The sequence below is a fragment of the Pseudomonas sp. SH10-3B genome (assembly GCF_019891415.1).
In the GTDB taxonomy this organism is placed as follows: domain Bacteria; phylum Pseudomonadota; class Gammaproteobacteria; order Pseudomonadales; family Pseudomonadaceae; genus Aquipseudomonas.
The window spans coordinates 1-108277 of record NZ_JAFLXD010000022.1; the positions used below are offsets into that span (position 1 = coordinate 1).

General features: G+C 60.8%; 103 protein-coding genes and 2 pseudogenes. 46 read left to right on the forward strand and 59 right to left on the reverse strand.

Going from position 1 to position 108277, the window contains the following annotated elements; all coding sequences use genetic code 11:
* The first annotated feature begins 404 nt into the window (after positions 1–404).
* The 4 genes from J1G35_RS17255 (at position 405) to J1G35_RS17270 (ending at position 2869) form a co-directional block, all read left to right on the forward strand.
* Positions 405–734, forward strand: coding sequence for a hypothetical protein (locus J1G35_RS17255; RefSeq protein ID WP_223015530.1), 330 nt, complete (start codon positions 405–407; stop codon positions 732–734).
* A gap of 24 nt (positions 735–758) precedes the next feature.
* Positions 759–1130: a PH domain-containing protein gene (locus J1G35_RS17260; protein WP_223015531.1), complete on the forward strand. Its 372-nt coding sequence runs from the start codon at positions 759–761 to the stop codon at positions 1128–1130.
* A 322-nt stretch (positions 1131–1452) separates the two neighbouring features.
* Positions 1453–2604 carry an S-type pyocin domain-containing protein gene (locus J1G35_RS17265; RefSeq protein ID WP_223015532.1) on the forward strand — a complete coding sequence of 384 codons (1152 nt, stop codon included), beginning with the start codon at positions 1453–1455 and terminating at the stop codon, positions 2602–2604.
* Between the two features lie 7 nt (positions 2605–2611).
* On the forward strand, positions 2612–2869 hold the full coding sequence (locus J1G35_RS17270; protein ID WP_065937840.1) for a colicin E3-like toxin immunity protein: 258 nt from the start codon (positions 2612–2614) through the stop codon (positions 2867–2869).
* 277 nt (positions 2870–3146) lie between these two features.
* On the opposite strand, the gene J1G35_RS17275 is transcribed toward J1G35_RS17270, so the two are convergent.
* The 3 genes from J1G35_RS17275 to J1G35_RS17285 all read right to left on the reverse strand — a co-directional run bounded on the left by J1G35_RS17275 (position 3147) and on the right by J1G35_RS17285 (position 5855).
* A complete protein-coding gene (locus tag J1G35_RS17275; RefSeq protein WP_223015533.1) occupies positions 3147–3719 on the reverse strand; it encodes a hypothetical protein in 573 nt (190 codons plus the stop codon).
* A gap of 124 nt (positions 3720–3843) precedes the next feature.
* Positions 3844–5196: a sensor histidine kinase gene (locus J1G35_RS17280; RefSeq protein WP_053132132.1), complete on the reverse strand. Its 1353-nt coding sequence runs from the start codon at positions 5194–5196 to the stop codon at positions 3844–3846.
* On the reverse strand, positions 5193–5855 hold the full coding sequence (locus J1G35_RS17285) for a response regulator (protein ID WP_223015534.1): 663 nt from the start codon (positions 5853–5855) through the stop codon (positions 5193–5195). The genes J1G35_RS17280 and J1G35_RS17285 overlap by 4 nt, the downstream gene beginning before the upstream one ends.
* A 147-nt stretch (positions 5856–6002) precedes the next feature.
* On the opposite strand from J1G35_RS17285, the gene J1G35_RS17290 reads away from it, so the two are divergent.
* The 5 genes from J1G35_RS17290 to J1G35_RS17310 are packed head-to-tail and all read left to right on the forward strand — an operon-like array spanning position 6003 to position 10725.
* The gene (locus J1G35_RS17290) at positions 6003–6269 is read left to right on the forward strand and encodes a PepSY domain-containing protein (RefSeq protein WP_048722823.1); all 267 of its coding nucleotides are present in this window, start codon (positions 6003–6005) and stop codon (positions 6267–6269) included.
* Positions 6269–6814 carry a cytochrome b/b6 domain-containing protein gene (locus J1G35_RS17295; RefSeq protein WP_223015535.1) on the forward strand — a complete coding sequence of 182 codons (546 nt, stop codon included), beginning with the start codon at positions 6269–6271 and terminating at the stop codon, positions 6812–6814. The genes J1G35_RS17290 and J1G35_RS17295 overlap by 1 nt, the downstream gene beginning before the upstream one ends.
* Before the next feature lie 22 nt (positions 6815–6836).
* Positions 6837–8105, forward strand: a complete 1269-nt coding sequence (locus tag J1G35_RS17300; protein WP_053132125.1) for a sialidase family protein — start codon at positions 6837–6839, stop codon at positions 8103–8105.
* The gene (locus tag J1G35_RS17305) at positions 8105–8704 is read left to right on the forward strand and encodes a hypothetical protein (protein WP_223015536.1); all 600 of its coding nucleotides are present in this window, start codon (positions 8105–8107) and stop codon (positions 8702–8704) included. The genes J1G35_RS17300 and J1G35_RS17305 overlap by 1 nt, the downstream gene beginning before the upstream one ends.
* The gene (locus tag J1G35_RS17310) at positions 8704–10725 is read left to right on the forward strand and encodes an LTA synthase family protein (protein WP_223015537.1); all 2022 of its coding nucleotides are present in this window, start codon (positions 8704–8706) and stop codon (positions 10723–10725) included. The genes J1G35_RS17305 and J1G35_RS17310 overlap by 1 nt, the downstream gene beginning before the upstream one ends.
* On the opposite strand, the gene J1G35_RS17315 is transcribed toward J1G35_RS17310, so the two are convergent.
* Positions 10726–11100, reverse strand: coding sequence for a cytochrome c family protein (locus J1G35_RS17315; RefSeq protein ID WP_223015538.1), 375 nt, complete (start codon positions 11098–11100; stop codon positions 10726–10728).
* A 43-nt stretch (positions 11101–11143) separates the two neighbouring features.
* Positions 11144–11686: a demethoxyubiquinone hydroxylase family protein gene (locus J1G35_RS17320; protein WP_347709460.1), complete on the reverse strand. Its 543-nt coding sequence runs from the start codon at positions 11684–11686 to the stop codon at positions 11144–11146.
* A 196-nt stretch (positions 11687–11882) separates the two neighbouring features.
* Between J1G35_RS17320 and J1G35_RS17325 the strand changes: the two genes are divergently transcribed.
* From J1G35_RS17325 to J1G35_RS17360, 8 genes are all read left to right on the forward strand, one after another.
* Positions 11883–12263, forward strand: coding sequence for a response regulator (locus tag J1G35_RS17325; protein ID WP_053132118.1), 381 nt, complete (start codon positions 11883–11885; stop codon positions 12261–12263).
* A gap of 197 nt (positions 12264–12460) precedes the next feature.
* Positions 12461–13075 carry a biliverdin-producing heme oxygenase gene (locus J1G35_RS17330; RefSeq protein WP_223015539.1) on the forward strand — a complete coding sequence of 205 codons (615 nt, stop codon included), beginning with the start codon at positions 12461–12463 and terminating at the stop codon, positions 13073–13075.
* Positions 13072–15315 carry an ATP-binding protein gene (locus J1G35_RS17335; protein ID WP_223015540.1) on the forward strand — a complete coding sequence of 748 codons (2244 nt, stop codon included), beginning with the start codon at positions 13072–13074 and terminating at the stop codon, positions 15313–15315. Before J1G35_RS17330 ends, J1G35_RS17335 begins: the two co-directional genes overlap by 4 nt.
* A gap of 187 nt (positions 15316–15502) precedes the next feature.
* The gene (locus J1G35_RS17340) at positions 15503–15703 is read left to right on the forward strand and encodes a hypothetical protein (protein ID WP_223015541.1); all 201 of its coding nucleotides are present in this window, start codon (positions 15503–15505) and stop codon (positions 15701–15703) included.
* A gap of 120 nt (positions 15704–15823) precedes the next feature.
* Positions 15824–17719, forward strand: coding sequence for an alkaline phosphatase D family protein (locus J1G35_RS17345; protein ID WP_223015542.1), 1896 nt, complete (start codon positions 15824–15826; stop codon positions 17717–17719).
* Positions 17720–17859: 140 nt separating this feature from the next.
* Complete coding sequence (locus J1G35_RS17350) at positions 17860–18873, forward strand: diguanylate cyclase (protein WP_223015543.1); 1014 nt, start codon at positions 17860–17862, stop codon at positions 18871–18873.
* A gap of 147 nt (positions 18874–19020) precedes the next feature.
* Positions 19021–20271, forward strand: a complete 1251-nt coding sequence (locus J1G35_RS17355) for an aspartate aminotransferase family protein (RefSeq protein ID WP_223015544.1) — start codon at positions 19021–19023, stop codon at positions 20269–20271.
* Between the two features lie 129 nt (positions 20272–20400).
* Positions 20401–21117 carry a hypothetical protein gene (locus tag J1G35_RS17360; protein ID WP_223015545.1) on the forward strand — a complete coding sequence of 239 codons (717 nt, stop codon included), beginning with the start codon at positions 20401–20403 and terminating at the stop codon, positions 21115–21117.
* 48 nt (positions 21118–21165) lie between these two features.
* On the opposite strand, the gene J1G35_RS17365 is transcribed toward J1G35_RS17360, so the two are convergent.
* Together J1G35_RS17365 and J1G35_RS17370 are read right to left on the reverse strand one after the other, a co-directional pair.
* A complete protein-coding gene (locus J1G35_RS17365) occupies positions 21166–22248 on the reverse strand; it encodes a pyridoxal phosphate-dependent aminotransferase (protein ID WP_223015546.1) in 1083 nt (360 codons plus the stop codon).
* Between the two features lie 143 nt (positions 22249–22391).
* Positions 22392–23747 carry a serine hydroxymethyltransferase gene (locus J1G35_RS17370; protein WP_223015547.1) on the reverse strand — a complete coding sequence of 452 codons (1356 nt, stop codon included), beginning with the start codon at positions 23745–23747 and terminating at the stop codon, positions 22392–22394.
* 304 nt (positions 23748–24051) lie between these two features.
* On the opposite strand from J1G35_RS17370, the gene J1G35_RS17375 reads away from it, so the two are divergent.
* Both J1G35_RS17375 and J1G35_RS17380 read left to right on the forward strand, forming a co-directional pair.
* A complete protein-coding gene (locus J1G35_RS17375; RefSeq protein WP_082340957.1) occupies positions 24052–24657 on the forward strand; it encodes a helix-turn-helix transcriptional regulator in 606 nt (201 codons plus the stop codon).
* A complete protein-coding gene (locus J1G35_RS17380) occupies positions 24644–25522 on the forward strand; it encodes a queuosine precursor transporter (protein ID WP_053132091.1) in 879 nt (292 codons plus the stop codon). Before J1G35_RS17375 ends, J1G35_RS17380 begins: the two co-directional genes overlap by 14 nt.
* 55 nt (positions 25523–25577) lie before the next feature.
* Here the strand turns inward: J1G35_RS17380 and queC are convergent, their stop codons facing one another.
* The 8 genes from queC to hmpA all read right to left on the reverse strand — a co-directional run bounded on the left by queC (position 25578) and on the right by hmpA (position 33841).
* Complete coding sequence (queC, locus tag J1G35_RS17385) at positions 25578–26276, reverse strand: 7-cyano-7-deazaguanine synthase QueC (RefSeq protein ID WP_223015548.1); 699 nt, start codon at positions 26274–26276, stop codon at positions 25578–25580.
* A 104-nt stretch (positions 26277–26380) separates the two neighbouring features.
* Positions 26381–27268 (reverse strand): heme o synthase, encoded by an 888-nt coding sequence (gene cyoE, locus J1G35_RS17390; protein WP_003176002.1) that lies wholly within the window; start codon positions 27266–27268, stop codon positions 26381–26383.
* Between the two features lie 11 nt (positions 27269–27279).
* On the reverse strand, positions 27280–27621 hold the full coding sequence (cyoD, locus tag J1G35_RS17395; RefSeq protein WP_017734785.1) for a cytochrome o ubiquinol oxidase subunit IV: 342 nt from the start codon (positions 27619–27621) through the stop codon (positions 27280–27282).
* Entirely contained in the window at positions 27621–28247 is a 627-nt protein-coding gene (locus J1G35_RS17400; protein ID WP_053132085.1) for a cytochrome o ubiquinol oxidase subunit III, read from the reverse strand. Before J1G35_RS17400 ends, cyoD begins: the two co-directional genes overlap by 1 nt.
* Before the next feature lie 3 nt (positions 28248–28250).
* On the reverse strand, positions 28251–30269 hold the full coding sequence (gene cyoB / locus J1G35_RS17405) for a cytochrome o ubiquinol oxidase subunit I (RefSeq protein WP_053132082.1): 2019 nt from the start codon (positions 30267–30269) through the stop codon (positions 28251–28253).
* A gap of 3 nt (positions 30270–30272) precedes the next feature.
* Positions 30273–31214: a ubiquinol oxidase subunit II gene (cyoA, locus tag J1G35_RS17410; RefSeq protein ID WP_053132079.1), complete on the reverse strand. Its 942-nt coding sequence runs from the start codon at positions 31212–31214 to the stop codon at positions 30273–30275.
* A 790-nt stretch (positions 31215–32004) separates the two neighbouring features.
* Positions 32005–32511 (reverse strand): disulfide bond formation protein B, encoded by a 507-nt coding sequence (locus J1G35_RS17415; RefSeq protein ID WP_053132076.1) that lies wholly within the window; start codon positions 32509–32511, stop codon positions 32005–32007.
* A 148-nt stretch (positions 32512–32659) separates the two neighbouring features.
* Positions 32660–33841: an NO-inducible flavohemoprotein gene (gene hmpA / locus J1G35_RS17420; protein WP_223015549.1), complete on the reverse strand. Its 1182-nt coding sequence runs from the start codon at positions 33839–33841 to the stop codon at positions 32660–32662.
* 147 nt (positions 33842–33988) lie between these two features.
* On the opposite strand from hmpA, the gene norR reads away from it, so the two are divergent.
* A complete protein-coding gene (gene norR, locus J1G35_RS17425) occupies positions 33989–35530 on the forward strand; it encodes a nitric oxide reductase transcriptional regulator NorR (RefSeq protein WP_223015550.1) in 1542 nt (513 codons plus the stop codon).
* 65 nt (positions 35531–35595) lie between these two features.
* Here the strand turns inward: norR and J1G35_RS17430 are convergent, their stop codons facing one another.
* Positions 35596–36507, reverse strand: a complete 912-nt coding sequence (locus J1G35_RS17430) for a DMT family transporter (protein WP_223015551.1) — start codon at positions 36505–36507, stop codon at positions 35596–35598.
* A 137-nt stretch (positions 36508–36644) separates the two neighbouring features.
* On the opposite strand from J1G35_RS17430, the gene J1G35_RS17435 reads away from it, so the two are divergent.
* On the forward strand, positions 36645–37517 hold the full coding sequence (locus tag J1G35_RS17435; RefSeq protein ID WP_223015552.1) for an AraC family transcriptional regulator: 873 nt from the start codon (positions 36645–36647) through the stop codon (positions 37515–37517).
* Here J1G35_RS17435 and J1G35_RS17440 read toward each other — a convergent pair.
* The 3 genes and pseudogenes from J1G35_RS17440 to J1G35_RS17450 form a co-directional block, all read right to left on the reverse strand.
* Positions 37514–40013, reverse strand: a pseudogene (locus tag J1G35_RS17440) (LuxR C-terminal-related transcriptional regulator). The gene J1G35_RS17435 and the pseudogene J1G35_RS17440 overlap by 4 nt on opposite strands.
* A 160-nt stretch (positions 40014–40173) precedes the next feature.
* Complete coding sequence (locus J1G35_RS17445; RefSeq protein ID WP_223015553.1) at positions 40174–41532, reverse strand: DUF1329 domain-containing protein; 1359 nt, start codon at positions 41530–41532, stop codon at positions 40174–40176.
* 26 nt (positions 41533–41558) lie between these two features.
* A complete protein-coding gene (locus J1G35_RS17450; protein ID WP_223015554.1) occupies positions 41559–43340 on the reverse strand; it encodes a DUF1302 domain-containing protein in 1782 nt (593 codons plus the stop codon).
* A gap of 79 nt (positions 43341–43419) precedes the next feature.
* Between J1G35_RS17450 and J1G35_RS17455 the strand changes: the two genes are divergently transcribed.
* The gene (locus J1G35_RS17455; protein ID WP_223015555.1) at positions 43420–43695 is read left to right on the forward strand and encodes a hypothetical protein; all 276 of its coding nucleotides are present in this window, start codon (positions 43420–43422) and stop codon (positions 43693–43695) included.
* Positions 43696–43822: 127 nt separating this feature from the next.
* On the opposite strand, the gene J1G35_RS17460 is transcribed toward J1G35_RS17455, so the two are convergent.
* The 5 genes and pseudogenes from J1G35_RS17460 to J1G35_RS17475 form a co-directional block, all read right to left on the reverse strand.
* Positions 43823–44734, reverse strand: coding sequence for an SDR family oxidoreductase (locus tag J1G35_RS17460; protein WP_053132057.1), 912 nt, complete (start codon positions 44732–44734; stop codon positions 43823–43825).
* A gap of 104 nt (positions 44735–44838) precedes the next feature.
* Positions 44839–44943 (reverse strand): annotated as a pseudogene (locus J1G35_RS30970) (outer membrane lipoprotein carrier protein LolA); the annotation flags it as partial.
* 28 nt (positions 44944–44971) lie between these two features.
* On the reverse strand, positions 44972–45874 hold the full coding sequence (locus J1G35_RS17465; protein WP_053132055.1) for an alpha/beta hydrolase: 903 nt from the start codon (positions 45872–45874) through the stop codon (positions 44972–44974).
* A complete protein-coding gene (locus J1G35_RS17470; protein WP_053132052.1) occupies positions 45874–46656 on the reverse strand; it encodes a class II aldolase/adducin family protein in 783 nt (260 codons plus the stop codon). Before J1G35_RS17470 ends, J1G35_RS17465 begins: the two co-directional genes overlap by 1 nt.
* 173 nt (positions 46657–46829) lie before the next feature.
* Positions 46830–47285, reverse strand: a complete 456-nt coding sequence (locus J1G35_RS17475) for a flavodoxin (protein WP_053132049.1) — start codon at positions 47283–47285, stop codon at positions 46830–46832.
* Positions 47286–47414: 129 nt separating this feature from the next.
* Between J1G35_RS17475 and J1G35_RS17480 the strand changes: the two genes are divergently transcribed.
* On the forward strand, positions 47415–47882 hold the full coding sequence (locus J1G35_RS17480) for a PAS domain-containing protein (RefSeq protein ID WP_053132047.1): 468 nt from the start codon (positions 47415–47417) through the stop codon (positions 47880–47882).
* A gap of 57 nt (positions 47883–47939) precedes the next feature.
* Positions 47940–48545: a hypothetical protein gene (locus J1G35_RS17485; protein WP_053132044.1), complete on the forward strand. Its 606-nt coding sequence runs from the start codon at positions 47940–47942 to the stop codon at positions 48543–48545.
* Positions 48546–48547: 2 nt separating this feature from the next.
* On the opposite strand, the gene J1G35_RS17490 is transcribed toward J1G35_RS17485, so the two are convergent.
* Positions 48548–49507: a MerR family transcriptional regulator gene (locus tag J1G35_RS17490; RefSeq protein ID WP_223015584.1), complete on the reverse strand. Its 960-nt coding sequence runs from the start codon at positions 49505–49507 to the stop codon at positions 48548–48550.
* 214 nt (positions 49508–49721) lie between these two features.
* Here J1G35_RS17490 and J1G35_RS17495 point away from each other — a divergent pair, with 214 nt between their 5' ends.
* From J1G35_RS17495 to J1G35_RS17520, 6 genes are read left to right on the forward strand one after another with little or no spacing between them, the layout of a single operon-like run.
* On the forward strand, positions 49722–50282 hold the full coding sequence (locus tag J1G35_RS17495) for an antibiotic biosynthesis monooxygenase (RefSeq protein ID WP_223015556.1): 561 nt from the start codon (positions 49722–49724) through the stop codon (positions 50280–50282).
* A gap of 57 nt (positions 50283–50339) precedes the next feature.
* Positions 50340–51050 (forward strand): dihydromonapterin reductase, encoded by a 711-nt coding sequence (gene folM / locus J1G35_RS17500; protein WP_223015557.1) that lies wholly within the window; start codon positions 50340–50342, stop codon positions 51048–51050.
* Between the two features lie 21 nt (positions 51051–51071).
* Entirely contained in the window at positions 51072–51632 is a 561-nt protein-coding gene (gene folE, locus J1G35_RS17505; RefSeq protein WP_010566239.1) for a GTP cyclohydrolase I FolE, read from the forward strand.
* Between the two features lie 2 nt (positions 51633–51634).
* Positions 51635–52006: a dihydroneopterin triphosphate 2'-epimerase gene (gene folX / locus J1G35_RS17510; RefSeq protein WP_003194073.1), complete on the forward strand. Its 372-nt coding sequence runs from the start codon at positions 51635–51637 to the stop codon at positions 52004–52006.
* Between the two features lie 23 nt (positions 52007–52029).
* A complete protein-coding gene (locus J1G35_RS17515) occupies positions 52030–52326 on the forward strand; it encodes a DUF1244 domain-containing protein (protein ID WP_027607644.1) in 297 nt (98 codons plus the stop codon).
* Positions 52319–52660: a HopJ type III effector protein gene (locus J1G35_RS17520; RefSeq protein WP_065939007.1), complete on the forward strand. Its 342-nt coding sequence runs from the start codon at positions 52319–52321 to the stop codon at positions 52658–52660. Before J1G35_RS17515 ends, J1G35_RS17520 begins: the two co-directional genes overlap by 8 nt.
* Positions 52661–52761: 101 nt before the next feature.
* Here J1G35_RS17520 and trxB read toward each other — a convergent pair whose 3' ends face one another.
* Positions 52762–53724 (reverse strand): thioredoxin-disulfide reductase, encoded by a 963-nt coding sequence (gene trxB / locus J1G35_RS17525; protein WP_003194076.1) that lies wholly within the window; start codon positions 53722–53724, stop codon positions 52762–52764.
* Positions 53725–54019: 295 nt separating this feature from the next.
* Here trxB and cysZ point away from each other — a divergent pair, with 295 nt between their 5' ends.
* Complete coding sequence (cysZ, locus tag J1G35_RS17530; RefSeq protein ID WP_053132033.1) at positions 54020–54784, forward strand: sulfate transporter CysZ; 765 nt, start codon at positions 54020–54022, stop codon at positions 54782–54784.
* Between the two features lie 54 nt (positions 54785–54838).
* Positions 54839–56041: a glycosyltransferase family 1 protein gene (locus J1G35_RS17535; RefSeq protein WP_131700248.1), complete on the forward strand. Its 1203-nt coding sequence runs from the start codon at positions 54839–54841 to the stop codon at positions 56039–56041.
* Here J1G35_RS17535 and J1G35_RS17540 read toward each other — a convergent pair.
* The 7 genes from J1G35_RS17540 to rplU all read right to left on the reverse strand — a co-directional run bounded on the left by J1G35_RS17540 (position 56010) and on the right by rplU (position 61615).
* A complete protein-coding gene (locus J1G35_RS17540) occupies positions 56010–57113 on the reverse strand; it encodes an NADH:flavin oxidoreductase (protein WP_223015558.1) in 1104 nt (367 codons plus the stop codon). The genes J1G35_RS17535 and J1G35_RS17540 overlap by 32 nt on opposite strands.
* A 184-nt stretch (positions 57114–57297) precedes the next feature.
* Positions 57298–57780 (reverse strand): glutathione peroxidase, encoded by a 483-nt coding sequence (locus tag J1G35_RS17545; protein ID WP_053132026.1) that lies wholly within the window; start codon positions 57778–57780, stop codon positions 57298–57300.
* A gap of 101 nt (positions 57781–57881) precedes the next feature.
* A complete protein-coding gene (locus J1G35_RS17550) occupies positions 57882–58346 on the reverse strand; it encodes a CreA family protein (RefSeq protein ID WP_015885841.1) in 465 nt (154 codons plus the stop codon).
* Positions 58347–58362: 16 nt separating this feature from the next.
* Positions 58363–59481, reverse strand: a complete 1119-nt coding sequence (gene proB, locus J1G35_RS17555) for a glutamate 5-kinase (protein WP_053132023.1) — start codon at positions 59479–59481, stop codon at positions 58363–58365.
* A 109-nt stretch (positions 59482–59590) separates the two neighbouring features.
* Positions 59591–60814 (reverse strand): Obg family GTPase CgtA, encoded by a 1224-nt coding sequence (gene cgtA / locus J1G35_RS17560; protein WP_015885843.1) that lies wholly within the window; start codon positions 60812–60814, stop codon positions 59591–59593.
* A 194-nt stretch (positions 60815–61008) separates the two neighbouring features.
* Complete coding sequence (gene rpmA / locus J1G35_RS17565; protein ID WP_003176049.1) at positions 61009–61266, reverse strand: 50S ribosomal protein L27; 258 nt, start codon at positions 61264–61266, stop codon at positions 61009–61011.
* A gap of 34 nt (positions 61267–61300) precedes the next feature.
* Positions 61301–61615 (reverse strand): 50S ribosomal protein L21, encoded by a 315-nt coding sequence (gene rplU, locus J1G35_RS17570; RefSeq protein WP_003176051.1) that lies wholly within the window; start codon positions 61613–61615, stop codon positions 61301–61303.
* A gap of 239 nt (positions 61616–61854) precedes the next feature.
* Here rplU and J1G35_RS17575 point away from each other — a divergent pair, with 239 nt between their 5' ends.
* From J1G35_RS17575 to J1G35_RS17585, 3 genes are all read left to right on the forward strand, one after another.
* The gene (locus J1G35_RS17575; RefSeq protein WP_223015559.1) at positions 61855–62823 is read left to right on the forward strand and encodes a polyprenyl synthetase family protein; all 969 of its coding nucleotides are present in this window, start codon (positions 61855–61857) and stop codon (positions 62821–62823) included.
* 115 nt (positions 62824–62938) lie between these two features.
* Positions 62939–63280 (forward strand): zinc ribbon domain-containing protein YjdM, encoded by a 342-nt coding sequence (locus J1G35_RS17580; protein ID WP_003230858.1) that lies wholly within the window; start codon positions 62939–62941, stop codon positions 63278–63280.
* A gap of 159 nt (positions 63281–63439) precedes the next feature.
* The gene (locus tag J1G35_RS17585) at positions 63440–63697 is read left to right on the forward strand and encodes a hypothetical protein (protein ID WP_003194088.1); all 258 of its coding nucleotides are present in this window, start codon (positions 63440–63442) and stop codon (positions 63695–63697) included.
* 135 nt (positions 63698–63832) lie between these two features.
* Here J1G35_RS17585 and J1G35_RS17590 read toward each other — a convergent pair whose 3' ends face one another.
* Positions 63833–64450: an FKBP-type peptidyl-prolyl cis-trans isomerase gene (locus J1G35_RS17590; RefSeq protein ID WP_003176055.1), complete on the reverse strand. Its 618-nt coding sequence runs from the start codon at positions 64448–64450 to the stop codon at positions 63833–63835.
* A gap of 262 nt (positions 64451–64712) precedes the next feature.
* On the opposite strand from J1G35_RS17590, the gene J1G35_RS17595 reads away from it, so the two are divergent.
* Positions 64713–66632, forward strand: a complete 1920-nt coding sequence (locus J1G35_RS17595) for a methyl-accepting chemotaxis protein (protein WP_053132016.1) — start codon at positions 64713–64715, stop codon at positions 66630–66632.
* Between the two features lie 637 nt (positions 66633–67269).
* Here the strand turns inward: J1G35_RS17595 and J1G35_RS17600 are convergent.
* Genes J1G35_RS17600 through J1G35_RS17615 form a run of 4 tightly spaced genes read right to left on the reverse strand, consistent with a single transcriptional unit; the run spans position 67270 to position 71355 of the window.
* On the reverse strand, positions 67270–67638 hold the full coding sequence (locus J1G35_RS17600; RefSeq protein WP_223015560.1) for a glyoxalase superfamily protein: 369 nt from the start codon (positions 67636–67638) through the stop codon (positions 67270–67272).
* Positions 67639–67667: 29 nt separating this feature from the next.
* Positions 67668–69131, reverse strand: coding sequence for a D-aminoacylase (locus J1G35_RS17605; RefSeq protein WP_223015561.1), 1464 nt, complete (start codon positions 69129–69131; stop codon positions 67668–67670).
* Between the two features lies 1 nt (position 69132).
* Entirely contained in the window at positions 69133–69993 is an 861-nt protein-coding gene (locus J1G35_RS17610) for a MurR/RpiR family transcriptional regulator (RefSeq protein ID WP_053132007.1), read from the reverse strand.
* A gap of 12 nt (positions 69994–70005) precedes the next feature.
* Entirely contained in the window at positions 70006–71355 is a 1350-nt protein-coding gene (locus J1G35_RS17615) for a GntP family permease (protein ID WP_262417326.1), read from the reverse strand.
* Between the two features lie 248 nt (positions 71356–71603).
* On the opposite strand from J1G35_RS17615, the gene J1G35_RS17620 reads away from it, so the two are divergent.
* Positions 71604–71984: a lysozyme inhibitor LprI family protein gene (locus J1G35_RS17620; RefSeq protein ID WP_053132140.1), complete on the forward strand. Its 381-nt coding sequence runs from the start codon at positions 71604–71606 to the stop codon at positions 71982–71984.
* Between the two features lie 3 nt (positions 71985–71987).
* On the opposite strand, the gene J1G35_RS17625 is transcribed toward J1G35_RS17620, so the two are convergent.
* From J1G35_RS17625 to J1G35_RS17645, 5 genes are all read right to left on the reverse strand, one after another.
* Positions 71988–73433 (reverse strand): SulP family inorganic anion transporter, encoded by a 1446-nt coding sequence (locus J1G35_RS17625; RefSeq protein ID WP_223015563.1) that lies wholly within the window; start codon positions 73431–73433, stop codon positions 71988–71990.
* Positions 73434–73539: 106 nt separating this feature from the next.
* The gene (locus J1G35_RS17630; RefSeq protein WP_223015564.1) at positions 73540–74433 is read right to left on the reverse strand and encodes an NAD-dependent epimerase/dehydratase family protein; all 894 of its coding nucleotides are present in this window, start codon (positions 74431–74433) and stop codon (positions 73540–73542) included.
* A 103-nt stretch (positions 74434–74536) separates the two neighbouring features.
* The gene (locus tag J1G35_RS17635) at positions 74537–75433 is read right to left on the reverse strand and encodes a LysR family transcriptional regulator (RefSeq protein ID WP_053131994.1); all 897 of its coding nucleotides are present in this window, start codon (positions 75431–75433) and stop codon (positions 74537–74539) included.
* A 30-nt stretch (positions 75434–75463) separates the two neighbouring features.
* Positions 75464–76054, reverse strand: coding sequence for an NAD(P)H-dependent oxidoreductase (locus J1G35_RS17640; RefSeq protein WP_053131991.1), 591 nt, complete (start codon positions 76052–76054; stop codon positions 75464–75466).
* 119 nt (positions 76055–76173) lie between these two features.
* Positions 76174–76938, reverse strand: a complete 765-nt coding sequence (locus J1G35_RS17645; protein ID WP_223015565.1) for a sulfite exporter TauE/SafE family protein — start codon at positions 76936–76938, stop codon at positions 76174–76176.
* A 119-nt stretch (positions 76939–77057) separates the two neighbouring features.
* On the opposite strand from J1G35_RS17645, the gene J1G35_RS17650 reads away from it, so the two are divergent.
* Complete coding sequence (locus tag J1G35_RS17650) at positions 77058–77954, forward strand: LysR substrate-binding domain-containing protein (RefSeq protein WP_223015566.1); 897 nt, start codon at positions 77058–77060, stop codon at positions 77952–77954.
* Here J1G35_RS17650 and J1G35_RS17655 read toward each other — a convergent pair.
* Both J1G35_RS17655 and kynU read right to left on the reverse strand, forming a co-directional pair.
* Positions 77900–79306: an amino acid permease gene (locus J1G35_RS17655; protein ID WP_223015567.1), complete on the reverse strand. Its 1407-nt coding sequence runs from the start codon at positions 79304–79306 to the stop codon at positions 77900–77902. The genes J1G35_RS17650 and J1G35_RS17655 overlap by 55 nt on opposite strands.
* A gap of 43 nt (positions 79307–79349) precedes the next feature.
* Entirely contained in the window at positions 79350–80600 is a 1251-nt protein-coding gene (gene kynU, locus J1G35_RS17660; protein ID WP_223015568.1) for a kynureninase, read from the reverse strand.
* Between the two features lie 144 nt (positions 80601–80744).
* Between kynU and J1G35_RS17665 the strand changes: the two genes are divergently transcribed.
* Positions 80745–81218 (forward strand): Lrp/AsnC family transcriptional regulator, encoded by a 474-nt coding sequence (locus J1G35_RS17665; RefSeq protein ID WP_003176072.1) that lies wholly within the window; start codon positions 80745–80747, stop codon positions 81216–81218.
* A gap of 154 nt (positions 81219–81372) precedes the next feature.
* On the opposite strand, the gene catA is transcribed toward J1G35_RS17665, so the two are convergent.
* The 3 genes from catA to J1G35_RS17680 are packed head-to-tail and all read right to left on the reverse strand — an operon-like array spanning position 81373 to position 83773.
* Positions 81373–82302 carry a catechol 1,2-dioxygenase gene (catA, locus tag J1G35_RS17670; RefSeq protein WP_053131975.1) on the reverse strand — a complete coding sequence of 310 codons (930 nt, stop codon included), beginning with the start codon at positions 82300–82302 and terminating at the stop codon, positions 81373–81375.
* Between the two features lie 41 nt (positions 82303–82343).
* Complete coding sequence (catC, locus tag J1G35_RS17675) at positions 82344–82634, reverse strand: muconolactone Delta-isomerase (RefSeq protein WP_223015569.1); 291 nt, start codon at positions 82632–82634, stop codon at positions 82344–82346.
* Between the two features lie 11 nt (positions 82635–82645).
* The gene (locus J1G35_RS17680) at positions 82646–83773 is read right to left on the reverse strand and encodes a muconate cycloisomerase family protein (RefSeq protein WP_223015570.1); all 1128 of its coding nucleotides are present in this window, start codon (positions 83771–83773) and stop codon (positions 82646–82648) included.
* 114 nt (positions 83774–83887) lie between these two features.
* Here J1G35_RS17680 and J1G35_RS17685 point away from each other — a divergent pair, with 114 nt between their 5' ends.
* Positions 83888–84763 carry a LysR family transcriptional regulator gene (locus J1G35_RS17685; RefSeq protein ID WP_223015571.1) on the forward strand — a complete coding sequence of 292 codons (876 nt, stop codon included), beginning with the start codon at positions 83888–83890 and terminating at the stop codon, positions 84761–84763.
* Positions 84764–84776: 13 nt separating this feature from the next.
* Here J1G35_RS17685 and J1G35_RS17690 read toward each other — a convergent pair whose 3' ends face one another.
* Positions 84777–85769: a helix-turn-helix domain-containing protein gene (locus J1G35_RS17690; RefSeq protein ID WP_053131962.1), complete on the reverse strand. Its 993-nt coding sequence runs from the start codon at positions 85767–85769 to the stop codon at positions 84777–84779.
* Positions 85770–86081: 312 nt separating this feature from the next.
* On the opposite strand from J1G35_RS17690, the gene antA reads away from it, so the two are divergent.
* The 4 genes from antA to J1G35_RS17710 all read left to right on the forward strand — a co-directional run bounded on the left by antA (position 86082) and on the right by J1G35_RS17710 (position 90538).
* Positions 86082–87473 carry an anthranilate 1,2-dioxygenase large subunit gene (gene antA, locus J1G35_RS17695; RefSeq protein WP_053131960.1) on the forward strand — a complete coding sequence of 464 codons (1392 nt, stop codon included), beginning with the start codon at positions 86082–86084 and terminating at the stop codon, positions 87471–87473.
* Positions 87473–87964: an anthranilate 1,2-dioxygenase small subunit gene (antB, locus tag J1G35_RS17700; RefSeq protein ID WP_223015572.1), complete on the forward strand. Its 492-nt coding sequence runs from the start codon at positions 87473–87475 to the stop codon at positions 87962–87964. The genes antA and antB overlap by 1 nt, the downstream gene beginning before the upstream one ends.
* A gap of 87 nt (positions 87965–88051) precedes the next feature.
* Entirely contained in the window at positions 88052–89059 is a 1008-nt protein-coding gene (antC, locus tag J1G35_RS17705; protein WP_223015573.1) for an anthranilate 1,2-dioxygenase electron transfer component AntC, read from the forward strand.
* A gap of 72 nt (positions 89060–89131) precedes the next feature.
* Entirely contained in the window at positions 89132–90538 is a 1407-nt protein-coding gene (locus J1G35_RS17710; RefSeq protein ID WP_223015574.1) for an amino acid permease, read from the forward strand.
* 43 nt (positions 90539–90581) lie between these two features.
* On the opposite strand, the gene kynA is transcribed toward J1G35_RS17710, so the two are convergent.
* Both kynA and kynB read right to left on the reverse strand, forming a co-directional pair.
* Positions 90582–91439, reverse strand: coding sequence for a tryptophan 2,3-dioxygenase (gene kynA / locus J1G35_RS17715; RefSeq protein WP_223015575.1), 858 nt, complete (start codon positions 91437–91439; stop codon positions 90582–90584).
* On the reverse strand, positions 91436–92086 hold the full coding sequence (kynB, locus tag J1G35_RS17720) for an arylformamidase (protein ID WP_223015576.1): 651 nt from the start codon (positions 92084–92086) through the stop codon (positions 91436–91438). The genes kynA and kynB overlap by 4 nt, the downstream gene beginning before the upstream one ends.
* 286 nt (positions 92087–92372) lie before the next feature.
* Between kynB and J1G35_RS17725 the strand changes: the two genes are divergently transcribed.
* Complete coding sequence (locus J1G35_RS17725) at positions 92373–92717, forward strand: cupin domain-containing protein (protein WP_003230905.1); 345 nt, start codon at positions 92373–92375, stop codon at positions 92715–92717.
* Positions 92718–92901: 184 nt separating this feature from the next.
* On the opposite strand, the gene mmsB is transcribed toward J1G35_RS17725, so the two are convergent.
* Both mmsB and J1G35_RS17735 read right to left on the reverse strand, forming a co-directional pair.
* Positions 92902–93789, reverse strand: a complete 888-nt coding sequence (mmsB, locus tag J1G35_RS17730; protein ID WP_223015577.1) for a 3-hydroxyisobutyrate dehydrogenase — start codon at positions 93787–93789, stop codon at positions 92902–92904.
* Positions 93790–93803: 14 nt separating this feature from the next.
* Complete coding sequence (locus J1G35_RS17735) at positions 93804–95321, reverse strand: CoA-acylating methylmalonate-semialdehyde dehydrogenase (protein WP_223015578.1); 1518 nt, start codon at positions 95319–95321, stop codon at positions 93804–93806.
* Positions 95322–95452: 131 nt separating this feature from the next.
* Here J1G35_RS17735 and J1G35_RS17740 point away from each other — a divergent pair, with 131 nt between their 5' ends.
* Positions 95453–96400, forward strand: coding sequence for a LysR family transcriptional regulator (locus J1G35_RS17740; protein ID WP_053134031.1), 948 nt, complete (start codon positions 95453–95455; stop codon positions 96398–96400).
* 178 nt (positions 96401–96578) lie between these two features.
* On the opposite strand, the gene J1G35_RS17745 is transcribed toward J1G35_RS17740, so the two are convergent.
* The 6 genes from J1G35_RS17745 to recC are packed head-to-tail and all read right to left on the reverse strand — an operon-like array spanning position 96579 to position 108114.
* On the reverse strand, positions 96579–97070 hold the full coding sequence (locus J1G35_RS17745) for an OmpA family protein (RefSeq protein ID WP_223015579.1): 492 nt from the start codon (positions 97068–97070) through the stop codon (positions 96579–96581).
* A gap of 4 nt (positions 97071–97074) precedes the next feature.
* Positions 97075–98328, reverse strand: a complete 1254-nt coding sequence (locus J1G35_RS17750) for a diguanylate cyclase (RefSeq protein ID WP_053134025.1) — start codon at positions 98326–98328, stop codon at positions 97075–97077.
* A complete protein-coding gene (locus J1G35_RS17755) occupies positions 98325–98879 on the reverse strand; it encodes a YfiR family protein (protein WP_053134022.1) in 555 nt (184 codons plus the stop codon). Before J1G35_RS17755 ends, J1G35_RS17750 begins: the two co-directional genes overlap by 4 nt.
* A gap of 12 nt (positions 98880–98891) precedes the next feature.
* On the reverse strand, positions 98892–100997 hold the full coding sequence (gene recD / locus J1G35_RS17760; protein ID WP_223015580.1) for an exodeoxyribonuclease V subunit alpha: 2106 nt from the start codon (positions 100995–100997) through the stop codon (positions 98892–98894).
* Entirely contained in the window at positions 100994–104668 is a 3675-nt protein-coding gene (gene recB / locus J1G35_RS17765) for an exodeoxyribonuclease V subunit beta (protein WP_223015581.1), read from the reverse strand. The genes recD and recB overlap by 4 nt, the downstream gene beginning before the upstream one ends.
* The gene (gene recC, locus J1G35_RS17770; RefSeq protein WP_223015582.1) at positions 104665–108114 is read right to left on the reverse strand and encodes an exodeoxyribonuclease V subunit gamma; all 3450 of its coding nucleotides are present in this window, start codon (positions 108112–108114) and stop codon (positions 104665–104667) included. The genes recB and recC overlap by 4 nt, the downstream gene beginning before the upstream one ends.
* Between the last annotated feature and the right edge of the window lie 163 nt (positions 108115–108277).

A 108277-nucleotide genomic window follows, 5' to 3' on the forward strand; every position in this document is an offset into this window, starting at 1 on the left:
CTGTCAAGTGATTATTTTCAGAAGCTTTCGAAGATTTCTTCAACAACTTCAACCACTTGCGCTTCCGATCTCTCGTCAGCGGGAGGCGAATAATACAGTATTGAATTGCGTGGTCAACCCCCTTCTGGAAAAACTTTCCTTAACAAAAGCCCCACACACCACGACGCAATAAAGGCCTTCTTATAAGGAGGGCAGCATTGCTTCTATATAGAAGGTGTACTTGGCAAGCAGCCAAGAACCACGGCCATGTTGTCGGTGACATCGAACAGTGAAGTCAGGCCGGCCGCATACGGGTTCTCATCAATATTGCAGAACATCCGAAACCCGGTACGCCCCAGGTCTTTTTTTTCACACCCAGAACAGTGATCATCGCCCTCCGCCCCGAACCCTGAGGAACCGACACCATGGAATTGACGCTGGAAGCTGTTGCGCTCTTTGCACTCAAGCTCGTGCATGAGGAGGACGGCGGCAGCCCGGTGTTGAGGGATGACCTGGTGATGGATGGTTATGAGCGGGAGGTGTTTGGGTTGCTGGTGCGGCAGGGGGATCTGCCGGGAATTCTGCTGAAGATAGAGGAGTGTGTGGTGCAGGCGCTGATCGCTTTGGGTGGGGCCGATACGGTGTTGGGGCGTGAGCTGCAGTGGTTGTCTACCGACGTACAGCAAGCCACCACGCTGGAGGAACTCAACCCACCGCTCGTGGCACTGAAGGACTACCTTAAAGCCATCCAATAACCGACTCACCACAAGGACCGTCACATGATCGACTTCAACAACAAAGGCTTCTTTAAACTCAAACAAAACAACGAATATGCCGAACGCGTCGCCGCCCTGCTGCTGGACGGCGAAGAAGTCGTCGACGCCTACAAAACCATGCGCGACGGCGTGGTCTTCACCACCAAACGCATCATCGCGGTGAACGTGCAAGGCATCACCGGCAGCAAGAAGGACTTCACTTCGCTGCCGTACAAAAACATCGTCGCGTACTCGGTGGAAACGTCCGGCACGTTTGACCTGGACTCGGAACTGGAGATTTACTTTTCGTCGCTGGGAAAAGTGAAATTTGAATTCACCGGCAAGACCTCGATTGTCGAAATCTCCCGCCTGATCTCCAAGCACCTGCTGACTTGATCAGCGGTCATACTTCAGGGGATCACGGATGACGCTGACTGATCGTCATCCACGCTGTTGAACCGCGCCCGATTAATCTGCCACGGCAATGCCGGCTGCGAGCGGACTTTCTTGTGTTTGTCACGATTGAAGAGGGGCGGTGGCACCTCCAGAAACGGGTTAAAGTAAACCGCCGCTGACTACACACAACCTCGTCAAACAAGTGGAGAAAAACCATACTCAATAGCTGAAGTTTCCCACACCCGACATCGAACAAAGCCAATTCCACCCCCTTTGCCCCACCTCGTAGGCTCACTCCCCCACACAAGGAAGTGAGCCAGCCATGACTGAACGTGCGTACCCCATCACCGAAGAAGAGCAACTCAAACGGCGAATCCTGACACCACAGCCATCGCGCGCGCCTTATTCACCGCCCATCGATTTGTTCACCCCCCCTGCCCCACCTCCCAAGCCCGACAAACCTCCCGGCTGCACTTTCATCAAACCTTGCCAACTGCCCGATAGCCTCACTGACTACACGCAACCCAGCGGTTACGTACCGCTGGAGCTGATCAAGGAATACGGCCATTTCAGCCTGCTGGGTGGCCGAGAGGTGGATGGTCGAGGCGCAGTTGCCTTGGGCAGGATCAGCGGCAGCGCACTTCCCGCTGGTTTGGGGCAGTTGGCGTTGCGTTCGTCCGCGTTGGAGGCGGCAGCTACTGCCGTCGGTTCAGTCGCCGGTGGCCTGCTGACCGGCCTGGTGGCGCTAGCTTGGCCTTCGGAGCTGGGTGACAGCGCGCTCTACAGCGAAGAACAGTTGCGTTCGATGCAAAAGGCGCGTTCGCAGATGCGTTTGCATATCGAGCAACGCGAGGACGGCACACTCAAAGGGTATGGGTTTTACACCGGCAATAATCCTGATTGGCAAATGATTGATGTGGTGCAGTTCCAAAGCCGTGGCGATCAATTTGCGGCGGATTTGGGTGAGGGTGTCGCGCTGATCTGGACGCCCGCCGTTGATCCAAGTGACACGCTGGGTATTCCGACCCTGGAGGCTGCGCCGCAAGCGCCGCTGATCTGGATTTACCCGCCGACGGAGAAAGCGGCACAGATTCTGGTGAACCCGATTTATCCCCCGGCGTATCGGGATTTTATCCTGGTGTTCCCGGTGGAGTCGGGGGTTCGGCCGCTGTATGTGGTGGTTAGTGTTAAGGCTGGGGATCACAAGTACCACAAGGCTCCAAATACTGAACAAATAACTGGCTTTGGAACCCTGATAAAAGCAAAACCCATGACTCCCAGACAGGGCGGTGCCGGGCTGAGAGAGCGTTGGATTGAGGAAAAAGACAGGAGAATTTATGAATGGGATTCCCAACATGGAGAGTTGGAAGTTTATCTTGCAAGTGATGGGAGCCATTTAGGTGCGTTCAGTCACATAACCGGCGAGCAGCTAAAAGAGCCTAAGAAAAAACGAAACATCAAAAAATATCTATGAGGGACACATGGGACTAAAAATGAGATTGGAATGGTTCGACAGAACCACAGAGTGGCTACGCGGAACGGAGGACTCAGCGGACCTAGGAAACGACTACTCCGTGATCTCTAAACTTGGACTGTCGATAGACGAGGACGTCAATAACGGCATGTTCGAACTGCGGCGGGAATGGCTATCGCTGATACAGACACACTTCTCTCATGAAATTGCTCTTTCAGAAAGCGACTACTTCATCGCGTTTGATTACGAAGGTGCAAACGAGTAACACAGACTTAGATAATTCATCTTCATGCGCAGACTGTCACTGACAAACAAAAAACTCCGCAACATCCCCAGACACCTCAGAGCCCTGACCCGCTGGGCAGACAGCTTCGAAGGCTGCTTTACGAAGAGCTACCATCACAACCCGACTACGTAAACGAAAGCCCCCCCGTTATCGAAAATCTTGTGGAAGGTAATCAAACCACATGGCGGAGAGCGCTGGAAGTATCAAACCTTCAGGTCCTTCCAGGCGCAGCATCCGCATTTTTTCGGCCGTCCACCTAACCCTCTTTCGCCTCACTCCCCTCCCCCCCAATCAACACCCGATTCGCCGGATCCGTAATATCAAACACCTGCAGCGCACATACCGAACGACTGAACCTGAACTGAAACTCCACCAGATACACCTTGGCCTTCTCCGGGCTAAACGTACTCGTCACCGGCCCGCAGCTGTAGTAAACCCCGTTGCCCTGGCTTCTCGCCGAACTGGACACGGTGAGTTTCTTGCCGGGGTCCGCCTGGATCTCCAACTGCGGAAAGCGCTTGAACGCGGCGCTGGCTACCGTCTGGTTGAGCTTGGCGATCCAGTTGAAAACCCGGCCTTCGCCGGTGTCCATCACCGTGCCGAGAGTTTCCATGCGTGGGTCGGGGTCGCCTTCACGACGGATGGCGAATTCGACGGGATGGGTGCCGCCATAGGCTTTCATGATGACTTTGGCGTGCTCAGCATCGACGGCCACGGTTTTCTGCCGCAGTTGGATGCCGTCCTTGAGCAGGCTGGGCGATGAATCGCGTTGGTTGGATTGGCAGGCGCACAAGGCCAGGGCTAAAGAGAGCAGCACGACTCGCTTCACGGAAGGATGTCCTTATCAAGATGAAAGATGATAATGACTGGACCCGCGATCAAACAGGATGTTCCGCAGTGGAGCGGCCGCGATGCAGGGGCTCGACAGCTCCCACATTTGAGCCCTGATCGCTTCAGGCCTCGTCAAACACCAACCGCGCGCACAACCCGCCCCGCTCTCGGTTATGCAACGCCAAGCGGCTGCCGATCTTGCCCACGATCATCTCCACAATCGCCAGCCCCAGCCCTGCGCCATTGGCATTGCCACGGCTGTAGAACCGCTCGAACAAACGCCCCATTTCCGCCTCATCAATTCCCGGCCCTTGGTCTTCGACGCTCAGGCAATTGGCGCCAATCACCACTTTCACTTCGCTGCCCGGCGGGGAGAAGTTGAGGGCGTTGGTCACCAGGTTTTGCAGGGCGATGGCCAGCGCCACCGGTTCGGTTTCGATCCAGCAGTCTTCATCCCCTTCCAGCACCAACTCCACGCCTTTCTCCATGGCCAGCGGCGTCAGTTCGGCGAGTTCTTCGCGCACCAGCTCGGTGAGTTGTACGCGGCTGCGCTTGGGGTTGTTCAACTGCGGCTCGATGCGCGCCATGGTCAGCAGTTGGCTGCCGATGCGGGTGGCGCGGTCGACGCCGTTGACCAGGTAGTCCAACGCTTCGCGCCGCTGGGCCTCGGTGCCGGCACTTTGGGCGTTTTGCGCATGGATGCGCAGGATCGCCAGGGGTGTGCGCAGTTCGTGGGCGGCGTCGGCGATGAAGCGGCGCTCACGTGCGAGCAGGTCATCGACTTGGACCAATAGCCGGTTGAGCGCAGTTTGCATGGGCTCCAGGTCACTGGGCAGGGGCTTCAGGTGCAGCGGTTGCAAGGTCTCGGTGGTGCGCCCGCGAATGGAAAGGGCCATGGCACGCAAGGGTTTCAGGCCCCAGCCGATCACCAGCCAGATCAACATCGTCAGCAGCGGCACGCCGATCAAGGTGGGCCAGAGGGTGTGGCGCATGATGCGCTGGATCACGTCCTGACGAATATCGTCGCGCTCGCCCACCCAGATCAGCAGGCCTTGCTGCGGGTCGGCAAGGAGAAAGGCGCACCAGTCGTTGCCGTTATCCATGATGTCGTGGGAGCCGAGGGTAGCCGGCGGTGCGGCCAACACGGGCGCTTCGGCGGAGCGTACGAGTAATTGGCCGTCGCTGCGCCACACCTGGAAGGTCAACCGCGTTTCATAAGGGTGGGCGACGCCGTCTTCGCCGACACGGCTCATGGCGTGATCGAAGGCCTGATACAGGCGGTCCCAGTCGGCTTCGCCAGGGTCGCGCTGGCGCAATACGCCTTGCAGCAGGCGTGCGCTTTGGGCGAGTTGGGCGTCGTAGACTTCTTCGATTTCGTGGTGGCTGTCACGCAGCACCAGCCAGCTGATCAGGGCGTCGCCCAACAGGATCAGCACCAGGACAGGGATGAGGATGCGTGCACGCACGGAGGTCATGGTTTAAGCGCCAGTACATAACCAACACCGCGCACAGTGCGGATCAGCTCGGTGGATAACTTTTTACGCAGGTTGTGGATCAACACTTCCAAGGTGTTGCTCTCGACCCGGTCCTGCCAGCCATACAACGCGCGGGACAGGCGCTCGCGGGTCACCACCTTGCCGGGGCGTACCATCAGTTGGTGCAGCAGTTGGTATTCCATCGGGGTGACGATGATGTCTTCATCCAGATACCGCACTTGCTGAGTAGCCGGGTCGAGGCTGACGCCGGCATGTTCCAGCATCGGTTGCGCGCGGCCCTGGCTGCGGCGCAACAAGGCGCGCACGCGGGCCTTGAGTTCTTCCACATCGAAGGGTTTGACCAGGTAGTCGTCGGCACCGGCGTCCAGACCGGCGATGCGCTCGGCGGTGCCGTCGCGGGCGGTGAGGATCAGCACCGGCAAGTCGTGCTGCTCGGCACGCAGTTGCTGCAGCAGGTCCAGACCACCAAGGCGCGGTAGACCTAAGTCAAGCAGCAACAGATCGAAGCTTTCCGTGCGCAGGGCATGCAGGGCCGCAACGCCATCCTGCAGCCAATCCAGGGTGTAGCCTTCAACGCCCAATGCCACGCGAATCCCTTGGCCAAGGGCACGATCATCTTCGACAAGGAGTAGGCGCATAGCAAAATCTCTGTAGGAATCGGCGGCATCATGCCGGGTTCTGGCCGAGGCTATTTCGGCAAAGATGTTACCGCGCGTTGCCAACTAAGGTTGCGCTAAGGTTGATTTTGCACTGTGAAATCTCCTACATCTGCTGAGAGCTTTTCCATGCGCAAAATTCTCCTGCTGTCCCTGATTATCGCCAGCCCCCTGGCCGTTGCCGGGCCGCAATGCACCACCGCCGAACGCTCGCAATGGCAAGACGAAAAAGCCTTCCAGGACAAGCTCAAGGCCGAAGGCTACGAGATCAGCAAGTTCAAGGTCACCGACGGCAACTGCTACGAGATCTACGGTTTCGACAAGGACAAGCGCAAGGTCGAGATCTACCACGACCCGGTCACCGGCAAGGCCGTGAAGACTGAGATCAAAGGCTGATGCCAGGCGAATCCCTGCGCCTGTGGGACCCATTGGTAAGACTGTTTCACCTGTCTATCGCCGGGGTCTTTATCGCCAATTACTTCTATAACGAAGCGGGCGATGACTGGCATGTCTGGCTGGGCTATTACGCCATGGCCTGGCTGCTGGTACGAACGGTGTGGGGATTCATCGGACCGCGCAGTGCACGCTGGGCGGACTTCTGGCCGACCCCGAAACGCTTGAAAACCCATCTGCGCTCGCTGCTCAACCGCCGCCCGCAACATCGCCTGGGCCATTCGCCCATCGGTGCGCTGGTGATGCTGATGATGTTGCTGGCGTTGCTGACCATCGGTGTCAGCGGCTTTTTGATGCAGGAAGTGGATGCCCTGTGGGGCGCCGATTGGCCCCTGCAAATCCACGAGACCGCCGCCAATGTGCTGCTGGGCCTGGTGTGCATCCATGTGCTGGCCGCGGTGTTTGAAAGTATCCAGGTGCGGGACAACCTGCCGTTATCCATGCTCACCGGTCGCAGGAAGCGCCTGCCGGATGAACGTGCGCAGTAATCCTTTTCTCGACAGGTCCTCTATGCGCTCCGCCTTACTGATCTGCAGCCTGCTCGCCGTCTTCGTCGCCGCGTGGCTTAGCCATCCGCCCCATGTACTGGCACCCTTTGCCCAAGTGGCGCCGAACACCTCGAAAGTGGCGGCGGCCCCGCAATACACCAGCCGTTTTGTGTCCTCGCAGCTCACGGACTTTGTGCACTCTTCCTCCGTCACCGCCCTGCCCGGCGGCGACTTGATGGCCGTGTGGTTTGCCGGTTCGCGGGAAGGCGCCGCCGATGTGCAGGTGCGCACCGCACGCTTCGATGCGCGCAGCGGCGAATGGGGCACCGAGCAGGTGCTGGCCACGCGGGAAAGCACCCGCGACGGCACCCAGCGCTATATCCGCAAACTCGGCAACCCGGTCATCGCCCTCGGGCCGGATAAACGCCTGTGGATGTTTTATGTTTCGGTGTCGGTCGGCGGCTGGGCCACCAGTGCGATCAACCTGATGGTCTCGGATGACCTCGGCGCCAGTTGGTCCGCGCCCCGGCAGTTGGTGACCTCTCCGTTTTTCAACATCAGTACGCTGGTGCGTGCCGCGCCGGTGTTCCACGCCGACGGCTCCATCGGCCTGCCGGTGTACCACGAGTTCATGGGCAAGTTTGCCGAGTACCTGTACTTGAGCGCCGACGGCGCAGTGATCGACAAATTCCGCATCAGCCGCGGCAAGAACTCCCTGCAACCCACTATCGTGCCGCTGGATGGCAAGCGCGCCGTGGCGATGTTGCGCTACGCCGGCGACACCCACCACCGCGTCCTGGCCAGCCGCACCGAAGACGCCGGGCAAACCTGGAGCGAGCCGTACCCGCTGGAACCGGCCAACCCCAACTCATCGTTGGCGGCGGTGGGCACGCAAGACGACGGGCTACTCGTGGCCCTCAACGACCTGCAGGATGGCCGCTTCAAGCTCAGCCTCTACGGCACCGACGCCCAGCTCAGCCAATGGCGCACCGTGGTGCAACTGGATGAGTCGCCCGACCCGCTCGGCCAACCCTTCTCCCCCGAGGCCTATAAAGAAATCATCGGCGAAGGCTTCCGCGCCTCCAGCGGTGCCAAGCGCCTGCCGCTGGAACAGCGCTTTCTCAGCAACCTCGACTACCGCGTGTGCAAACCCCGGGGCTGCGATTTCGAATACGAGTACCCGTACTTCAGCCGCAGCCCGGACGGCATGTACCACTTGGTGTACTCGTGGAATAACACCTTTATCAAACATGTCAGCTTCAACGAAGCCTGGCTGGAGGAGCGTCTGTGATGGTTTCTCTGTGGCAGGCCCATTTGAGTTTTGTGCTGCTGGGGTTTGTGCTGTTAAGCACGCTCAGGTTTACCGCACCCTGGCGGCCATGGCTGCTGCCGGCGCTGGTGGCGGTCAGTTTTATCCCGGTCAACGAGCTGCCGCTGGCGGCGTATGTGCGCAGCTTTACCGACGATTTGGCAATCAGCACATTGATGTTGTTGGCGTGGGTGGTGCTCAGCCGCCTGGGCTTAGTGCAACCGCTCGCTCATCGGCATCAAGTGCAGACGTTGCTGCTGTTTGGCCTGCTGAGCCTGGTGCTGTACCCGGCCACCTTGGGCCTGACCTACTTCGACCCGTACCGTTGGGGCTTCAACCCGCGACCGATGATCGTGCTGGTGGCGGCGGCCGCACTGTTGATGCTGTGGCTGCGTAATGCGCTGGCAGTGTGGATGCTGGCGATAGGCACGTTGGCTTTTGCGTTACGGCTCAAGGCATCGGAAAACTATTGGGACTATCTGGTCGATCCGTTGCTGACCGGTTACTGCCTGATCGCCGGCGCGGGGCTGCTGATCAGCGCCGCCTGGCGCCCTCTTTTGAAATGGCACCGGGGTCAATGATGAGTGCGTTGCAATCACGCCGCCTGCGCTACGGCGTGGGCGCGATCGGGTTGGTGTTTGTGTTGCTGGCTGCGTTGCGGCTGGTGTTTGTGCTGGGTTTTTCCGGCCTTGATTTGAACACCCCGGCGCTGCTGGAAACCCTGGGTATCGGCCTGCGTTTCGACCTGCGCCTGGCGGTGTTGATCCTGCTGCCGCTGGCCGTGCTGGCGTGGTTGCCGCGCTGGAACCTCACCACCCTGCCGGCCCTGCGCTGGCTGGCGCGCGGTTATCTGGTCATCGCGCTGGCGGTGATCGGGCTGGTGTACATCATCGACTTCGGCCACTACGCCTACCTCGGCGTGCGTATCAATGCGACGGTGCTGCGTTACCTGCAAGACGCACAGATTTCCCAACAGATGGTGTGGGAAACCTACCCAGTGCTGTGGATAACCGCGTGCTGGCTTGCGGCGGTGGCGCTTTGGGTCTGGGCGTTGGTCTGCCTGGAGCGGTTGACCCTGGATCGAACACCCACCGCTATCAGCAAGCCGGCCCTGACGGTGGTGAGTGTGATCGGCGTTGTCGTAGTGCTGCTGGCCCTGCTCGGCCGTGTCGCCCACCTCAACCTGGAAAACCCGGTGCCCCTGCGCTGGAGCGATGCCTTCTTTTCCGGCAACAGCCAACTGGCCGCCGTGGGCCTGAACCCGGTGCTGTTTTTGTATGACACGCTCAAGGTCGGCCAATCGCAGTTCGATGAAGCCCAGGTCCGCACGTATTACCCGCAAGTCGCCCAGTACCTGGGCGTGACCCAGCCCGATGCCCAGTCCCTGAACTTCATCCGCGAACAAGGCGTACAGCCCTATCGACTGGCCGGCGAGCGCCCGCCGAACGTGATTTTCGTGATGCTCGAGTCCCTCGGTACCAGCGCCGTCGGCGCCTATGGCAACCCGCTCAACCCCACGCCGAACCTGGACAAACTGGCGACGCAAAGCTGGTTCTTCAAACACTTCTACGTCCCCGTCACCGGCACCGCGAAAACCGTGTGGGCCAGCATCACCGGCGTGCCCGACGTCACCCGCCAGGAGACCGCCACGCGCAACCCGTTGATCACGCGGCAACACACGTTGATCAATGCATTCGAGGGCTACCAGAAGTTCTACATGATCGGCGGCAACGCCGGCTGGGCGAATATCAATGCACTGATCCGCCAGAGCATCGACGATGTGCAGTTGTTCGAGGAGAGTGACTGGCAATCGCCACGGGTAGACGTATGGGGGATTTCCGACCTGGACCTGTTCAAGGAAGCTGACGATCTGTTGAGCACGCTCCCCAAGGACCAGCCGTTCTTCGCCTACCTGCAAACCTCCGGCAACCATCGCCCCTTCACCATTCCCAAGCACAACGATGGCTTCCAGGTCAGCGACGTGACACTGGAACAGGCCCAGGCCGCAGGCTCCCGCAGTGTCGAGCAGTACAACGCGGTGCGCCTGCTGGACTACAACATCGGCCGGCTGATGGAAATCGCCAAGGCCAGCGGCTACTACGACAACAGCATTTTTGTGTTCTTCGGTGACCACAACACCCGCATCAGCCAGATCCCGCACATGGCGCCGGCCTTCGAACAGTTGGGCCTGGAGAGCAACAACGTGCCGCTGCTGATCCACGCCCCTGGCCTTGCGCCTCGGGTGATCGAAGAAGCGGTGGGCCTGGCTGACCTGCTGCCCACCGTGGCCGGCATGGCGGGCGTACCGTTCCGCAACGGCGCGATGGGACGGGACATCCAGCAACCGGCGCCCGAGGGCGAACGCGTGGTGCCGCTGGTGTTGCGCGAAGGCACCTTCCCGATCATCGGCGGCGTGACCCAGGATTTCCTGCTGCAGATGCAGCACGACGGCAGCTCACCGACCCTGCATGACCTTGCGTCGCTCACCCCGCGTGACGATGTGAGCGCACAACATCCCGAGGAGTTTCAGCGATTGCAGGCGCTGACCCGTGGGCTGCATGAGAGTGCGCGGTTGATGCTGTTCAGGAATGTGCGTGAGTGATCACTTGGGTTGGAACGTCTCGAGGTACGCCAGGATGTTGTCGATTTTTTCCGGATCGCTGATGCCCCAGAAAATCATGCGCGTACCACTCACCACCTTTTTTGGCGCTTCGATGTAGGCCGCGAGCTTGTCGCGGGTCCAGACCACCCCGGAGTTCTTCATCGCGTCCGAATATTGATAGTCGGCGGTGGTGCCGGCGGGTCGGCCGATGATGCCGTTGAGCTCCGGGCCAAAGCCCCCGCGCGCGCCTTCGCCAATGCTATGGCAGCCGCCGCAGGTCTTGGTGAAGAGCTTGCCGCCGGCCTCGGCATCGCCGGCGGCGTAGGCCGACGCGGTGTTGAGGAGCAGGGCGAGGGTCAGTAAGACGTACTTCATGGGTGACTCCACACGGGGTATTGCCGGCGATTATGCCTGCTTGTCAGGAACGCATGCCCATCCAGATCACCGCTTCGGTCCACGCCGTCACCACCGGCGTCAGCGCTCGAAACCAGGGATCCTGCGCATCGATCTGCGCAGCCGAGTGGTCATGGTGGTGTTGCTCTTCGTCGACGATGGAAGCAATGGCCGCCACAGCCAGCGGGTCTATGTCACGTAACGTCTGAAGTTGATGAGCCAGGTGCCTGAGCACCACGCTTTCCACGGCCACGGTGGTGGCAACGATAGCCTTGCGCCCGCACACCCCGGTGAGCAGGCCCAGCACCAGTCCGCCAAGGCCGCACAGCCAGTAGCTGCGGCAGCGTCGGTAGCCTCGCCGTTGCAACTCGGCCTGGAAAACCGCGCGGTGGCGGCGCTCGTGGGCGAGGAATTCACGGAGTTCACCCACCATGCCGGGGGCGAACAACCGCGCCATAAACAGCTGGCCGCTGTAGATACAGATCGCGCCATGCTCGCCGGCGTGGTCGACTTTGATCATGCGGTTGCCCAGGTCAGGGTCGATCAAGGGGGTAGCAGGAGCGTTCACGGTAGACGACCTTGTGCGAGGGCCTCAGGGAGTGTGCCGGTGCAGTTTACAGAACCCGGGCATCGTGCCGTACCACCCGCCAAATGCGCAATCTAGACCTTCTGAACGACCACCCATCGCCTGAGCCACATCCAATCGAACCTATCCGCGCCCGGCCCACTCAACCTAACTGAACCCTGATGGTGGAGTAAGGATCATGGCTCAGCCATCGATTTTGGTATTAGAAGACGACGAGATCATTCGTTCGTTGATGGTGGATGTACTGGAGGATTTCGGCGCGGTTGTGACGTCTTTTCCTTCAGCCGATGAAGGGATGATTTACCTGGAGCGCGGCAACGACCCGGTGGACCTGATTGTCAGCGATGTGCAGATGCCGGGGTTGCTCAATGGCTATGACTTGAGCCGGGTGGTGGCGCATCGCTGGCCGTCGGTGCCGGTGCTGCTGACCTCTGGCAACACCAAGATGGCGGCCGAATTGGGCGGTACCGTACGGTTTCTGCCTAAACCGTGGAGCACAGAACATCTGCTTGAATGTGTGCAAACAGCGCTGACGCAACAGGGTGCCTCCATGCATTGATAGCGCTACGACATCACTTTTACCGAACTTCTGTGGAGTCGCTGCGGTCACTAGAGAGACAAGGAGTGACTTTTCTGATCCGCTGGTCAGCCTTTTCGCCTTCAGCCTATAGCTGATAGCCATCAGCTGTGTAGAATCGTCGCCTATTTTTCTCAGCGTCATTCCTGGTCGAAAGGCCCACAGTTCGAGCGCACTGAATGCATCCACAGGCCCCTGATTCTAGTGTGCCCTCTCTACTCGAAGCGTTGCGCACAGGCACTGCCCTGCTGCATGTAGCGCTTGAAAAACGTCTCCCGTTTTTCTCCGAGCACCTGGATGCCAATGGGTACATGCGCCTGATCCAGGCGTATTACGGGTTTTATCTGCCTATAGAAGCGGCACTCCACGACAGCCACTTGATCCCGGATGGATTCGACCCGGTTCTGCGTGTGAAAACGCCGACGCTGCTCAGCGATCTTAACGCCCTTGGCCTGGATCAGACCGCTATCACCGGCCTGCCGCGCTGTACCCATCTGCCCCGTTTCGACACCCCCGCCGCCTGCATTGGCGCCCTGTATGTGCTGGAAGGCGCGACGCTGGGCGGCCAGGTGCTGCGCCGGGAAATGGCCCGGCGCCTGGGTGTGGACGCCGATAACGGCGGTGCGTTTCTCAATGTATACGGTGCCGAAACCGGTCGGCGCTGGAAGGATTTTCTCGACTATCTGGGCCGCCTGCCGCTGGACGCCAATGCCAAACAGCAGGCGGTGGATACGGCCCGGTCGACATTCAGCTGCTTTGAGCAATGGCTCGACAGCCAGGAGGTACTGCTATGAAACCCGAAGATTTTGAAGAACTGCTTGCCAACTGTGCCAACGAGCCGATCCGTTTTCCGGGGGCGATCCAGCCCCACGGCGTGCTGCTGACGCTGTCAGAGCCCGACCTGAACATCCTTCAGGTCAGTACCAACACCGCCAGCTTGTTCGACCGCGCTCCCGAGTCGTTGCTGGGCCAGCCGCTGCACACGCTGATTGGCACCGAGCACGCCCAGGCCGTGCAGCGCATAACGGCACATAACAGCTTTTTTGATGCGCCGCCGCTGCACGTCACCCTCAACGGCGCCGAGTTCGAAGGCCTGTTGCACCGCCATCAGGACGTGCTGGTGCTGGAGTTCGAACCGCGGCTCAAGGACTTCCAGCCACGCACGCTCAAAGGTCGCAGCAGTGGCTTGGGCAAGATGCTGCAACGTTTGCAGTCCGCGAAAACCCTGCAGGCGCTGTACGAAATCAGCGTGACTGAAATCCAGGCCATGACCGGTTACGACCGGGTGTTGATCTACCGTTTCGAAGACGAAGGGCATGGCCAGGTGATCGCGGAAGCGTCGGCACCGTCCATGGAGCTGTTCAACGGGCTGTTCTTCCCCGCCTCTGACATCCCGGAGCAGGCCCGCGAGCTGTATCGCACCAACTGGCTGCGCATCATCCCCAACGCCGCCTACGAGCCGGTGCCCCTGCTGCCCAGGTTGCGTCCGGACACCGGCCAGCCCTTGGACTTGAGCTTTGCCACCCTGCGCAGCGTGTCGCCGATTCACTGCCAGTACATGCAGAACATGGGCGTGTTGTCGTCCATGAGCATTTCGCTGATGAAGGGCGACAAACTCTGGGGCCTGATCAGTTGCGGCAACCGCGAGCCGCTGCTGGTACCCAATGACCTGCGCATCACCTGCCAGACCATCGGCCAGGTGCTGTCACTGCAGATCAGCGCCATGGAAGCCCTGGACCTGAGCCGTCAGCGTGAAGAGAAAGTCGAGACCCTGGTCAAGCTGGATCAAGCGATGAAGGCGTCGGAAGAAAACGTGTTCGACGGCCTCGCCCAACAAGGCCAATTACTGATGGACCTGACCTTGTCCGGCGGTGTGGCGATCATCGAAGACAAGCAACTGCACCGCTACGGCAACTGCCCGGAACCGGCGCAGATCCGCGCCTTGCACAAATGGCTGCAAAACCACGGCGAGCCGGTGTTTTCCAGCCATAACCTGGTGTCGGTCTACCCGCCAGGCGCCGAGTTCCAACAGGTGGCCAGTGGTGTCCTGGCGATGAGCCTGCCAAAGCCTGTGGATAACGGCGTGCTGTGGTTCCGCCCGGAAGTGAAAGAGAACATCAACTGGAGCGGCGACCCGAATAAGCCGCTGGCCCTGGAAAACTCCGACGCCGGCCTGCGCCTTCGTCCACGCACCTCATTTGAAATCTGGAAAGTGGAGATGGCCGGTATCTCCACCAAGTGGAGCCACGGCGACCTGTTCGCAGCCAATGACCTGCGCCGCTCGGCCCTGGAAAACGACCTGGCCCGCCAGGTGCTGCGCGAGCAACAAGCCGTGCGTGCCCGCGATGAGCTGGTGGCGGTGGTGTCCCACGACCTGCGCAACCCGATGACGGTGATCTCCATGCTCTGCGGCATGATGCAAAAAGCCTTCAGCTCCGACGGCCCCCATACCTCGCGACGCATTTCCTCGGCCATCGACACCATGCAACAGGCCGCCGGGCGCATGAACGTCTTGCTGGAAGATCTGCTCGACACCTCGAAAATCGAAGCGGGGCGCTACGTCGTCAAACCGGTGGCCCTGGACGTCAGCCAAATGTTCGAAGAGGCCTACTCCCTGCTGGCGCCCCTGGCGATGGAAAAAGGCATCGACCTGTCGTTCAACGCCGAGCCTGGCCTTCAGATCAATGGCGACCCGGAGCGCCTGTTCCAGGTGTTGTCGAATCTGATCGGCAATGCCATCAAGTTCACCCCGCGCCAGGGCAGCATCGGCATCAGCGCAATGAGCAATGGTGAAGAGATCGTGTTCTCGGTGCGTGACTCAGGTGAAGGCATTGCCCCTGAGCAGTTGCCACATGTGTTTGATCGTTACTGGACCCAGGCGGAAAACAACCCCACCGGCACTGGCCTGGGGCTGTATATCACCCAGGGGATAGTCCAAGCCCATGGCGGCAAAATCGTTGCCGAGAGTGAAGTGGGACGTGGCAGTGAGTTCCGCTTTACCGTGCCGAGGGTGATTGAGGACTCGCGTACCTGACCGCCCCTGTGGCGAGCCTGCTCGCCATGCAAAAAAATGCCGGATTGACGTCTGAAGCCATTGCCAACCGCCGTCATATCTTGCAGCAGGGCGTTTATAGCTCACCTTCTCCTGGCTCTATAAGTTTGGCGCCACTTCGCGCCAAGGGGCGAAGTAACCCTCGACTAATAGAGAGAAGGACACTTCCATGATCAGCTCCATCAACACCGTACAACTCCCCGCTCAATACCCCCCTGCGCCGCAGGATGACGCAGCCCCCCAACGCAAGAAGCGCAGCATCGAAGAACCTCAGTCGCAACTGGAGCCTCAGGAGTCCGACGGTTCGGCGCGCGACCGCCGAACCGGAAGTGGCAGCCTGGACAGCCTGGGTAGAGGAAACTTGCTCTAAACCGCATGAAGAGGGGCAGCGCACTGCCCTTCTTCTCTACCGACCGCCGCGCCTTAACAAAACACTGACATACGTTGCGCTAACCTTGCCGGTTCAATCCTGGCCGGAGCCTTTGACTGCATGCCACACCCCGACACCTTGCCCGCCGTACTCGCCGGCCCTCTGCTGCGGCGCCTGGAACCCCGGCGCCTGGTGCTGTGGCTGGTAGGAAGCCGCGCATTGCCCCTGACCCTGAAGCTGCACTGTGCCGAACGGAGCCTGGAAATACCCCTGGGCCAGGACCAGTGCCAGATCGTGCCAGTGGGGCGCCAGGCGTTTATCCACCTGATTGATGTACGGTTGGACGCGGCGCTGCCCCAGGACGTGATCATCAACTATGACCTGCTGGTCGAGCATGCCGGCATTGCCGAGTGGGCCCCGCACCTGCTGTACGCCGACACGCGATGCCCAAGTTTCGTGCTGCACAGCCATATCCATCAGCTGGTACACGGCTCGTGCCGTAAACCTCACCACAAGGCCGACGAAGGCCTGCTCTGCGTCGATCGCCTGCTGGCCGATGCACAGACCCCAGCCGACCGCCCGGCCTTGCTGATGATGAGCGGCGACCAGGTGTACGCCGACGATGTCGCCGGACCGATGTTGCGGGCGATCCATGAGCTGATTGCGCGCCTGGGCCTGTTCGATGAGTACCTGGAAGGCGCCGTGGTAGATGACAGCAGCAGCCTCTATGGGCATCGCGCCAGCTACTACAATCGCGCCGATCTGCTCCCCGCGCTGGACAGCAACGAGACCCTGCGCGAGCGTTTTTTTGGTGGCGTGAAAAAGCCGATTTTCACCAGCAGTACCGCCGACAATCACCTGGTGACCTTCGCCGAAGTCATGGCGATGTACCTGCTGGTGTGGTCGCCCACACCCTGGTCGCTGATCACTGCACAGCCACCGCAACTGGACGCCGATGAAGCCGCGCGCTATGCCCGCGAACAGGTGCACGTGGATAAATTCCGCGATGGCTTGCCGGGCGTGGCACGCGTATTCGCCCATCTGCCCACCTTGATGATCTTTGACGATCACGACATCACCGACGACTGGAACCTCAGCGCGCAATGGGAAGAAACCGCCTACGGCCATCCGTTCTCCAAACGCATCATCGGTAACGCGCTGCTGGCCTACCTGCTGTGCCAGGGCTGGGGGAATAACCCGGACGCCTTTGATGAACTGGTGGGCCAAACCCAGGCACTGGCCACCCAGGCGCAGAACAATCACCTGGACGCCCAGGCGCAGGATGATTTGCTGGCGGCGCTGCTGAAATTCCAGCGGTGGCATTACGTCCTGCCTACCACCCCGGCCCTGGTGGTGCTCGACACCCGCACCCGGCGCTGGCGCAGCGAATTCAACCTCAAGCAACCCTCCGGCCTGCTGGACTGGGAAGCCTTGAGCGAACTGCAACAGGAACTGCTCGACCATCCCTCGGCCATCATCGTCTCCCCTGCGCCTGTCTTTGGCGTCAAGCTGATCGAGACCGTGCAGAAGGTCTTCAGTTGGTGCGGGCACCCTTTGCTGGTGGACGCGGAAAACTGGATGGCCCATCGCGGCGCGGCGCAGGTGATCCTCAATATTTTTCGCCACTCGCGCACACCCGGTAACTACGTGATCCTCTCGGGCGACGTGCACTACTCGTTCGTCTATGAAGTACTGATCCGCCATCGCAACGCCGGTCCCAGGATCTGGCAGATCACCAGCAGCGGCATCAAGAACGAATTTCCACCGCGATTGCTGGAATGGTTCGACCGCCTCAATCGCTGGCTGTACTCGCCACGTTCGCCCCTCAACTGGTTCACTCGCCGCCGCACCATGCAGGTGGTGCCGCATATCCCGGAACATGCCGAGGCCGGTGAACGGTTATGGAATTCGGCAGGGATTGGCCAAGTGTTTTTCAACGAGCGGGGGCAGCCTGACACGATTTACCAGCACAACGCTGATGGGAGGACACGTACCAGGATGATCGCGCCGAAGTAATAGCCCATTGCCAGCCCTCCTATAGTCGCCCATTCGTTCTATTCAAAGCGCACAAGCTCCGATGTACAGTAGCGCCAGCCACGGAGTATCGGCATCAACATGGTTGGCCCTGGACGCCAACCCATGCAAGGAGCGCGCAGATGGACGATATTTCCGACGACAACAACCTGACGGGTGATTTCTCTCACCTCAATGCCGACATGCTGCATACCGTGCTGGAGTTGGTCAGCGACGGGATCTGGGACTGGAACGCCAATACCGGGTTCGTCTACCGCAACCCGGGCTGGTACGAGATGCTGGGCTACCCCCGCCATTCCCTGGAAAACAGCGTGTTCACCTGGGAGAACGTCATCCACCCGGACGATTACCCCCAGGTGATGACGTTGTTCGATGACTACATCAACCGTCGCGCCCCCCATTATCAAATCGAATACCGTTGCCGCAAAAAAGATGGCAGTTACCTGTGGATCGAAGACCGGGGCTACGTGATTGCGCGCAACCCCGACGGCTCGGTGGCGCGGATGGTGGGCGCCCATCGCGATATTCATCTGCGCAAGTGCTCCGTCGAACAGCTGGAGCGGCGCAACCAATCGCTTGAGGCGCTGGTGGCCGAGCGCACGCGCGAACTGTCGCGAGTCAATCAGCAGTTGCAATTGCAGCTGGACGAAAATCGCTCCCTGGCCGAACGGGATGCCCTGACCCTCGTTGCCAACCGCTACCGCTTGGAAAAAGTCCTGCTGGAAGAGTGCGACCGCGCCCAGCGTTTTCGCCTGCCGCTGGCATTGATTGCGATGGATATCGATGACTTCAAGCCAATCAATGACCAGCATGGTCACGGCGTGGGCGACCAAACCCTTTTGCAGGTAGTGGAATGCCTGGAAAGCTGCCTGCGCCCAGGCGACCTGCTGGCCCGCTGGGGTGGCGATGAGTTCATCGCGGTCCTGCCCAAAAGCGCACTGCAAACCGCCAGGGAACTGGCCGAGAAAATCTGCCAAAAAATGCGCAAGATCCCGATGCGCGGCGGCCTCCACGTCACCCTCAGCGTGGGCGTGGCCGAGCGCCGTATGGATGAGTCCCCCAGCGCCCTGATGGCGCGTGCCGATCAGGCGTTGTATCGCGCCAAGGCGGCGGGCAAGGATGGGGTGTCGGCGTAACATCGATGGGGCTACGACGTTGCCCAAAACGAGCTTTTGGCAACAGCTCTTCCGATTTGGAATGACCCGGCGATTTTATTTCGTTTGCGGCAGTGCCTGGCACACGGCTTAGATAAAAGACGCCCGCCACTGCCGAGTCCGACGTTCATGAGCCGCGAAACCATCAGCCAGTCGATATCCATCGTTCATCCCATCAGCCTCAGCCATGGCAGGAATGCCGAGGTCTGGGACACCACGGGCAAACGCTATATCGACTTTGTCGGCGGGATCGGCGTGCTCAACCTTGGCCATTGCCACCCGGGCGTGGTGGCGGCCATCCGTGAACAAGCAACGAAGTTGACCCACTATGCGTTCAACGCCGCGCCACACACGCCCTACATCGAACTGATGGAGCGCCTGACCGGGTTTATCCCGGTGGACTACCCCGTCAGCGGCATGCTCACCAACAGCGGCGCAGAAGCCGCAGAAAACGCCTTGAAGATCGTCCGCGGCGCCACTGGCCGCACGGCGGTGATCGCCTTTGACGGTGCCTTCCACGGCCGCACCCTGGCCACCCTCAACCTCAATGGCAAGGTGGCCCCCTACAAACAAAAGATCGGCGGACTGCCCGGCCCGGTGTATCACCTGCCCTACCCCAGCGCCGATAACGGCGTGAGCTGCGCCGAAGCCCTGAAGGCCATGGACCGCTTGTTCAGCGTGGAAATCGACGTCAATGACGTCGCCTGTTTCATCATCGAGCCGGTGCAAGGTGAAGCAGGTTTCCTCGCCCTGGATGTCGAGTTTGCCCAGGCGTTGCGACGCTTGTGCGATGAGAAAAACATCCTGCTGATTGCCGATGAAATCCAATCCGGCTTCGGTCGCACCGGCCAGCGTTTCGCCTTCTCACGCCTGGGCATCGAACCTGACCTGATCCTGCTGGGCAAAAGCATTGCGGGCGGCATGCCGTTGGGCGCGGTGGTCGGACGCAAGGCGTTGATGGACAACCTGCCCAAAGGCGGGTTGGGCGGGACGTACTCCGGCAACCCCATCGCCTGCGCAGCGGCGCTGGCCACCCTCGATGCAATGACCGATGAACATGTGCAGGCCTGGGGATCGCAGCAGGAAGAAGCGATCGTCGGCCGCTATGAAGCCTGGCGCTCACAGCACCTGTCGCCGTACCTGGGCCGCCTGACCGGCGTCGGTGCCATGCGCGGCATCGAACTGGCCAGCGCCGATGGCACGCCGGCGCCCCAGCAACTGACCCAATTGCTGAGCCTGGCGCGAGACGCCGGGTTGCTGTTGATGCCCAGCGGCAAGTCGCGGCACATCATCCGCCTGTTGGCACCGCTGACCATTGAGCCTGCGGTGCTGGAAGAAGGGCTGGATATTCTCCAGGCGTGCCTCAAGCAGTTGGTTTAACCCCCCGCCTGCGCCGTTCGGCAGCCGTGCTCCACGATAAGGGCATTGTGCTGCCTTGACCTGACCTCCCTCCCCGCTGAAAATGCGCGACGCTTTTTGTCCCCCGTTTACTGAAGTAGTGAAATTTCAATGTCCGATTCTTACACCGAACAAGCCGCCGAAGAATCCGTAGTCGCCTTGCACGCCAAAGCTGAATACGAAAACGCCATCAATCTTTCACAGCATGTGCCAGCCGCCAAGATCATCAGCGAGATGGTGCTGGACGCCTTTCACACCTCCAAGGAAAGCGACCAGATCCGCGAACTGCGCGTCGCCATCCGCCAGGCCCACGACAGCTTCGACGACGACAAGGCCTACGACCTGATGGGCCAGCTCAAGCAGCTCAAGGACGCCGAAGCCGCTGACAACATCGCCCTTGAAGACCTGAGCAGCAAATTCTCCATCAGCCGTATCCTGTCGAGCTTCAAGGATGATCCGGAGTTTCAGGAGCTGGTCTACGGGCTGGCCCTCAAGGTGCTGAACCAGTCTCACCAGGCCATCAGCAACCCAAGCGCCGGCAAAGGCAAGGCGGCTCGTCCCAAGAAAGAAGCCGAAGTGTTTGTGATCAGCAAGGACGGCATCAGCGTGACCCTGCCGCTGCGCACGCCACGCTCGCGGCTGAACGTCGACCGTGAGGCGTTTGAGTTCCTGGGTTTCAGCTTTGTAGGCGAAGGTGATGAAGCCGAGCTGGAGGTTGAAAGCTTTGTGGATAACGCCGGCGTCGAGCAGCCGCTGAGCCGCAAGAGCGTGATTACTGCGCTGCAACAGCAGACGGCGTTTGAGGGTTACAGCATCGCGCAGCAGTGACACCACTGAACTGAATGTGGGAGGCAGAAGGCCCCTCCCACATCGGCGCTAGACCGTCGCCGCAAACACCTCGCGAAACCGCTCCATCTCCCGCTTGCTCCCCACCGTCACGCGCACCCACTGCGGCCAGTTTTTCCACACCCGTCCGATCAGCACGCCGTGCGTGGCAAGTTTCTCGATGACCTGCTCGGCCGGTTGCTTCACATTGATCATGAAGCAGTTGGCCTGGGAGGCCGTGCAGGTGAAGCCACGGTCCTTGAGCCAGGTGATTGTTTCATCGCGCAACTGGGCATTGAGGGCCTTGCGTTGTGGCAGCAGCTTCACATCCTCCAGGCTGGCGAGACCGCCGAGCAAGGAGGAACCCGCCGGGACATTTTCACCGCCGAACACCGCCAGCCTTTCCAGCAGTGCCGGGTGGCCGATCGCCAGGCCCAGGCGGGCGCCGGCCATGCCGTAGATCTTCGAGAAGGTGCGCAAGACCAGCAGGTCGTCATGGTCCTTGACCCAGCTCACCACGCTTGGGGTGTCGGCGAAGTCGATGTAGGCCTCGTCCACCACCAGCACGCTGCCCTTGGGTTTGTTCGCCAGCGCCTGACGGATGGCGTCGGTTGGGGTCAGGGTGCCGGTGGGATTGTTGGGGTTGCACAGGTAGAGCATGCCGGCCTGGGGATCGGCAGCGAGCATGGCCGGGATGTCGTGGGCATGCTCGGCATTGAGATCCACTTCGTGCACCGGTGCCTTGCGTGATTCGGCCGCCTGGCGGGGTACTTCGTAGGAGGGTGTGGCCATCACCAGGCTGCGGGTTTCACTGGTAAACGCCAGCACCGCGTAGCGCAGCGCGGCCATGGAGCCGGCGAACACCGCCACCTGCTCTTCGGCAATCCCGTGCTGCTGGGCAAACAAGCCGGCCAAGGCGTACATGTGTTTGTACGGATATCGCCCGGCTGTCGCGATGCCGCGCTGCATTGCTTCGCGGGCCGCCGTCGAAGGCCCGTAAGGGCTTTCGTTGTAGTTGAGCAGCACCTTGTCAGTCTTGGTCGGCGCAGGTGCGGCGACCGCCCAATCCAGGCGTCCAAGCAAAGGCAGGGCGGCACCCAGGGCGAGAAGGGATCGACGACTAACGCTGACCATGGTGACTACTCCTTGTAGGCGGGGATGGATTCGCACAACTCGTATAGAAGGGTATGACGAGACAAGGCCCGAAGGATTTAACCGAGCCCTATGAAAAAGCCCCGTACTGCTTGCGAAGACGGGGCTTTTTTTCGGCGCGGGTTTCAATGTCCCCCGTAGTCAGCGATAGGGTATTTCGCGCACAAGGCCTCAAGTTCTAAGCGCAATTGTTGCTGCAGGAGTGGTTCAAGCCGGTATTCGTGCTCCCCCAGCGGGGTGACACTGTCGAGTACCCGGCACACCAGATCGACGATGTGCCGACAACCATCGGTATCCACATCGCGTTGCGCCATGGAGCCCGTGCCGATACACAAGCCACTGGCAACCGCAGACGAACGCGTCTCCCCCGGTATGCGGTTTTTATTCACCACGATACCGCAGCTCTCCAGCGCCGACTCGGCGATGGCACCGGTCATGCCGCCGCGCAAGCGAATCAGCACGGTGTGGTTTTCACTGCGCCCGCCGACCACTTCATAGTCATGGGCCTGAAACGCACTGGCGACTTCATCGGCCAGGGTGCGAATCCGCCCCATGCACGCGTCGAACGCCGGCGTCATCGCGTAGCCCAGCGCTGCCGCTTTGGCGGCGATCATATTGACCGCCGGCGCGCCCTGCATGCGTGGGAAAACGGCTTGATCCAGCACACGGCTGAAGGTCGCCCTCAAGCCCGGCACCTTGGTATGGGCGTCGCGGCCAGACAGGATCAGGCCACCGCGCGGTCCACCGAGCTGCTTGTGGGTACAGGTAGTGGTGACGTGCGCGGCGTTGATCGGGCTCGGGTGCCGCCCCGTCACGACCAGCCCCGCAATATGAGAAATGTCGGCGAGCAGGATCGCACCGGCCTCATCGGCAATGGCACGAAACCGCTCGAAATCCACCACCCGTGAATAAGCCGATGCCCCGCAGATGATGATGCGCGGACGATGGGCAAGCGCCAGGCTGCGCACCTGCTCGTAATCGATCAGGCCCTCGGCGGTCGTGCCGTAGCGGATGGCCTTGTAGTAGGCACCGGTAAATACAGCGGGGCTGCCATGGGTCAGGTGCCCACCGTGATCGTGGGCCATGCCCAGCAAGGTATCCCCCGGTTCAAGCAAGGCGGACAGCACTTGGGCGTTGGCGTTGGAAGCCGAGTGCGACTGCACGCCGGCGTAGTGGGCATCGAACAGTTCACGCGCCCTGCGGATAGCCAGCGACTCGACCAGGTCGACATTCTCGCAGCCCGCCCGATGGCGTCGGCCAGGCGCGCCCTCGGCGGTGATATTGACCAGTGCAGACGCGGAGGCCACCAGGGTGCGGGGCTTGACCGCACAGGAGGACGCGACCAATGACAGCGTGCGGTGTTGGCGCGCCACTTCTGCGTCCAGCAGCATCGCCAGCTCCAGGTCTTCGGCATGCAGCTCCGCCATGCCTCGGCGCAACAGGTCAGCCTGATCCTGCAGGTGTACGGTATTGACTGCCATGGGCAATGTCCCTTCCTTGGTCACTACGTGTCGGTCCGTCCTGAACCGTGGCGCCCAATTAAACAGGAAATTAAACATTTTCCAAATTAAATGTTCGCTTTTGTCCCCCTTTGTCGAGCGCATGGCCATTTGCCTTGCCCTCGGGTCATGCCGAGCATCCGGGGCTTTATTCTTGAGGCGCACGCGTGCAACACTTGCGCCCGCCGCGAAGCCTGAACGCCCTGGATGGGCACTTCATCGCTGAAACAGCCGGCGGCCCGTCTTCAAAGATCAACGGTTTTTACTAAAAGGAAGTGGTGAGCACGTGATGCACAGACGAGAAAAAACCGAACATTTGAAGAGCAACATCAAGTACCTGATCAAGAGCCGCGGCGAGACTCAACTGTCGTTGTGCAACGCCGCCGGCCTGACGCGTACCACCATCTACAACATCCTCGAAGGCAAGGTCGTCAACGTTCAACAGTCGACCCTGCGCAAGATTTCAGATTTCTTCGGCGTGTCCTACGAAGAAATCGAGACCATCGATTTTGAAGCCAAGGAAATCATCGAGAGCAGTGTCTCGCCCCAAGGCAACATGAACCCGGCGGCAGTGCCTGTGCTCAAGCAAAGCCAGGTCATGCAGCACCTCGACAAGCGCATTGGCGAACTGGCCACCCTCTTCCCGCTCACGTACTACTTCGGCACGTCCCATAACCTGATCGGCGTGCGGTTGGAGCATCCCATCGCGGGTGTGAACGAACCCGGTGACCTGTTGATCATCCAGAAGGGTTCATCGAGCGACACCAAGGAAAAGCTGGTGTTCGACAGGGTCACTCAGGCGCTGTTGATCAGCCGTGAGGCCTGCGTCAACTCAGAACGCCTGTGTGTACTGGGCGACATCATTGAGGAGCGCTTCAATGACCACGTATGAAAGCGAGATCGAAAACAGCAAGTACAAACTGCTTGGGTTCGAAAATGACAAGAGCCTGGCCGTGATCATGATCATCGCCACGGGCAAGATCATCCGGGTCAAGTTGAGCGAAGTCATCAACAGCGAAATCATGGACAACTTAAATAAAATGGAAGTTAAAAACCTGTACAAGAAGTTCTATTCCCAAGGCGGCGCGGTGACCGCATACGACCTCAATGATCGTAATGAAAATTCATGGATGATCTACATCATCCTGAACCTGCTGCTGTTCACTTTTTATATTTTCACCAGCATCGCCGCGACCAAACCGATCTACATCGAGTCGCTCGACATCATCGTCACGCCCGGCACTTTCCTGTATCCGCTGACCTTTTTGATCGTAGACCTGCTCAACGAAAACTTCGGTTTGAGACTCGCCAGAAAGGCCATTCTGTTTGCCTTTGCCAGCAACGCGATGATCATCATCCTGCTGTACGGCTCGACCTTTCTCCCCGGCCTGCCGGGTTGGAAACTCGACGGACCTTACAACGACGTGATCGTCCAGGTGTCGTCGGTGTTGATCGCCTCTTCGGTGTCGTTTCTGGTCTCGGAAAACATCAACTCGTATTTGCTGTGCAAGATCAAAGAGCTGACCAATTCCAAATACCTGTACCTGCGCATATTCCTCAGTACGTTCTTCGCGGTGATTATCGACAGCTTCCTGTTCTGCTTCATCGCGTTCTACGGCGCCATGCAGACCAGCGACATCCTGAGCATGATCTACGTACAGATCGCGATCAAAGTCGGCTTTGCGTTCTTCAATATCCTGCCGGCCTACGGTGCGCGCTCGTTGTTCAAGCGCTACCTGACCAACGCCACTGCCTGATTTGCGTAGCAGCTATCGAGCCTTGCCGAGGCTCGATAGCTGCGCAGTGGGGGGGTTAGTTCAGCTGTAACTTCTGCTTCAGGCTCTGCATGACCGTTGCCTTGTTCTGCAGGTACTCATTCAAGCCGCGTGCCCGCAGGTTGCAGGCATCACACTGGCCACAGCCGGTACCGATAATGCCGTTGTAGCAGGTCAATGTCTGCTCGCGGACCAGGTCCAGTTGCTGGTGGTAATCCGCCAGTGCCCAGGTCTCAGCCTTGTTCAGCCACATCAGCGGGGTTTCCAGGCGTACGTCGTATTCCATGCCCAGCTTGAGCGCCTGGTTCAGGGCCTTGACGAATTCATCGCGGCAATCGGGGTAGCCGGAGAAGTCGGTTTCACACACGCCGGTGATGACCGTCTCGGCCTTGACCTGATACGCGTAGATGGCCGCCAGGGTTAAAAACAGAATATTGCGGCCCGGCACAAAGGTGCTCGGCAGGCTTTCCCCCGAGCTGTTCACGGTCGGCACCGGGATGTTGTCGCGGGTCAGGCTGCTGATCGCCAGTTCGTTGAGCAAGGACACGTCCATCACTTTGTGAACGGTGGCCCCGAGTTGCTTGGCAAGCTGCTGGGCGACTTCGATTTCCGCCACATGGCGCTGACCGTAATCGAAGGTGATGCAGTGCACTTCGTCATACAGCGGCAGCGCCTGGATCAGGCAGGTCGTCGAATCCTGACCGCCACTGAACACCATAACGGCTTTTTTACTCATCACTTTGCTTCCTGCATGGGTTGGGTTTGGTCATAGTTTAAAGGTCACTCAATAAAAAACCCCGCGCTTCTTTCGAAGGCGGGGCCTTTTGACTACTCGGACACTCAGTGTGCGTAGGTCAGCAACAGCTCTTTCGGTACTTGGAAATCCAGGGACATCATCACGCTGAGCGCGGTGATGGTGAAGATCGAGAACACGAACAGCTTGCGCGCCCAGACGGTGTCATCCACCGCCTTGTAGCCGGTCCAGGCCATGTACAACCAGTACATGCCCATGGCGGCGGCGACGGCAAGGTAGCTCATGCCGGCGTAGCCACTGAAGGTCAACATCAAGGTCGCCACAAGGAAGGCCAGGATGTAGAGCAGGATGTGCTTCTTGGCGACCTGGATGCCACGCTTGACCGGAAGGACCGGAATCGAAGCCGCCAGGTAGTCGTTGAAGCGGAAGATCGCGATGGCGTAGGAATGCGGCATCTGCCACAGGCTGAACATCACCAGCAGCACCAGCGCAGCCATGTCGAAGCTATTGGTCACAGCCACATAACCAATCACCGGCGGCATCGCCCCCGACAGACTGCCCACCAGCGTGCCGTGAACCGACTTGCGCTTGAGGTACAGGCTGTAGAGGCCGACGTAGATGACAAAACCGATCACGGCAAACAACGCCGCCAGCGGGTTGGCCACCTTGTACAACAAGACCACACCGGCAACACCCAGGACGGTCGCGAAGATCAGCGCCAGTTTCAGGGAAATAAGCCCCTGGACCAGCACGCGATTCTTGGTGCGCTCCATCTTGATATCGATGTCACGGTCGATGCAGTTGTTGAAGACACAACCGGAAGCTACCACCAGGGACGTGCCGATCATCGCAGCCAGGAAGATGGCCAGATCGACATGTCCCTTGGAGGCCAGGAAGAAACCGCCCGCCACAGAAAGCACGTTACCGAAAATGATCCCCGGTTTGGTGATTTGGATAAAGTGCTTAAGCGACATCGGGTCTTACCTCACTTCGCCATCATGAACGTATGGATGCTGAACATGATCCATATCGACAGGCCAACCAGCAGCAGGATTACTAATCCTGCGAACACGAACGCAATCACGTTATCGCGCTGCTCTTTAGAACGATCCAGGTGCAGGAAGTACACCAGGTGAACCAGAACCTGAATCACCGCGAACGCCAGCACGATCATCAAGGTGATCGACTTCGGCAGGGTCGGGTACATCACCAGACCGAACGGGATGAGCGTCAGGATTACCGACAGGATGAAGCCGATGGCGTACGACTTAACGCTGCCGTGGCTCGAATCATGGCTGTCATGGTCATGGGAGTGTGCATTAGCCATTACAGAGTCCCCATCAGGTAAACAACGGTGAAGACGCAGATCCAGACCACGTCCAGGAAGTGCCAGAACAGGCTCAGGCAAGTCAGGCGAGTCTTGTTGGTGTTGGTCAGGCCGTGTTTATTGACCTGATACATCATCACCGCCATCCACAGCAGGCCGGCAGTTACGTGCAGACCGTGGGTGCCGACCAGCGTGAAGAACGCCGACAGGAAACCGGAACGGTGCGGGCCGTAGCCTTCGGAGATCAGCAGGTGGAACTCGTTGATCTCCATGCCGATGAAGCCCAGGCCGAACAGGAAGGTCATACCCAGCCAGGTCAGCACGCCTTTCTTGTTGCCCTTGTAGAAGGCCAACATGGCGAAGCCGTAGGTGATCGAACTGAACAACAGCAAGGCGGTTTCGCCGAGCACGTAAGGCAGTTCGAAGATGTCGTGGCCCGACGGGCCACCCGCTACGTTGTTTACCAGTACCGCGTACACCGCGAAGATCGACGCAAACAGAATGCAGTCGGTCATCAGGTAGAGCCAGAAACCGAAGACGGTTATTGGCCCGGAGTCGTGGTGATGGTCATCGTGCCCATGGTCATCGACATGGGCGTGTCCAGCATTGGTCACTAAGTTCGACATGGTTTAAGCCTGTTCCAACGAGGTTTCTACACGGTTGGCCGGGATTTTCTTCTCGGCGACCAGGCGAGCGTGCTGCTCGGCTTCGATGCGTTCGATCGTTTCGACCGGCACCATGTAGCCTTGATCATCACGTGCAGCGTGGACGATGAAGTAACCGATGGTGCCTACCAGGCCCACGATCGCCAGCCACCAGATGTGCCAGATCATCGCGAAACCGAACACGGTCAACAGCGCACCCATCACCACGCCAGTGGCGGTGTTGTTTGGCATGTGGATCGGTTCGTAGTGCTTAGGCTTCTGGTACGCAGTACCGTCTTCCTTGGCTTCGGTGAACGCATCAATGGTGTTCGCAGTAGGGATCACGGCGAAGTTGTAGAACGGCGGTGGCGACGAGGTCGACCATTCCAGGGTGTGGCCATTCCATGGGTCGCCGGAGTCGCAAGCGTTCTGCTTACGGTCACGGATGCTCACGTACAGTTGGATCAACTGGCAGGCAATACCCACAGCGATCATGATTGCACCGAACATGGCGACGTACAGGTACGGCACCCACTCAGGGTTGGTGGTGGCGTTCAGACGACGGGTCATGCCCATGAAGCCCAGTGCATAGAGCGGCATGAACGCGACGAAGAAGCCCGAGATCCAGAACCAGAATGCAGCCTTGCCCCAACCTTCGTGCAGCTTGAAGCCGAACGCTTTCGGGAAGTAGAAGCTGAAACCAGCGATGTAGCCGAATACAGCACCACCGATGATCACGTTGTGGAAGTGAGCGATCACGAACAGGCTGTTGTGCAGGACGAAGTCAGCACCTGGGATGGCCAGCAGTACGCCGGTCATGCCGCCGATGGCGAAGGTCACCATGAAGCCCAGGGTCCACAGAACCTGGCTGGTGATGCGCAGACGGCCGTGGTAGATGGTGAACAGCCAGTTGAATAGCTTCACCCCCGTCGGGATGGAAATCAGCATTGTCGCCAGGCCGAAGAAGGCGTTGACGCTGGCCCCCGAACCCATGGTGAAGAAGTGGTGCAGCCAAACCATGAAGCCCAGCACCGAGATCGCGCCGGAGGCGTAGACCATCGAGTGGTGACCGAACAGGCGCTTGCCGGTAAAGGTCGAGATCACTTCGGAGAAGATACCGAACGCTGGCAGGATCAGGATGTACACCTCAGGGTGACCCCATGCCCAGAACAGGTTCACGTACATCATTGGATTGCCACCAAGTTCATTGGTGAAAATGTGGAAATCCAGGTAACGGTCAAGCGACAGCAGCGCCATGGTCGCGGCCAGGATCGGGAACGAAGCCACGATCAGGACGTTGGCCCAGGTGCAGGTCCAGGTGAAGATCGGCATGTCCATCAGTTTCATGCCAGGGGCGCGCATTTTCAGCACGGTGGCCAGGAAGTTGACCCCCGTCAGCGTCGTCCCGAGTCCTGATAACTGTAGCGCCCAGATGTAGTAGTCCACACCCACGCCAGGGCTGTACTGGATACCCGACAATGGCGGATACGCAACCCAACCGGTCTTGGCGAATTCGCCGACGCCCAGGGATACGTTGATCAGCACCACGCCGGAAACCAGCAGCCAGAAGCTCAGGGAGTTCAGGAACGGGTAGGCAACGTCACGCGCACCAATCTGCAGCGGCAAGGCAAGGTTCATCAGGCCGGTGAAGAAAGGCATCGCCATGAAGATGATCATGATCACACCGTGGGCGGTGAAGATCTGGTCATAGTGTTCAGGCGGCAGGTAGCCAGGCGAACCCTCGGTGGCCATGGCCAGCTGGGTACGCATCATGATGGCGTCGGCAAAACCACGCAGCAGCATGACCATGGCAACGATGACGTACATGACACCGATTTTCTTGTGGTCGACCGACGTCAGCCACTCGGTCCACAGGTAGGTCCACTTCTTGAAATAAGTGATTGCTGCAAACAGTGCCAGACCACCCAGCGCGATCATGGCGATGGTAATCATCACAATCGGCTCGTGGAACGGGACCGCATCCCAACTTAATTTACCAAACATCGTTTACTCCTCTGCCCCAGCAGTTGAATGCGAGCCCGTGTCAGAACCTTCAACCGCGGCCACTTCTTTCTTCTCGTGCTTGACCGGCTTGCCTGGCTTCATACCTTCGTACTTGTCGACGATTTTCTGAAACAGGTTCGGCTCATACGTGGAGTACAGAGCGACTGGGTTGTTCTGGCTTGGTTTGGTCAGGGCGTCGTATTCAGCTTGATCAAGCTGTTTAGGTGCGGCCTTGACTTCGGCTACCCAGGCGTTGAAATCTTCCTGGCTCGTCGAGATCGCTTTGAATTTCATGCCGGTGAAGCCAGCGCCGCTGTAGTTCGCGGAGATGCCTTCCATTTCAGCTTTTTCGTTGGCGATCAGGTGCAGTCGGGTCTGCATGCCTGCCATCGCGTAGATCTGACCGCCCAGGGCAGGGATGAAGAACGAGTTCATCACAGCGTCGGAGGTGATCCGGAAGTTAAGCGGGGTGTTCTCAGGGAAGCGAATCTGGTTAACCGTGGCGATACCCAGGTCCGGGTAGATGAACAGCCACTTCCAATCCAGCGCGACCACTTCGATGTTGATCGGCTTGACGTCGGACTCCAGCGGACGGTACGGGTCCAGCTCGTGGGTCGACTTATAGGTGATGTAACCCAGGGCGATGATGATGAGGATCGGGACCAGCCACACCGCGATTTCGATCTTGGTGGAGTGCGACCACTTAGGCGCGTAGGTCGCGCTGGTGTTCGACGCGCGGTATTTCCAGGCGAAGGCAAAGGTCATGATGATCACAGGCACCACGACCAACAGCATCAGCAGGGTGGCAGTGATGATCAGGTTTCGTTGATCCAGACCGATCTGTCCTTTCGGGTCCATCAAGGTCCACTTGCAGCCTCCCAGCATTAACATCATGCCAAGCAGCGGCAAAAAGCCTAGTAATCGGGGGTACCTGTTTTTACTCATCTCACGACCTCTAAAGCAGCTTGCGCAATGCAGTTGGGTTTTGATCGCCAACACTTCACCCTGCCAAGGGTTGGCATTTCTCTTCGATTGAATAAGAGCCTGCCCGGCACGCCATACGGAGCGTTTCACGGACCTGCGGTGAGTTCTTATTCGATTTCGTGGTTAAAGGCCTTGTTACAGACCAATTCCATTTGGTGCGGATAGTTGAAAGGCTGCCGGAACCTTGGGGTCGCACAGAGCCATCCATCTGCCCCTCGACCGCTCCAGTGCTCAAATATTGAACAGCACCGGACATTCAGTGCGGGCGATTGTAGTTAGCTAGCGATGTATAAACCATGTCTTATAAAGAAATAATTTTTATCGATTACAGCAATAATCCTTCACCAATATTGCAATGGTTCGCGATCTTATCGCGTTGGATTCTCAACAAAAACCACAAAAATTGCCGTGTTATAGGACAAACCGCCACAGCCCTTACGCCCTGTAAGGGCATGCAAAACCTAACCAACCCCCCAGAAAACAAGGCATTGGGACATCACTCAAAGGCTTGTACGGCGTGAGGTACGTGGCGTCGCCCAAACCACGAACTGACAGCACATCTTGGAGGTTTTTTGCAAATTTAAGCGCGGGTTTGGCCGCTCAGAAACGTCCTGCGGCGGCGTCCGTGTGACAACATGTCGCACACTGCGCGCACCCAAAATTGTCCGGCGTCACGCTCCGTTCACAAAACCCTACATGCAAAACGCCCCGGCCTCCCTTGAAGAAAGACCGGGGCGTTTTGCCGAAGGGTTCAGGCCTTGCGCTGGCGATTACGGTAGATGCCCAGGGGCACCAGGATGACCGTCAACACGAACGCCACCAGCGCCCATTGCGCCAGCGACAGGCCGAGCACCGGCGGGTACGGCGTGCTGCAGAAGCCATCGACCTGGAAGCCCAGCGGGAAGACCTTGGCCAGGGGCAGGTCGTCGACGATGGGTTGCAGCACATCGACGCCGCAGCTCACCTGTGGGAAGAACTGGGTGTACACATGGTGACCGGCCGCAGCCACCCCGCCGAGGGCGCTGAGTACCACCAGGCCTTCGAACAGCGTGATGGCGCCCTTGGTACGCATCGCCGCACCGATGAACGCGAAGATCGCAATCAACAGCAAGGCGTAGCGTTGCAGGATGCACAACGGGCAAGGCGCCTCGCCCAACACCACCTGCATGTACAACGCACCACCGATCAGCGCCAGGCAGATGATGCCCAGCAACACCAGAAAGCGCCGCTCCCTGCCTAAACGCAATTCGTCACTCATCCCCGTATCCCTTTGTTTGGTTGTGCCAATGGCCGCAAGTTTACACACAGAGAGTGGTTTAAACAGAGAGGGGTTAACAGGGGATTAATCGGGAGGAACAGAGATCAAAATGTGGGAGGGGCTTGCCCCTCCTACATTTTTGACCGTGTTACTCCAACGCCGCAGCCGGGCCGAAGAATTCGTAGCGGCTTTGTTTTTCCGGTACACCGAGGGCCTTGAGGTGGCGCTTGATCGCCGCCATGAAACCTTTGGGGCCGAGGAAGTACGCGTCCAGGTCACGCTGCTGCGGCAACCACGCCGCCAATTGCTCCTGGCTCAGCAGGCCGACTTTATCCGCCGCCGGGCTCACGCCGTCGTCCTCGGCATAGCAATAGAAGCGCTTGAGCTGCGGGTGCTTGGCCGCCAGTGCATCCACCCAATCGCGGAACGCATGCACCCCGCCATTACGCGCGCAGTGGATAAAGTGCACCGGACGCCCGGTGGCCAGTGCCGCTTCCAGCATCGGCAAGGTCGGGGTGATCCCTACCCCGCCGCTGATCAGCACCAGCGGCTTATCGCTGGCCGCCAGGGTGAACTCGCCCGACGGCGGAAACAGGTCAATCGTCGCCCCGACCTGCAACTGGTCATGCAGGTAGTTGGAGACCCGCCCACCGGCTTCGCGCTTGACGCTGATGCGGTACTCACCCGCATCACTCAACGCCGACAGTGAATAGTTGCGGCGCACTTCCTCACCGTCGAGTACCAGCCTCATGCCGATGTACTGGCCCGGCGCGGCAGCGAGGATCGCCCCGTTGTCCACCGGCGCGAAATAGAAAGAGGTGATCTCGGCGCTCTCCTCAACACGCTTGACCACGGTAAACGTCCGCGCACCGCGCCAGCCGCCCGGGGCCTGGGCTTTCTCTGCGTAGATGGCCGCCTCGGCCCCAATCAGGATATCCGCCAGTTGGCCGTACGCGGCGCCCCAGGCATTCATCACCTCAGGGGTGGCGATCTCGCTGCCCAGCACCTCGGAAATCGCCCGCAGCAGGCAAGCGCCCACAATCGGGTAATGCTCCGGCAGGATCTGCAGGGCCACGTGCTTGTTGATGATCTTCGCCACCAAGTCGCCCAGTTGGTCGAGCTGGTCGATATGCCGCGCGTACATCAATACGCCATTAGCCAGGGCACGGGGCTGGTCACCGCTGGCCTGGTGGGCCTGGTTGAACAGCGGGCGGACCTCAGGGTACTCGGAGAGCATCATGCGGTAGAAATGGGTGATCAGCGCTTCACCGCCGCTTTCCAGCAGGGGCACGGTGGATTTGACGATGGCACGGTCTTGGGCACTAAGCATGGGAGCCTCCTGGGCTTCTTTACTGATTACCCTTAGCTACTCAGCATTCATGCCAACTAATAAATCCTTTTAATTCAATGGCTTGAATAATATGTAGTCAGTATGACCTCCTACACTCTATAGTCATAAGGACTACAAGGAGTCATTATGACTGCACACACGCTGCTCACCACCCTGCTGCCGCTGGTCGCCGACCTGTCACGGGAACTGCCCGAAGGCGAACGCTATCGGCGCCTGCTGCACGCCATGCGCGCCCTGTTGCCGTGTGATGCGGCCGCACTGTTGCGCCTGGACGGCGAATCGCTGGTACCACTGGCGGTGGATGGCCTGAGTGCAGACACTCTGGGCCGCCGCTTCAAGGTCAGCGAACACCCGCGCTTCGCCGTGCTGCTCAGCAGTCCCGGGCCTACACGCTTTGACAGTGACAGCGAATTGCCCGATCCCTACGACGGCCTGGTCGATGGCTTGCACGGTCATCTGCAAGTGCACGACTGCATGGGCTGCCCGCTGTTTATCGACGACCAGCCCTGGGGCCTGTTGACCCTGGACGCGCTGGACACCGAGCGCTTCGAACGGGTGGAGTTGGACGCCCTGCAAGCCTTCGCCAGCCTCGCCGCAGCCACTGTCAACGTCGCCGAACGCATCGAACGCCTGGCCCTGCGCGCCGAAGACGAGCACCAGCGCGCCGAAATCTATCGCCAGGCCAGCGGCCAGCAGCACAAGGAAATGATCGGCCAGAGTAAAACCCACAAGCGCCTGGTGGAGGAAATCAAGCTGGTGGGTGGCAGTGACCTCACGGTGCTGATCACCGGCGAAACCGGGGTCGGCAAGGAACTGGTGGCCCAGGCTATTCACGCGGCGTCGTCGCGGGCGGACAAACCGCTGATCAGCCTCAACTGCGCCGCCCTGCCGGAAACCCTGGTGGAAAGCGAGTTGTTCGGCCATGTGCGCGGCGCCTTTACGGGCGCGCTGAATGAGCGGCGCGGCAAGTTCGAGCTGGCGAATGGCGGCACGTTGTTCCTGGACGAAGTGGGCGAGCTGTCCCTGAGCGTGCAGGCCAAGTTGCTGCGGGTGCTGCAAAGCGGCCAGTTGCAGCGCCTGGGTTCAGACAAGGAACACCAGGTGGATGTGCGCCTGATCGCCGCCACCAACCGCGACCTCGCCGATGAGGTACGCAACGGCCGCTACCGCGCCGACTTCTATCACCGGCTGAGCGTGTACCCGCTGCAAGTGCCGGCCCTGCGCGAGCGCGGGCGTAATGTGTTGCTGCTGGCCGGCTTCTTCCTGGAGCAGAACCGCTCACGCATGGGCTTGGGCAGCCTGCGCCTGACCGGCGATGCCCAGGCGGCGCTGCTGGCCTATAACTGGCCGGGCAATGTGCGGGAGCTGGAACATTTGATCGGGCGCAGTGCGTTGAAGGCACTGGGTAACTGTCGCGAACGCCCGAAAATTCTGAGCTTGAGCGCCCAGGACCTGGATTTACCTGATGTCAGCGCGCCGATGATCGAAGAACACGCACAGATAACGCCCGTCACCGGCGACCTGCGCCAGGCCACCGAGCACTACCAGCGCCAAGTCATCAACGCCTGCCTGGAACGCCACCAGCACAACTGGGCCAGCGCCGCCCGCGAACTGGGCCTGGACCGCGCCAACCTAGGCCGGATGGCCAAGCGTTTAGGGCTCAAATAAACCAGGCAACTCGGTCAAATGTAAGAAATGCAGGAAATGTGGGAGGGGGCTTGCCCCCTCCCACGCTAGACCTGCTTTGCCTGAAGGATCGGATTCACCGGCTGAGCCACCTTGGGCTTACGAAACACCAACACATTCCCCAGCATCACCAGCACCAACCCAGCCAGCGCCGGTGCGGTCCACTGGTAACCTTCGGCAAACGCCGACACATTCAGCGCGACCACCGGGAACAGCACCGTGCAATACGCCGCACGCTCCGGCCCCATGCGCCCTACCAACGTCAGGTAAGCGGTAAACCCAATCACCGACCCCGGAATCACCAGGTACCACAGCGCACCGATGTAACGTGCGCTCCAGTCCATCTCAAACGGAATCCCGCGCACCAGACAGTAGGTCGCCAGCATCAAGGATCCGTACAACATGCCCCAGGCATTCGTGGTCAGCGGCCTCAGGCCGGCCTTCTGCTGCAGACTCGACAACATATTGCCCGCCGAGAAACACATCGTCCCCAACAACGCCAACCCCAAACCCAGCAAGGTCTGCGGGCTGGCGGTATGCCCGACCAGCTCCGGCCAGAACAGCAAGCCTAAGCCGGCCAAGCCCAGGCCACCGCCCATCAACACATTGCGCGCCACCCGCTGGCCGAAAAATACTCGGGCGTTCAGCGCGTTCCACAGCGTGGCCGTGGAAAACACCACCGCCACCAGGCCGCTGGGGATCCACTGGCTGGCGGTGAGAAAGCACATGAAGTTGACGCAAAACAGACACAGCCCCTGGGCCAGGCAGATGAGGTGCCCGCGCCGGTTCATCACCTGCAACTTGCGACTGACCAGTAACAACGCAAACAACACCAGCGCCGCCAAGCCGAAGCGGTAGACGATGGACACCGGAATCGCCACCACGCCCAGTTGCCATTTGAGGGCGATCCAGGTGGTGCCCCAGATCAGCACAGTGAGTAAGTACAGGGAAAGGTTCATAGCGGGCTCCATCGATTGAGCCACAGTGTCGCCTTCAACCCGTGCAAGGCTCTTGCACATTCTTGCGCTTTTGTCGGGCGATGGGATCACAGCGCCAACCGCGCGGAGTAGGATGCAAGGCGTCGGAGAACACACCCATGTCAGACCTGGAATCCCTGCAAGTCTTCCAAGCCCTTAACCGCTCGCCCAACGCACGCCTGGAAGCCTGCGCCGAGCTCGGTGACGGTTTGTCTGCGGCCTTGTGGAGCAACCATCACGATTCCCAGGACTACCAGGCGCCCAGCCATCACACCTTGTCCTGCTATGTCGGCGGCGGCACCGGCACGTTTCGGCGGGACCAGCCGGGCACCAAGGGCGGCCCCGACAAGCTGTGCATCCTGCCTGCCGAGCACCAATCGGCCTGGGTGATCAACGGTGAGATTCGCCTGGCCCATGTGTATTTCAGCCCAGAGCAATTTGCCCTGGGCTGCGTCACCCTGCTTGACCGCGAACCGCGCACCCTGGAACTGCGGGAAAGTACCTTCCTGGAAGACGAGCGCCTGGCCCGACGCTTCCACCAGTTGATCGCCCTCAACTGGCACGAGCCCGCCGAACGCCTGCTCACCAGCAGCCTCGCCCATGAAATGCTCAGTCACACCCTGCTCAGCCAGGTGGGCGCCCGCGAAGGCTTGCGTTTAAAAGGCGGGCTGGCCGCCTACCGACGACGGTTACTGGTGGACTACATCGACCAGCACTTGGAAGACCCCATCAGCCTTGGGCAACTGGCTGGATTGTGCGCGCTGTCCGAATACCATTTCGCCCGGATGTTTCGCCAGAGCTTCGGCCTGCCGCCCCATCAGTACCTGCTGGCGCGCCGGCTGACCCGCGCGCAAAACCTGCTGCGTGGCGGCGTCCTGCCGTTGGGCGAGATTGCCTTGCTGTGCGGTTTTTCCAGCGCCAGCCACTTCACCCATCGCTTCCGCCAGGCCATGGGCGCCACGCCCGGCGAATACCGTCAGGCCTTTATCTAAACCATCAAACCCAAGGTCTTGGCCTTGGCCACCGCCTGGGTGCGCCGCTCTACGCCGAGCTTGCTGTGAATGCGCCGCGCGTGGGTCTTGACGGTGTGCAGGGAGATAAACAGGCGATCGGCGATCTCCAGGTTAGAGCTGCCGAGGGCGATCAGTTGCAGCACTTCCAGTTCGCGCTGGCTCAAGGGGTTTTCCACCGTGCCGGGGATTGATGCCTGAGGCTCCAGGCCCAGCTCACTCAGCAATCCCGGCGCACGCAGGCGCAGTTCGCGAATCGCCTGTTGCACCTGGCAACGCCCGGCCAGTTCCAGACCGGCTTGCAGCGAGCGGCGCGCCAACGCCGGATCACCCAACTGCCAGGCGACTTCGCCCAGTACCAGATGCAGTTCGGTTTCCAGGCAGAGCATGCCGCGCTGGTGGGTGGTTTCCAGCAGCGCAGTGAGCCGGGCCACGGGTTGCTCGGCGCAGCCCAGTTTCACCTCCGCCAACACCAACAGGTATTCAAGACGCGGGATCAGTTCCAGGGTCGCCGGCGGCGCCTGCTTGCCCTGGGGCCCACGAAAATGGCGCAGCACGCGACGCACTGCCTCCACGGTCAATTCGGCGCGCCCCTGCTGTAACCAGAAATGCCCGCTGACCAACAGCAGCACCGCGCGGTACACCGTGTCCGGGACCTGGCGTTGCTGCATCAGCCGCTCGGCCTCACGCAACTGGATAAAGGCCTGGGCGTAATCGCCACGGTTGGCGGCCAGCAGGGCCAGGCCGAGAAAGCCGTAGAGCACGCGCTTGTCCTGGCTGTGCAGGCACATCTTCAGCCCGGTTTCGAAACATTCAGCCGCCACGTTGTCTTGACCCTGGCGCAACGCCAGATGCCCGCGCCGCAAGGCGATGCGCCCCACCAGCGGTCCGGCCTTGAGCCGTTGTCCAAGCAATATGCCCTGCACATTTTCCAGCAGACTCTGGGCCCGATACGGCGCGCCGCGCTGTTCCAGTAATTGCGCGTGATCCAGTTCAAGCAAGGCCTCCAGCAGCAACGAACCCTGGGCGCGCGCCAGGCACAGCGCTTCGCGGTTCAGGCCTTGGGCCACGTCCAGTTCGCCGCGCAAAGGCTTGCTGGGTCAGCCCAGACAGGCACATCAGCCGCGAGGTCCAGGCGCTGTCGGGCAACGCGTGCAGGGCCTCAAGAAAATGCAGGCGTGCGCCTTCGGCATCGCCGCCCAGGTGCAGCAACCAGCCCCATTGCGCCTGCCAGCGCGCCAATAAATACCGCTGTTGCGCCGCCGTCGGTTGCGGGGCAAACCGCGCAAGCTGATCGATGCACGCGGCCGCCTGTTCGAAGCGCCCGGCAAACAGCAACGCCGCCGTCACCAACCCCACCAGTTGCGCCGAGCCGAGCATCAACTCATCGCCGTGCTGCTCATGCAGGCGCAATAGCAAAACGGCGTTCTGCTGTCGGAACAGATCCTCGAAGCTGAAGTGCTGCAACAGGCTCACCGCCATTTCATATTCTTCGGCCAGCAGCGCCTGTTCGAAGGCAGCCTGCCAGTCCTGTTCGGCGCAGAACCATTGGCAGGTGCGTCGATGCCAAGAGCGTTTGGCCGGCCAGGGTTCGTCCTGCATCAGGTGCGCCAGGGGCGGAAAAACCTGCAGCCAGTCGGTGTCTTCCCACGGTTGGATAAAGGCGCCGAGCACCTGCAAATCCTTCAGGTACTGGGCCCCCTCCCCCGCGCCGAACAAGTGCTCGCACAGGCCGGCGTTGAAGCGCGGCAGATGAGCCAGTACGCGCCAGGCCTCCGCCAGTTCCGGCGACAGTGTGCTGAACAGCTCGTGTTGCAAGTAGTCGAGCAAGGTCTTGTCGGGGTGCCCATCGCCCAGCAAGGCGATGCGCACACCGGCACACCAGCCGGCGCTGAACTGCAGCACGCTGTCGACCGAATGCCCCGGCCCATGGCTGAGCAGTTGCTGGATTTCCGCAGGGTTGAAGGCCAGTTCGGCGCCACATTCAAGCAACTCATCGTCGAGCAGCAGCCGCGGCCAGTTGCAGGCCGGGCGACGTCGCGCCCCCAGCCACCAGGTCAGGGCCGGGCTACTGGCCGTGAGCAGGCGGTCGAGCAAGGCATCGGTGTCGGGTGCCGGCGAGCGGCAAAAATCATCGAGGAACAGCCACGCCGAGGCCTGCCAGCGGCTGAGGTCGAGCAACAAGGTGGTTTCGTCGGTAAACGTCAGGCCCAGGTTTTGCGCCAGCCGCAGGCACAGGTCGAGGGGGCTGAGGGCCGCGCCATTGAGCGGCAACCAGTACACCTGGCAACCGGCAGGCGCCTGCAACGCACACTCGGCGAGCAACGCGCTCTTGCCGCTGCCACCGGGCGCGCAGAGTAATTTGACCCTGGCCTGGGCCGCCAGCAACGGCTCGGCCAGGCGTGGGCGCAGCAGATGGTGAGCGGACAGCCGGGGCATGAATCCAGGACGGTCCAGGCAGCGTGTCATGGCAGTCATTGCTGCATCCTGCTTTTTTATTGTTATGCAACCTGATGCGTACCCTAGTCCTATGGCGGGGGGTTGTTGAAGAAGTATTCAGCGGGGTGATTGAAGGCCATGCACAGAAGTGTGAGGGGGCAAGCCCCCTCCCACATTTTGACCCCGCTTCGATCCGGGATCAGCGTACGCCTTCAGCCCTCAAGGCTGCTGGGGTGTAGTCCGCTGCCTTGGCCGCGAAGCCGAACACGAAGCTGCTCTTCTCCTCGTTCTTCATGCCCAGTGCGATGTAGCGTCCGGCGATGATGTCGTACAGGGTCTCGACGGTGTAGGCCGGCACCTGGTGATCGTAGTAGAACTGCGCATGGCCTTCGGCGACGCGCCACAGTTGGCCGCGGCCGTCGTAGTGATCCACCAGCGCGACTTGCCAGCTGTCTTCGTCGATGTACATGTGGCGCTTGGCGTAGATGTGCCGCTCGCTTGGTTTGACCGTGCCGACCACTTCCCACACGCGGTGCAGTTCGTAACGGGTCAGGTCCTGGTTGATGTGACCGGCCTTGATGATGTCGTCGTATTTGAGCGACGGTGAATCGAGCTTGTAGCTGTTGTAGGGGATGTACATCTCTTTCTTACCCACCAGCTTCCAGTCGTAGCGGTCGGGGGCGCCGGAGAACATGTCGAAGTTGTCGGTGGTGCGCAGGCCGTCGGACGCGGTGCCCGGGCCGTCATAGGACACTTGCGGCGCGCGGCGTACGCGGCGCTGGCCGGCGTTGTAGATCCAGGCCAGACGCGGCTCCTTCACTTGGTCGAGGGTCTCGTGCACCAGCAGCACGTTGCCCGCCAGGCGCGCCGGGGCGGTGACCGATTGCTTGAAATAGCTCAACACGTTGGCCGCCTTGGCCTGGTCGATATCGGGAATCGCCTGCGGCACTGCCACTTCTTCCTCGAAGCGGATCGGCGTGTAGCTGCCATTGGTCTGCGGGGTGGCCTGGGTGATGATGCGGCGCAGGTTGCCGCCGTGGTAACGGGTGATGTGGTTCCACAGCACTTCCACGCCATTCTTGGGAATCGGGAACGCGTAGTAACGGTTACCGGTGAAGTTTTCCAGGCCGTTACCGTCGTTGATCGCCTTGACGTTCAGCGCGCTGCGCTTGATCGACTCGTAGATGTCCGGTGGCAGGTTGACCGTACGGTGGCTCGGGTAGACCGGGATCTTGTAGGTCTCGGGGTAGCGCTTGAACATCGCCACCTGGCCGTCGGAGAGTTTGTCTTTGTACTTGTCGACGGTGGCCGCGGTGATCACGAACAGCGGTTTTTCACTGGCGAACGGGTCGGCGAGGAAGCCCTTGCTGTCCACCGCGCCGGCGTTTTTCGGGATGCCGCCGGTCCAGGCCGGGATCGAGCCATCGGCGTTGCCGGCCTTTTCGGCGCCGACCGGAGTCAGGGTGGCGCCCAGCTTGGCCGCCTCTTCCGGCGACACCGCCGCCATCACGTGGGAGGCCAACAGGCTGAGGGCCAACACTGCAATTGTCTTACGCATAGGTTCTTGTCCTTCTTTAAGCCAAATCAGAAGTTCACGCCGAAGCTGAGGGCGAGGAAGTCGCGGTCGGTCAGGGTGTTGTAGTCGCCGCCAAAGAAGTCGGTGTAGCTGAGGCTGGCGGTGTAGGTGCTGCGGTAGTCCGCATCCACGCCGACGCTGAGGGCCTTGGCGCCTTTGTTGAAGATCCCGTTGGGGCCGTAGCCGGCGACGTCATGGGACCAGGACAGGTTGGGCTTGAGGTTCACCCCGAAAATTGCGTTGTTGTAGTCAAGGATCGCCCGCGCGCGGTAGCCCCAGGAGGTGGAGGTAACGAAGCCGTCGGTGTCACCCTGGAAACCGTAGGCGCCATACACAGAGTCACGGCCATAACGCAGCTTGGATTTGTCTTCCAGGCCAGCCACGTGCACCACGGCCGCTTCGCCCACCAGCGTCAGGCGTTCGGCGCCGAGGATTTGGTCGAAGAACTGGGTCATGGTGCTTTGGATCTGGGTGATTTCCTTGCGGCGATAACCTTTGTTGTCGCTGCCGAAATTGCTGCGGATGGGCGAGGCCAATTGGCCGGCGATTGGGTTGAGCAAGGCCAATGTCAGGTCGGTGGTATTCAACTGCACCGGGGCATTGGGCCGGTAGCTGATTTCCCCGGTCCACGCCGTGCCGGTGGGCAAAGTGGTGGAGAAGCTGGCGCCGAACAGGCGGATGTCTTCCGGGTAGTCGAGGTAGTACTGGCCACGGCCGAGCATGGTGCTCTGGGCCAGGGCCGAACCAAAGCCCGCCGGGGCCGCCGCCGCAATACCACCGATAGTCGCCAGATTGGTGTTGGCGGTAATCGTGCCTACGGTCGGCGTGCGGCTGTGGTAGTTCATGAAGTACAGGCCGTACTCCGTGTCATCACCCAGCCAGCGCAAGGCAGCGCCAAATTGGCCGGAATCCCGCGCATCACGATCACCAGCGCGTTGCACCACCACGCCTTCGCGGGTCACTACAAAGCCTTGGCCGCGTGCCGCTGCGATCGGTTGCAACGGCGCGATTGCCGGGTTACCCACTGTGTAGTTACCGGTGCAACCATCCGCCGCCACGTCACCGCCAAAGAACGTGCCGCAGTTGTCCAACACCGTCTGGTCCCACTCCAACTGGTAGAAGCCTTCCACGGTCAGTTGGTTGGTCAGGCTCTGGGAGGCAAACAGCATATTCACCGGGATCAGACCTTCCTTGATCTCGGCGCCAGGACGCCGGAACGCCGACACGTCGATGGGGTTGATGCTGTTGATGGAGTTGCCGATGAAGGTACTTTCGCCCCAACTGACCACCTGCTTACCGGCGCGCACGGTGCCCGGCAGGTCGCCCAGGGAGTAGTTGTGATAGACGAACGCATCGAGGATCTGCGCGCCGCTGGATTTGGCGCCTTCCTTGCGGTTGTGGTCGCTGATCTGCTTGAACTCGCGGTCTTCATCCTTGAGTTCGAAGTCGTACCAATACTTGCCGCGCACGAACACACCGGTATCGCCGTACTTGAGTTCAAGGTCGTGCAGGCCCTTGAAGATTTTCGAGAAGGTCTCGCCCTTCTTGAAATTCAGCCGCCCGTCATCCCCCGTGGAAGCCTGCCCCGTGCCGCCATTGACGGTGCCCACGAGTTTTTTATCGGCATCACGCATACCCCAGCTGGAGCCGACCGACAGCGAAGAGTCGAATTGCCCTTCGATCTCGCCAATGTTGAAGGAAACAGCCAGTGCCTGGGCACAGCAACCCAACGCAACCGCAGCAGCCAGCGCCTGTGGCGTGAAGATGGCGCGCATTATTGTTTTTGTCATGCGTCTTCCCCGGTGAGTGACAGAAGGCCCCACCCTACTGCCGCGCAGGAGGAGCGATAAGCGCACCAAGGAGGGATTCGTGTTGTCGCTCGAAAGGATTACAGGCCGCTCTGGCCTGGGTCTGGGCGGGAGCATGGACCGGGTGGATGGTGGGTTATCAGGGGCATGGATGGTGCACATCGAGACTGTTGCAGTTTTGACAACAGTCCTTGTCCTGAAGCGCTCTTACTCATCCAGTTACAAACGACTATTCTTGCCGGGCTTTCAGGGCAAACCGCCCGTTTCCCCAAACGGAAGAAAAGCCAGATTCAAATGGATTGATGTCTTTTTTCAGTCTGTTACCGGTGTTCACTGACGTTGATTTGTCGCTCCTTGATCCAACGTCTTACTTCAGCCGCTGCGTTTGCAGCGGCTTTTTTTTGCCTGAAAAAAAACGGGGCGCCATCAGCGCCCCGTAGGATTCAATCTTTTTCAAGCAACGATCACAGGCTGTATTTCTGCAGATTGGCCATCATCTCCTTCAACGCTTCGATGTTGTCCTTGGGATGGGCCGCGCCTTCGAAGTCGCAGATCTGCGCCCAATGTGCCGCCACATCGTCGGGCGAGAATCCGGCTTCAGGATCAAAGCCCACGCCCAGGCTGCGTTCCCAGCGGGTCTTGCCGATCCAGCCGCCACCCACTTCAAACAGGCCCGACGTTTCCTGGCACGCTTCGCTGCCCAGGTACACCACCAGCGGGCTGACCAATTCCGGCTTGAGGCGCTCGAACACTTGTGGCGGGATCAGGCCCTCGGTCATGCGCGTGGCGCCGGTAGGGGCGATGGCATTGACCAGGATGTTGTTCTTGCGTCCTTCCAGGGCCAGGGTGCGGGTGAGGCCGTACAGCCCGAGCTTGGCCATGCCGTAGTTGGACTGGCCGAAGTTGCCGTAGATGCCCGAGGTGGACGCGGTGAAGATCACCCGGCCGTAACCCTGCTCACGCAAGTGCGGCCAGGCGGCGCGGGTGACTTTGTAGGCGCCTTCGACATGCACCCGGTAAACCAGGTCCCAGTCGGTGTCGTCCATTTTGTGGAAGGTTTTGTCGCGCAGGATCCCGGCGTTGTTGACCACCACGTCGATGCGCCCGAACACGTCGAGGGCGTTCTGGACGATCTTGTCACCGTCGGTGACAGAGTCATGGTTGGCTTCGGCGATACCGCCCGCCTCACGAATCTGCGCCACGACCCGATCGGCAGCGGACGCATTGGCGCCCTCGCCCTGGGTTGAACCACCGAGATCGTTGACCAGCACCTTGGCCCCGTGCCTGGCGAACAGCAGCGCATGGGCCCGGCCCAATCCGCCGCCAGCACCTGTGACGATCACGACCTTATCCTGGAACTGCACTGACTCACTCATACCGAACTCCGCTGGCGACAATGGGAATGGGTCGAGTGTCCGGCAAGGCGCCTGTGGTCACAATAAATACGGCTGAGGCTGAATGGTGCTCGATAAGGCTGGGGGATGATGACTCGTCTCTTTGTAGGAGCGAGCTTGCTCGCGAACAATCCCAGAGCGCCGCGTGGTGTCAGGATTCCCACGTTATCGTTAACGATTTTCGCGAGCAAGCTCGCTCCTGCAGAAAAGGATTTGGGATCAGGAATAGGCCACTTGCGAAGCCGGCTGCCCCACCCGCTCCCGAAACGCCTGGTAGTGCTTGAGCACCTGTACCGGCGCCTCGATCTGTGGGTAGTGGCCGATATTGGCCAGCAACACCGTATCGGCGTCGGGTACCAGTTGCTGGTAGCGCTCGACCATGTGCGCGCCGGAGATCGGGTCAACTTCGCCGTCGATCACCCGCAACGGCACTTCGCCGCGCTGCATTGCATCGACCCAGCGATCACGCAAGCGTCGGCGCTGGGGCACGTAGGCGATCAGTTTGTGCAGGATGCGTGTGCCGTCGTTGCAGTTGATCAGGCTCCAGAAATCATCCAGGGCACTTTCACTGGGACGGGTGTTGGGGCCGAAAATCTGGCTGAAGCTGTCGGCGAGGGCATTGCGCCCGAACGCGCGGCCGATCATCCAGCCCAGCGGGCTGAGCAGGAGTTTTTGCACCAGCGCCGGGCGATGGGTTTCGGGAAATAATCCGCCGTTGAGGAACACGCAACTGGCCATCCGGAAGCGGCCTTCGTAGTGCCGGGCCAACAATTCCTGGGCGACGCTGTCACCGTAGTCATGGGCCAGCACATGCACCGGCTGCTCCACGCGCAGATGCTCCAGCAGCGCCTGTTGCAGATCCGCCTGTTCAAGCAGGCAATAACCATGGTCCAGCGGCTTGGCCGAATCGCCAAAGCCGAGCATGTCGCAAGCAATGACCTGGTTGTGCTGGGCCAGCGGTTGCCACAGGTAATGCCAATCCCAACTGGCGGTGGGAAAACCATGGATCAACAACAAGGGTTCGCCCTGCCCCGCCACCCAGTAACGGATGGTGCGGCCACGAAATTCGAAACTCTGGCCGCGCTTTCGCCAGGCTCTTAGTGGGATCTCGGCGAGTGGCATCAGCGTCTATACCCAGTGTCTTGACGGTCCAATTTGCGCAGCAGCGCCGGCCAGGCCAGCGCGCCGCCCATACCCTGGGCACTCTTTGTGACAGCCGCCACCATCGCCCGTGCCCCGGCGAGAATCTGCGGTTCGATGGTGATCAATTCGGCCCCGCCGTTTTGCGCCAGCACCTGGATATCGCAGGCGCGCTGGAAGGTGAACATCATCAGGAAGGTGTCGGCGATGGTGCTGCCACAGGTCAGCAGACCGTGGTTGTGCAGCATCAGGAAATTGTTGTCGCCCAGGTCGGCCTGCAAGCGCGCCTTCTCTTCGTGGTTCAGCGCCACCCCTTCATAAGCGTGATAGGCGAGGCTCGACAGCACGAAGATCGATTGCTGGCTGATCGGCAGCACCCCCTGCTTCTGCGCAGCTACCGCCACACCGGAGGCGGTGTGGGTATGCAGCACGCAGGTGACATCGTGGCGAACTTCATGGATGGCACTGTGGATGGTGTAGCCCGCCGGGTTGATCTCGTAGGGGCTGTCCATCAGCTTGTTGCCGGCCTGATCGACCTTGACCAGGCTTGACGCGGTGATCTCGTCGAACATCTGCCCATACGGGTTGATCAGGAAGTCATCCGTGCCGGGGACCTTGGCCGAGATGTGGGTGAAGATCAGGTCGTCCCAACCATGCAGCGCCACCAGGCGATAGCAGGCCGCCAGGTCGACACGGGTCTGCCACTCGGCAGCACTGACCTGATCTTTGACGTTCTGTGGCGGTTCAACGGGGGCTAGGCTCACGGCAATGACCTCCTTGGCGCACTTGTTATTATTTTTCTCAGTGATTGGCCAGTCTAGTCAGACACCCTGACGGAAGTAGTTGCCTTCGCAGCCAGCTTGATGACCGAGCGAGTCAGGTTTGAGAATAGTACAAGTCGCGTCAGAGAAGCGCCGCCAATAAAGGCGGCATGCGCTCAGGCGCGCAGCGCCGTGATCAAGTCAGCCAGCCACGGCTCGGCGTCAGATTCCGGGGTGACGCTTTCGCTGGCGTCCAGGCGCAGCATCGGCAGCACTTCGCGCACGCCCAGCTCGCCGAACAGCTCGCGCATTTGTTCGCCGCCGCCACAGAAGGTGTCACCGTAGCTGGCATCGCCCAGGCCGATCACTGCGCCAGGCAGGCCGCGCCAGGCTGCGGGCAACTGGTCGCGGATGGTTGAATACAACGGCTGCAGGTTGTCGGGCAATTCACCCATGCCGGTGGTCGAGGTTACGGCCAGGAAGGCCTCGGGGGCAAAGGCCTGAACATCCGCCAGGGTGGCGCGTGGGTTGTGCCAGGCGTCGAAACCGGCCGCATTGAGGATGCCAACGGCGTGGCGGGCGACTTCTTCAGCCGTGCCGTAGACCGAGCCGGAAAGGATGGCGACTTTCATCAATCTGATCCTGTAGTTGAGCGAAAGCCTGGGATATTAGCAGCTGGCGCAAATATTTCGCTGCGCAGGGTGCAACATTCAGCACCTGTCATAAACTGCCAACGCCCACCACACGCTATGGACCGCTCAATGATTAACGCCCAACTGATGCAAATGGTGATCAACGCTTCCAACGAAGGCATCGTGGTTGCCGAACAGGAAGGCGAGGACAAGCCACTGATCTACGTGAACCCCGCATTCGAACGGATGACCGGCTACACCCTGGATGAAATCCTCTACCAGGATTGTCGCTTCCTGCAATCGGGTGACCGCGACCAGCCGGCCCTGATGACCATCCGAGCAACCCTGGAGAATGGCGGTTCGTGCCGTGAAATCCTGCGCAATTATCGCAAGGACGGTAGCCACTTCTGGAACGAGCTGTCGCTTTCAACGGTGTACAACCAGGCCGATAAGCAAACCTATTTCATCGGTGTGCAAAAGGACGTCACCGTCCAGATGAAGGCCCAGCAGCGTGTCGCCCAGCTGGAAAACGAGCTGGCCCAGGTCAAGGCCGAGCTGGCGGCGCTCAAAATGAAAAGCGGATCTAACAAAATTTAGATAATGCAGCCATTAGAGGGGATAATGGCGTTTTAACACCCCGATCGAGAAAGAGCGATGCAACGCGACGCGCTTCTGACCCAGGACGAGCTGGATTTCATTCAGAACATGCAGCACAACCCGCAACTCAACCTGCGGGATGCTTCGTCGAACCTGACCGTCAATGGCGGTGCTCAGCTTCGCGACCTGCTCACCCGCCTGGCCGCCCACGACCATGTCACCATCCAGGCACAGGTCGACAACCAGCAACTGACCTTCCCCCTGCAGTTGGTGGAAGATGAGTTCAATGCGGTGCATCTGCGTCTGGGGGTGCCGAGCATTTTCGAAGATGGACCGATGGTACGCCCGTGGCGCCTGGCGCTTGAAGCACCGGTGGCCCTGGAGAATGTCAGGGGCACTGCGGGTGCCCTCTGGGTGCATGAAGTGTCGTTCAAGGGCGTGCTCGTGGAGATTCGAGGCCGGATCAAGCCGCCAAAAACCTTTTCCCTGTGGTTCAGCCCTTCCGGTTATGAGCGCATTGCGCTGCGCGGCGCATTCGAGCGGGAAACGGCGCGGGGTTTGTTTGCCTATCGCATCAGCCAGAGTGATGCAGATGAAACCGAGCGCCTGCGCCAATTCATCCTGCACCAGCACCGTCTGCTACACCCGCAGATGCACGCCTGACATCAGGTATCCAGGTTGCCGCTGAGAAACTGCTGCAAGCGGCGTTGCATCTGGCGCCCTTCGCTGCCCAGGCAACCGATGGAGGAACCTGCCAACGCACTCTGCGCCAGGTCCGACGCAGCACCGGCGAGAAACATTGGGCAATCCAGCGTCATCGCCAAGCGATTGAGGCGCGCAGCCAGACCCAGGTTATGAGCGTGATTGGAGAAGATGACCAGCGCCCGGGGGCGAGTCTTTTCACACATCAGCGTCAACTCATCGAGCGGTTGGCCCATGCCCAGCACCTGCACCGCCAGGTCATCCCGACTGATCAACAGCGCTGCCACCAATAACTCCAATTTGCGGCACTCGCCGGGCATGGCTGCCAGCAATACCCGAGGCGCCGCTGACAGCGTCGCTGCCTGCAGGCGTTGAAAGGCATGGGTACGCAGGAAGGTGTCGAAAAACAGCCACTCGCTGGCTTGACCGAAACGCCCCTGATGGCGCAGCAGCTCATTCCAGAGCGGCATCAGGATGTCTTGGAATGCCACATTGAGGGGGTAGGTCGCGAAAATCTGCCCGTACAGGCTTTCCAGTTGGCGGTCGTCAAAGGCGTTGACGGCCTGCAACAGCCGCGCCCGCCATTGCGGCACCTCGCCTTCCACCCCCATGTCCCGCTCAGCGCGAATCGCTTCGGCCTGCTGAGCATCGTGCGCGAGGATCTTGCCCACTTTGCTCACAGCTACGCCGCGCTCGATCCAGTCGAGAATACGATTGACGGTCTCGATATCGGCCTGGGAATAGAGGCGATGCCCACTTTCGGTGCGAGTTGGCTGGATCAATCCGTAACGCCGCTCCCAGGCACGCAGGGTGACCGGATTGACGCCTGTCAATCTCGATACTTCACGAATTGGCAACAGCTCAGCACAATCCGTTGAATCCAGATGCGAAACGATATCAACGGGAGCAGTAATCACGGGCATTCGAGACCAAAAAAACAGCGGCAGTTGGGCGTTCATTTAACGTCTTTAGACCTGTCCTTTTCAAGGCCCGTGCGTTTCAGACCAATGTCGCTGGTGTATTTCAGCAAAACAGGAATAATCCTTGCCTGTTTTTTACACGTCGCTGCAGCACCCCGCAGCTTCGTCTGTGTGCCACCTACCCGGTTCAGCGCACCCGTACATTTGGAGATACACAATGTCTACCTCTCCCGTCACCTTGATGGTTGCACGTCGCGTCGCCAAAGGGCGCTACGAAGAACTGATGGCCTGGCTGCGCGAAGGCGAGCAATTGGCCACCGACTTCCCCGGCTACCTGGGCTCCGGGGTGCTGGCACCACCGCCCAATGATGATGAATTCCAGATCATTTTCCGCTTCGCCGATGAACAAACCCTGCATGCCTGGGAGTTTTCCGCCTCACGCAGCGCGTGGTTGAGTCGTGGCAGCGATCTGTTTGCCGACCCGTCCGAACACCGTGTACGGGGCATCGATGGCTGGTTTGGTGCAGCGGGCGCCCGTCCGCCGCGCTGGAAGCAGGCAGTGGCGATCTGGTTGGCATTTTTCCCGGTGTCGCTGCTGTTCAACTTCGTCCTCGGGCCGCTGCTCAGTGAACTCAACCTGGGGCCACGGGTGCTGATCAGCACAATGGCACTCACGCCCTTGATGGTGTACTGGTTCATTCCGCTGTCGACCCACCTGCTGGCGAACTGGCTGCATCCAACGCCAGCCCCGCGCAAGGCCACCGAAGCGGCGGCGTGAGTACAGGGGCGGCCCGTCGCTGGTATGATTTGCGCCTGCCAGCGACGCGAGCCTCCCATGACTGCAACGAACGCCCCGATCCTGATCACCGGCGCCGGCCAGCGTGTCGGCCTGCATTGCGCCGAGCGCCTGCTGGACGAAGGCCAGTCGGTGATTTTCAGCTACCGCAACGAACGTCCCGGCGTGCAGGCCCTGCGCGAGCGTGGCGCGGTCGGCGTGTTTGCCGACTTCTCCACCGAAGCCGGGATTCTCGCGTTCATCGCTGAACTGAACACCCACACCCAAAGCCTGCGGGCGATCATCCACAACGCCTCGGCCTGGATCGCAGAAACCCCGGGCGACGAAAGCCGCGCTTTCAGCGACATGTTCAGCGTGCACATGCTTGCGCCGTACCTGATCAACCTGCATTGTTCGACCTTGCTGCAACGCTCAACACCGGCCGACATCGTGCATATCAGCGATGACGTCGTGCGCAAGGGCAGCCGCCAGCACATCGCCTACTGCGCCACCAAGGCCGGGCTGGACAGCCTGACGCTGTCGTTTGCCGCGCAGTTCGCGCCGTTGATCAAGGTCAATGGCGTTGCCCCGGCGATGGTGATGTTCAACGAAGGCGACGACGCGGCCTACCGCGCCAAAGTCCTGGCCAAGTCGGCCCTGGGCATCGAGCCAGGGCCCGAGGTGATCTACCAGAGCGTGCGTTACCTGCTGGACAACCCGTATGTCACCGGTACCACCCTGACCGTCAACGGCGGGCGGCATATCAAGTAAGCCGTTTGTGAGGAATGTTGCATGACCTTATCCCTGCCCCACCATTACCGCGAGATCCTCAAGGGCCTGGGCGAAGACCCGGAACGCGAAGGCTTGCTCGACACCCCCAAGCGCGCCGCCAAGGCCATGCAGTACCTGTGTCATGGCTATGAGCAGAACCTCGAAGAAATCGTCAATGGCGCTTTGTTCGCGTCTGACAATGACGAGATGGTGATCCTCAAGGACATCGAGTTGTATTCGCTGTGCGAACATCACCTGCTGCCCTTTATCGGCAGGGCCCACGTGGCCTATATTCCGACCGGCAAGGTGCTGGGCCTGTCGAAGCTGGCGCGCATCGTCGACATGTTCGCCCGGCGCCTGCAAATCCAGGAAAACCTCACCCGGCAAATCGCCGACGCCATTCAGGAAGTGACCCAGGCCGCCGGTGTGGCTGTGGTGATCGAAGCCAAGCACATGTGCATGATGATGCGCGGCGTGGAAAAACAGAATTCAACCATGAACACCTCGGTGATGCTCGGTGCGTTCCGCGAGTCGAACACCACGCGCATGGAGTTCCTGCAACTGATTGGACGGAGCAAGTAGCAATGCCACAACTTCAACCAGGCATGGCGCGTATCCGGGTCAAGGACCTGTGCCTGCGCACCTTTATCGGCATCAACGAGGACGAAATCCTCAACAAGCAGGATGTGCTGATCAACCTGACCATCCTGTATGCCGCCCAGGAAGCCGTGCGCGACAACGACATCGACCACGCGCTGAACTACCGCACCATCACCAAGGCGATCATCGCCCACGTGGAAGGCAACCGCTTTGCCCTGCTGGAGCGCCTGACCCAGGAACTGCTGGACCTGGTGATGAGCAACGAATCGGTGCTGTATGCCGAAGTCGAAGTGGATAAGCCCCATGCGCTGCGCTTTGCCGAGTCGGTGTCGATTACCCTGGCGGCCAGCCGCTAACCCCTGAATTGTCAGTGAGCCCTATGAACGATCAACAACGCCTCGAACTTGAAGCCGCCGCCTTCCGCCGGCTGGTGGCGCACCTGGACAGCCGCAAGGATGTGCAGAATATTGACCTGATGAACCTCGCCGGCTTCTGCCGCAACTGCCTGTCCAAGTGGTACAAGGCCGAGGCCGACGAGCGCCAGATCGAGCTGAGCCTCGATGACGCCCGTGAAGTGGTGTACGGCATGCCGTACGCCGAGTGGAAAGCCCAATACCAGCAAGAAGCCAGCGCCGAGCAACAGGCGGCGTTTGCCAAAGGAAAAACCCATGACTGATTTGAACACCCTGCGCGCCAGCCTCAACAGTGGCGAACACGTTTTTGCGGACACCCTGGCGTTTGTCGCTGCCGGTTACGATTACCAGCCGCAGGCCTTCACCAATGGCGATGTGGAAAACGCTGCCGGTCAGAACGAAGGCTCGTGCAAGACCCTGGGTTTGGCGCTGCTGGAAGGCTTGAGCAACCAGGAAGCGCTGCTGGCGTTTGGTGAGCATTACCGCTCGGTGGTGGCGACGCCTGAGGGCAGCGACCATGGCAATATCCGGGCGTTGATTGCCCATGGGTTGGCCGGTGTGAAATTCGCGGCCCAGCCACTGACCCGCAAATCCTGAGTCAGACGCGGATCAACATGTGGGAGGGCTTGCCCTCTCCCCCGTTTAAATTGCACTCACAAAAAAACCGGCCTCGCAGCCGGTTTTTTTATTTCAACAATTTAGAAGGAAGCGTCCTTCAAACCGTCGAGGTAACGCTCGGCGTCCAGGGCCGCCATGCAACCGGCACCGGCCGAAGTGATGGCCTGGCGGTACACGTGGTCGGCTACGTCGCCGGCAGCGAAGATGCCTTCGATGTTGGTCGCGGTAGCGTTGCCTTCACGGCCGCCTTGTACGACCAGGTAACCGTCTTTGGCTTCCAGCACGCCTTCGAACAACGACGTGTTCGGCGTGTGGCCGATGGCGATGAACACGCCGTCGACTTTCAGCTCATCGAAGCTGCCGTCATTGTTTTTCAGGCGAGCACCGGTCACGCCCATGTTGTCGCCCAGGACTTCGTCCAGGGTGGCGTTGAGCTTGAGGATGATCTTGCCTTCGGCGACACGGGCGTGCAGCTTGTCGATCAGGATCTTCTCGGCGCGGAACGTCTCGCGGCGGTGAACCAGGGTCACGGTGCTGGCGATGTTGGCCAGGTACAGCGCCTCTTCCACGGCAGTGTTGCCGCCACCGACCACGGCGACCGGCTTGTTGCGGTAGAAGAAACCGTCACAGGTGGCGCAAGCGGAAACGCCTTTGCCCATGAACGCTTCTTCCGATGGCAGGCCCAGGTAGCGAGCACTGGCGCCGGTGGCGATGATCAGCGCGTCACAGGTGTAGACGCCGCTGTCGCCGGTCAGGCTGTAAGGCTTTTTCGAGAAGTCGACCTTGTTGATGTGATCAAACACGATCTCGGTTTCAAAGCGCTCGGCGTGTTCTTTCATACGCTCCATCAGCACCGGGCCGGTCAGGCCGTGGACATCGCCCGGCCAGTTGTCGACTTCAGTGGTGGTGGTCAACTGACCGCCCGCCTGCATGCCGGTAATCAGCAGCGGCTTGAGGTTGGCCCGGGCAGCGTAGACAGCAGCGCTGTAACCGGCAGGGCCGGAACCGAGAATAATCACTCGCGAATGACGGGTATCAGACATGACTCACTCCTATCGACCGCCCGGACTACAAGACGGCTGGAATAAAAAAGGGTCCACGAAGCACTTGGGGAAGGCTTTAATTCGCAGGCCCTGAAAAATAATGGGTGCAGCGTATCGAGGGGGGCAAGATTAAGGAAATACGCAATAACAATCCAGCTCATAGGCGGTCTCTATACAGTCGAGCCGATTAATCGACGCCTTTGTTACCGTTGATGTCGTCACAGCGGCCACGCTTTCGCCTTGAAGGCAAAGCCGGTAAGGTCGGCGCGTTCGTCATCCCTGCTCGGAGTTCTCCATGCCCGCCCCCGTTCTTTCCGGCCCGCAATACCTGCGTGAAGGCCTCAAGCTGGTGCTGAGCCCCGGCCTGCGCCTGTTTGTACTGCTGCCGCTGACGATCAACCTGGTGCTGTTCGTCGGCTTGATTTATTTTGCCGGCCATCAGTTCAGTCTGTGGGTCGACCACTTGATGCCGACGCTGCCCAGCTGGCTGAGCTTTCTGAACTACCTGCTATGGCCATTGTTTGTGGTGCTGGTGGTGCTGATGGTGTTTTTCACCTTCACCATGCTGGCCAATATCATCGCGGCACCGTTCAACGGCTTTCTCTCCGAGAAAGTCGAAGTGGTGGTACGTGGCACCGATGACTTCCCGGCATTCAGCTGGGGCGAGCTGATTGAAATGGTCCCGCGTACCCTGGCCCGGGAAATGCGCAAGCTGGGCTACTTCCTGCCACGGGCCATCGGCCTGTTTATCCTGTCGTTCATTCCGGTGGTCAACCTGATCGCCGCGCCACTGTGGTTGCTGTTCGGCGTGTGGATGATGGCGATCCAATACATCGACTACCCGGCCGACAACCACAAGCTGGGCTGGAACGAGATGCTCGCCTGGCTGCGCCAGAAACGCTGGCAGAGCATGAGTTTCGGCGGCATCGTCTACCTGGTGCTGCTGGTGCCGGTGGTCAACCTGCTGATGATGCCGGCCGCAGTGGCTGGGGCGACGTTGTTCTGGGTGCGTGAACAGGGCGCCGAGGCGATGGCGACGTCGAAAGTGGTCAAGTCATAAATCCATCATCTGCATGACACAATGACGACATGGCCCACGGCGACACTGTGGGTCATGACGACAGCTTCGCTCCACATCACCCTTATCACTGAAACCTTCCCGCCAGAGATCAACGGGGTGGCCAATACCCTTGGTCGTCTGTGCGAAGGTTTACGCGCGCGCGGCCATCAGGTCGAGCTGGTACGCCCGCGCCAGGGCGCCGACGAGAGCCGGCCCAGCGATGACGGTTTGCTGCTCTGCCGTGGCTGGCCGCTGCCGGGTTACCCCGGCCTGCAATGGGGCCAGTCGTCGATGCACAAGTTGCTGCGCCGTTGGACCCGCCAGCGCCCGGACGTGCTGTATATCGCCACTGAAGGGCCGCTGGGGCTGTCGGCGCTGCGGGCGGCGCGGCGTTTGGGCATCAGCGTGGTCAGCGGTTTTCACACCAATTTCCAGCAGTACTCCAACCAGTACGGCTTGAGCCTGTTGAGCCGCATGGTCACGCACTACCTGCGTTGGTTTCATAACCGCTCGAGCTTGACCCTGGTGCCCAGCGCCAGCCAGCGCCTGGAGCTGGAGCGCAGGCATTTCGAGCGCCTGGGGATGCTGGCGCGCGGAGTGGATAGCCAACTGTTCCACCCGGCCAAGCGCGACAATGCCCTGCGCGAAAGCTGGGGCCTGGAAAACGACGATATTGCCGTACTGCACGTGGGGCGCCTGGCCCAGGAGAAAAACCTCGGGCTGCTCAAACGGTGCTTTGATGGGCTGCAGGCTACTTATCCACAGCGTCGGTTGAAGTTGATCATCGTCGGGGATGGTCCGCAGCGCCCGATACTGGAGCGCGACCTGCCCGAGGCGGTGTTCTGCGGCACCCAACGCGGTGAAGAACTGGCCAGGCATTACGCCTCAGGGGACTTGTTCCTGTTCCCCAGCCTGACCGAAACCTTCGGCAATGTGGTGCTGGAGGCAATGGCCTCGGGCCTGGGCGTGGTGGCGTACGACCAGGCGGCCGCCACCCAGCATATTCGCCATGGCTACAACGGCGTGCTGGCGATGCCGGGAGATGAAAACGCATTTTGCGATGCTGCTACCTGGCTGCTGGAAGAGCGCGAGACCTTGCGCAGGGCCCGACTGAATGCTCGCCAGCATGCCAGTCGCCAGGGCTGGCCGGCGATTATCGAGCAATTCGAGCGCCAGTTACGCGGTGTGTGCGAGGACGGACAACCGGTGCCCGTCCTGGCGCCGCTTACACCAGGGTCGTCAACGCCTCACGACTGAACGGCAGAATGTCGCCTTCACGGCCTTCACGTACCTTCACCGCCCAGTCCGGGTCCACCAGCAACGCACGGCCCACCGCCACCAGGTCGAACTCGTCGTTGTTCAGGCGCTCCAGCAGCTTTTCCAGACTGGCCGGCTGCGCGACCTTGTCGGTGTTGACCATGAACTGCAGGAACTCACCATCCAGGCCGACGCTGCCCACGGTAATGGTCGGTTTACCGGTGAGCTGACGGGTCCAGCCCGCCAGGTTGAGGTCGGAACCTTCGAATTCCGGCTCCCAGAAACGACGGGTGGAGCAGTGGAAAATATCCACACCCGCGTCAGACAGCGGCTTGAGAAATTCACCCAATGCTTCAGGGGTGTGTACCAGGCGCGCAGTGTAATCCTGCTGTTTCCACTGGGAGAAACGGAAGATGATCGGAAAGTCCGGGCCGACAGCGGCGCGGGTAGCCTGGATCAGTTCGATGGCGAAGCGTGAGCGATTGGCCAGGCTGCCACCGTATTCGTCAGTGCGCTGGTTGCTGCCTTCCCAGAAGAACTGGTCCACCAGATAACCGTGGGCGCCGTGGATTTCGACGCCGTCCATGCCGATGCCCTGGGCATCCTTGGCAGCCTGGGCGAACGCGGCGATTACGTCCTTGATGTCTTGCTGGGTCATGCCATGGACGACCACATTGCCGTCCTTGAGTTTTTCCATCGGGCCGTAGGCCGGCACGCTGGCGTCCGGCTCGGTGCCGATACGGCGTACGCTGCCCACATGCCACAGCTGCGGGACGATCTTGCCGCCCTCTGCGTGCACCGCGTCTACTACCTTCTTCCAGCCAGCCAGCGCTGCTTCGCCATAAAAATGCGGGACGTTCGGGTAGCCGTTGGAGGCCAGGTGACCGACCACGGTGCCTTCGGTGATGATCAGGCCCACACCGGCAGCGGCCCGACGGCGGTAGTACTCGATGACTTTGGAATTAGGCACGCCACCTGGGGAAAACGAACGGGTCATCGGCGCCATGACCACGCGGGTCGACAGCTGCAGTGCACCGAGTTGGAACGGTTTGAACAAGGCTTGCACAGGCATGGGAGCACTCCACGAAAGACGGGGTTTATGATGTAGATAATATGAGGAGTGCAGAGTGCTGAATAGCACTATTGATTTGGGTGATTAAGGGGTAAAAGCCGGAGAACCCGGTTATCGCTGGTAACCCGTGGTAAGCGGGCTTGTTGTGGTGAGCGGGCTTGCCACAGCAGCAAGCCCCGCCCCTTCAAGACAGGGCTTTTTCGATCGCCTGTACGACCGTCGGATCTTCCGGTGCGGTACGTGGCGAGAAACGCGCGAGGACCCGGCCGTCCTTGCCCAGCAGGAATTTCTCGAAATTCCAGGTGATATCCCCAGGAAACTCGGCGCCTTCGCCCGCCAGCAAGCGGTACAGCTGATGACGATCGGGGCCGTTCACGTCGAGCTTGCTGCCCAACGGGAAGGTGACACCGTAGTTCAGGCTGCAGAACTCACGGATTTCTTCTTCGGAGCCCGGTTCCTGGCCAGCAAACTGATTGCAAGGCAGGCCAAGTACGGTGAATCCCTGGTCCTTGTACTGCTGATACAGGTTTTCCAACGCCGCGTATTGCGGGGTCAAGCCACATTTGGAGGCTACGTTGACCACCAGCACTACTTGCCCCTTGAAGGGCGCCAGCGGCAGCTCTTGTCCGTCCAAAGCTTTGAGTTTCAGATCGTGGAAAGCACTCATGACGAACTCCAGATTTCCCATGTTCTTAGCAAAGCGGCACTTCGAGATTACAACCCGCAAGCCTGCAATCATAGACGCCGATTACAAAACTCGCCTGCGGATTACTGAGCGGTCGGCCACGGCAAAATCGGAATCGCGGTCACGGCGTTCTGCGGGCTGCCTTCGATCAAACGGTCGCTGTAGACCAGGTACACCAGGGTATTGCGCTTCTTATCGAGGAAGCGCACCACCTGCATGGTCTTGAACACCAGCGAGGTGCGCTCCTTGAAGACCTCGTCGCCGTCCTTGAGTTCGCCCTTGAAGCGGATCGGGCCGACCTGACGGCACGCAATCGAGGCTTCGGCGCGGTCTTCGGCCAGGCCCAGGCCGCCTTTCACGCCGCCGGTCTTGGCGCGCGACAAATAGCAGGTCACGCCGTCGACCTTGGGGTCATCAAACGCTTCGACCACAATCCGGTCGTTGGGGCCGACGAACTTGAACACCGTCGACACCTGGCCAATTTCTTCGGCCGAGGCCAGCAGTGGCATGGCCAGCAGCAAGCCGAGCAATCCCTTCATCACGCGCATCGTGTATTCCCTTTGTTTAGACCAGGATCAGGTTATCGCGGTGCACCAGTTCCGGTTCCGCCATATACCCTAGTAGTCCGACAATCGCTTCAGAAGATTGTCCGATAATTTTCTGCGCTTCCAGTGCACTGTAGTTAGCCAGGCCGCGGGCGATCTCACGACCATCCGGCGCCACGCACACCACCATCTCGCCACGGCGGAAGCTGCCCTGCACCAACTTGACGCCCACCGGCAGCAGGCTCTTGTTGCCTTGGGACAACGCCGACACCGCGCCATCGTCGAGCACCAGGGTGCCACGGGTTTGCAGGTGCCCGGCCAGCCACTGCTTGCGCGCCGCCAGCATGCCGCGTTCCGGCGACAGCAGCGTGCCGATGCGCTCACCCGCCTTGAGGCGATCCAGCACGCGCTCAAGGCGCCCTCCGACGATGATGGTGTGGGCGCCGGAACGCGCGGCCAAACGCGCGGCGCGCAGCTTGGTCTGCATGCCGCCACGGCCCAGGGCCCCGCCCACGCTGCCGGCCACGGCGTCGAGCGCCGGGTCATCGGCGCGCGCTTCGTAGATCAGTTGGGCATCGGGGTTGTTGCGTGGGTCGGCGTCGAACATGCCGTCACGGTCGGTGAGGATCACCAGCAGGTCAGCCTCCACCAGGTTGGCCACCAGCGCGGCCAGGGTGTCGTTGTCGCCGAAACGGATCTCGTCGGTGACCACGGTGTCGTTCTCGTTGATCACCGGGATGACCTTGAGCTCCACCAACGCACGCAAGGTGCTGCGGGCGTTGAGGTAGCGCTTGCGGTCGGACAGGTCGTCGTGGGTCAGCAGGATCTGCGCCGTGTGGCGGCCATGCTCGGCAAAGCTGGATTCCCAGGCTTGCACCAGGCCCATCTGGCCGATGGCGGCGGCGGCTTGCAGTTCGTGCATCGCGCTGGGTCGCGCGGTCCAGCCGAGGCGGCTCATCCCGGCGGCAACGGCCCCGGACGACACCAACACCAACTCGACACCTGCTTCATGCAAGGCCACCATCTGCTCGACCCAGACGCTCATTGCTGCGCGATCCAGGCCTTTGCCATCTGCCGTCAGCAGCGCACTTCCGATCTTTACGACCCAGCGCTGCGCACCTGTCACTTTGCTCCGCATCATCTTCAACCTTAGATTGAGGGCCGCGCGACCCAGCGCAGCCCATAATGTTATACCCGGATACCAAAACGCCGCTCCAGGGAGCGGCGTTCAAGTTTATCGCAACGGGTCAGTCGCGCACGTAAATGATTTCCGGACCGTCTTCATCATCCACGTCTTCTTCGTCCCAATCATCGTCGCCGATGTCATGGACCGACTTCACACCGCTGCGGCGCAGGGCACGCTGGTCGTCCAGGGCTTGCAGCTGGGCACGGGCCTCGTCTTCGATCTGCTGGTCGAGTTCGGCGAGTTCGGCCTTGAACACCGGGTCGGCCGCCAGGCGGTCGGCGCGGTCTTCCAAGTAGCGCATGATGTCGCGGGTCAGGCGCTCGGTGCCTTCTTTGGCGATGGCCGAGATCACGTAGACGGGACCGGTCCATTCCAGGCGGTCGACGATTTCCTTGACGCGCTCCTCGTGCTCTTCTTCGAGGATCTGGTCGCACTTGTTCAGCACCAACCAGCGATCACGCTCGGCCAGGGCCGGGCTGAACTTGGTCAGTTCGCTGACGATCACTTCGGCGGCGTCCGGTGCACTGGTGTCATCCAGTGGCGCCATGTCGACGAGGTGCAGCAGCAAACGGGTGCGGGACAAATGCTTGAGGAAGCGAATCCCCAAGCCTGCGCCGTCGGAAGCGCCTTCGATCAGGCCGGGAATGTCGGCGATCACGAAGCTTTTCCAGCGGTCGACGCTGACCACGCCCAGGTTTGGCACCAGGGTGGTGAACGGGTAATCAGCAACTTTCGGCTTGGCGGCCGATACCGAGCGGATGAAGGTACTTTTGCCGGCGTTCGGCAGGCCCAGCAGGCCTACGTCAGCCAGTACTTTCATTTCCAGCTTCAGGTCGCGCTGCTCGCCCGGCTTGCCCGGCGTGGTCTGGCGCGGTGCACGGTTGGTACTGGACTTGAATCGGGTGTTACCCAGACCGTGCCAGCCGCCCTGCACAACCATCAGCTTCTGGCCGGCCTTGGTCAGGTCGCCAATCACTTCCTGGGTCGCGGAGTCGATGATCGTGGTGCCAACCGGTACGCGCAGTACCAAGTCTTCGCCTTTTTTACCGGTGCAGTCGGTGCTGCCGCCGTTGGAGCCACGCTCGGCATCGAAGTGCCGGGTGTAACGGTAGTCGACCAGGGTGTTGAGGTTTTCGTCGGCCATCATGTAGATGGAACCGCCGTCACCGCCGTCACCGCCGTTGGGACCACCGTTTTCGATGAATTTTTCGCGACGGAAACTCATGCAACCGTTACCGCCGTCGCCTGCTTTTACTCGGATGGAAACTTCATCAACGAACTTCATAACAAAACGCCTCTCGCCGCACGGACGAGCTTAAAAAACCAAGACATAAGACTCTTGCAAAAATGAGCGCAGCGACCTCAAGCAACGACCGCAAATTCAGCTGCTTTCGCCCATCACAAACAGCTTTGCAAGAGACTCACCCCACAAACGAAAAAGCCCCGTCGCAAGACAGGGCTTTTCCAGCGATCTCGCAATTAAGCTGCGACAACGCTCACGTAACGGCGGTTGAACGCGCCTTTTACTTCAAACTTGATCACGCCTTCGATTTTAGCGAAGAGGGTGTGATCTTTACCCATGCCAACACCGTAACCGGCGTGGAATTGGGTGCCGCGCTGACGCACGATGATGTTGCCCGGAATGATTTTCTGGCCGCCATACATCTTAACGCCAAGGCGTTTGGCTTCTGAGTCGCGACCGTTACGGGTACTACCACCAGCTTTTTTGTGTGCCATGAGTCAATTCTCCTAGTGAGGAATTAGGCTGAAATTAAGCCTGAATACCGGTGATTTTGATCTCGGTGTACCACTGGCGGTGGCCCATACGCTTCATGTGGTGCTTACGACGACGGAACTTGATGATGCGGACTTTATCGTGACGACCTTGGGAGATCACTTCAGCCACAACGGTAGCGCCAGCAACAACTGGAGCGCCGATGTTCACGTCATCGCCATTGGCGACCAACAGAACGCGATCAAAAGTAACGGATTCGCCGGTAGCGATTTCCAGTTTTTCGATCTTCAGGTATTCACCTGGGGCGACCTTGTATTGCTTGCCACCAGTAACAATTACTGCGTACGACATGGTATTTCTCCGATAATCCTGCTCACCCAGCGCTTTATAAGAAGAGGTATTGGCTGGCATGGCTGCATGGGATGGACGTCCCGAATGCAATTGCGTAAGGCAGGTGCTGCCCAGGAAGTTCAGGGTGCGCGATTGTACGCAAGGTAAATGGGTGTTGCAAGTGGCCGTCTATCGCGCCTTGACACCCGGGGGTCAGGGTCCTAGCATGCCGCGCAACCCTTCTGGAGCGACTGTCGCTGATGCAACCCCAAGCTTTCTACCGCGCGGTCGCGGACGATTTTAGCGCCGTCGACGGCATCATCAAGCAGCAGCTGACGTCTAAAGTGCCGCTGGTCTCCAAAATTGGCGACTACATTACGTCGGCGGGCGGTAAACGCCTGCGTCCTTTATTAGTGTTGCTGTGTGGCAAGGCCCTGGGCCGCGAAGGCGATGACCTGCGCCTGCTGGCCGCCACTATCGAATTCCTGCACACCGCGACCCTGCTGCATGACGACGTGGTCGACATGTCCGGCATGCGCCGTGGCCGCGAGACCGCCAATGCGATGTGGGGCAATGCCCCGAGCGTGCTGGTAGGTGACTTCTTGTACTCGCGCTCGTTCGAAATGATGGTCGAGCTGGGCTCGATGCCGGTGATGAAGATTCTTTCCCAAGCCACGCGCATCATCGCTGAAGGCGAAGTGTTGCAGCTGTCTAAGGTCCGCGACGCCAGCACCACCGAAGAAACCTATATGGAAGTGATTCGCGGCAAAACCGCGATGCTCTTCGAAGCCTCTACCCACAGCGCCGCCGCGCTGTGTGGCGCGACCGCCGAACAGGCCGAAGCCCTGCGGACCTTCGGTGACCACCTGGGCGTGGCATTCCAGCTGGTAGACGACCTGCTCGACTACCGTGGCGACGCCGAGACCCTGGGCAAGAACGTCGGTGACGACCTGGCCGAGGGCAAACCGACCTTGCCGCTGATCTACACCATGCGCGAAGGCACACCGGAGCAGGCTGCCCTGGTGCGCAAGGCGATCCAGAAAGGCGGGATCGAAGACCTGGAAAGCATCCGTGAGGCTGTGGAGGCCTCGGGCTCCCTGGACTACACCGCTCAACTGGCGCGTGACTACGTGGCCCGTGCAATCAAGTGCCTGGAAGCCCTTCCAGCCAGCAAATACCGGGATGCCCTGGTTGAACTGAGTGAGTTTGCGGTCGCGCGTACTCACTAAAATACTTGCAGGCGCGGACTAATGTGGGATTACCCATCCAAGACCGCGCCCTGCCTTGGTCCAATTCCCTATATAATGTGCGACTTTTAGCCATCCTGACCTTTAAGGAGCTTTAGTGAGCACGTTGCCACCCTGCCCAAAATGCAATTCCGAATACACCTACGAAGACGGCGCCCAGCTGATCTGCCCGGAATGCGCCCATGAGTGGTCCGCCAATGGCGAGGCCGAAGTGGCCGGCGATGAAACCGTGAAGAAAGACTCTGTGGGCAACGTCCTGCAGGACGGCGACACCATCACCGTGATCAAAGACCTCAAGGTCAAGGGTACGTCCCTGGTCGTGAAGGTCGGCACCAAGGTCAAGAACATCCGCCTGTGCGACGGCGACCACGATATCGATTGCAAGATCGACGGTATTGGCCCGATGAAACTCAAGTCCGAGTTCGTGCGCAAAGTCTGAACCTGCTGTATCCATCCCGCGCCCGCGCGGGATGGCGTTTTGCCCTCCCCGTTGACCCCTCTCAATATCCACACAGAAAAACCAGGAAACTGCCAATAGGCACTTGCTATTCTACGAATAAGAATTATTCTCATTGAAACCCATCAAGGAGATTTAACCATGACTTATTTGATAGATGCCTGGCTCGACCGCCCACACCCTTACCTGCGCATCCTCCATCGGGAAACCGGCGAAGTCTGTGCGGTGCTGGAAGAAGAAGCGTTGAACGAGCTGCAGGACCAGGGTGACCTGGACGTCAATGGCCTGAGTTCCAGTGAACCCGGTGTACTGAAGGAAGTGGTGCGCAATCTGTTTCTGTTCTGCTACGCCCGAGCATTGCGCCCGGCGACGGAACTCAATGGCAAATTTCATCCATGAGAAAACCAGCAAAACGCTGTAGGAGCGAGTCTGCTCGCGAAGACCGCATAAACAACGCGCTCATCCAGGATGCCCGCGCCATCGTTGACGTTTTTCGCGAGCAAGCTCGCTCCTACAGGTAATCAAAAGCAGGTCTTACAGAACGTCGAGCAGCTCGACGTCAAACACCAGCACGCTGTGCGGCGGAATGCTGCCAACGCCTTGAGCGCCGTAAGCCAGTTCGCTCGGCACGTACAGGCGCCATTTGCTGCCGGCATTCATCAGTTGCAGGGCTTCGGTCCAGCCGGCGATCACGCCGCCAACCGGGAATTCTGCTGGCTGGCCACGCTCGTAGGAGCTGTCGAACACAGTGCCGTCGATCAGGGTGCCGTGGTAGTGGGTGCGGACCTGGTCTTCACGGGTCGGCTTGGCGCCGTCACCCGCAGTCAGCACTTCAAACTGCAGGCCGGAAGCCAGGGTGGTGATGCCATCACGCTTGGCGTTTTCAGCCAGGAACGCCAGGCCAGCACCAGCAGCCGCTTCAGCCTTGGCAGCCGCTTCGGCTTGCATGATTTCGCGAATGACCTTGAAGCTTGCAGCCATTTGCTCTTGATCAACACGGCTTGGTTTGCCGGCGAACGCGTCGGTCAGGCCAGCCAGGATCGCGTCCAGGCTCACACCCGGCGGTGGGTTGTCGCGCAGTTGGTCGCCCAACTGACGGCCGATACCGTAGCTGACGCGGGTTTCGTCGGTGGACAGATTAACTTCGGACATGAAGAGGCTCCGCTGTAGGGCAGCACTGAAAACATCGGTTTCCCGCACCGCCCAGAACTAAAAGGGCCAGCAGACTAGCACACAAGACCTGCCCGTGATGAGCCCTCCACGCTGGCGCGACACTGGGATCGCGACCCTTCGTCGCACGCGCAATAAAAGCACTTCAGATTCGTCCCTCGTCGCCGATACAGCGCTACACACTTTGGCTGGCTCAAATAACAACACCGTCCAGCAGACAGACATCACCTTTGCGGAGCATTAGATGAACAGCTGGTTCGGTAACATCAGCGTCAACCTCAAACTGGGCCTGGGCTTCGGCCTGGTGCTTGTCCTCACCTCGATCCTGGCCCTCACCGGCTGGACCAGCCTGGGCAGTCTGATCGACCGCAGCAACTGGATGAGCGACATCACCCAGCTCAACGCCTCACTGACCAAGCTGCGCATCGTGCGTCTGCAGTACATGCTCGCCAACGGTGATGAAGCCGTGGCGCAGAACGTGCAGACCAGCCTGGATGCCTTCACTGCCCAGCAACAGAAACTGCTGGACAGCTTCAAGAGCCCGGAAAACGTCAAGCTGCTCAACGAGCAGAAAGCCATCATCACGGCTTATCAGCAATCCCTGAACAAAATGCGTGAGGCTTACCGTAACGGTAATGCCTCTCGCCAAGTGATGGGCGACAAGGCCGACAGTGCCAACGCCCAAATCGAAGCGCTGGAAGCCAGCGTGAAGCAAATGCCCGACAGCTCGGAGCACCTTGCCCAGTTCCAGGCCGTAGCCGACGCCAAGATGCAGTTCCAGTTGGCCCGTTACGAAGTGCGCGGCTACACCGGCAACGTCAACCCGGACACCGAAGCCCGCGCTGCCGCACAAATCGAAAAAGCCGTCAGTGGCTTGAAAGACCTCAGCGCCGCCTTCGGCGCCAGCCAGCAAAGCGCATTGACTGCCCTGGAAACCGCCCTTGGCGCCTATCGCAGCGCTGTACAGAACTACAAGGCCGCCAACGCCAACATCGTGGCTGCCCGTGCCGAAATGACCACCCAAGGCGCGGATATCGTCACGATCAGTGACAAGCTGTACGACATCCAGCTGGACCGTCGCGACGCCGAAAGCGCCCAGGCCCGCAGCCTGCAGCTGATCAGCACGTTGCTGGCACTGCTGGTCGGCATCATCGCGGCACTGGTGATCACCCGCCAGATCACGCGTCCACTGCAGGAAACCCTGGCTGTGGTTGAACGCATTGCCTCCGGCGACCTGAGCCACAATATCCAGGTCACCCGTCGCGATGAGCTGGGCGTATTGCAACAAGGCATTCAGCGCATGGGCACGACCCTGCGTGAATTGATCAGCGGTATTCGCGACGGCGTGACCCAGATCGCCAGCGCTGCCGAAGAGTTGTCGGCCGTCACCGAGCAGACCAGCGCCGGTGTGAACAGCCAGAAGATCGAGACCGACCAGGTCGCCACGGCGATGCACGAAATGACCGCCACCGTGCAGGAAGTTGCACGCAACGCCGAGCAAGCCTCTCTGGCCGCCGCCGACGCTGACGGCCAAGCCCGCGCTGGCGACAAAGTGGTAGCCGAGGCCATCGCCCAGATCGAACGCCTGGCCGCCGAAGTGGCGCGTTCCACCGACGCCATGGCGCACCTGCAACAAGAGAGCAACAAGATCGGCAGCGTGATGGACGTGATCAAGGCGGTGGCCGAACAGACCAACTTGCTGGCCCTCAACGCAGCGATTGAAGCGGCACGTGCCGGTGAAGCCGGTCGCGGCTTTGCCGTGGTCGCCGACGAAGTGCGCGGCCTGGCCCAACGCACGCAAAAGTCCACCGAGGAAATCGAAGGCCTGGTCGCCGGTTTGCAGAACGGTACCCAGCAAGTTGCCAACGTGATGAACAACAGCCGCAGCCTCACCGACAGCAGTGTCGAACTGACGCGCAAGGCCGGTGTGTCACTGGAAAACATCACCCGCACGGTGTCGAACATCCAGTCGATGAACCAGCAGATCGCCGCCGCCGCCGAACAACAAAGCGCCGTGGCCGAAGAAATCAGCCGCAGCATTGTGAATGTGCGTGATGTGTCCGAGCAGACCGCCACCGCGAGCGATGAGACGGCAAAATCGAGCGTGGAACTGGCGCGTTTGGGTAGCCAGTTGCAGCAGATGGTCAGTCACTTCCGGGTTTAAGAAACCAAAAAGCCGCTTCGGTATTAACCGAAGCGGCTCCACTTCTCAGACCTTACAGGTCATCGAAGCTGTTCCGCAGGAATGTCCACACGTGATAAACACGTACGGCATTCACTACGAGGTTCCACGTACGTCGTGCAAACTTAGACATACTCGGCCCTCCGTGAGTTGGGCCTTACCTCCAGCACACTTACCGGAACACGTGAGCCTTTGGATGCGGGTCAACGCTTCCTGTGAGGCGGCCGGGCTTTGGTTCCTCCCGCATGAATCCTGCACGGATTACTAGCCCGTGGCGTTCGGTCCATAATTCCGCGCGCATACCCAGCCACCTACAAAACGACATACTTGGAACGGGGGTGATACTAATCAACATCCAGATCAAAGGTGTGACAGGCGACGATAAACCTGCTGGAAAGATCAACTGATATGTTGCAATTTTTTGCCACCAACTCTAAATAGAAATAAAGTCGACAGATAAAAAGTGACGCCCCTCGTCAAGCCTTGCGCGAGACGATAACCGGCATTAGTATCCCTCTGGCGGGTCAGCGCTTCCTGTAAGAATGCAACCCCAGCCACTAACTGGGATTGCAAAAAAACCGCCTACCAAGGCGGTTTTTTATTGCCTGCGATTTGCCTCTCAGCCCTCGCCGTCCTCAACAAACACCACGCGATTCCCAAACGGATCCTTGATGCTCATCTCCCGCGATCCCCAAGGCGTTTCCTCAACCCCAGGCTTGGCGTAACGGTAATCCTTGCCCACCAGCTGCTGCTGGTACGCATCCACCCCCTGCGCCTGGATCCGCACCGCCGCGCCCGGCGAAGCATCGCCATGGTGCTCGGACAAATGCAGCACGCACTCCCCCAGCGACACCTGCAGGTACAGCGGGAAATTCGCCTCGAAACGATGCTGCCAGTCGACCTTGAAGCCCAGGAAGTCGACGTAGAATTCCAGCGCCTTGGCCTCATCGAAAATCCGCAGGATGGGGGTGACTTTTCCTAAGTGCATGGCAATCGCTCCGTGTATGAAAGCGCCCACTATAGAGTCGAAAATCCACCACGCAAATCCCCACTGCGCGCCAGGAATCGCCCCGGTCGCTGACCGTTCGCCTGGCCCTCGCTGTAACTCAATACGCCGTTGACCCACACGCCATCAATGCCTTGCGCTGCCCGCTGTGGCTCATTGAAATCCGCTACATCCCGCACCCGCAACGGGTCGAACAACACCAGGTCAGCCCAATGCCCTTCACGAATTTCACCACGCCCGGATAACCCAAAACGCGCCGCCGACAAGCCGGTCATCTTGTGCACGGCGGTATGCAACGGGAACAACCCGACGTCCCGGCTGAAATGCCCCAGCACTCGTGGAAACGCACCCCACAAGCGTGGGTGTGGAAACGGATCTTCGGGCAACCCATCAGACCCCACCATCGACAATGGATGCGCAAGGATGCGTCGCACATCCGCTTCATCCATCCCGTAGTACACCGCCCCCGCCGGTTGCAGACGACGAGCGGCGTCCATCAACGAGACGTCCCATTCGCCGGCAATGTCCTGCAAGTCGCGCCCCCCCACTTCCGGATGCGGCGTCGACCAGGTAATCGTGATGCGAAATGCGTCGGTCACCTGCTTGAGGTCCAGGGTCGAAGAACTGGCCGCATAGGGATAACAATCACACCCTACCGGATGGGTTTTCGCCGCCGACTCCAACGCTGCCAACAGCTGCGGACTACGCCCCCAGTTCCCCGCTCCCGCACATTTGAGGTGGGAAATGATCACCGGTACCTGTGCGTGCCGGCCGATCAGAAAAGCCTCGTCCATCGCCTCCAGCACCGGTTCGAATTCGCTGCGCAAATGGGTGGTGTACACCGCACCGAAGGCCGTGAGTTCTTCACTCAGTTGCAGCACCTCATCGGTCTCGGCATTGAACGCGCTGGCGTAGGCCAGGCCTGTGGATAAACCGAGGGCGCCGGCCTCAAGACTCTCGTGCAACTGCACACGCATGGCGGTGATTTCAGCCGGTGTGGCGGTGCGATGCAGGTCGTCCATGTGGTTACTGCGCAGCGCAGTGTGGCCGATCAATGCCGCGACGTTCACCGCTGGATGAGCGCTTTCAACGGCGCTGCGATAATCGCTGAAACGGGGATAAACAAACGCCGCCGTGCTGCCCAACAAGTTCATCGGGTCCGGCGGATCGCTGCGCAAACTCACCGGTGAGGCGCTGATGCCACAGTTGCCGACAATCACCGTGGTCACACCCTGGCTGAGCTTGGGCAGCATCTGCGGCTGGCGGATGACCACCGTGTCGTCGTGGGTGTGGACATCGATAAAGCCCGGCGCCAGCACCCGGCCTGTCGCGTCGATTTCATGCTCGGCACACGCCGTCGACAAGTCGCCGATCGTCTCGATGCGCCCGTCACGCAACCCCACATCGGCGACATAACCCGGGGTGTTACTGCCATCGATGATCAGCGCCTGGCGAATCAGCGTGTCGTACTTCATATCAATCTCCAAGCGGCAGGCTGTCAGGGCCGCCGCGATAATCGTCGAGGGCCAGTTTGATCCGGCGCAGGCGTTCCTGATTGTCGTCAGGCAGGGCCAGGGCCAACTCGGTGGCGAGCAGGTCAATGGCCAGCAGCATGCCGTAGCGCGCCGCCGTGGGTTTGTAGATAAAACTGGTTTCCGCCGGTTGCAGCGGCAGCAGGACATCCGCCAACTGCGCCAGGGGCGAGTCGGCCAGGGTGATGGCGACGATGCGCGCGTCGTAGTTGCGCGCCAGCGCCACCACATCAAGCAACTCGGGGGTGAGGCCAGTGAGCGAGCAGACAATCAGCGCGTGTTCCGGCCCCAGGGTTGCAGCCGTGACGCGCATCATCACCGGGTCGTGGCTGGCGGCAATCGGATAGCCCAGGCGTACCAGACGCACCTGCAATTCATCGCTGCACAAGCTCGACGGCCCGCCCATGCCGAACGCGTGGATCATCCGCGCCTTGCCCAGCAGGTTGACCGCATCGACAAAGCTGGCCTGGTTGAAACCCGACAAGTGCTGGCGCAACGTCGCTTCGATATCGCCGAGAATCTGCCGATGAAATGCCGACTGTTCAGGCAACCCCGCCGGGTCCAGGAAGCGGCTGCCGACGCCGCTGGCCTGGGCCAATTGCAGGCGCAGATCGCGTAAGTCCCGGCAACCGACACTGCGGGCAAACCGCGATAAGGTCGCGGTACTGACCTCGGCCCGTTGGGACAGCTCTTCCAGGCTGGCCGAGGCGGCAAAGCCCACATCCTCCAGCATCAGCTTCGCGATACGCCCTTCGCCGGCGCTGAAGGAATCCTGGCGGGCGCGGATCTGGTAGAGGATGTCCATGGGGGCTCCGGGTTACAAAATGCAGGACAGACCGTAAGTCAGACCGAAGGCAACCACAGAGATCAGGGTCTCCAATACGGTCCAGGTCTTGAAGGTCTGGATCACCGTCATATTGAAGTATTCCTTGATCAGCCAGAAGCCGCCGTCGTTGACGTGGGAAAAGATCACCGAACCCGCGCCGGTCGCCAGCACCAGCAATTCCGGGTGTGGATAACCCAGGCCCAGGGCGACAGGCGCCACAACCCCGGATGCCGTGGTCATGGCGACCGTGGCTGAGCCCGTCGCAATCCGCATCAACGCCGCGAACAGCCAGCCCATCACCAGCGGCGACAAGTGGAAGGCATGGGCCAGGCCGAGAATTTCATTGGTAACGCCAGCGTCCACCAATATCCGGTTCAAACCGCCACCCGCACCCACCAGTAAGGTGATGCTCGCAGTGGGCGCCAGGCATTCATTGGTGAACCGGAGGATCGACTCGCGGTTGAAGCCCTGCGCCAGGCCCAGGGTCCAGAAGCTCACCAGGGTCGCCACCAGCAGCGCGATCACCGAGTTGCCGATAAACAGCAGGAACTGGTTGAAGCCGGTGCCCGGGGTGGAGATCACGTTGGCCCAGCCACCGATCATCATCAGCACCACCGGCAACAGGATAGTGCCCATGGTCAGTGTAAAGCTCGGCAAACGCTCGCGAGGTTCACGCTCGATGAATTGGCGTTCCAGCGGGTTTTCCGCCGGCAGGTGAATGCGCGGCACGATGAATTTGGCGTACAGCGGGCCGGCGATGATCGCCGTCGGGATACCGATGAGGATCGCATAGAGCACGGTCTGCCCCACCGACGCGTTATACGCCAGCACGGCCATCATCGCCGCCGGGTGTGGCGGCACCAACGCATGCACCACCGACAGGCCGGCGACCATCGGCAGGCCGACCATCAGGATCGATACCCCCACACGCCGCGCCACGGTAAAGGCGATCGGCACCAGCAACACAAAACCGACCTCGAAGAACAACGGCAGCCCCACCAGGAATGCGATGCACACCATGGCCCAATGGGCATTCCGTTCGCCGAAACGGTTGATCAGCGTGCGCGCGACCTGCTCGGCGCCACCGGACTCGGCCATCATCTTGCCGAGCATGGTGCCCAGCGCCACGACCAGGGCGATATGCCCCAGGGTTTTGCCGACGCCCGCCTCGTAGGAACCCATGATGGTGTCTGCCGGCATCCCGGCCATCAGCGCCAGGCCGATGGACACCAGGGTGATGACGATAAACGGGTTGAGTCGGTAACGTGCGATCAGCACGATCAAAGCAATGATGGCGATGGCAGCGTATGCCAACAGCCCGAAGCCCGGTGATGCGGCCATGCGGTACTCCTCGGAAAGGGTCACGTCGAATTGGTTGTGAAACTCATAAATCATTACCGAGGAGTATTTTCAAACTGCATGAAAGTAATTTTCGCCCACAGATAAGCGCTGTCGCGTCGGGGCATGCCCAAGGGCCGCGCATGAAAATTCGGGGGGTGTTCTTACATGAAGATCAGAGAAGGCTGGAAACTCAACGAATACCCTTGAGTCATAGAATGCACATCCACTGCTGCCAGGAAATCGAGCCCATGATTCGCACCACACTCGCCGCCGGCGCCCTGCTTCTCGCCGTGTGCGGCACTGCCGCCGCTGCCGACAACGCGGCGCTGAAAAAATGCATGGACGGCGCCAATACCACCGCCGACATGGTCAGCTGCAACGTCAAGGAGACCAAGGTGCAAGACACGCGCCTGAACAAAGCCTACAAGACCGCCCTCGCCGCCCAGGAAGGCACACGCAAACAGCAACTGCAGGACCTGCAGCGCCTGTGGATCAAATACCGTGACGCCAATTGCGCCTTCGCCGGCTCCGCCACCGGCGGCACCATCGACCAGGTCAACGGTTCCGGCTGCGTGCTGGACATGACCCAGACCCGCGCCCAGGAATTGGAAGACCTGGTCGGGCCGTAAAAATCAGTCGTGGTGAACCTTGGCGCGCTTGAGCAACTTCTTGCAGCGCTCAGACAAATGCAGCACGCGCAGATGCTTGCCGGCCTTGCTGTAGCGCTCGCGCAGGGTCATCAGCGCGGCAATCGCCGAGTAGTCGACAAAGCTCAGGTGACGGCAATCCAGCGTCACGTGGGCCGGGTCGTTGGCCGGGTCGAACTGGTTCAGGAAAGGCGTAGTCGAGGCAAAGAACAATGTCCCGTGCAGGCGATAGAGCTTGCTGCCGTCCGCTTCCAGATGCGCATCGGCATACAGCTCACGGGCCTGTTGCCAGGCAAAGTTCAGCGCCGCGATCACGATGCCACACAGCACGGCGGTGGCCAGGTCTGTGAACACCGTGATCACCGTCACCGCGATAATCACCAGCACATCATTGAGCGGCACCTTGTTGATCACCCGCAGGGACGCCCAGGCGAAGGTCTGTTGCGACACCACAAACATCACCCCGACCAGCGCCGCCAGCGGAATCCGCTCGATCAGCGGTGACAGAAACAAAATAAACAGCAGGATCATCACCCCGGCGAACACCCCGGAGAAACGCCCGCGCCCGCCGGAGCTGAGGTTAATCACGGTTTGCCCGATCATCGCGCAACCGCCCATGCCGCCGAACAGGCCCGAGAGCATATTCGCCGCGCCCAAGGCCACGCTCTCGCGGTCAGGGTAGCCACGGGTCTCGGTGATTTCGTCGGTGAGGTTCAGGGTCAGCAGGGTTTCCAGCAGGCCGACCATGGCCATCAGGAACGCATAAGGGGCGATGATGCCGAGGGTTTCCAGGGTCCAGGGGATCTGCGGCAGCGCGAAGGTCGGCAGGCCCCCGGCGATGTGGGCCATGTCGCCGAGGGTACGGGTCGGCAGGCCGAGCAGGTACACGGCCAGGCCAACGCCAAGGATCGCCACCAACGCGGGCGGCACCGCACGGGTGATGTGCGGCAGCAGGTAGACGATGGCCATGGTCACCAGCACCAGGCCGGTCATCACGTACAACGGCGTACCGCTGAGCCAGCGTTCACCGTTCTTGAAATGTTCCAACTGGGCCAGGGCAATGATGATCGCCAGGCCGTTGACGAACCCCAGCATCACCGGGTGCGGCACCATGCGCACCAGCTTGCCCAGGCGCAACACGCCGAACGCGACCATGATCAGCCCGCCCAGCAGCACCGTGGCCAGCAGGTATTCCACGCCGTGCTGCACCACCAGCGCGACGATCACCACCGCCATCGAGCCTGCCGCCCCGGACACCATGCCGGGCCGGCCGCCGAACAACGCCGTGAGGGTGCAGATGATAAAAGCGCCATAGAGCCCCATCAGCGGGTTGAGGTGGGCCACCAGGGCAAAGGCGATGCATTCGGGCAGCAACGCAAAGGACGTGGTGAGGCCGGCCAGGGCATCGGCGCGCAGACGGGTGAGGTTCATGAGGTACCAGGGCATTGCGGGGGATAAGGCGGGGAATGGTACGAAATTGAGCTCGGTGGGGCCAGTCTGAAAGATCGAGTGGCCCCAATCGGGTTTCAAGCGAACATCACACCATCTCGTCGCGAATCCACTCCACCACCGACGTACGCTTCGGCGCCCAGCCCAGCAACTCGCGGGCATGCTTGCCGCGCACGCGGCTGTTGGAGCCCAGGCCATAGTTGGCCATTTCATAGCCCCACTCGGCTTCAGCCTCGGCCAATGGCCAATCCTGTGGCTGGCCCAGGTTCAGGGCCTGGGCGATCGCCGTGGTCATGTCGATAAACGAGGCCTCGCCGCTCTCCACAAAGTAGAAGGTCCCCGGCACGTTCCTGGTCAGTGCCAGCAGGTACAGCGCCACCACGTCTTCAATGTGCACGTTGGACCAGATGTTCTGCCCGGTGCCGACATGGCGCACCACGCCGCTCTTGCGTGCCTGTTTGAGCAGGCGCGGCAGTTGCACGCTGTCGCGCTTCACACCCAGGCTGTGGCCGTAGATCAGGGTGTTGCAGATCACCGCCGAATTCACCCCGTCTTTGGCCGCTGCCAGGATCAGGTTGTCGATGGCCACGCGGGCAGCCTTGTCGACGGTCGGCTCCGGCAGGCTGTCTTCGAAGTAGATGACATCGCTGGACTTACCGCCCGAGGCATCCCCCACGATGCTCGAACCGCTGGTGTGCAGGAATGGCTTGTTCGAGCCTTTCAGCGCGGCCAGCAGGGTTTCCACCGCGACACGATGGTCGCTGCTCGCGGCATTGATCACCGCATCGGCTTTCTGCGCTTGCTCGGTCAACACAGCAGCATCGTCGAGGCTGCCGATCACCGGGTTGATGCCCAGGGCGGTCATTTCAGCCGCTTGCTCGGCGCTGCGTACCAGGCCGGTAACCGTGTGCCCGGCCTTGACCAGGCCAGTGGCGATAGAGCCGCCGATAAAACCGGCTGCGCCGGTAATGAATACGTTCATGGAGAGTGCTCCTGACGGGGTAAGTGATGGGTCCATTGTTACGGACTCATCCCTGATGAATAAGCCCGCACCGCCCAATTCACTCTTGCGTGACAGTCACGAATCAGCAGGCATACCGCGCCAGCTTGGCCTGGATAAAGTCCAGGAAGCACTGGATGCGCAGCGCCAATTGCGAGTTGCGGTAGAACACCGCGTGGATCGGTTGGCGATACCCGCTGTTGAACGCCTCCAGCACCGGCACCAGGCGCCCGGCATTGATGTCTTCGACGGTCATGAAGTTCGACAGGCAGCAAATCCCCTGCCCTTCCAACGCCAGCTGGCGCAGGGTTTCACCACTGGACGCGGCCACGCTGGGCTGGATCAGCCAGCGGTCACCTTCCACATGGCGCAGCGGCCAGTGGTTGAGGGTTTCGGTCTGGGTAAAACCCAGCAGGGTGTGATCGGCCAACTCGGCGACCGTCGTCGGCGTACCGTACTGCTTGAGGTAGTCGGGGCTGGCGAGGATATGCAGCGGGGTGCAGCCGAGGGACCGCGCATGCAGGGTGGAGTCGGCCAGGGCGCCGATGCGAATGGCGATATCGGTGCTCTGTTCCAGCAAGTCGATGATCAGGTCATCGCTGTTCAACTCCAGCTGAATCTCCGGATACAAACGACGGAATTCGGCAATGTACGGCACGATCCCATGCAACATGAACGGCACCGCCGCATTGATGCGCAGGCGCCCGGCAGGTTTTTTCTGGCGTGACGACAGGCGCTCTTCCAGCTCGTCCATCTGCGCCAGGATCAACTTGGCCTGCTCGAAGAAGTACTTGCCCTCTTCGGTCAGGTCCATGCGCCGCGTGGTGCGGTTGATCAGCGTAGTGTCGAGCTTGGCCTCCAGGCGCGACAAGGTGCGACTGACCGCCGACGGCGTCTGCCCAACCTGCTCCGCCGCCGCGGAAATCGAGCCGCACTCAATCACGCTGACGAAGATCTGTAGCTCATCGGATCGGGCTTTCACGGGCGGTCCTCGTTATCGGTGTGCAGCAGCTTACACCGAGAGGTTGAACACCTGCGCCAGATGCTGCTCGTAGCGCGCCACATCGGCTTCGATGGCCGGGCGTTTCATCACGTCCACACAGAGGAAGGTCGGCAGGCTGGTCATGCCGAGGAACTCATTGGCTTTGTGGAACGGGAAGTACACCGCGTCCACGCCCTTGGCTTCGAAGAAGTCAGTGGGGTCGTCGAAGGCTTGCTGCGGGGCATTCCAGGTCAGCGACAGCATGTATTGCTTGCCGTGGACCAGGCCGCCGCTGCCGTATTTCTGCGAGGCGTCGGAACGGGTGCGGCCATCGCTGGCGTACAGGCTGCCGTGGCCTTCGGTGAAGACTTCGTCGATGTACTTCTTGACGATCCATGGCGCGCCCATCCACCAGCCAGGCATCTGGTAGATGATCACGTCGGCCCAGAGGAATTTGGCGACCTCTTCGGCCACGTCATAGCCTTCGTCGATATGGGTGACTTTGACGTCAATGCCGCCTCGGTCCAACACGGCCAAGGCAGTGTCATGCAGGGTGGTGTTGTAGCGGCCATCGGAGTGGGCGAACTTTTTGCCGCCGTTGAGCAGGAGTACTTTTTTCATGGGAAGGCATCCAGAAGGTTGAAAATGTCTGGACGCAGACTATCGACCTCAGCCCTTGGGAATAAGCGGCCTCTGGGCAAAATACCTTTGATTTAAATGCACGAATACATCAACGATTGTTAACCACTGATCAGCAGATGCCCGCCCAACAGTGCCATGCCGATAAAAAATACGCGCTTGAACAACAGCGCACTGATGCGCTGGCGCACCACCTGGCCCAGCCACATGCCCAGCAGCGCCGGTACCAGCGCCAGTAACGACGCACTGATTTCGCCGCCGCCCAAGGTACCGCGCCAGGCCAGACCGGCGGCCAGCGCCAGGGTCGAGACCGTAAACGACAGCCCCAGCGCCTGCACCAGTTGATCGCGGTTCAATCCCAGCGCCTGCAGGTACGGCACGGCAGGAATCACAAACACACCGGTGGCCGAAGTAATGATGCCGGTGACCAGCCCACACACCGGGCCCAGCCAGCGCTCGGTTTGGGCCTTGACCTTGAACGTGGGCAGGAACAGTCCGCTCAGGGCATACACCAGCAACGCCGCGCCCAACGCGCGCACCACCCATTGGCCGCCGTCCATCCCCAGCCACACGGTGCCCAGCCCGGTGCCGAGAAAAATCAGCAGCAACATCGGCCACAGCCGCCGCAGCAACACACTCAGATGGCCGCCGAATGCCAATTGCCACAGGTTGGTAACGGTTGAGGGGATGATCAACAACGCCGCAGCCTGCGCCGGAAGCATAGCCAGACCGAGCATGCCCATGGCGATGGTGGGCAGGCCCAGGCCGATGACGCCCTTGACGGTGCCGGCGAGCAGGAAGGTGCCAATCACCAGCAAGGTAAGGGCCAGGCCGAGGTTTTGGTAAAACGCGAGGAAGGTATTCATGGGCCGAGTGTGCGACTTTTCGATGCGCTCGGAAATTCGCCATATACTGAGGCAGCCTCTTGTTTTGCATGAGGCTGAGGACATCACCGAGAACAAGTCCAGACACCCGAGCACCAGCCATGCACTTTGACCTGATCGACCTGCGCCTCTACCTGCACATCCTCGACACCGGCAATATCACCGCCGGCGCGGCCCGCAGTCATTTATCCCTGGCGGCCGCCAGCGCGCGCATCCGGGCGATGGAGGCGTCGCTGGGCATCGAGTTTCTCGACCGTGGGCGTCGAGGCGTCACCCCCACACCGGCGGGAAAGGCCTTGGCCCGTCACGCTCGCCTATTGTTGCAACAAGCCGAGCACCTGCAACAGGACCTCGCGGAATACGCCAACGGCGTCAAAGGCCAGGTGCGCCTGCTGTGCAACACCACCGCACTCAGCGAATACCTGCCGGAACTGCTCGCGGACTTTCTGCGCGAACACCCCAACCTCGATATCGACCTGCAGGAATTGCCCAGCCTGCGCATCACCCAGGCCTTGCGCCAGGGCACGGCGGAGCTGGGGATTATCTCCGACGCCGTGGACACCCACGGTTTGCAGACCGTGCCGTTTCGCGACGACCCATTGGTGCTGATCATGCCGCGTGAGCATCCCCTGGCAGGCGGTACGGTGAGCTTCGTCGACAGCCTGCAATACGACTTCGTGGGCTTAGGCACCGCCAGCGCACTCTCGGTGTACTTGGAAGAACAGGCCCTGCATGCGGGCTTTCGTGTGCAGACGCGCATCCGCGCCGAGGGTTTTGACGGGCTGATGCGCATGGTCGCCCGCGGCGCCGGCTTGGGCATCGTGCCCCAGGCGGCGTTGGCGCGCTGGCAATCGCCAACCCCCTTCACCGCCCAACCGTTGCAGGAAGCCTGGGCTCGCCGAACGCTGCTGCTATGCGCGCGCTCGTTCGAACACTTGCCGAGTTACGCCAGAGCCTTGTTCGACGCCTTGGCCTTGCCCTTGCGGAAAAACCCGTAATACACCGTCGACAGGATCAGCAGGAACGGCACGCCAAACACCAGGGTCATCTTGAACGCCTCGGTGAAGTACGTGGTGATCATCACCGCCCCCATCAGCACCAGGCCCAGCAAGGTGCTGTAGGGAAACAGGCGCAACTGGAACGACAACTTCGCGCCGCCATGACGCTTGCGATAGCGCCGGAAAAACAGGTGCGTGAGGAAGATCATGAACCAGGTGAAGATCGCGCCAAACATCGAGATCGCCATCATCAGGGTGAACGAGCTTTGCGGGTAGAGCACGTTCAACAGCGTCGCCAGGGCAATGCCCGAGCTGGACAACAGCAAGGCATTCAGCGGAATGCCGCTCTTGCTCAGTGCCCCCATGGACTTGGGCGCAAAGCCGGCGCGGGACAGGCTGAACATCATGCGCGTGGTGATGTAGAGCTGGCTGTTCATCGCCGACAACGCCGCGATCAGGATCACGAAATTCATCACCCCGGTGGCGCCGGGAATGCCGATGGTCTGCATCACCGTGACGAACGGGCTCTGGGTCTGGCCGGCCTGGTTCCACGGCACGATGGCGAGCATCAGCGCCAGGGTCAGCAGGTAAAACACCACCAACCGCACGATGGTCGCGCGAAAGGCTTTCTTCACGGCCTGCTCCGGGTCAGCCGCTTCACCGGCGGCCACGGCGATCATCTCGACGCTCAAGTAGCTGAAGATCGACACGATCACGGCGATCCACATGCCGCTCAACCCATGGGGGAAAAAGCCGTCGTGGGCCGTGTAGTTCTGCACGCCATAGTCCGGGTTGCCGGAGCCGAACACCACGTACACCGCCAGGATGATGAAGCCGACGATGGCGCTGATCTTGATCGTCGAAAACCAGTATTCGAAGTTGCCGAACGTCTTCACGCTGATGGCGTTGAGCAGGATCAGCACACTGGAAAACGACACGATCCACACCCATTCCGGCACGTTGGCGAACCAGTACTTCATGTACATCGCCACCGCCGTGACTTCGGCGCCCACCGCCAGCACAATCGCCGCCCAGTAGGCATAACGCACCAGGAACCCGGCCAGCGGGCTGATGTAGAACTCGGCATAGGCGCCGAAAGAGCCGGAGGTGGAGTGGGCCACCGTCATCTCGGCCAGGCAGCCCATCAGCAACAAGGTGATCAACGCGCCGATCGCGTAGCTCACCAGCACGCTGGGCCCGGCATAGCCAATGGCATAGGCGCTGCCCATGAACAACCCGGTGCCGATGGCGCCACCGATGGCGATCATGCTCATCTGGCCGGAAGTGAGCTGGCGCCTCAGGCCCAGTTCGCGATGGGTGATCTCGGCAAAGCCGTTGTCTGGCGTGGTCACGTTGTGTGCCCCTTTATTATTGTGGTTGTTGTCCAGCGTTTATTCAGGTGACGCTGTGGCGGACCTTGAATTGCGGTTGGTCCCAGGTGTTGTTATCGAGAATCTCACCGAGGATTTCCACCGCATCCCACACCTCTGTAAAACTCGTGTACAGCGGCGTAAACCCAAAGCGCATGATGCGCGGCTCGCGGTAATCACCGATCACGCCACGTGCGATCAGGGCCTGGATCACCGCATATCCCTCAGGGTGTTCGAAGCTCACATGGCTGCCACGCCGGGCGTGGTCGCGCGGCGTGATCAACACGAGGTTATGGGCGGCGCAGCGGCTTTCGACCAGTTCGATAAACAGGTCGGTCAATGCCAGGGACTTGCTGCGCAGGCTGGCCATATCGGTCTGTTCAAAAATCTCCAGGCCGCATTCCACCATCGCCAGCGACGTGATTGGCTGGGTGCCGCACAGGTAGCGGGCGATGCCGGCGCTCGGCGCGTAGCTGGATTCCATCGCGAACTGCCGGGTATGCCCGAACCAGCCCGACAGCGGCTGGTGCACCAGGTTCACCAGGGTCGGGCTGACCCACACAAATGCCTGGGAGCCCGGGCCGCCATTGAGGTATTTGTAGGTGCAGCCAATCGCATAGTCGGCACCGGCGCCGTGCAGGTCGATCGGCACCGCGCCGGCCGAGTGCGCCAGGTCCCAGATGCTCAGCGCGCCGCATTCGTGGCTCAAGGCGGTGAGCGCCTGCATGTCGTACATGTAGCCGGTCTTGTAGTTGACGTGGGTGAGCATCACCACCGCCACGTCCGCGTCGATGGCCTCGGGCAGTTCATCCGGGCGGTTGACCAGGCGCAGGGAATAGCCCTGTTGCAGCAACTCGGCGAGGCCCTGGGCGATGTACAAATCGGTGGGGAAGTTGCTCGCTTCGCTGACGATCACCTTGCGCGCAGGTTCACGTTGGCGCTGCACGCTCAAGGCGGCGCTGAGCACCTTGAACAGGTTGATCGAGGTGGTGTCGGTGATCACCACCTCACCGTCGCGCGCACCGATCAGCGGCGCCAGGCGGTTGCCCAGGCGCTGGGACAAGTCGGCCCAGCCGGCACTGTTCCAACTGCGGATCAAGCCATTGCCCCACTCTTGCGCGATGACCGCCTGCGCCCGCTCCAGCGCCGCCACTGGACGCGCGCCGAGGGAGTTGCCGTCCAGGTAGATAACGTCCTGCGGCAAGGCGAACTGGTGACGTAGCGGCGCCAGCGGGTCCTGGGTGTCGAGGGCTTGGCAGTGGCTGCGAGAGGTCATGGGCGGTCCTGGTTTTTGTAAGTGGAGATGCAGCAAATAATGAACGAAGATTTAGAGAATTTTCGTGCAAAGTGGTGGGCAACAGGCTAATTAAGCTGTAGAAAATTCGAATTTAACCCCTAAACACGCGGATTTATTCTAACCATGATCCTTGACGCTACCGACCTGCGCCTCCTGCATTTCCTGCAACAGGATGGCCGTATCAGCAACCAGGAACTGGCGGAAAAAGTCGCGTTGTCGCCGTCCGCCTGCCTGCGCCGCTTACGCCTGCTGGAGAGCGAAGGGATTATCAGCGGCTACCGCGCGGTGTTGAATGCCGAGCAACTGGGGATTGAACTGGAGGCTATCGTCCACCTGTCATTGCGCCAGGATGTGGAGGATTGGCATGAGACGTTTATCAAGAAGGTGCAAGGCTGGCCGGAGGTGGCCAGCGCGTACGTGATCACTGGCGCCAGCAACTATGTGCTGCGCGTGCAGGCGCGCAACCTCAAGCACTTTTCGGACTTTATCGTGAACCACCTGAACCGCACGGCGGGGGTGATGGATATACGCTCGGAGATTGTGTTGCAGAAGATCAAGGATCGGGATGAGGTGCTTGATCTGGTCGTTCGCAAATAGTCAGCCACGACACCGATCAAATGTGGAAGGGGGCTTGCTCTAGAGATAGAACGGGCAAACCGTAACCTGTGGCGAGCGGGCTTGCCACAGTTACAGTGTTCCTCCTTAACTGACCGGCATTAGGACTTGCCCCCTAACATACTTTTGACCGCATTTAGTCTTCGAGGGCGCGAACCCGCTGCATGCGTTTTTGCTCTACCGGCGCTGCGGCGGTTTGCAACTCAAAGTCAAAATCAATCTGCGCGAACCGCCCTTCCACGCCAAACTCCCGCGCCAGTTGCGGATCTTCGCTGAAGCGAATCTCGGCAATCAATTCGTCCCGCGTTGCATAGGCAAAATCATCATGCAGGTACGGGTCATCCGACAGGTTGATCTGCGTGGTCAGGTGCCGATACCCCGGCGCCGAGATGAAGAAGTGGATATGTGCCGGCCGCTGTCCGTGGCGCCCCAGTTGATCGAGCAACTGCTGGGTCGGCCCGGTCGGCGGGCAGCCGTAGCCCGACGGCACGATGCTGCGAAAGCGGTAGTTGCCCTGGGCGTCGGTCTCGATGCGGCGGCGCAGGTTGAATTCGGATTGCGTCGGGTCGAACCACGAATAGGTACCACCGGTATTGGCCTGCCACACATCGACAATCGCACCGGCCAACGGCTTGCCCTCGGTGTCGCGCACTTGCCCGCGCATAAACAGCGGCACCGCCTCGTCCTTGCCATCGTCCAGCCGTGCCTCGTACTTCGACAGCGGCGCGCCGGCCACATACAGCGGGCCTTCGATGGTGCGCGGGGTACCACCGGATTTGCCGGCTTCCTCGTCGGCGGCGTCCATCAGCATATCCAGGTAGTGCTCCAGGCCGAGCCCAGCGGCGAGCAGTCCAGCCTCCTGATTCTTGCCCAATTCATTGAGGTAGTTGACCGCCTTCCAGAACTCTTCCGGGGTCACTTCCAGGTCTTCGATGATGTTTACCGTATCGCGCAGGATCCGGTAAATCAGCGCCTTGGTGCGCGGGTTACCGCCGTCAGTGAGGTTGCCGCTGGCTTCTTCGAGAAACTGTTGGGCATGGGCAGTCTGGGACAGTCGGATGGACATGGTGCATTCCTCATCTTGTAGTTATTAGGGTGAAGACCGGCCTAGCGGTCGTCCTCATGGATCGACGAAGGGTGCCGGCACAAGGCGTTCACTTCGATGGCCATGTAGGGATAAAGCGGCAGTTGCATCAGCAGGTCATGCAGCTCTTGCACACTGTCGACATCGAACACGCTGTAGTTGGCGTAGAGCCCGGCGATGCGCCACAAGTGGCGCCACTTTCCTTGCTCTTGTAAACGTCGAGCCAGGGCTTTTTCGTCGGCCTTGAGGCGGGCGGCGCGCTCCGGGTTCATGTCGATGGGCAGGTTCACGGTCATTTTTACGTGGAACAACATGGCGGTGCCTCTTAGTGTTTGTCACGACGGAAGAACGCCAGGCGCTCTTCATCGATGGCCAGGCCCAGGCCCGGCAAATGGGAGACATGCAGCTGGAAGTCGCGGTACAGCGGCGGCTCGGTGAGGATGTCTTCGGTCAGCAGCAACTGGCCGAACAGCTCGGTGCCCCACGCCAACGTGTTCAGGGTGAGGAAGGCATGCGCCGACGCGAGGGTGCCGATCCCGCCTTCAAGCATGGTGCCGCCGTACAGGCCGATACCGGCGGCTTCGGCAATCGCGGCGGTGCGCAATACCGCGCGGGGGCCGCCGTTCTTGGCGATCTTCAGGGCGAACACCGAGGCCGCGCCTTCACGGGCCAGGTTGAAGGCATCTTCCACACACTCGATGGATTCGTCGGCCATGATCGGCACCGGACTCGACAGGTTGAGCCGGGCCATGCCGCCACGGTTATTGCGTGAGATCGGCTGTTCGATCAGGTCGACGCCATTGTCGCCGAGCACCTTGCACGCACGCAGGGCCACGGCTTCGTCCCAGGCCTGATTGACGTCGACGCGCACGCTGGCACGCTCGCCCAGGGCCTTTTTGATCGCAATGACATGGGCCAGGTCATGGCCGACTTCACCGGCACCGATCTTCAATTTGAAGATGCGGTGGCGGCGCAGGTCGAGCATCTTTTCGGCCTCGGCAATGTCCTGGGCGGTATTGCCGCTGGCGAGGGTCCAGGCCACCGGCAGCGCATCGCGCACACGCCCACCGAGCAGTTCGCTGACGGGCAGGTTCAGGCGCTTGCCGAGGGCGTCGAGCAAGGCGCTTTCGATACCGGATTTGGCAAAGGTGTTGCCGCGAATGCTGCGCTCCAGGCGCAACATGGCGGCGTTGATATTGCTGGCGTCCTGGCCGATCAGCAGTGGCGCGAAGTGGCGGTCGATGTTGACCTTGATGCTGTCGGGACTCTCGTTACCGTAGCTCAGGCCGCCGATGGTGGTGGACTCACCGATGCCTTCGATGCCGTCTGCGCAGCGCACGCGGATGATCACCAGGGTCTGGTTCTGCATGGTGTGCATCGCCAGCTTGTGCGGGCGAAGGGTGGGAAGGTCGACGATAATGGTCTCGATCGACTCGATGGCGCAAATCGGCATGGCAATACCCGTTGGGTTCTTTATAGATTTACGTCGATTCTGTGCCGCATTTTTCCTGGCTTCCAATATAGAATTGGTCTCAAGCAATACCCTCAAGGTATGAAAGGAGCCGTTATGGAACTGCGTCATCTGCGCTACTTCCAGGTGTTGGGGCAGACCCTCAACTTCACCCGCGCGGCCGAACGCCTGCACATCGCCCAGCCGCCGTTGAGCCGGCAGATCCAGCAATTGGAAGATGAATTGGGCGTGATTCTGCTGGAGCGTGGCCGACCGCTGCGGCTGACCGAGGCCGGGCGGTTTTTCTATGAGCACGCCAATGTGTTGCTCGAACAATTGGCCAAAGTCTGCGACAACACGCGACGCATCGGCCAGGGCGAGAAGACCTGGCTGGGCATTGGCTTTGCACCGTCGACCTTGTATGGCGTGCTGCCGGAATTGATTCGGCGGCTGCGCACCCATGACGCGTTGGAGCTGGAGTTGGGCTTGTCGGAGATGACCACTTTGCAGCAGGTCGAGGCGCTCAAGGCCGGGCGTATCGACGTGGGCTTCGGGCGCATTCGCATCGACGACCCGGCCATCGTCCAGCGCGTGCTGGTGGAGGATCGGTTGGTCGCCGTGCTGCCCGCCGGCCACCCCTTGCTCGCCGCCCCCGCGACCCTCGCCCAGCTGGCCGCCGAGCCGTTTGTGCTCTACCCCGGCAACCCGCGCCCCAGCTATGCCGACCATGTGATCGCGCTGTTCGACGCCCACGGCCTGAGCCTCAAGGTGGCGCAGTGGACCAACGAATTGCAGACCGCCATCGGCCTGGTCGGTGCGGGCATGGGCGTGACGCTGGTGCCGGCGTCGGTGCAGGTGCTGCATCGCGCAGATATTGGCTACACGCCGATTGTGGAAACGACGGCCACCTCGCCGATCATTCTCAGCCGACGGGTGAATGATCAGTCGCCAGGGCTTAGTCATTGTCTGCAGTTGGTTGAGGAACTGATCTGAAACCCTCCCAGGTTCAAGTACTGCGCATACGCTTGCGCTGCAACGTCTGGCTGGGGGACTCATCGAACAGTTTTCGATACTCCGCCGAGAACCGCCCCAGGTGGGTAAAGCCCCAGCCCAGGGCAATCTCGGAGATGGTGCGGATTGAACCGTGCTCAAGGATTTCCTGGCGCACGGCAATGAGTCGGTGCTTTTTCAGGTAGGCCATGGGCGACAGCGCGAAGTACTTGCGAAACGCATCGAACAGCTTGAACCGTGACACGCCGGCAGCGGCTTCCAGGTCTTCGAGGTGCAGCGCCTCGCGGGCGTTGGCGTGAATGTATTCGCGCGCACGGATCAGGTAATGGGGCAGTTTCACCCCCAGTACGGCGCGCAGTTCTTCCGAGTAGTTGTTCGGTTGGGCGAGGATCAGGCCCTTGATCAGCGAGCTTTCCAGGTCACGGGTAAACGCCGCCTGCTCATACAACTCACTGCTGCCTTCCAGCTCGGCAATGAAATAGCGCGCCATGCGCCACCACGACGCCGACGCGCCCTCCACCGCATCCATCACCGGCTCAAATTGCAGCGGCGCCTCGATCGGCCGTTGCAGCAAGCCTTCCAGCGATTCGCTCATCGCCGCCCGCGTGATCACCACTTGCAACTTGCGGCAGTCACCGGAAATCGCCAGCACCTGGTGCTCGTTGGGCGCGATGATCACGCCCTGATCGCGGTTGGAACCCAGGCACTCACCGTTCTTGCTCAACGCCTGCTCGCCCACCAGCGGCAGGCTCACGCTGTAGCTGCTGAAGTGCTCGGCGTCTTCGATATCGATGGTCACGTCGGTGCCGTATTCGATCACGCCCAGGGTGGTAGCGCGGGACTTGAACACGTTGGCACTGTGATGAAAACGCAGGCGCTCGGGCGTGCTCGTCGCCAGGCGGTGCGGCCCGCAAATGCCGGACATCCAGCTGCGGGCGCCTTCGAGGTCGAAGCGTTGAATATGGATATCGCGTGTCTGGCTACTCATCAGGTTGCACCCACGGCGGTTAGGCGGTTGCGCGCTCTGGCGGCGCGTCGTTGTGGTTCCACAGCAAGTTCTACGCCACGCCGGCCCGATTGCAACCGGGTGGATAGCAACCGTCAACTAAGTGGATAAACCGCAGGTGTTGACGCCCCTTGCTGCGCCAGACGGTCGCGCGTCGCGTCACCGTCCTGCACCACCGTGGGTATTTGCTGCCCAACTTTCCGGCCCACCTTCCCCCATTAAGCGGATAGCCCGCCACCTTGTCGCAGCCTCTTAATGGCCCACCTGTTTAGCCATAATCAAAAGGTGCCTCCCATGAGTGGTGCAAGAAGCGTCGAGCAATGGAAAAGCTTTATCGAAAGCTGCCTGGATTTTCGTCCGGCAGACGCCGTGTTCCGCATCGCCCGCGACATGTTCACCGAGCCGGAACTGTTTGATCTTGAGATGGAGCTGATCTTCGAGAAGAACTGGATCTACGCCTGCCATGAAAGCGAACTGGCCAATCACCACGACTTCGTGACGATGCGCGCCGGGCGCCAGCCGATGATCATCACCCGCGATGGCGAGGGCCGGCTCAATGCGCTGATCAACGCTTGCCAGCATCGCGGCACCACCCTCACCCGGGTCGGCAAGGGCAACCAGTCGACCTTCACCTGCCCGTTCCACGCCTGGTGCTACAAGAGCGATGGCCGGCTGGTGAAGGTCAAGGCGCCAGGGGAATACCCCGACGGTTTTGACAAAGCCACGCGCGGTTTGAAAAAGGCGCGCATCGACAGCTACAAGGGCTTTGTCTTCATCAGCCTGGATGTGAATGGCCGTGACAGCCTGGAAGACTTTCTCGGCGACGCCAAAGTGTTCTTCGACATGATGGTCGCGCAGTCCGCCTCCGGTGAACTTGAAGTGCTGCCGGGCAAGTCTGCCTACACCTACGACGGCAACTGGAAACTGCAAAACGAAAACGGCCTGGACGGTTATCACGTCAGCACCGTGCACTACAACTACGTGGCCACGGTGCAGCATCGCCAGCAGGTGAATACCGAAAACGGCAGCGGGTCCGCCAGCACCCTGGATTACAGCAAGCTCGGCGCCGGCGACGCCAACACCGATGACGGTTGGTTCGCCTTCAACAATGGCCACAGCGTGTTGTTCAGCGACATGCCTAACCCCAGCGTGCGCTCCGGCTACGCCACCATCATGCCGCGCCTGGTGCAAGAGCACGGCCAGCAGAAGGCCGAGTGGATGATGCACCGCCTGCGCAACCTGAACATCTACCCGAGCCTGTTCTTCCTCGACCAGATCAGCTCGCAGTTGCGCATCATCCGCCCGGTGGCGTGGAACAAGACCGAGATCATCAGCCAGTGCCTGGGGGTGAAGGGTGAATCCGACGCCGACCGTGAAAACCGTATTCGCCAGTTCGAGGACTTCTTCAACGTCTCGGGCATGGGTACCCCGGACGACCTGGTGGAATTTCGCGAAGCCCAGCGTGGTTTCCAGGGCCGCCTGGAGCGCTGGAGCGATATCTCACGCGGCAGCCACCGCTGGGAAACCGGGCCGACGCCGAACAGCGAGGCCATCGGCATTCAACCGGCCATGACCGGCACCGAGTTCACCCATGAAGGCCTGTACGTCAACCAGCACCGCAACTGGCAGCACTTCCTGCTCAAGGGCCTGGACCAACAAGCGCTGAAACTGCGGGAGGTGAAGTGATGAATGCGCCATTGCAGTACCGGATCGAGCAGTTTTTCTACCGTAAATCCGAGCTGTGCGACGCCCAGGACTGGGACGCCTATGTGCAGTTGTTCGACCCGCAAAGCGAATTCCACCTGCCGCAATGGGACTCGGAGCACGTCTACACCCGCGACCCCAAGCGTGAGATGTCACTGATCTATTACGCCAACCGTTCGGGCCTGGAAGACCGCGTGTTCCGCCTGCGCACCGGCAAGGCGGCGTCTGCCACACCGATGCCGCGCACCTTGCACCTGATCAACAACGTGCGCATCGCCGAGCAGGCGGATGGCACGTTGGAGGTCCGGTTGAACTGGCACACGCTGTTCTATCGGCTGGCCACGTCGGAGCAGTTCTACGGGCATGCCACCTATCGCCTCAAGCCCGATGGCGACAGCTGGCTGATCACCCGCAAGCACGCGCTGCTGCTTAACGACACGATCAATTCGGTGCTGGATTTCTATCACCTCTAAACGCGCCTTTGTGGCGAGCAGCCCTGTTGTGGCAAGCCCGCTTGCCACAGGTTGTGCGCACGTCATCAATAGGCGGAGATCCCCTACATGAATCACAAAGTGGCCTTCAGTTTTGCCGATGGCAAGACTCTGTTTTTCCCGGTGGGCGCCCATGAAATCCTGTTGGATGCGGCACTGCGCAATGGCATCAAGATTCCCCTGGATTGCCGCGAAGGCGTGTGCGGTACCTGCCAGGGCCGGTGCGAATCGGGGGATTACACCCAGGACTATGTGGACGAGGAAGCCCTCTCCAGCCTCGACCTGCAACAGCGCAAGATGCTCAGTTGCCAGACCCGGGTGAAGTCCGACGCGGCGTTCTACTTCGACTTTGATTCGAGCCTGTGTAATGCGCCAGGGCCGGTGCAGGTGCGCGCCACGGTAAGCGAGGTGCAGCAGGTGTCGGCCAGTACGGCGATCTTGACTGTGCGCTTGGACGCGTCGCTGGATTTTCTACCGGGCCAATATGCGCGCATCTCGGTGCCGGGCACGCAGAGCTGGCGCTCCTACTCTTTCGCCAACCGACCGGGCAATCAGCTGCAGTTCCTGATCCGCCTGCTACCGGATGGGGTGATGAGCAACTACCTGCGGGAACGTTGCCAGGTCGGCGATGCGTTGCTGATCGAGGCGCCGCTGGGGGCGTTCTACCTGCGTCATGTCAGCAAACCGTTGGTGCTGGTGGCCGGCGGCACCGGACTATCAGCGCTACTGGGCATGCTCGATGAACTGGCCGCCACGGGCTGCGAGCAGCCGGTGCACCTGTATTACGGCGTGCGCGGGGCTGAGGATTTATGCGAGGCGCAGCGTATCCATCAATACGCCTCGAAAATCCCCGGCTTTCGCTACACCGAAGTGCTGAGCGCCCCGTCGCCCGAGTGGTCCGGCAAACGCGGCTACCTCACCGAACATTTCGACCTGGCCGAATTGCGGGACAGATCGGCGGATATGTACGTGTGCGGCCCCCCGCCGATGGTCGAATCCATCCAACAATGGCTGGCGGATCAGGCACTTGATGGCGTTCAGCTGTATTACGAAAAGTTTACGCAGAGTAATATCTGACTCCTCAGCACTTCTGAGGGGCGGATGCGGCGTGCAATCAACCCCGAGAAAAACAAGTAGAAGGGAACGTTAATGGCGGATGACATGGTTAACCCGGTAGGCCTCAAGCGTGGCCTGAAGAACCGGCATATTCAGTTGATCGCCTTGGGAGGGGCGATTGGCACGGGGCTGTTCCTAGGTTCGGCCGGGGTACTCAAGTCGGCGGGGCCGTCGATGATCCTGGGCTACGCGATCGCCGGTTTCATCGCGTTCCTGATCATGCGCCAGCTCGGCGAGATGATCGTCGAAGAACCGGTGGCCGGCTCGTTCAGCCACTTCGCGCACAAATACTGGGGCGGTTACGCGGGCTTCCTGGCCGGCTGGAACTACTGGGTACTCTACGTGCTGGTGGGCATGGCCGAGCTGACCGCCGTGGGCAAGTACATCCAGTTCTGGTGGCCGGAAATTCCGACCTGGGTCAGCGCGCTGGTGTTCTTTGTCGCGGTGAACCTGATCAACACCCTGAACGTTAAATTCTTTGGTGAGGCCGAGTTCTGGTTTGCGATCATCAAGGTGGTGGCGATTGTCGGCATGATCATGCTCGGCTGCTACCTGCTGTTCAGCGGCACCGGCGGCCCGCAAGCCTCCATCAGCAACCTGTGGAGCCACGGCGGGTTCTTCCCGAATGGCGGCATGGGGCTGTTGATGTCCATGGCCTTCATCATGTTCTCGTTCGGCGGCCTGGAGCTGGTGGGTATTACCGCCGCCGAAGCCAGCGAACCACGCAAAGTGATCCCGAAAGCGATCAACCAGGTGGTGTACCGGATCCTGATTTTCTATGTCGGCGCATTGACCGTGCTGCTGTCGCTGTACCCATGGGATCAACTCCTGCAAACCCTCGGCGCGTCGGGCGATGCCTACAGCGGCAGCCCGTTTGTGCAGATCTTCTCGCTGATCGGCAACGACACCGCCGCCCACATCCTCAACTTTGTGGTGCTGACCGCAGCGCTGTCGGTGTACAACAGCGGCGTGTACTGCAACAGCCGCATGCTGTTCGGCCTGGCCGAGCAAGGTGATGCGCCGAAAGCGCTGATGAAGCTCAACAAGCAAGGCGTACCGCTGCGGGCCCTGGCGATCTCGGCGTTGGTGACGATGCTGTGCGTGGTGGTCAACTACGTGGCGCCGCAGAGTGCGCTGGAGTTGCTGTTCGCACTGGTGGTTGCCTCGCTGATGATCAACTGGGCGCTGATCAGCATCACCCACATCAAGTTCCGCAAGGCCATGGGCGAGCAAGGCGTGACGCCGTCGTTCAAGACCTTCTGGTTCCCGTTCAGCAACTACCTGTGCCTGGCGTTCATGCTGATGATCATCAGCGTGATGCTGGCGATCCCGGGTATTCGCGAGTCGGTGTACGCGATGCCGGTTTGGGTGGGGATTATCTACATTGCCTACCGGTTGCGAGTGAGTAAGACGAAAGCGGTCGCCGCCTCCCGCATTTGATTGCATTGCAAATGAAAAGCCCCGGTTATCCGGGGCTTTTTGTTTACAGCGTGGAGCGCACTCGCCACAGTTCGGGGAACAGCACCGTGTCGAGCATCTTGCGCAGGTAACCCACGCCTTCGGTGCCACCAGTGCCGGGCTGGAAGCCGATAATCCGCTCCACTGTGGTCACATGCCGGAAGCGCCATTGGCGGAAAGAATCCTCCAGGTCGATAAACTTCTCGGCCAATTGATACAAGTCCCAATACCGGCTCGGGTCGCGATACACCTCGCGCCACGCCGCCTCCACCGACTCATCGTGAATGGTCGCCGCCGTCGGGTCGCGCTCGGCACGCTTGGGGTCAATCGCCAGGCCCGCCTTGGCCATCAGGTTCACCGCTTCGTCATACAGCGACGGCGTGGCAATCGCTACCTGCAACTCCTGCAACAACTCAGGCCGATGGGCATGGGGTCGCAGCAGCGCCGCGCTCTTGTTGCCGAGGATAAATTCGATCTCGCGGTACTGGAACGACTGGAACCCGGACGACTGCCCCAGGAACGGGCGAATCGCCTTGTATTCCGACGGCGTCATGGTCGCCAGCACGGCCCAGGCGTGCACCAGTTGGTCGAAGATCCGCGACACCCGCGCCAGCATCTTGAACGCCGGCGGCAATTCGCCCAGGCGCACGTGTTCGCGGGCGGCCTTGAGTTCGTGGAGCATCAGTTTCATCCACAGCTCGGAGGTCTGGTGCTGGATGATGAAGAGCATTTCGTTGTGGTCCGGTGACAGCGGATGCTGGGCACTGAGCACTTTGCCCAGGTCCAGGTAATCGCCGTAGCTCATGGACTCGGAAAAATTCAGTTCGGCGTTATGCCATTCTTCCGGTGGCTGGTAGTCGGCAGAGAAAGGACATTGGCTCATCGCGTGGGCTCCTTGAGCGGTCGGAGAATGGCACGGACCGGGCTCGCGTCTAGGTTGGCGAAACGCAGCGGCAAGGCGATCAGTTCGTAGTCGCCCTCCGGTACGTCGTCGAGCACGATGCCTTCGAGAATCGCCATGCCATGCCGCGCCACAGCGTTGTGGGCGTCCATGGTCTTGGACTGTTGCGGGTCCAGGGAGGGTGTGTCGATGCCGATCAGGCGCACCCCCAGGCTGGCCAGCCGTTCAATGGTCTGCGGGGCGATGGCGGTGAAGTTCGAATCCCATTCGGTCAGCGGTGCTTGTGGATAAGTACGCAACAGCACGCGCTCCGGCAGGTTATCCACACGCCCGTCCAACTGATGCGGCTGCACCAGCGCGCCGCTGCCCAGGCAATGCAGCACCCGGCACGGGCCCATGTACACCTCCAGCGACACCTCCCCAATCGGCGCACCGTCCGCGCTGTAATGCAGCGGCGCATCCACATGGGCGCCGGTGTGCGGCGACAAGGTAATGCGCCCGACATTCACCGGGCACTCCGGGCCGAACTGCCACACACGCTCTTCCTGGAACGGCGTATCCCCCGGCCAGGTCGGGGTCGCCGTGCTCAAGGGCGGGCTGATGTCCCACCACGTTTTTATTGGGTTCATTTAAAGGCTCTCGGCGGTTACTGGGGTGAATGATACGAGGGCCAGCTGCGAATTTTCTTGCGAATTCCTGCGCCAAGCGGGAAATATTTCGCACTTACTGCGAAGAAATGGCCTATTTACGCTCAGAAGTGTCGCCTGGCCACAGTGGAGCTCCCACATTGACTACGCATGGCCTGAGGAGTCGTTTTCACCTGCGCTTCTGGGCATCCCGGTGTCGAGTTCAGACCACTGGCGCAACGCTCAAGGCCTTAGGGTGGATCTTTCCATTCCCTGCCTCGGAGGCATCATGTCCAAGCCCATCACCGTACTGCGCGACACCCACCCCCTGCCGGTCCTGGATGCCTGCAAATGGGAAAAGCTCGAAGGCGACCCGCACACCGTCAACCTCAACGCCTACACCAGCGAAGACGGCAGCAAGATCATGGGCACCTGGATCTGCACACCGGGCAAGTGGTACGTGGAATACGTGAAGTGGGAATACTGCCATTTCCAGGAAGGCTACTGCGTAATTACCCCGGAAGGCATGGAGCCAATCCATCTGCGTGCGGGGGATATCTTCGTGGTGGAGCCAGGGATGAAGGGGACGTGGGAAGTGGTCGAGACGGTGCGTAAGTATTTTGTGTTTGCTTAAATCGCTTCCAAAGCGGGCAACTTTGACATTGTTGTGGCGAGCGGGCTTGCCCCGCGTTGGGCTGCGCAGCAGCCCTGATCCAGACGCCGCGATCTTCCAGGAAGATCGCGGCGTTTTCCTTTAGGGCTGCTTCGCAGCCCAACGCGGGGCAAGCCCGCTCGCCACAGGAGGTCCCCTTACAAGGTTATTTGGGTTTGCGGTAGCTGTTGATAATCGCCGAGAAGTCCTTGCCCCCTTCGCCGCGCTGACTCATCGATTGATACAACTGCTGGGCCACGGCGCCAAGAATCACCGGTTGCTTGGCCTGGCGAGCGGCTTCGGTGGCCAGGCCCAGGTCCTTGAGCATCAAGTCCGCACCGAAACCGCCGGTATAACCACGGGACGACGGCGCGGTTTCGATCACGCCCGGCCAGGGGTTGTAGGTGTCGGAACTCCAGCAGCGCCCGGTGGAGCTGTTGATGATGCCGGCCAGCACCTGGGTGTCGATGCCCAGCGCGTCGCCCAAGGCCATGGCTTCGCTGACGCCGACCATAGTGATGCCCAACAGCAGGTTGTTGCAGATCTTGGCGATTTGGCCGGTGCCCACATCGCCGCAATGCACGATGTTGCGGCCCATCTGCGCCAGCACCGGTTGCAGGGTGGCGAACAGTTCCGGGGTGGCGCCAACCATGAAGGTCAGGGTGCCCGCCTGGGCGCCGCCCGTGCCGCCGGAGACCGGTGCATCGGCCATCACCACGCCTTGCTTGGCGGCAGCAGCGGCGACGTCGCGCGCGGTTTGCGGGTCGATGGTGCTGCAGTCCACTGCGGGCACGCCGTTGCCGATCCCGGCCAACACACCGTCTTCATTCAGCCAGACACTGCGCACATGGGCGGCGGCCGGCAGCATGGTAATCACCAACTCGGCGCCTTGGGCAGCGTCACGCGGCGAATCGCTGATGCTGCCGCCCAGTTCGGCGAGTTCCTTGAGTACCGTCTCGTTCAGGTCGAACAGGTTCAGCGCATGGCCGGCCTTGATCAGGTTGCGGGCCATGGGCGCGCCCATGTTGCCCAAGCCGATAAATGCAATCTTCATGGTCGTCTCCCGAATCAGCGCAGGTTGATGGTGGTGTTGACGCCATCGTTGACCGTGTCGTCGTCGAACCAGCGGCTGGTGACGGTTTTGGTCTGGGTGTAGAACTGCACCACTTGCTTGCCGTACGGGCCGAGGTCGCCGAGCTTGGAGCCGCGGGAACCGGTGAAGCTGAAGAACGGCACCGGCACCGGGATCGGGATGTTGATGCCGACCTGGCCCACATCGATTTCGCTCTGGAATTTACGCGCCGCCGCACCGCTCTGGGTGAACAGGCCGGTGCCGTTGCCGAAGGGGTTGGCGTTGACCAGCGCAATGGCCTGGTCGAGGGTGTCGACTTCCAGCACCACCAGCACCGGGCCGAAGATTTCCTGGGTGTAGATCTGCATATCGGTTGTCACGCCCGAGAACAGGGTCGGACCGACGAAGTTGCCGTGCTCGAAGCCCGGCACCTGGATGTCGCGGCCGTCCAGTTCCAGCTTGGCGCCTTCTTTCACGCCGCTTTCGATCAGTTCCAGGATGCGGGCCTTGGCGCGCTTGGAGATCACCGGGCCGACATCCGTGCCCGCTTCGCTGCCGGCGTTGACCTTGAGCTTTTGCGCCAGCGCTTTCAGATCCGGCAGCCATTGCTTGGCCGAGCCCACCAGCACCACCACCGAGGTGGCCATGCAACGCTGGCCCGCTGCGCCGAAACCGGCACCGACCAGCGCATTGAGGGTGTGTTCGCGATTGGCATCCGGCAGCACCACGGCGTGGTTCTTGGCGCCCATCATCGATTGCACGCGCTTGCCGTGCTTGCCCGCCAAGTCGTAGACGTGAGTACCGACAGCGGTCGAGCCGACGAAGGACACGGCCTTGATGTCTTTATGGGTGCACAGCGCATCCACCACATCCTTGCCGCCGTGCACCACGTTGAGCACACCCGCCGGTACGCCCGCTTCCAGCGCCAGTTCCACCAGCAGCAGGGTCGACAGCGGGTCTTGTTCGGACGGCTTGAGGACGAAGGTGTTACCGCAGGCGATGGCCATCGGGAACATCCACAGCGGAATCATCGCCGGGAAGTTGAACGGGGTAATGCCGGCACACACGCCGATGGGTTGGCGCAAGGTGTAGGTATCAACGCCACCGGCGACGTTCTCGGCGAACTCGCCCATTTGCAGGGTGCCGATGGAACAGGCGTGCTCCACCACTTCCAGGCCACGGAAAATATCGCCCTCGGCATCGGCAATGGTCTTGCCCTGCTCGGCGCTGAGGACCACGGCGATGCGCTTTGAATGTTCGCGGATCAAGGCTTGCAGCTTGAGCATGATGCGCATGCGCGCGCCGATCGGCGTCAGCTTCCAGGTCTGGAAGGCTTGATGGGCGGCGTCGATGGCAGCATTGACTTCATCGGCCGTGGCGAACGGGACTTTGGCCAGCACTTGCTGGGTAGCCGGGTTGACGATGTCTTGCCAATGGGTGGTCTTGGACTCGACCCACTCACCATTGATGAGCAACTTGACCTGTTGCACGGAAATATCGGCAGATGCGTTCATGTGGTCTCCAACTCTTATATTTATCTAGAGACAAGGCGCGTGAATCGCCTTGAAGAATGAGGCGTTCGGACTGTTTTTGGAGTATAGATGTGCAAATCTCTAATAAGAACGCACATAAAAGCCGGTCCAATATGCAAAAAAACATCACATCGCTGGGCTCCCTGAACTGGGATGACCTGAAGTTTTTCCTCGAAGTGGCCCGCACCCGCAAGGCCAGCGTCGCCGCCAAGCGCTTGGCAGTGGACTACACCACCGTGTCGCGGCGCATCAGCTCATTGGAAGTGTCGCTCGGTACCCTCCTGTTCGAAAAATCCCGGACCAACGGCTTCGTCCTCACCCCCGAAGGCCAGCGTTTGCTGGGGTATGCCGAGTCCATCGAAAGCACCCTGCACATGGCCTGCGAGCAGGTGTCCGGCTCCGGCGTGGCGCTGTCCGGCCATGTGCGCATGGGTTGCACCGAAGGCTTCGGCAGCTTCTTTGTCACCCCGCAGTTGAGCCACTTCGTCGACACCTACCCGGCCATCTCGGTCGACATCCTGCCCCTGCCCCACTTCATCAGCCTGTCCAAGCGCGAAGCCGACATCGTCATCGCCCTGGAACGCCCAGAACACGGGCCCTACGTGTGCTGCAAACTGTGCGATTACAAACTGCAGCTGTACGCGACCCAGGAATACCTCGACCAACACCCGCCCATCCAACGCCCGGCCGACTTGGCCGAGCATCCGTTTATCAGCTATGTGGATGATCTGGCCTTCAGCTCGGAGTTGCTGTACCTGGCGAATGTAGTGCCCGGCGCCAGCGCCAGCCTGCGCAGCACCAGCGTGATTGCGCAGTACGTGGCAGCGCAGCAAGGGCGGTCGATGGCGATCTTGCCGTGCTTTCTGGCGGCGCAGGATCCACGGTTGCTGCCGGTGCTGGGGGAACAGATTTCAATCACTCGCCAGTTTTGGATGTATTGCCGTGAGGATCTGAGGAAGTTGAAGCGGATTACTCTGCTGTGGGATTACATCAGGGAAGTGACGGAGCAGAACCAGGGGTTGTTGATGGGGGAGACACGGGAGATTCGGTTTGCGGATTAAAGGGGTGGGCTGCGCGGTGTCTCTGTGAGATGGGCAAGGCCGTGGTGGATGACTTGACGCCGACGATGACGCCGGGCAGTTAAGCGAACATCGTTCAAATGTGGGAGGGGCGGTGCGACGATTCGACTTGCCCCCTCCCACAGTTAAGTGCATTTCAAGTTGAGAGGGATGCAGCCATTCAGTCCGCGATCACCACAATCGACACCCGACGATTCTCGGTACGCCCTGCTGCCGTGTCGTTGGCGGCCACCGGTTTACTGCTGCCCAGTCCGCGCAGTTGGATGTTTTGTTCTTTGATGCCCACGCTTTGCAGCACCGTCGCCACGCTTTTCGCGCGGCGCAGGGACAGTTGCTGGTTGTAGGCCTCTTTGCCCGAGGCGTCGGTGTGGCCGTCGATGCGGACACGTTCGATGCCTACGCCCAGCAAGGCCTTGCCGATGCGTTGGACGATCTCGGTGCTGGGTGGGTTGAGGGTTTCGACGTCGCTGCCAAACAGCACTTTGCCGGACAGGCCGAACGCCCAGCCGTCATCGGTAAGTTCGAATCCTTGTTGCTGGAGTACGGCGACTTGCGCCGGGGTCAGGCCTTTGGGGGGCGCTGTCTGGCAGCCGCCAAGGGCGAGCAGTGCCACCAGCAGGGTGATAAACGTAATGCGCGTGGTCGAAAACAAGGGATCAGCTCCTGTGTTGAACGTTGACGACGGGGCTCTCCGGCTCCGCCGTTTGCTGGCCACCCGAGGACAAACGCTTGGCCTGGTACATCGCCGCATCGGCGGCATTGAGCAAGGTGCCGGGGGTGACGCCATGCTCGGGGTAGATGGCGATACCAATACTGAGGGAGGTCAATACCTGGGTGTCGCCAGGCACGGCAATCGGCATGTCCATGCTGGCGATGATTTTGTCGGCGATGCGCTGGGCGTCTTCCACCTTGTGCAGCGGTGCCAGCAGGATGGCGAACTCATCACCGCCCAGGCGCGCCACCAGGTCATCTTCGCGCAATTGCGCACGTACGCGCTCGGCGACGGCCACCAGCACCGCATCACCTGCGGCATGGCCGAAGCTGTCATTGATCTCTTTGAAACGGTCGCTGTCGAGGTACAGCACGGCCACCTGCTCCTTGGCCTTGGCGGCGCCGCGCAGGGCGCGAATCAGGCGGCCTTCGAAGAACGCGCGATTGGGCAGGCCGGTGAGGCTGTCATGGTTGGCCTTGTGTGCAAGGGTCTCGTTTTCGCTTTGCAGGTGGCTTTGCCAGGCTTCCATCTCGCCGAGCAAGGCGTTGAAGTCGCTGCCCAGGCTGTCGAGTTCGGCGATGCGTGCCGGTGGCACGCGACGGTCGAAGTCGCGCTCGCTGCGGGCCGCGTGGGCCACGGCGGCGAGGCTTTGCAGCGGCTCCGTAATGCCGCGCAACAGACGCCGCGCCAAGTGCAGGGCGACCCAGGCGCTGAGGGCGGTGCAGATCAGGATTCCCGCCAGGCCGCTCAGCAGAAAGCGCAGCACGCTGCCGCCGTGGCCGGTCAGATGAATGCTGCCGATGGTTCGCCCCTGATGGAGGATCGGCTGGATGATGGGCTGTTCGAGCAAAGCGTGCGCCAGTTCCAGTTCGACCCGCGACAGCATCCCGGTTTCCGGGCGCGTCCAATACGCCAACAGCTTGCCATTGACATCGAATACTTCGGCCTCGGCCACTTCCTCGGTTGAGGCGATAAGGCTGAGGGCTTCGGTGGCTGCGGCGCTGTCATTGAACACCACCGCCGCTTCCACGGTGTAGTTGATGGAGCGGGCGATCAGGTGCAGGTTATGTTCGGCATACACCCGTAGCGCCAAGACGCCGAGCAGGGTCAGGGACACACTGGCCAGGGTCACCGCCATCAGCGCGAGGATCAGGTGCCCCCGGCCGATGACCGAACGCAAGGTCGGTCGCACTTTCATGGCGCAGACGCCCGACGACGGGACAGTTGCAACACGCTGGGATGAATGCGCACGCCGCTGCGCGCCACCGAATCGAGGTTGACCTCAAACGACACTTGCTCATCGCCCACCCGCAGGCAGAACAGACTGCCCACGGTGCACTGGTCGCCGCCTTCGCTGATGCTGAGCACCGGGTGGCCGACTAACGAGGCAAACAGGCGGCTGCGTTCGTCATTGCTGAGTTTGCCGATGTACACGGCATCGCAGGCGTTGACGACATCGGGGTGCTCGACCAGCAGGCGCCGCACCACGACCGGACGACCGGTGGCCTGGGTGGTGCCTTTGATCAGGTCGTCGGTGTATTGGGTCGGGCCGACGATGCACAGGCGCAGTTGCTCAGGCTCGACTGGCCAGCGGGCATAGCTGAGGATACCGAGTACCACTTGCGTGACCGCCTGGGCGCGCTGATCAGCCGGGCCCGGAGCCTCGGCAAAAACGCGGGGCGCCAGCAGGCATAGAACCGCCACCAGCAGCAGGCGTCTCCAGCTCAAACCACGCTCGGCCACGTTCATGCAGCGATTCTCTCAGGGGTTGTCGGGGTGATGCCGCAACGATAGCACAGCATCAGATAGTTCTGACTCCTGACCCAGCTCCAGCATCAACCCACTCAAGCGTTTGACCTTGCGTCGCACGGCCTCTTCAAACACGCCGCCACGGGGTTCGATCAGGCTGAACCAGCGCTTGGCGCGAGTGATGCCGGTGTAGATCAACTCTTTGGTGAGCACCGGGTTCAGCGCGTCCGGCAGGATCAGCGCTGTGTGGGTGAACTCCGAACCCTGGGATTTGTGCACGGTCATGGCGTACACGGTTTCCACATCATTGAGACGGCTGGGCAGTACAAATCGCACGCCACCCTGGCCATCGTTACGCGGGAAAGCCACGCGCAGCACCTGGGGGCCGCCGTCGCTTTCAGGCAGTTTGAGGGCAATGCCGATGTCGCCGTTCATCAAGCCTAGGCCGTAATCGTTGCGGGTCATCAACACCGGGCGGCCTTCGTACCATTGCTCATCGCCTTCAATCAGGCGCACTTTGCGCAAGGCGGCCGTGATGCGCAGGTTCAGCCCCTCCACCCCCCAAGGGCCCTTGCGCACGGCGCAGAGCAGTTGGAACGCATCGAAGGCTTGCAGCAGTTGTTGTGCCCAGTGGGTCCAGGCGAGGTCATCGCGCGGAGTGTCGACGGCGGGCCGCGCGCTGTGCAGCAGGTTGAGGTAATAGCGATAACCCTCGGCGCCACCGCCCTGCCCGTCCAGCACCAGGCGCTCCAGGGCGTGGTCGTGTTCGCCTTTGAGGCTGACGCAGAACAGGTCGCTGTGGCTGCGCGCGGCCAGCAGCTTGCGGGCCTCTTCGGCGTTTTGCTGGTTGACCCAGCGCGCCAGTTGGCCAATGCCGCTGCCTTCGCCGAAACGGCGCGAGTAGCGCAGCATCACCACTTGCTGCGCCAGGGGATGGCTGCCATCGAGGTCTTCATGCAGGCCACTGGCGCTGAGGTCTTCGCCGCTGACGGTTTGCAGCCATTGGCGGGTGTCGGGGCTGTACCAGCCGGCCTCGGCGTCGCGGCACAAATCACCGAGTACGGCGCCGGCCTCTACCGAGGCGAGTTGGTCCTTGTCGCCCAGCAACACCAGGCGGGCATGGGGCGGTAACGCGTCGAGCAGGTTAGCCATCATTTCCAGGTCGATCATCGAGGCTTCGTCGACCACCAGCACATCCAGGGGCAACGGATTGCCAAGGTGATGGCGAAAGTGCCGAGTGCCCGGGCGACTGCCCAGCAAGCGGTGAACCGTGGTGACCTGGGTCGGGATCTTTTCCTTCACGCTTTGCGGTACGTTCAGCGACAGCACTTGCTGGCTGATGGATTCGGTCAAACGCGCGGCGGCTTTACCGGTCGGCGCGGCCAGCCGGATGCGCAACGGGCTGCCGGACTCTACGGCGGGCGCCTGCAACAGCGCGAGCAAGCGCACCACGGTGGTGGTCTTGCCGGTGCCGGGGCCGCCGGTGACGATGCTGAATGCTCCGCGGGTGGCCAGGGCGCAGGCGAGTTTCTGCCAGTCGATCACGCCATCGGGCGGCGGTTGGTCAAACAAGCCATTCAAGCGCTGGGGCAAATCGGCGGCGACGCTTTCCAGGGTGGCAAGACGCTGGCGCAGTGCGCTGTCGATGCGCCGTTCGTAGGTCCAGTAGCGGCGCAGGTACAGGCGTTTGTCCGACAGTACCAAGGGACGACTGTGCGCCGATTCGCTGCCGTCCACCGCCAGGGCCACCAATGGGCTGACGGCCAGCGCGTGACACCAGTGGGCGCCGTCGAGGCCGTCGAGCAATTGCGACGGCAGCAGCATGGCGCCGGTTTGCAGGTCGCCTTCGGGCGGCAAGGACAGGGCAAAATCCGGCGCGTTGAGGGTTTCGAACAGGTCCAGGCACACATGGCCGTGGCCCAGTTGATGGCTGGTCAGCGCCGCCGCCACTAACACCAAGGGGTCGGCGTGTGGATCGAGTTCGTGCAGGAAGCCCACGAAGGCCTTGTCCAACGCCCGCAGCCAACCCCGCTCAACCCAACGCTCCAGCAGGTGCACCAGGTCGGCGGCGCGGCTCAAGGGCGCTAATGCCTCAAGCGGTAACGGCGACAGGCTCATAACAACACTCCTTGTTCCCAGGCGGGCTCAACCTTGGGCGGGATGGGCTTGCCCTGGAACAGCAGGTCCAAGCTTTCGATCAGCTCCCGTGGCGGCCGGGTGAAAAACGCCCCTCGGCTGACCGCCTGGGTGCCGCGCAGGAACAGGTACAGCGCGCCGCCGACATGACGGTCATAGTCGTAGTCCGGTAGGCGTGCCTTGAGTTGGCGATGCAGGGCCAGCAGGTAAAGCACGTATTGCAGGTCGTACCGATGCTCAAGGATCGACTGTTCCATGGCGTCCTTGGTGTAGGCCGAATCGTCGGGACCGAGCCAGTTGGATTTGTAGTCGGCCACGTAATAACGGCCATCGTGTTCGAAAGTCAGGTCGATAAACCCCTTGAACATGCCGTTGAGCAGCACCGCTTCGGCGGCGACGCGGGACACACCGTTGTGGGTGTGCTGGCACACCAGCTTGTCGAGGGCGAGCACGTCGACTTTATGGCTGGCGAACCAGAACTCCATTTCGATCTGGTAATGCTGCAGGTTGCTCAGGGCGACCTGGTCGTTATCCACCGGCAGCGGCGTTTGCAGCAGATGGCCTAGCCAGTCGCTGAGGGTGACGATCCAGCCTTCCCAGTTGCGGCGATTGCAGCGCGCGCCTACGGCTTGTTTGATCGCTTGCGAGGTCACGTTGAAGCCTTCTTCGCCGGCCCACTCCAGCAGACCGTGAAGGAAGGTGCCGGGGTTCGGACCGCGTGGGAAACGGTGTATGTCTGCGCCGGACGCTGCCACTTCACGCGGTGCGTCGGGGTCGAGGCGTTCGTCATCGAACAGCTTTTGCGCCTGTGGGCTTTCGGGCGCTTCGAGGTGGGCGACGCTCATGCTGTCGCCAATGCGCAAGGCACTGTAGGACGCGATCCACCAGTTCTCGGCGGCCTTGCGCTTAGGTAACAAGGGCGCGAGCAAGGTGGCGGTGTTGCGCGGCGGGTGGAACAGGGTGTCTTGGGCGTCGGGCACAGGGGTGTAGTGGATGGCCGCGCAGCCGTCCTGAAGGTCCAGCAACCAGCGCGCGAGGCCGGCGGACTCACTCAACGATGCTCCGGCGCCGAGCAAGTAACCCAACGCCGACAGGTGCAATACCGAACTGTTGCTGTTGCCACGCTTGAGGTCGGCAACGCCCAGCCAGCAGGCATGTTTGGCGCGGGTCAGGGCCACGTAGAACAAACGCAGGTCTTCGGCCAGGCGCTCATCGTCGGCCTGGGCGATCAACTCGGCGGTCGGACGCAGGCTGACGTGGGATTTGCCCTGTTCATCGTGGTAATGCAGCGGTAGGCGACTGCCGTCGACCGGCTTGGCCGAGCAGATGAAAGGCAGGAAGACCAGGTCGTACTCCAGGCCCTTGGATTTGTGAATGGTCACCACCTTGACCAGTTGCTCATCACTTTCCAGGCGCAGGATTTGCTCTTCACCGGCTTGACCGGATAACGCGAGGTGTTCGGCCAGGTGGCGGATCAACGCCTGTTCACCGTCCAGTTCCGACGCGGCTTGTTGCAACAACTCGCTGAGGTGCAACAGGTTGGTCAGCACACGTTCGCCGTCGCTGCGGGCGATCAGGATTTGCGGCAGTTTGAAATCGTGCAGCAGGCGACGCAGCATCGGCAGTACGCCTTGGGTGCGCCAGATCGCGCGGTAGCCACGGAACTGCATCACGCGGCTTTCCCACGCCAGTTCGTCCTGGTTCAGACGCTCCAGTTCCGGCAGTGACAGGTTCAAGGTGACGCAAGCCAGGGCAGCCCGTAGCGGCCGCTCGACGTCCGGCTCGGCGCAGGCCTTGAGCCAGGCAAGCAGGTCGTGGGCTTCCTGGGCGGCGAAGACGGAGTCCTTGTCCGATAGGTACACGCTACGCACGCCACGGGCGGCCAATTCGGCGCGCACGGCTTGGGCTTCCTTGCCGTCGCGCACGAGGATGGCGATGTCCGACGGCAGTACGCCTTTGAAGCTGTCGTCCGGCTGCAGGAAACCAGCCGTACCTTGCTGCCCGCCGTTGAGCAACTCGACAATCTGCGTGGCACAGGCGCCGGCCAGTTGTTGGCGGTACACCGCGTTGGAAACCGGCTGGTCGGTGGGCAGGTGCCAAAGGTTCATCGCCGGCAACGTTTGGCCGTCGACCTGCAGCTTTTCCTTGCGGCCTTGGGACAACACCGGGTGGAACGGCACCGGATTGTCGCCATTCGACTCCCGGAACAGGAACGCGCCCCGGCCCGTTTCCGCCCGCTGGAACACATGGTTCACCGCCTCGACCATCGCATGGCTGGAACGGAAGTTGGTGCCCAGGGTGTGGTGACGGCCGAGGGTGGATTTGCGCGCGCGCAGGTAGGTGTAGATATCGGCGCCGCGGAAGGCGTAGATCGCTTGCTTGGGGTCGCCAATCAGGAACAGGCCGCTGTCGAGGTGGTTCTCTTCGATACGGTAGATGCTGTCGAAGATGCTGTATTGCACCGGGTCGGTGTCCTGGAACTCGTCGATCAGGGCCACCGGGAACTGCTCGCGGATCACACTGGCCAGGCGCTCGCCGCCATCGGCTTGCAGGGCGGCGTTGAGGCGGATCAGCATGTCGTCGAAGCCCATTTCGGCACGCCGGCGTTTTTCTTCTTCGAAGCGGTTGCCCACCCAACCGGCAGCGTGTTGCAACACCGCCGCGTCAGGGGTTGGCAGCGCGTCGAGGGCGGCCTTGAGGCCGGCCATGGCGTCGATGCCGGGGTGTTGCGGCGGGTCGCCCTTCCAGGCTTCGGCCATGCCGTCGGGAGTTAGGCGGGTGAAGCCGGTGCCAATATCCAACTGTTCCAGGGTTTCGTCAGCGGCCCAGGCGCTGATCTTTTCGAACCAGGGCTCGAAGTAACGCGCTTGCATCTTGCGGCCGTCGACGGCTTTGGCGGCCACGGCTTGCAGGCAGATTTCGCGCAACTCGGCGGCCCATTGTTGCCAGGGAGCCTTGATGTTTATCAACGCTTCACGGCGTTCTTGCAGGCAAGCGTTGATCAACTCGGCGGGTTCGCGGGTTTCATCCGTCGGCCGTTCGCTGCCGAACAGTGCGCGCACGCGTGGCATCAACGCGGCCGGACCGCCCCAGTTGCTGCGTACCCAGTTGAGCGCGTCGTCGTGCATCGGGTAGCAGAACAGTCGCCAATAATCGCGCAGCACTTCGCCGAGCAGGTCGCTGTGGTCGGTTTCCAGGGTCTGGGTGAACAGGCTGCCGCTGTCGAACGCGTGTTCGCGCAGCATGCGCTGGCACCAACTGTGAATCGTGGAAACCGCCGCCTCATCCATCCACTGGGCTGCGATGTCCAGGCGGTTGGCGCAGGCGGGCCATTGCTCGGGGAGGTATTGCGCACGCAGGTCGGCGATCAACGCGTCGGGCTGCTCAATCTCTTCGCGGAAGAAACGTGCGGCTTCGGCAAGGCGAATGCGGATGCGTTCGCGCAGCTCTTTGGTGGCGGCATCGGTAAAGGTCACCACGAGGATTTGCGGCGGCAGCAGTTCACGGCCGAAACCGGACTCATCGCCACCGTGGCCAAGGACCAGACGCAGGTACAAGGCGGAGATGGTGAAGGTTTTGCCGGTACCGGCGCTGGCTTCAATCAGCTGGCTGCCATGCAACGGGAAGGCCAGGGCCAAGGGTTTGCTGCTCATGCGCCGGCCTCCTCGCCTGTGAGTGATCGCCATGGGGCGTTGATGAGCGGTCGATACAAGGTTTCGCACCAGCCTTCGAATTCTTCGCTGGCGACCAGGGCGGCGTAATCGGGGAACTGTCGGGTGAGCGCCGGGGTTTCGCGGCGCTCGCCGTCGGTGGTCAGGCCGTCGCCTTCATAGGCTTTGCTCGCGGCGGCGTGGGCTTTGACCGGATCGGTCTGGCTGAGCCAGGCGAAGGCGGTCTTGACGGCTACCGGGAGCGGTTCTCTCATGCCGCTGTGCCAGGCCAACAGCAGGTTGCCGAGGATTTCCCGGGCGATGGGCTGATCCAGCGGGGCCAGCAGCAACGTATCGTCGCTGGCCACCAACCCCGTGCTCAACGACAGGCCGCAGGCGCAGGCCACCACATGATTGACCCAAGGACGGATCAGGCGATGCCATTTGCGTGTTTTGATCGAGCCGATGCTATTGGGGATGGTGGTGACACTCAGCAATCCGCCATCACTGCGTCGATGCAGGCCGCTGATCCAGCCTTCCAGCGCTATACCTTGATGCTCGAAACTGATCGGTTCTGCAGCGGTGTGTGGCGTTGGCCAGAGAGCCAGCAAGTGCTGGTAGCGTTGCAACAAGTCGGGCAGGGGCTCAATGAGTTCGTTGCGCAGGCACTCGCCGAAACCGACCATCGGCAACAGGCCACTGCCTTGCAACCGCAGGGCCTGCGCGTTGAGGGCCTGGTCGAGGTGCTCGGGTTGGGACAGCGCAGCGTTCAACAGGCTATCGCTCAGGCTGTAGCGTTGCAGCGCGTCAAGCACGAAGGGCTCTTCATCGGCCAGGGGTACTTCGGCGGCTTCGAAGAACACTTTCAGACGCTGGCTGAAGAAGTGTTTGACCGGGTTGCGTAGGAAATCCTGTAACTGGCCGAGGCTCAGGGGCTCCTCCTGTTGGTGCTGCGCCAGTTGGTCTTCCTGTGTAACGGCATCCGGGACGGCGTGGAGTAACTGCCATTCGCGGGCGTAGCTGAACAGCGGATCACCTTCGTGGAAGTAGCGGGCGCTGAAGGGTTGGAGCGGGTGTTCCTGGGTCATCGCGTCCAGTAGCGGTGTTTCGTGTGCGTTGTGCCAGCCACCGGCGATATGGTCCCGCAGTTGGCCGATGAGTACAGAGGCCGGGCGCTCGCTGTTATCGCGGATGCTACGGCCGACCCAACTGATATAGAGCTGGTCACGGGCGGACAGCAGGGCTTCGAGTAGCAGGTAACGGTCGTCTTCACGGCGCGAACGGTCGCCGGGACGGTAGTCGCTGCCCATCAGGTCGAAATCCAGCGGTGGCTGGGCGCGTGGGTAGTCGCCGTCGTTCATGCCGAGCAGGCAGACGAGTTTGAAGGGGATGGCGCGCATGGGCATCAGGGTGCAGAAATTGACAGCTCCGGCGAGGAAGCGCTGGGACAGACGACCTTGGTCCAGGCCGGCCAGCCAGGCTTCGCGGACTACGGTAAGCGGTAACTCATCCTGTAGGCCGACGGACTCGCAGGTTTCCAACCAGGTTTCCCTGAGTTGCTCAAGCTGACCCAACAGGTAGTCGTCGTGCTCGCTGCTGGGTAGGAAGAATAGTTGCATCAGGCGTTGCAGACGCTCGCCCCATTCGTGGGGTGCTGCGGGTTGTGACAGCGCTTGATGGGCATCGCTGAGCGCATCAAGCAAAGCGACCAGGGGGCCGATCAAGGCCGCATCAAGCCCGCCGATTTCGTCGTAAGGCTCAATGCCTTCGCAGGCTGCACCGGTGCCGACGGCATAGCCTAGAAGCATGCGGCGAAGGCCAAATCGCCAGCTGTTTTGTTCCAGCTCACTCGGCAGACCGAGACCCGCGCGTTGCTCGGCGTTTAGCCCCCAACGGATGCCGGCGCCTTCGATCCAGCGGTGCAGCGTGGGCAGATCGCGCTCCTTGATGGCGAAGCGTTCGCGCAGGGCCGGGACGTCCAACAGGTCGAGAATCTCACTGACGGGGAAGCGGCTGTCGGGGAGTTTGAGCAAGTGTTCGACGGCGATCAGCAGGGGATCGCGGCCACGCTGGCCTTGATCGGTCAGGGTGAAGGGGATGAAGCGGGGATCAACTCTGTCCAGTTGACCGAATACCGCGCGGATATGCGGCGCATAGCTGTCGACGTCGGGGACCATGACGATGATGTCCCTTGGGCGAAGCGTGGGGTCGGCGCTGAAGCGTTGGAGCAGTTGGTCGTGGAGAATCTCGACTTCGCGTTGGGCGCTGTGGGCAATGTGGAAGCGGATGGAGGTATCACGCTCTAAATCGACAGCAGGCCATAGCTCGCGCGTCTCATTGAGTGGGCGCAGTTCGAGGATATCGTCCTGAAGCTGGTTGAGCAGTGTGGTGGGTTCGCTGTCGCTGAACAGGTCGATTCGGCCATCGCGAAAAGCGGCGCGGTAGCTGTTGGGATCGTCGTAACTGTCCAGCAGGCTGATGTAGTCGCGACCTTGTTTTCCCCAGGCGGCCAACAGCGGATGGGCGTGTTGGTGCAGGGTTTGTGGGTCGATGGTAACGGGCATGCCGGCTTTGCGTGCTTGGCGTTTGTATTCGTTACGCAGCAGGTCTTTGTCGGCGACGATGTCGGACCAATGGTGGCGACACGGGTTGTGCACGCACAGCAGGACTTGACTGAAACGGGCGAGGCCGGCCAACGCCTCGAGCGCTTGCGCGGGCAAGGAAGAGATCCCGAAGACAATCACCCGAGAAGGCAGCCCCTTCGGTGCTTCCTCAAGCGCATTGATACGTTCGATGAAGCGCTGATGCACGCCGGCGCGGCTTTCAGCCATGCCCTCTTCACCTACGTCCAACAACAGCGCACGCCATAACTCGGCTTGCCAGCAGTTGGCAGGGTTGAGTGGCTTGGATTCGCCTCGACCGTTACGCAATTGATGGCGGCCTGCGGCCCAGTCTTCCAGCCAATCAGCGCGATAGACCTGATATTGGTCGAACAGGTCCGCCAGTCGTTCCGCCAGCTGGTAGCGTTTGCGTAGGTCAGAGTCATGGGTCAAGAAGCGCTGCAACGGTTCGAAGTGCGGCTGATCGATGAGCTCCGGGAGCAGGCGCATCAGGCGCCAAGTGAGCGGGGCTTTATCGAGCAGGGATTTGGGAGGGATTTCGTCACGTCCCAGCACCATGCGATAGAGCTGCCACATGAAGCTGCCGGGGAGCTGTACATCGATGGCGGCGGCGATTCCGCAGCCACCCATATCGTCGTCTTCCGGGTCTTCAGCCAAGGCCAGTTTGAGCCACTGGGCAATGCCGTTGCTTTGTACCAGGGCGATTTCGTTTTCCAAGGGCGCCAAGGGATAACGGCGCATCCAACTCACCACCAGGCTGCGCAGTTCGTCCAGGCGGTTGCCGTGAACCACCATGAATCCAGCGCTGAGGAACGTCGCATCCGGCATAACGGCTTCCTTGGGAAAAGCAAAATCGAGGGCATGGACTTTAGCACTGAAGGCCACGCCGAGGCGCCTCTTCGCACTTTTCGACCGATCAAAACAAAACCCCATCTGCTTTCGCAAATGGGGTTTCGGAATTTAATCTTGACGATGACCTACTCTCACATGG

What these genes read in the sequence shown, in the direction of transcription:
- J1G35_RS17255 (WP_223015530.1), top strand. Translation starts at nt 405, where the DNA reads ATGGAATTGACGCTGGAAGCTGTTGCGCTCTTTGCACTCAAGCTCGTG.
- J1G35_RS17260 (WP_223015531.1), top strand. Translation starts at nt 759, where the DNA reads ATGATCGACTTCAACAACAAAGGCTTCTTTAAACTCAAACAAAACAAC.
- J1G35_RS17265 (WP_223015532.1), top strand. Translation starts at nt 1,453, where the DNA reads ATGACTGAACGTGCGTACCCCATCACCGAAGAAGAGCAACTCAAACGG.
- J1G35_RS17270 (WP_065937840.1), top strand. Translation starts at nt 2,612, where the DNA reads ATGGGACTAAAAATGAGATTGGAATGGTTCGACAGAACCACAGAGTGG.
- J1G35_RS17280 (WP_053132132.1), bottom strand. Translation starts at nt 5,196, where the DNA reads ATGACCTCCGTGCGTGCACGCATCCTCATCCCTGTCCTGGTGCTGATC.
- J1G35_RS17285 (WP_223015534.1), bottom strand. Translation starts at nt 5,855, where the DNA reads ATGCGCCTACTCCTTGTCGAAGATGATCGTGCCCTTGGCCAAGGGATT.
- J1G35_RS17290 (WP_048722823.1), top strand. Translation starts at nt 6,003, where the DNA reads ATGCGCAAAATTCTCCTGCTGTCCCTGATTATCGCCAGCCCCCTGGCC.
- J1G35_RS17295 (WP_223015535.1), top strand. Translation starts at nt 6,269, where the DNA reads ATGCCAGGCGAATCCCTGCGCCTGTGGGACCCATTGGTAAGACTGTTT.
- J1G35_RS17300 (WP_053132125.1), top strand. Translation starts at nt 6,837, where the DNA reads ATGCGCTCCGCCTTACTGATCTGCAGCCTGCTCGCCGTCTTCGTCGCC.
- J1G35_RS17305 (WP_223015536.1), top strand. Translation starts at nt 8,105, where the DNA reads ATGGTTTCTCTGTGGCAGGCCCATTTGAGTTTTGTGCTGCTGGGGTTT.
- J1G35_RS17310 (WP_223015537.1), top strand. Translation starts at nt 8,704, where the DNA reads ATGAGTGCGTTGCAATCACGCCGCCTGCGCTACGGCGTGGGCGCGATC.
- J1G35_RS17315 (WP_223015538.1), bottom strand. Translation starts at nt 11,100, where the DNA reads ATGAAGTACGTCTTACTGACCCTCGCCCTGCTCCTCAACACCGCGTCG.
- J1G35_RS17325 (WP_053132118.1), top strand. Translation starts at nt 11,883, where the DNA reads ATGGCTCAGCCATCGATTTTGGTATTAGAAGACGACGAGATCATTCGT.
- J1G35_RS17330 (WP_223015539.1), top strand. Translation starts at nt 12,461, where the DNA reads ATGCATCCACAGGCCCCTGATTCTAGTGTGCCCTCTCTACTCGAAGCG.
- J1G35_RS17335 (WP_223015540.1), top strand. Translation starts at nt 13,072, where the DNA reads ATGAAACCCGAAGATTTTGAAGAACTGCTTGCCAACTGTGCCAACGAG.
- J1G35_RS17340 (WP_223015541.1), top strand. Translation starts at nt 15,503, where the DNA reads ATGATCAGCTCCATCAACACCGTACAACTCCCCGCTCAATACCCCCCT.
- J1G35_RS17345 (WP_223015542.1), top strand. Translation starts at nt 15,824, where the DNA reads ATGCCACACCCCGACACCTTGCCCGCCGTACTCGCCGGCCCTCTGCTG.
- J1G35_RS17350 (WP_223015543.1), top strand. Translation starts at nt 17,860, where the DNA reads ATGGACGATATTTCCGACGACAACAACCTGACGGGTGATTTCTCTCAC.
- J1G35_RS17355 (WP_223015544.1), top strand. Translation starts at nt 19,021, where the DNA reads ATGAGCCGCGAAACCATCAGCCAGTCGATATCCATCGTTCATCCCATC.
- J1G35_RS17360 (WP_223015545.1), top strand. Translation starts at nt 20,401, where the DNA reads ATGTCCGATTCTTACACCGAACAAGCCGCCGAAGAATCCGTAGTCGCC.
- J1G35_RS17365 (WP_223015546.1), bottom strand. Translation starts at nt 22,248, where the DNA reads ATGGTCAGCGTTAGTCGTCGATCCCTTCTCGCCCTGGGTGCCGCCCTG.
- J1G35_RS17370 (WP_223015547.1), bottom strand. Translation starts at nt 23,747, where the DNA reads ATGGCAGTCAATACCGTACACCTGCAGGATCAGGCTGACCTGTTGCGC.
- J1G35_RS17380 (WP_053132091.1), top strand. Translation starts at nt 24,644, where the DNA reads ATGACCACGTATGAAAGCGAGATCGAAAACAGCAAGTACAAACTGCTT.
- queC (WP_223015548.1), bottom strand. Translation starts at nt 26,276, where the DNA reads ATGAGTAAAAAAGCCGTTATGGTGTTCAGTGGCGGTCAGGATTCGACG.
- cyoE (WP_003176002.1), bottom strand. Translation starts at nt 27,268, where the DNA reads ATGTCGCTTAAGCACTTTATCCAAATCACCAAACCGGGGATCATTTTC.
- cyoD (WP_017734785.1), bottom strand. Translation starts at nt 27,621, where the DNA reads ATGGCTAATGCACACTCCCATGACCATGACAGCCATGATTCGAGCCAC.
- J1G35_RS17400 (WP_053132085.1), bottom strand. Translation starts at nt 28,247, where the DNA reads ATGTCGAACTTAGTGACCAATGCTGGACACGCCCATGTCGATGACCAT.
- cyoB (WP_053132082.1), bottom strand. Translation starts at nt 30,269, where the DNA reads ATGTTTGGTAAATTAAGTTGGGATGCGGTCCCGTTCCACGAGCCGATT.
- cyoA (WP_053132079.1), bottom strand. Translation starts at nt 31,214, where the DNA reads ATGAGTAAAAACAGGTACCCCCGATTACTAGGCTTTTTGCCGCTGCTT.
- J1G35_RS17415 (WP_053132076.1), bottom strand. Translation starts at nt 32,511, where the DNA reads ATGAGTGACGAATTGCGTTTAGGCAGGGAGCGGCGCTTTCTGGTGTTG.
- hmpA (WP_223015549.1), bottom strand. Translation starts at nt 33,841, where the DNA reads ATGCTTAGTGCCCAAGACCGTGCCATCGTCAAATCCACCGTGCCCCTG.
- norR (WP_223015550.1), top strand. Translation starts at nt 33,989, where the DNA reads ATGACTGCACACACGCTGCTCACCACCCTGCTGCCGCTGGTCGCCGAC.
- J1G35_RS17430 (WP_223015551.1), bottom strand. Translation starts at nt 36,507, where the DNA reads ATGAACCTTTCCCTGTACTTACTCACTGTGCTGATCTGGGGCACCACC.
- J1G35_RS17435 (WP_223015552.1), top strand. Translation starts at nt 36,645, where the DNA reads ATGTCAGACCTGGAATCCCTGCAAGTCTTCCAAGCCCTTAACCGCTCG.
- J1G35_RS17445 (WP_223015553.1), bottom strand. Translation starts at nt 41,532, where the DNA reads ATGCGTAAGACAATTGCAGTGTTGGCCCTCAGCCTGTTGGCCTCCCAC.
- J1G35_RS17450 (WP_223015554.1), bottom strand. Translation starts at nt 43,340, where the DNA reads ATGACAAAAACAATAATGCGCGCCATCTTCACGCCACAGGCGCTGGCT.
- J1G35_RS17460 (WP_053132057.1), bottom strand. Translation starts at nt 44,734, where the DNA reads ATGAGTGAGTCAGTGCAGTTCCAGGATAAGGTCGTGATCGTCACAGGT.
- J1G35_RS17465 (WP_053132055.1), bottom strand. Translation starts at nt 45,874, where the DNA reads ATGCCACTCGCCGAGATCCCACTAAGAGCCTGGCGAAAGCGCGGCCAG.
- J1G35_RS17475 (WP_053132049.1), bottom strand. Translation starts at nt 47,285, where the DNA reads ATGAAAGTCGCCATCCTTTCCGGCTCGGTCTACGGCACGGCTGAAGAA.
- J1G35_RS17480 (WP_053132047.1), top strand. Translation starts at nt 47,415, where the DNA reads ATGATTAACGCCCAACTGATGCAAATGGTGATCAACGCTTCCAACGAA.
- J1G35_RS17485 (WP_053132044.1), top strand. Translation starts at nt 47,940, where the DNA reads ATGCAACGCGACGCGCTTCTGACCCAGGACGAGCTGGATTTCATTCAG.
- J1G35_RS17490 (WP_223015584.1), bottom strand. Translation starts at nt 49,507, where the DNA reads ATGCCCGTGATTACTGCTCCCGTTGATATCGTTTCGCATCTGGATTCA.
- J1G35_RS17495 (WP_223015556.1), top strand. Translation starts at nt 49,722, where the DNA reads ATGTCTACCTCTCCCGTCACCTTGATGGTTGCACGTCGCGTCGCCAAA.
- folM (WP_223015557.1), top strand. Translation starts at nt 50,340, where the DNA reads ATGACTGCAACGAACGCCCCGATCCTGATCACCGGCGCCGGCCAGCGT.
- folE (WP_010566239.1), top strand. Translation starts at nt 51,072, where the DNA reads ATGACCTTATCCCTGCCCCACCATTACCGCGAGATCCTCAAGGGCCTG.
- folX (WP_003194073.1), top strand. Translation starts at nt 51,635, where the DNA reads ATGCCACAACTTCAACCAGGCATGGCGCGTATCCGGGTCAAGGACCTG.
- J1G35_RS17515 (WP_027607644.1), top strand. Translation starts at nt 52,030, where the DNA reads ATGAACGATCAACAACGCCTCGAACTTGAAGCCGCCGCCTTCCGCCGG.
- J1G35_RS17520 (WP_065939007.1), top strand. Translation starts at nt 52,319, where the DNA reads ATGACTGATTTGAACACCCTGCGCGCCAGCCTCAACAGTGGCGAACAC.
- trxB (WP_003194076.1), bottom strand. Translation starts at nt 53,724, where the DNA reads ATGTCTGATACCCGTCATTCGCGAGTGATTATTCTCGGTTCCGGCCCT.
- cysZ (WP_053132033.1), top strand. Translation starts at nt 54,020, where the DNA reads ATGCCCGCCCCCGTTCTTTCCGGCCCGCAATACCTGCGTGAAGGCCTC.
- J1G35_RS17535 (WP_131700248.1), top strand. Translation starts at nt 54,839, where the DNA reads ATGACGACAGCTTCGCTCCACATCACCCTTATCACTGAAACCTTCCCG.
- J1G35_RS17540 (WP_223015558.1), bottom strand. Translation starts at nt 57,113, where the DNA reads ATGCCTGTGCAAGCCTTGTTCAAACCGTTCCAACTCGGTGCACTGCAG.
- J1G35_RS17545 (WP_053132026.1), bottom strand. Translation starts at nt 57,780, where the DNA reads ATGAGTGCTTTCCACGATCTGAAACTCAAAGCTTTGGACGGACAAGAG.
- J1G35_RS17550 (WP_015885841.1), bottom strand. Translation starts at nt 58,346, where the DNA reads ATGCGCGTGATGAAGGGATTGCTCGGCTTGCTGCTGGCCATGCCACTG.
- proB (WP_053132023.1), bottom strand. Translation starts at nt 59,481, where the DNA reads ATGCGGAGCAAAGTGACAGGTGCGCAGCGCTGGGTCGTAAAGATCGGA.
- cgtA (WP_015885843.1), bottom strand. Translation starts at nt 60,814, where the DNA reads ATGAAGTTCGTTGATGAAGTTTCCATCCGAGTAAAAGCAGGCGACGGC.
- rpmA (WP_003176049.1), bottom strand. Translation starts at nt 61,266, where the DNA reads ATGGCACACAAAAAAGCTGGTGGTAGTACCCGTAACGGTCGCGACTCA.
- rplU (WP_003176051.1), bottom strand. Translation starts at nt 61,615, where the DNA reads ATGTCGTACGCAGTAATTGTTACTGGTGGCAAGCAATACAAGGTCGCC.
- J1G35_RS17575 (WP_223015559.1), top strand. Translation starts at nt 61,855, where the DNA reads ATGCAACCCCAAGCTTTCTACCGCGCGGTCGCGGACGATTTTAGCGCC.
- J1G35_RS17585 (WP_003194088.1), top strand. Translation starts at nt 63,440, where the DNA reads ATGACTTATTTGATAGATGCCTGGCTCGACCGCCCACACCCTTACCTG.
- J1G35_RS17590 (WP_003176055.1), bottom strand. Translation starts at nt 64,450, where the DNA reads ATGTCCGAAGTTAATCTGTCCACCGACGAAACCCGCGTCAGCTACGGT.
- J1G35_RS17595 (WP_053132016.1), top strand. Translation starts at nt 64,713, where the DNA reads ATGAACAGCTGGTTCGGTAACATCAGCGTCAACCTCAAACTGGGCCTG.
- J1G35_RS17600 (WP_223015560.1), bottom strand. Translation starts at nt 67,638, where the DNA reads ATGCACTTAGGAAAAGTCACCCCCATCCTGCGGATTTTCGATGAGGCC.
- J1G35_RS17605 (WP_223015561.1), bottom strand. Translation starts at nt 69,131, where the DNA reads ATGAAGTACGACACGCTGATTCGCCAGGCGCTGATCATCGATGGCAGT.
- J1G35_RS17610 (WP_053132007.1), bottom strand. Translation starts at nt 69,993, where the DNA reads ATGGACATCCTCTACCAGATCCGCGCCCGCCAGGATTCCTTCAGCGCC.
- J1G35_RS17615 (WP_262417326.1), bottom strand. Translation starts at nt 71,355, where the DNA reads ATGGCCGCATCACCGGGCTTCGGGCTGTTGGCATACGCTGCCATCGCC.
- J1G35_RS17620 (WP_053132140.1), top strand. Translation starts at nt 71,604, where the DNA reads ATGATTCGCACCACACTCGCCGCCGGCGCCCTGCTTCTCGCCGTGTGC.
- J1G35_RS17625 (WP_223015563.1), bottom strand. Translation starts at nt 73,433, where the DNA reads ATGAACCTCACCCGTCTGCGCGCCGATGCCCTGGCCGGCCTCACCACG.
- J1G35_RS17630 (WP_223015564.1), bottom strand. Translation starts at nt 74,433, where the DNA reads ATGAACGTATTCATTACCGGCGCAGCCGGTTTTATCGGCGGCTCTATC.
- J1G35_RS17640 (WP_053131991.1), bottom strand. Translation starts at nt 76,054, where the DNA reads ATGAAAAAAGTACTCCTGCTCAACGGCGGCAAAAAGTTCGCCCACTCC.
- J1G35_RS17645 (WP_223015565.1), bottom strand. Translation starts at nt 76,938, where the DNA reads ATGAATACCTTCCTCGCGTTTTACCAAAACCTCGGCCTGGCCCTTACC.
- J1G35_RS17650 (WP_223015566.1), top strand. Translation starts at nt 77,058, where the DNA reads ATGCACTTTGACCTGATCGACCTGCGCCTCTACCTGCACATCCTCGAC.
- kynU (WP_223015568.1), bottom strand. Translation starts at nt 80,600, where the DNA reads ATGACCTCTCGCAGCCACTGCCAAGCCCTCGACACCCAGGACCCGCTG.
- J1G35_RS17665 (WP_003176072.1), top strand. Translation starts at nt 80,745, where the DNA reads ATGATCCTTGACGCTACCGACCTGCGCCTCCTGCATTTCCTGCAACAG.
- catA (WP_053131975.1), bottom strand. Translation starts at nt 82,302, where the DNA reads ATGTCCATCCGACTGTCCCAGACTGCCCATGCCCAACAGTTTCTCGAA.
- catC (WP_223015569.1), bottom strand. Translation starts at nt 82,634, where the DNA reads ATGTTGTTCCACGTAAAAATGACCGTGAACCTGCCCATCGACATGAAC.
- J1G35_RS17680 (WP_223015570.1), bottom strand. Translation starts at nt 83,773, where the DNA reads ATGCCGATTTGCGCCATCGAGTCGATCGAGACCATTATCGTCGACCTT.
- J1G35_RS17685 (WP_223015571.1), top strand. Translation starts at nt 83,888, where the DNA reads ATGGAACTGCGTCATCTGCGCTACTTCCAGGTGTTGGGGCAGACCCTC.
- J1G35_RS17690 (WP_053131962.1), bottom strand. Translation starts at nt 85,769, where the DNA reads ATGAGTAGCCAGACACGCGATATCCATATTCAACGCTTCGACCTCGAA.
- antA (WP_053131960.1), top strand. Translation starts at nt 86,082, where the DNA reads ATGAGTGGTGCAAGAAGCGTCGAGCAATGGAAAAGCTTTATCGAAAGC.
- antB (WP_223015572.1), top strand. Translation starts at nt 87,473, where the DNA reads ATGAATGCGCCATTGCAGTACCGGATCGAGCAGTTTTTCTACCGTAAA.
- antC (WP_223015573.1), top strand. Translation starts at nt 88,052, where the DNA reads ATGAATCACAAAGTGGCCTTCAGTTTTGCCGATGGCAAGACTCTGTTT.
- J1G35_RS17710 (WP_223015574.1), top strand. Translation starts at nt 89,132, where the DNA reads ATGGCGGATGACATGGTTAACCCGGTAGGCCTCAAGCGTGGCCTGAAG.
- kynA (WP_223015575.1), bottom strand. Translation starts at nt 91,439, where the DNA reads ATGAGCCAATGTCCTTTCTCTGCCGACTACCAGCCACCGGAAGAATGG.
- kynB (WP_223015576.1), bottom strand. Translation starts at nt 92,086, where the DNA reads ATGAACCCAATAAAAACGTGGTGGGACATCAGCCCGCCCTTGAGCACG.
- J1G35_RS17725 (WP_003230905.1), top strand. Translation starts at nt 92,373, where the DNA reads ATGTCCAAGCCCATCACCGTACTGCGCGACACCCACCCCCTGCCGGTC.
- mmsB (WP_223015577.1), bottom strand. Translation starts at nt 93,789, where the DNA reads ATGAAGATTGCATTTATCGGCTTGGGCAACATGGGCGCGCCCATGGCC.
- J1G35_RS17735 (WP_223015578.1), bottom strand. Translation starts at nt 95,321, where the DNA reads ATGAACGCATCTGCCGATATTTCCGTGCAACAGGTCAAGTTGCTCATC.
- J1G35_RS17740 (WP_053134031.1), top strand. Translation starts at nt 95,453, where the DNA reads ATGCAAAAAAACATCACATCGCTGGGCTCCCTGAACTGGGATGACCTG.
- J1G35_RS17750 (WP_053134025.1), bottom strand. Translation starts at nt 98,328, where the DNA reads ATGAAAGTGCGACCGACCTTGCGTTCGGTCATCGGCCGGGGGCACCTG.
- J1G35_RS17755 (WP_053134022.1), bottom strand. Translation starts at nt 98,879, where the DNA reads ATGAACGTGGCCGAGCGTGGTTTGAGCTGGAGACGCCTGCTGCTGGTG.
- recD (WP_223015580.1), bottom strand. Translation starts at nt 100,997, where the DNA reads ATGAGCCTGTCGCCGTTACCGCTTGAGGCATTAGCGCCCTTGAGCCGC.
- recB (WP_223015581.1), bottom strand. Translation starts at nt 104,668, where the DNA reads ATGAGCAGCAAACCCTTGGCCCTGGCCTTCCCGTTGCATGGCAGCCAG.
- recC (WP_223015582.1), bottom strand. Translation starts at nt 108,114, where the DNA reads ATGCCGGATGCGACGTTCCTCAGCGCTGGATTCATGGTGGTTCACGGC.